Genomic DNA, 81,840 nt, shown 5'->3' with positions numbered 1-81,840 from the left:
CAAGAGCCGTCTGGGTGGGGGCAGGTTTCTTCAACATGTCCCACAGAATCATAAAACCCCCGGCTACGCCAGGGGTTTGTCAGCAGTCTGAGGGCGGTGCCGATGGCGCCGCCCTTTTCTCAATCCAATACTCGAAAGCCTCAAGCGGCCGCGAGCTGCAGTTCCTTCTGGACCATACCGCGCAGCGTGCCGAGGTCCTTGGCGAAAGCGCGAATGCCTTCGGCGAGCTTTTCGGTCGCCATCGCGTCTTCGTTCATCATCCAGCGGAAGGTCTTTTCATCGATCGTGATCTTCGGCGCAGGCTTCGTCACATCGAGCGAGAGCTTGCGCTCGAGTTTGCCTTGGTCGTTGGAGAGTTCGTCGAGCAGGTTCGGCGCGATCGTCAGGCGATCGCAACCGGCCAGCGCCTCGATTTCACCAGCGCTGCGGAACGACGCGCCCATGACGATCGTCTTGATGTCGTTGGCCTTGTAATAGTTGTAGATGTCGCGGACGGAGAGGACACCCGGATCTTCCTCAGGCGTGAATTCCTTGCCTGTCGACTTCTTGTACCAGTCGAGAATGCGGCCGACGAAGGGTGAGATCAGAAACACGTTGGCGTCGGCGCAAGCAACCGCCTGGGCCTTCGAGAAGAGCAGCGTCAGGTTGCAGTCGATGCCTTCCTTCTGCAGGATTTCCGCTGCACGAATGCCTTCCCAGGTCGAAGCCAGTTTGATGAGAATGCGGTCGCGCTCGATGCCGCGTTCCTTGTAGGCAGCGATGATGGAACGTGCTTTGGCAAGCGACGCTTCGGTATCGAAAGAGAGGTCAGCATCGACTTCGGTCGACACACGGCCCGGAACGAGCTTCACAAGGGCGGCGCCGACGGAAATCGCCAGACGATCGGCAACGGCCGCGGAAACGGCCTCTGGATTGCCGCCCTGCTTTTTACCCCAGGCTACGGCTTCCTTTACCGTGTCTGCGAACATCGGCGTGCCGAGTGCCTTCAGCACGATGCTTGGGTTCGTGGTGCAATCGACCGGCTTCAGACGGGCAACAGCCTCGATGTCACCGGTATCGGCAACGACCGTGGTAATCTCGCGGAGTTGGTCAAGCTTGGATGTCATGGTCACTGGTCCTTTTGACTTGAGCTATGAGCCGGCGCGTATTGGACCGGCGAAATCATCTACGAACAGGCGATCGTCTTACTCAAACGACCTACAAACCTGAGGGACGGTCGATCGCACCTCCTCGCACGCCCGGGGCGCCTTCTTCGCGGCGACTATCGCTATTCCTGACTAGATATGTCAAGGACATTTGTGCATTTCAATTGACATAAGTGTCACACCCGTCATTATCGGGTGGAACAACGAACCTGTCCTGGCTTGATGGTAGATCTAGGGCGCAATTCGCTCCGGAGGAGATGTGGTCAAGCTCAAACGCGGTACGCACACGGCTTATTCTGAGGCATCCTCTCTCAGGCTGCGTGCTGCCTGGCTCTATTACAATCAGGGCTTGACGCAGAAGGATGTCGCAGAACAGCTCGGCATCAGCCGCACGACTGTTATTCGCCTGCTCGACGAGGCCATGAAGCGGAGCGAAGTGCAGATCTGGATCAACGACTCGATCGGCGACTGTGTCGAACTGTCGGTCAAGCTCGAGCGCGCCTATGGCCTTGACGAGGCGATCGTCGTCCCCGCACCCGCACACCCCGACGCCAACTCGCTTGCCAAAAGCGTCGGGCTTGCGCTTGGACAGTTTCTCTCCGAAGCCATTCCCGACGATTACACGATCGGCGTCGGCTGGGGCCGCACCATGACCGCCTCGCTCTCCAGTTTCCGGCCGCCTCGGCGCGACAATTGCAAGGTCGTCTCTCTGCTTGGCGGCGTCGTCGCCGTCCACCAGACGAACCCGATCGACTACACCTGGCGGCTCGCAAGCCAGCTCGGCGCTGAGTGCTACATGTTCCTCGCTCCGCTTCTGGTGGATTCGACCGAGACGAAACGAAACCTTGTCGAGAAATGCGGGCTGGACACGATCTATCGGCTGGCGGAAGCACTGGATCTTGCGATCGTCAGCTGCGGCGATATCGGCCCGCACCCAACCTCTCTGTCGGAGGGATGGATCTCGAAAGCCGAACTGGAACAGTTGATCGACGCCGGCTGCGTCTGCGACACCATGTTCAACTTCCTCGACAAGGACGGCAACACGGTCGATCACTCGATCAACAGTCGCGTCATGTCAGTGGACCTTGATACCTTGAAGAAGGCCAAACATATCGTGCTGTCATCGGGCGGCGCGCATCGGGCCGTGGCCATCCGGGCCACCATCAAGCGGATCGGCTGCAACACACTGATCACCGACGAAAGCGCCGCCAAGGCTCTGCTCGAACTGGCGGAGACTGCCTAACGGCTTGCCGACACGCGGTTATCGTCACCGCAGCTGGCACAGGCGCGTCAATTGCGATTGTGCCCAGTTACGCCCGAAATCCTGGGTATCCGGCAATCTCGATAACAGGCTTCCGATCTCACCATCGATTTCGATGTGGGTGTCCGTGATCCTGCATGCCCCCACATCGAGGGAGACAGTGGCCACAACCTTGCCCTCCACCGGCTCCATCTGAAAGAGCGCGTCATCGCCGGTCTCGCAGGTCAAAAGCGCTGTTGCCTTGATGGATGCGAGACTGTCTCCCGTCGAACAGACATCTGCGGACACAACCTTGAAACTGCTGGTTCGATTGGGTCCTACGGGAAGTTGCTCACACAACTGCGCGGTCGATATCGCTCGCGCGACATCCGGCCATTGCGGGCTACTCATCGCCGATTTGCAGCTGGCCCAGGCTGGGACCAACGACATCGCGAGCAGGCCAACGGCAATGCCGATGACCTTGCATGGCTTTTCTCCAGGGTTCATTTTCCGCCTCCTCGAGTCCCAGCCACGGAATCAAACCGGCGATTCCTGAGTTTTTGATGGCAGGGCTCTCGAGGGAGGAAGCGTATCCACAGATTGGATAGATGCGTCGCCGTGATCACGCGTGCGCCGCTTCCCAGCCCAGGATCGCACGCTTGCGGGTAAGACCCCAGTGATAGCCGGTCAGGGCGCCACCCTTGCCGACCGCCCGATGGCAGGGGACAACGAACGAAATCGGATTCGCCCCGACCGCAGCGCCGACGGCGCGCATCGCTTTTGGCCGGCCGATATCGTTGGCGATATCACTGTAGGTCACGGCCTTGCCGAAGGGGATCTTCAACAAGCTTTCCCATACCTGCACCTGGAAATCAGTGCCGATCAGCACGACGCGCAGCGGTTGGTCCGACGTCCAGCGGCCTGGCTCGAATATCCGCTCGGCATAGGGCGCTGTCGCTTCGGTATCCCGGACATAGGTCGCATTCGGCCAGCGGCATGTCATATCGTCAAGACAAGCCGCCTCGTCGCCGTGATTGCTGAAGGCAAGCCCCGCGAGGCCGCGGTCGGTAGCCATCACGAGTGCAACGCCGAATGGCGAAGGATGGAAGCCGTAGCGGATTGTCAGCCCGCCGCCCTTGGCCTTCCATTCGCCCGGCGACATCGCCTCATGCGTCACGAAAAGATCGTGCAAGCGGCTGGGGCCGGAGAGCCCGACCTCGATCGAGGTCTCCAGCAATGGCATCGCTTCCTCGCGGAGAAGCCGCTTTGCGTGATCGAGCGTGACGGCCTGCAGGAATGCCTTCGGAGACAGACCCGCCCACCGCGTGAATGTCTTCTGCAACTGCGTCGGCGATTGGCCGAGCCGTGCCGCGATCGTTTCGAGAGACGGCTGATCGCGATAGTCCTCGGTGATGAGTTCGATCACCTGGCGCACGGTTTCGTAATCAGAGCCATCGGGCGTGATGTCGTTGTTCAGCTTGGCTACCATGTTCATGATCTTTCTCCTTGTACCAAGGAGATAGTCAAGGGAGCGATCACAAGCCACCCGATTCTTGCGGGCCGGTCAGATCCGCTGTTTGACGGTGGCAAGCGCCCGTTTGAAGGCCAGGGCGAAGCTCTCGCGGTCATCCGGATTGAGGAAGGAACCGATATCCGTGCCCCTTCCCTCGCCTGAGATATACATGGAAAGGATGCCGATTTCCTGATGCCGGCGGACGAAGAAGCGGGTCCAGAATGGATTGAAGTGGTGCTCGACCATCCGACCGGAGGGCGCGAACTTGCGCACCGAAATATCGCTACGCGACACCGTCACCTCCTCCCGCACCCGGCCGGAACGGTAGTTCAGCCAGAAGGCGCCGTAGAGCAGCAGAAAATCCAGCCCGAAGAAGAAGCCGATCGGCCAGGCACCTGTTGCCACGAAGAACATGCCGTACATCGAGCACACCGCGCCGGTCAGAAGCAGCAACACCTTGAAACCCTTGCGGCCGAGCGACCGGTACGGAAAAAGCTCGGCGGCAAAAACAGGTTCTTCGTTGGCTTGATCGGCGTTGCCTTCCATCATGGCTGCCAAGTATAGATTTTCCATGTCAACTCCGAAACTCAAATCCGCTGCCACATCGCCGCACAACTCAAAAGTGATCGTTCGCGGGAAGAAGCCGGCAACAGTCCGCTCCGTCTATTCCGAAGCCGAGCGCGAGGAGATATTCCGCCGCTTCTCCATCCAACGCCCGGAGCCAAAGGGCGAACTGGAGCACACGAACCCGTTCACGCTTGTCGTCGCCGTCGCCCTTTCCGCCCAGGCGACGGACGCAGGCGTCAACAAGGCTACGCGGGCACTCTTCAAGATCGCCGACACGCCCGAGAAAATGCTGGCGCTTGGTGAGGAGCGGGTACGCGACTACATCAAGACGATCGGCCTCTATCGAAACAAGGCAAAGAACGTCATCGCTCTCTCGCGGATGCTGGTCGACAAGTTCGGTAGCGTCGTGCCGCAGACACGCGACGAGCTGGTGACGCTGCCCGGTGTCGGCCGCAAGACCGCCAACGTCGTGCTATCTATGGCCTTCGGCCAGGCGACGATGGCGGTGGATACGCATATTTTCCGTATCGCCAACCGCATCAAACTGGCACCGGGCAAAACGCCCGACGAGGTCGAGGAACGGCTGATGAAGGTGGTGCCGAGGCACTACCTCTATCATGCCCACCACTGGCTGATCCTGCATGGTCGCTACACCTGCAAGGCGCGCAAGCCGGAATGCGAGCGCTGCGTCATTGCCGACATCTGCAAGTCGCCCGAGAAGACCTGCGACGTGCCGGCGCCGTTGGTCGAACTACCGCGCCAAGTGATTGGAGAGGCCATCTGGTAAGCCTGGAGGCGCAGACTTCGGCATGCTCCACCTGCCCCTTAGCTGCGAAGTCCCGGATCGTCACGGGAAATCAGCTTGTGTAGATGCACCATCAATCCTGCGGCGAAGAGCGGCGTCAGCAAATTGACGATCGGGATGGCAAGGAAGGCGGCAATGACAAGCCCCGCGAGGAAGACTGTCGCCGCATGCTTGGCGCGGAACGCTCTTGCCTGCTGCGGCGAACGGAACCGCATCGCGGCAAACTCGAAGAATTCGCGGCCGAGCAGGTAGCCGTTGACCAGGAAGAAGGCGATCAGATTGATGCCCGGCACGAAGAGCAGGAAGAGCGCGACGACATTGCCAAGGATGACGACACCGAGAAACTTGACGGAGCTTGCGAGCGCCGGGCCGAGCGGCATCGCTGTGCCGGGCGGATCCGAGGGATAGTCCCGCTTTTCTACCACCTCCGCCACATCGTCGAGAAACAGACCGGCAATCAGCGCCGTCACCGGTGACAGCAACAGCGCCAACCCAAGCGCAAGTCCGATGCCGGCGGCGATCGCAAACACGAAGCCGAGCCACCCCGCCCAATCCGGCATGGCAGGAAAAAAGTTGGCAATCCACGGGAAGACAAACGATATAAAAGCACTACGCAGCGCCAGCCAGAGCCCGGCAAGCACCAGAAGAGTGAGCCCTAGCACCTTCCAGAAGACTGAGCGTGTTTCCGCCGCAAAAAGATTGATGACGGATAGGCGAGCGGCCTGAAAGATCATTCTGAGGTCTCCGGTTGCAACAACCATGTAGGAATCGGAACTTTGAACGGCAAGGCTGAAATAAACCCCACCAATTGACCCGAAACTTGTCGGGAAACCTATGTTAATATATAGTAATTTATCAACTAAGATTGTTTGATCCTGAGACGCAGCTTCCGGAATAGTTGCAAACGACAAGGGTTGCCCTGCATATCCGAGAAATGCTTCCGGGAAGATCAGGACGGCTGACGTGGAAGATTTTGTCCAGAAACTCCGCCAATATGCCAAGTCCGGCACCCCGGCCGAACGACGAATCGCGAAATATTTTTCTGAACATCTGAACGACCTCCCCTTTGAAACCGCGGCTTCCGTTGCCGACCGGCTGGACTTGAGTCCCATGACGGTGGGCCGTTTTCTTCGCGCGCTCGGCTATCAGGGACTCGATAGCGTCAAAATCCATATCCGCGAGACCAATACCATTTCGCCCACGCAGTTGCAGGCATCGTTCACACAACTGCAGACCGACGCCTCCGCCGGCAAGCCGCTGGCCGTTCTCGTTTCCGAGCAAATTCAGGCGCTGCACCATATCTACCACTTGACGGGCCAGCCGCAGTGGAGCGAAGCCGTGTCGATGATCGCTGCCGCGCGGGAGATCTTCGTCGCCACGCATGCGCGATTATCCGGCTTTGCATCCCACTTTGCCCAGCGATTGACGCACGCCCGAGATGGCGTTCGTGCGCTTGACGGGACGGGCAGCCGTTTCGCCGAGCTTTTCGCACGGCTGGACGGCAAGGACGCCTTGCTGATCGTGATCGACAGCCGCCGCTTCGGTAAAGCCCGGTTGCTGGCCCGGACGGCACGGCGCTACGGATACAAGGTCATCTTGATTACCGCACAAGGCGCCAACTGGATTCCGGATCAGGCCAATCTCGTGCTCGCTCTCCCCCCTGCCCGGTCTGAGGACGACGACAACCTGCCGCCGCTGATGGGCCTGCTCGACTGTCTGTCGGAAGCCGTCATCGCCGCTGCCGGTGAAGAAGCGAGCGCCCGCACCCGCCGCATGGCCGAATTCGGCAGCGTGCTCGGAGAGAGCGGAAACCGCTAGATGTAACGGGCGGAGCTCGGCCCGTTACACCATCAAGGCGCCTACTCCATCGCCTCCAGTTCGGCGCGGTGGCGGTACATGGCGAGCAATCTGCGATAGTCGCGGTCGTAAAGGGCCTGTCTGGCCGCATCCGGCAGCTGTTCTTCGCCGCCCGGATACATGGCCGACCCTGCTTCCGCAAGATCACCATAGAGACCGCACGCGACGGAAGCGGCCATCGCCGTGCCCAGCAGCACCGCCTCATTCATCTTCGGCACCACGACCTTGCAGCCGGTTGCATCCGAATAGAGCTCCATCAGCACCGGGTTCTTCACATGGCCGCCCGCGACATGCAAGGTGTCTGGCACATAGCCATACTCCTTCATCCGCTCGAGGATGTGGCGGATCCCCAGCGCGATCGCCACGGCAGTGCGCCAATAGAGCGTGCAGAGCCCGTCGAATGAGGTGTCGAGCGTCAGGCCGCTGATACCGCCGACGGCATGCGGGTCGGCAAGCGGCGAGCGGTTGCCGTGAAAATCGGGCAGGACGAAGATGCGGGCGCCGAATTCGTCCCCCTCCTCGGCGCGAAGCTGCGCAATGCGGAGGACGATCTTCTGGTGCAGCGCCGCAGTCGGTTCGCCGCCAGCCGCGTGCATCCGCACGACATGATCGAGCAACGCGCCCGTTGCCGATTGCCCCGCCTCGACCAGCCAGGATTCCGGAAAGACAACTTCGTAATACGGGCCCCACATGCCGTGGCTCGGCTTGCGCTCGCGCGAGAAGGACACGATACAGCTCGACGTGCCGGCAATGAGCGCCAGTTGGCGTTCCAGCCGGTGGACATCCTGCGCTTCGCCGCCAAGCGTGCCCAGCGCCCCGGCATAGGCATCGATCATGCCTGCGGAGACATGGCACGCCGTCGTCAATCCAAGCGCCGAGGCGGCTTCCTGCGTCAACGTTCCGACGCTCTTGCCGACCGGCACTGTTTCCTCCGGCAGCCGCCCGCGTTCCAATAGGTCACCAAGCCCGACCTGCTCGAGGAAGTCCTTCTGCCATCCCTTGTCCAGATGTGCGAGATAGTTCCACTTGGCCGTCAGCGTGCAGCGTGACCGCGCAAGCGAGCCGCTCGCCTTCCAGGTCATGAAATCGGCGAGGTCGAACAGATAGCCGGTGTTCATCCAGGTGCCAGGCAGCTTCTTCTTCAACCACATCAGCTTCGGCATTTCCATTTCCGGCGACATGAAATGCCCGGAATGCTCCAGCACCGGATGCTCCGTCGCCGTGCAGAAATCGGCTTCCTTCAGTGCCCGGTGGTCGAGCCAGACGATCGTGTCGAAGCGTCGTTCGCCACCTGTCGAAACGCTGATCTGACCACCGTCGACATCGCGCACGACGAGCGAACAGGTGGCGTCGAAGCCGATCGCGCCCACCGATGCAGGTGTCGCACCCGATTGCTCCATCGCCTTGCGCACAGCAATGCAGACCGCCGACCAGATGTCTTCGGAATCGTGTTCGGCGTGGTTCTCACGCGGCCTGTTCATGATGATCGGGTGTTCGGCCTTGCCCAGCAACGCACCGCGAGCGTCGAAGACGCCGGCGCGCGCACTGCCCGTGCCGATATCGACCGCAACCACATGCTGAGGCATTAAAGGTGCATCCCGTCCTGCTTATGTTTGCGGACAAGGTGGATCAAATCCGGCATCGCGTCAAACACGGCTTCGGGAGAAAGCCGGTCAAGTTCAGCGCGATAGCCTGAAAAATTGGCGTGCGAACCGCCCGTGAAGGCAAATACCCTCATGCCTGCAGCCTTCGCCGCTTCGATGCCAGCGGGGCTGTCTTCGACGACGACGCAATTCGCAGGATCGACGTTCATTTCCCGCGCCGCATGCAGGAAGAGGTCGGGCGCCGGCTTGCCGTGCTTGACCATCGTGGCGCTGAAGATATCAGGCAGCCGGTCGATCAAACCGGTGACCGTCAGCGACAAGCGGATGCGCTCGACCTGGCTGGAAGAGGCGACACAACAGGGAACGCTGAGCCGATCGATCGTTTCGGCAACCCCATCCATCGGCTTCAACTCGTTGCGAAACCGCGCGTAGAGATCGGTGCGAATCTGCTCGAGAAACTCCTGGCCCGGATGGACGTTGTATTCAGTCTTCATCGTCTCGATCACAGTTGCGAGACTTCGCCCGAGAAAACGACCGTAGACCTCTTCCTCGGTGATCGGGACGTTAAGATCGTTCATCGCCTTGACGAGGACACTCACCGAGATCGGCTCGCTGTCGACAAGAACGCCATCGCAATCGAAAATGACCAGCCGTGTTTCAGCCTCAGCCATGGCAGACCCAATCGCAGTTGGTGCAGGAAGTTTCCATCCACCGGACGGGGCGGAGGCGGCGACAGGAATGCCGCCACAGATCCTTACACAGCAAGTTTGTTGTCGAGATAAAGCTGCAGGGTTTCACGCGTGCCCTTTTCCCACAGGGTTTTCAATGCGTGGGCAAAGCGCTTGCAGAACAGCTCGGATTTCGACACCTCGCCGAAGATGTCGTCGAAGGCGAGGAACGCCATCGGATCATTCTTGGCCTTCAAAGCTGCAGCACGCAGCCGGTCGGCGCTCGCGTCGTTGAAGGCGATGTCCTTGCCGCTGTCCGTCTTTCCCGCGAAGTAGCGGCACCATAGCGCCGAAACCAGCGCCAGGCCGACGACATCCCTGCCCTGGTTCAGGTTGTCGAGCGTCGACGGCAGAATGAACTTCGGCTGCCGGTTCGACCCGTCCTGCGCCAGACGCGGGATCGTATCGGCAATTTTCGGATTGAGCAGTCGGTGCTCGATCAGCGCGAAGTAGTCCGTCAGCGAAATATTGGGGACCGGCGGAACGATCGGAATGATCTCTTCTTTTTCCAGCTTGGCGAGGAAGGCCCGGATCAGTGGATCTTCCATCGAATCGTGCACGAAATGGATGTCCATCAGCGCTGCCGGATAGGCAATCGCGGCATGTCCGCCGTTCAGAATCCGGATTTTCATGTGCTCGTAAGGCGTCACATCCGGCACGAACGTCACACCCACCTTCTCCAGCGGTGGACGCCCTGCGGTGAACTTGTCTTCCAGCACCCACTGCTTGAACTCTTCGCAATAGACGGGCCAGTTGTCCTCGATGCCAAAGGCATCCTTCAAAAGATCGATTTCCCGCTGCCCCGTTGCCGGCGTGATGCGGTCCACCATGGCGTTCGGGAAGGCGACGTTCGACTTGATCCAGTCGGCGAAGGCGGGATCTGAAAGCCGTGCTGTGCCGACAACGGCGTTCGAGGTCACGACGCCGTTATGCGGAATGTTGTCACAGGACATGACGGTGAAAGGCACGATACCCTTCTCCTTGCGCGCCTTGAGCCCGGCGACAATAAGGCCGAAGACGGTTTTCGGGTCGGCGGGGTTCTGGCCATCGGCGGCGATCGCCCGGTGACCCGGATTGAACTTGCCGGATGCATCGATGAAATAGCCGCCTTCGGTGATCGTCATCGAAACGATGCGGATTGCGGGATCGGCAAGCGTGGCAATGATCGCCTTGGCGTCGCCGACAGGCAGAATATCGATCATCGGCGCGGTGATGCGTGCGGCCGTCTTGTTGTTGTCCTGCTCGACAACCGTGGTCAGGAAGTCCTGCGCAGCAAGCTTTTCGCGCATGGCCGCATCGGAGGGGAGAATACCGGCCCCGATGATCGCCCAATCATGACCCTGACCCTGATTGAAAAGGTCGTCGAGATAGATCGCCTGGTGGGCACGGTGGAAATTGCCCACCCCGAAGTGCACGATGCCCGCCTTCAGCGACGCCCGCTCGTAGGTTGGTACGGTGGCTGTCTTTGCCGCCTCGGAAAGCGTTGCCAGCGATAATTTGCACGTCATGTTTCAGTCCTCTTGAAGGTCTTCGGGATCGGCTATGACCCGGTATCGGCACGCCGGGCACCTTGTCCGGCGTTGCTCTTTCGTCCCCAACCCGGCAACAATGCGCTCAGATGGCGAGGCCGCCTTCGTTGAATTTGTGGATCCGTGTTTTGTCGGGCGTCAGATAAACAGCATCGCCGGCCTTTGCCGGGAAGTCGCCACCGCCACGCGCCGTGACATGGCCAATGCCTTCGACATCGACATGCAGGAAGGTATCCGCGCCGAGATGTTCGGCGACCATCACCTTGCCCTTCCAGTCGCCGCTTTCGGTCGACAACAACACATGCTCCGGTCGTACGCCGATCGTGGGCGCGCCGAACTGGGCGGAATACTGGCCCTTGACGAAGTTCATCTTCGGCGAGCCGATGAAGCCCGCGACGAAAAGGTTGCGCGGCTTGTGATAGAGCTCCAGCGGCGAACCGACCTGCTCGATATTGCCGCGGTTCAGCACGACGATCTTGTCGGCCATGGTCATGGCTTCGACCTGGTCGTGGGTGACGTAAATCATCGTCGTCTTCAGCTGCTGGTGCAGCTCGCTGATCTCGAGGCGCATGTTGACGCGAAGCGCGGCATCAAGGTTCGAGAGTGGCTCGTCGAACAGGAAGGCCGACGGCTGGCGCACGATGGCGCGGCCGATCGCGACGCGCTGGCGCTGACCACCCGAAAGCTGGCGCGGCTTGCGCTCGAGATAGTCCGTCAGGTTTAGAACGCGTGCGGCGTCGGCGACTTTCCTGTCGATCTCCGCCTTGTCGACGCCGGCCATCTTGAGCGGGAAGGCGATGTTGTTGCGCACGCTCATGTGCGGATAGAGCGCATAGGACTGGAAGACCATCGCGAGCCCGCGTTCCGACGGCGCCTTTTCCGTTGCATCCCTGCCGTCAATGACGATGTTGCCGCCGCTGACATCCTCAAGACCGGCAATCAATCGGAGCAGGGTGGACTTGCCGCAGCCGGACGGGCCGACGAAGACGACGAACTCGCCGTCCTTGATCTCGAGGTCGATCGAAGGGATGACCTTGGCTTCACCGAAGACCTTCGAAACTTTCTGAAGGGTAATGCTTCCCATGTTTCTCTCCCTGATGTCTTATTTCACCGCGCCGAAGGTCAGGCCGCGGACGAGTTGTTTCTGCGAGAACCAGCCGAGGATCAGGATCGGGGCGATCGCCATGGTGGAGGCCGCCGAAAGCTTGGCGTAGAACAGGCCTTCGGGGCTGGAATAGGATGCGATGAAGGCCGTCAGCGGCGCTGCTTTCGAGGCGCTCAGGTTCAGCGTCCAGAAGGCTTCGTTCCAAGCCAGGATGATGTTGAGGAGCAGTGTCGAAGCAATGCCCGGCACCGCCATCGGCGTCAGCACATAGATGATCTCCTTGAGAAGCGAGGCGCCGTCCATCCGGGCGGCTTCTAGGATTTCTCCGGGGATCTCCTTGAAGTAGGTGTAGAGCATCCACACGATGATCGGCAGGTTGATCAGCGTCAGCACGATCACCAGTCCGAAACGGCTGTCGAGCAGGCCCGAGTTGCGAAACAGCAGGTAGATCGGGATGAGTGCGCCGACCGGAGGCATCATCTTCGTGGACAGCATCCACATCAGAAGATCCTTCGTCCGCTTGGTCGGCGAAAACGCCATGGCCCAGGCGGCGGGGATAGCGATGATCAGACCGATCAGCGTCGAGCCAAAGGAAATGATCACCGAGTTCATGAAGTGACCAAGATAGTTCGAGCGGCTTTGGACTTCCGCGTAACTCTCGGTCGTCCAATGGAAGAACAGGAACTGCGGCGGTGAGGCAATGGCATCCGCTTCCGTCTTGAAGCTCGTCAAGAACGTCCAGAGGATCGGGAAGAAGATCAGAATGCCGAGCGCCCAGGCGACTGCGGTCATGACCACTTTGCGTCGAGTTGAGACCTTTCTAGCCATCTCAAGCCTCCAGATTCTTGCCGACGAGGCGGACGAGGAAGATCGCAACGATGTTGGCGAGGATAACCGCGACGATACCACCTGCCGAGGCGCCGCCGATATCGAATTGCAGCAGTGCCTGCGCGTAAACGAGGAAGGTAAGGTTCGTGCTCTGCGTGCCAGGGCCGCCGTTGGTGGTCACCAGAATTTCGGCAAAGACCGAGAGCAGGAAGATCGTCTGGATCAGGATAACCACCGTGATGGCGCGCGCCATGTGCGGCAGGATGATGTAGAAGAACTTCGAGAGCGCACCGGCGCCGTCCATCTCGGCGGCTTCCTTCTGCTCTTCATCGAGCGACTGCAGTGCTGTCAGCATGATAAGGGTCGCGAAGGGTAACCATTGCCAGGCAACAATCAGGATGATCGAAAACAACGGCGCATTCGCCAGCCAGTCGTAAGGCTGCAGGCCGAGTGCCTTGGCAAGATGCGCAAAGAGCCCATTGACCGGGTTCATGAACATGTTTTTCCACACAAGCGCCGCAACCGTTGGCATGACGAAGAAGGGCGCGATCACCAGAATGCGCACGATCCCCTGCCCGTAAATATCCTGGTCGAGCAGCAGCGCAAACAAGATACCACCGATGACAGTGATCAACAGCACGCCAAGCACGAGGAGCAACGTATTGATCAATGCGGAGAAAAAGGCGGGATCGGTTAGGAAATATTTGTAGTTCAGGAAGCCGACGAAGGTTTCCATCCCCGGGCTGAGCAAATTGTAACTCAGCGTCGAGAAATAGATCGTCATCACGAGCGGGACGATCATCCACAGGAAGAGAAGCACAACGGATGGTGCGATCATCATTCGCGCTGCGGAGCGGGTGTGTAACGTTGCCATGGCGTGACCGATCCTGTTCAAAGAGGCAGACGGCTGCGGGACAGCTGAGCAAAAAAGGGCCGCCGATGCAGTTTGGGCAATTCGGCGACCCAGACGGGCGGGGAGGTCAAAGGCCCCGCCTTCTCAGGAGGTTATTTTATTTGATGTAACCAGCCTTGGTCATTTCGCGGGTCGTCAACTGCTGTGCGCTCTGCAGGGCCTGGTCGACCGAAACCTGGCCGGCGAGAGCTGCGGAGAACTGCTGGCCGACCGCCGTGCCGATGCCCTGGAACTCAGGGATGGCGACGAACTGGACACCGACATAAGGGACCGGCTTGACGGTCGGCTTGGTCGGATCGGCCGCGTTGATCGAGTCGATTGTCGTCTTCGCGAAAGGCGCTGCCTTCTGGTAATCCGCATTTGCATAGAGCGACGTGCGGGTACCGGGAGGTGCGTTCAGCCAGCCTTCCTTCTCGGCGACGAGGTTGGTGTAGTCCTTGCTCGTCGCCCAGGCGACGAATTTCTCGGCAGCCTCGACCTTCTGCGAGCCGGCCGGGATGGCGAGGCTCCAGGCCCACAGCCAGTTGCCGCGCTTGCCGAGGCCCTTGTCCGGAGCCAGAGCGAAGCCGACCTTGTCGGCGACGGTGGATTCCTTCGGGTTGCTGACGAAGGAGGCAGCAACGGTCGCGTCGATCCACATGCCGCACTTGCCGGTCTGGAAGAGCGCCAGGTTTTCATTGAAGCCGTTCGACGAAGCGCCCGGAGGGCCGGCTTCCTTCATCAGGTTGACGTAGAAGTTCAGCGTGTCCTTCCACTCCGGTTGATCGAACTGCGGCTTCCATTGCTCATCGAACCAGCGGGCACCGAAGGAATTCGACATCGCCGTCAGAAAGGCCATGTTTTCACCCCAGCCGGCCTTGCCGCGCAGGCAGATGCCGTAGATTTCCTTGTCCTTGTTGGTGATCTTCTTCGCGGCTTCCGCGATGAAGTCCCAGGTCGGCGCGTCCGGCATCTTCAGGCCGGCGGCTTCGAACAGGTCCTTGCGGTACATGACCATCGAGCTTTCGCCGTAGAATGGCGCTGCATAGAGCTTGCCGTCGGCGGTCAGGCCGCTGCGGATTGCCGGAAGCAGGTCGTCAGCGTCGTATTCGGCGCCCAGATTGTCGAGCGGCAACAGCCAGCCCTGCTTTGCCCAGATCGGAACTTCATAGGTGCCGATCGTCAGAACGTCGTATTGACCGCCCTTGGTCGCGATGTCGGTCGTGACCTTCTGGCGCAGGACGTTTTCTTCGAGGGTAACCCACTCGAGATCGATGTCGGGGTTCTTTTTCTTGAAGTCATCCGTCAGCTTCTGCATCCGGATCATGTCGCCGTTGTTGACGGTCGCGATTGTCAGCGTTTCGGCCGAAGCCATGCCGGCAAACGCCAGTGCTGAGCAGGCGCCCAGCAGGAGAGTTCTCAATGTCATATCTTCCTCCCAGAAGATGGGTGCGAGCATTCGCTTTGCTCATGGGCAATTACTCGCTCATGGGAGAAAAATGTCAATCACCATTCGTTGCTGCAGCAGCGAAGGCGGGGGTTATCTACCTGAATTTAAATGAATAAATATTTGCTCACGACTTGAGCAGATACTCGGCAGTGTCCTCATCGGTGATAAGCGCATTGATCTGATGGCCTGTTACAGCCGCCTTGATCGCCTTGAATTTGCGCTTGCCCTTGCCGATTCCAATGACGGTCGACGACTCGCGCGAGGGTATCGACGCAGAGGCCACCCGCTCGTTGATCGGGTTGTCGAGGAGCTTGCCTTCGCCATCGAACACCCAGCCGCAGATCTCACCTACGGCGCCGTTGCGCATCAGCTCCATCATCTCGTCCTTCTCGAGAAAGCCGTCGACGCAAAGCGGCCCGTCGATGCCAAGCTCGCCGATGCCGACGAATGTCACGTCCGCCTGCGAGCTGATCTCCAGCGTCGAGCGGACGAGCTGCTGACCGTGCAAGGTTTCCCTCTCCTCCGCCGACGTCACCAGGACCGGCAGCGGCATCGGGAAGTGCCGCGCTTTCACCGCGTCGGCCATGCTGAAGATGACGTTGTAATAAGCGGCCGAACCATCAGGCGCGATGTTGCCGGTCAGCGACACGATGCGGTGGTTGGGACATTCGATGGCGGGCAGCTGATCGACCGCGGCTTTCAACGTTCGCCCTGTGCCGACCGCCAGCACGATCGGATCCGTCCGCTTCAGCCAGCGTTCGATTTCAGCCGCCGCGGCTTCCGCGATGCCGACGGTCGTCGAGCTGGAGCCCGGGTCGCTCGGCACGACCTCGACATGCTTCAGGTTGAACTTCTTGCGCACGGCATTGGCGAGTTCGAGGCAAGCGGCGATCGGATGGTCGAGCCGCACCTTGATGAGCCGTTCGGCAACGGCGAGTGACACCAGACGCTGTGCCGATTGCCGCGAAATCCCCATGGAAGAGGCAATCTCATCCTGCGTCCGTCCCGCCACGTAGTAGAGCCATCCTGCACGCGCCGCGTCATCCAGCCGTCCCGAAGTCTCGGATTTTCTTACCATCAAGTCTCTACCATGCTGAAAGGACCGGCCGTAGCCGACGCGAAGATACACATTGCGGCAGATCAAACCAGAATTCGGGCAAATGTCGAGTGCATTGAGAAATCGCACAGCCTATTTTGACTTGCCGCGCGGGGGCCGGATGCCATCTGCTTGTCATCTTTGTCGATCAAGCCTTGCTTGACCGAGGGTTGAACTGCGAGCTAACTGGCAGCGAGGAAAAAACTGTGCGAATTCTGCTGGTTGAAGATGACAGAATGATTGGTGGAGCAGTGCGGGATCACGTCGTCGCGGCCAATCATGCTGTCGACTGGGTACAAAGTCTCGCCGACGCTGACGCCGCGTCTCGACCTGTCGACTACGGGCTGATCCTTCTCGATCTTCAGCTCCCAGATGGCAGTGGCGTTGAGTTTCTTCGCCGCTTTCGCGAAAGAGGCCTGAAGACGCCCGTTATCATCTTGACCGCGCGCGACCAGATTTCGGATCGCATCGATGGACTGAATGCCGGCGCCGACGACTATCTCGTGAAGCCGTTCAATCTGGACGAGTTGGAAGCGCGTATCATGGCGGTCGCGCGCCGCTATGACGCCAATCCGCATCCCGTGCTCCGCATTTCCGATATCGAGATCAACCGGCCCCTGCATCAACTCTCCGTGGCCGGCGAAACGATCATCCTGACGAGCCGCGAATGGGCGGTGCTCGACCTTTTGACCGCCCGCCCAGGCGCGATCGTTCCGAAGGACCGAATCGAGGAAGCGCTCTATGCGTTCGGCTCGGAGATCGAAAGCAACACCGTCGAGGTCTATGTGAGCCGCTTGCGCAAGAAGATCGGCAAGGACAGGATCCGCACGGCACGCGGCATCGGCTACACACTCGGATGAAGATGAAACGCGAACGCAGCATCACCGGCCCACTCATTCTTGCCCTGACGACCGTCATGGTCGTCTTCTGGCTCGCTGCGATCGGCCTCAGCTTTCGCGTGATGCAGCATGAATTCGACGAGATTTTCGACGGCGCCCAGCAGGAGACGACCGAGCGCCTGCTGGCTCTGATCCTCGACGATCTGAACCAGAGTACGAAGGTCGATCCGCACAGCATGGCAATGTTCGACGTTGCGGCCAGACGCGAGTATCTGACCTATCAGGTGCGCGACACCAGCGGCAAGGTAGCGTTGCGCTCGAATGACGCCCCGGTCGAGCCCTTCGATGCACCGCTTCGCACCGGCTTTTACGACACGCCGACAGCCCGAATCTATACCGAGATGACAGCCGACGGCTCTCTGTTCCTGCAAGTGGCTGACCGGTTCAAGAACAGGCGCGAGGCAGTGCGCGAAAGCACCGTGACACTGCTGATCCCGTTGGTGGCGCTCATTCCGGCCAGCATTTTCGCAATCTGGTTCATCGTCGGGCGCGCGCTGCGACCGATCGAGACGCTTCGGCGAGATATCGGGACGAAGGACAGTGGCAACATGGCCGAGGTCGACGATCGGAACCTGCCGGTCGAACTGCGGCCGATTGCGCGATCGGTCAACCTGCTCCTCGGGCGCCTGCGTGCGGCTCTCGAGGCGGAGCGCGAATTCACCGCCAACAGCGCGCACGAACTGAGAACGCCGATCGCCGGCGCGCTTGCACAGACTCAGCGCCTTGCCGAGGAATTGCCGCCTAGTGCAACGCGAGATCGCGTCCAACAGGTCGAGGCTTCGCTGGTCAATCTCGGCCGTTTGGCAGAAAAGCTCTTGCAGTTGTCACGCGCGGAAGCCGGCATCGGTGGGAGCTCAAATGCGGTCGACCTGCGTCCGGTCCTGGACATGGTCGTCACCGACTTTCAACGCGACAGCCGCACGAATGGTAGGCTTCGATATTCCGCCGCGCCGGACACAAAGCTCATCCGCAACGCCGACATGGACGCCTTCGGCATTGTCACCCGGAACTTGATCGAGAATGCGTTGCTGCACGGCGATCCGGACCTGCCGGTCAATGTCAGCCTCGAAAGCGGCGGCGTCATCCGCGTCGTCAACGGCGGACCGCCGGTTCGCGAGACCGAGATGGCGGGCCTGAAAAAGCGTTTCAGCCGCGGCAAAACGACAGCGTCCGGTTCCGGGCTCGGACTAGCGATTGCCGACCGCATCGTGTCCCAAATGGGCGGGACGCTGGAATTGTTGTCGCCGGCGACCGGCGCGAAAACCGGCTTCGAGGCGAAAATGACGCTTCCGGCCTAGCCCGGATTTGGCTTGCAAAACCCGCGGAAGGGTGCGAGCAGACGCAGAGGCCATCCAAAGCAGCAGAACCCGAATGATCATCTCTTTCGATATCGGCGGCTCCGCCGTCAAGGGCGGTGTGGCGCACTCCGAAACCAACATCACGCCGCTCGGCCGTCGCCCAACCCCCAAGGACGACTTTTCTGCCTTCGTCGGTACGCTGCGCGCCATCATCGCGGAAACCGGCGAGCAGCCGACGCGCCTTGCCTTCTCGATCGCCGGCGTGGTCGATCCGGATACGCAGCGGCTCACCTGCGCCAATATTCCCTGTATCCACGGCCGCAATCTCGCCGCCGACCTCGAAGCCGAACTTGGCCTGCCAGTACTGATTGCAAATGATGCCGACTGCTTCGCCATGGCGGAAGCCGATCTCGGCGCCGGACGCGGTCACCGCATCGTCCTCGGTGCCATTCTCGGAACAGGCGTCGGCGGCGGCGTCGTCGCGGACGGTCGTCTGATCAATGCCGCCGGCGGCTTTGCCGGCGAATGGGGTCATGGACCGGCGCTTGCGTCTCACGCCGGCAATCCGCCGGTCGCGATCCCGGCCTATCCCTGCGGCTGCGGCCAGACGAGGTGTGTCGATACGGTCGGCGGCGCACGTGGTCTCGAGCGATTGTACAAGACGCTGCATGACGTCGATCTCTCCAGCCAGGAAATTATCGATGACTGGTTGAAAGGCGAGGCCAAGGCAGCGCGCACCATCGACGTCTTCGTCGATCTCGTCGCCTCACCGCTTGCGCTGACCATCAACATCACGGGCGCGACCATCGTTCCCGTCGGCGGCGGGCTTTCCAACGTCGAACCGCTGCTTGCGGAGCTGGACAGGGCCGTCCGGCAGCGCATCCTGCGCAAATTCGATCGCCCGCTGGTGGTCCGTAGCGAATGCCGCGTCGAACCCGGCCTGATCGGCGCTGCGCTGCTCGGCTTGAAAGCGGAAGCCGCTCTCGCGGCTAGCTGAAAAGATGCCGCGCCATGTAGTCGACGAAGACCTGTATCTTCGGGGTCGGGTAGCGATTGGCAGGCCATAGGATGCGAAAAGCGCCGACGTCTGCCAGCTCTTCTTCCATCACGGAGATAAGCCGGCCCGAACGGAGTTGGTCGCGCACAGCAAAGAGTGGCAGGCAGGCAAGCCCGATCCCGCTCTCGGCCATATAGATCAAGGGCTCCAGGGTGCTCGCGATAGAGGATATGGGCAGATCCACCGCATCATCGCTCCGGAATGGCCACCGCTCCAGCTTGCCGCTCGAGGGGTATTTGTGATGGAGGCAAAAGTGACGCCGCAAGTCCTGCAATGTCGTCGGCACGCTCATGCGGCCGAGGTATGCGCTCGAGCCCACAATGCGGTGAGAGAACTTGCCGAGCGTGCGCGTCATCAGACGCGAATCGCTGATCTCGCCCGTTCTAACTACGGCATCGAACCCCTCATCGATCACATCGACAAGGCGATCGGTAAAATCCAGATCCAGCTCGATCTCGGGATAGGACCGCATGAACGTGGTAATCGTCGGCATGAACAACATGCCTGCCAGCGGTAGACTGACACGAAGCTTTCCACGCGGCACCGCCTTAGTCCTCGCCAGCTCAAGCTCTGCCGCTTCGATCTCGCAGGCGATCCGCCGGCAGCGCTCGAGAAACATCGCCCCTTCGGGCGTCAGGGTGATGCTGCGCGTGCTGCGATGAAAGAGCCGCACTCCCAGCCGATCCTCGAGCCGCGCAATCGCCTTGCCGACCGCTGAGGACGAGATACCGAATTGCTGTCCTGTTCTGGCGAAACTGCGGAGTTCGGCGGCCTGTACGAATATTCCGAGCGCACCAAAGTTATCCAAGCATTCCTCCCATTGCGGACAAAACAGTCCGATCTTATCGGAATGTCGTCCCATTTTTCCGCAATCGCTACAAGGCTATCACGCTCCCGTCGGCCGAAAACTCGGCTTTGCAACCACGGAGACTAGCATGTCCAAAGAATACGCCGCCGGCTTCAATATCGCGCCGGCGCCCACGACCTTCATCGTCAACGTCATTCACGCCCATCCGGGAAAACAGGAAGAGGCTTTCCGGATCATCCAGGACGTCGTTCACTATGTCGCGGAACGCAAGGAAGGCTTCCTTTGGAGCAACCTTTCGAAAAGCACGGACGGCGAGACCGTCGTCAACATCGAAGCGATCCAGGATGAAGGCAATGTCGGCGAGTTTTTCGCCGATCCGGTTTTTCTTGAGAAATTCCGCATGCTCGACAGCGTCTCGACGAGTGAATTCCACGCCTACACGGTGGATGATCTCGTGCTGCCAAAGCGCGCGAACGCAGAAGGCTGATCTCTAAAGGGAGAAAGGCGCGGCTTTCACCGCGCCTTTTGACTTCACTCGGCAGCGACAGCCGGGGGATGGCGATCATCCACCGCGTCGTCATTGGCGTTCGACCGATCGCTTTCGGCGCTGGCCGCCTTCGGCTCCTTGCCGAAGAACAGCGCGTACGCAGCCGGCAGCACCAGGATCGTCAGTACCGTCGCGACCAGAATGCCGCCCATCATGGCGTAAGCCAACGGACCCCAGAAGACGCCACGCGAGATCGGGATCAGCGCCAGGACAGCCGTCAGCGCCGTCAGCATGATCGGGCGGAAACGTCGGACCGCGGCACCGACGATCGCTTCCTGCCGATGCATCCCCGCCTTGATGTCCTGATCGATCTGGTCGACGAGGATGATCGAGTTGCGGATGATAATGCCGAGCAGTGCGATGACGCCGAGGATAGCGACGAAGCCGAACGGTGCACCCGATATCAGCAGGGCAGCGGCCGCGCCGATGATCCCGAGCGGACCGGTTGCCAGCACGAGCATGGCCTTGCCGAAATGCTGCAGCTGCGCCATCAGCAGGATGACGATAACGACGAGCATGATCGGCGCCTTGGCTGCAATCGAGGCCTGGCTTTCCGCGGAATCTTCCGCGCCACCTTGGATCTCGACTTTGTAGCCGGCCGGCAGGCTGTCGCGCAGCGATTGCATGTCGGCATACATCTTCATGACCACGTCATTGGACTGCACGCCATCCGGTAGCGTTGCGCGGACCGTGATCGTCGGCAGACGGTCGCGCCGCCATTCGATCCCCTGCTCCAGAACCGGCACCACCTTGGCAACCTGCGAAACCGGAACAAAGCCGCCGAAATCCGTCGGCACGTAGACCGAATTGACCGCCGACAGCAGCGAGCGGTTGTCCTCCGGCTCGCGGGCAACGATCGATACCGTCTCCTCGCCATCGCGGAAATCGTCAAGCGGCGCGCCGGATACGGCTGTCTGCAGCATCTGACGAACGCGTTGCGAGGTGACGCCAAGCGCACGGGCACGGTCCTGATCGATCACCAGCTTCATCGCCGGCACCGGCTCCAGCCAGTCGTCATGGATCGCGCCGAGCAGCGGATTGGCCTGGAACTTTGCCTTCACCTCGTCGGCGATCTTGCGGACTTCCTGGCGATCCGGCCCCATGATGCGCATCTGCACCGGCCAGCCCGTCGGGGGGCCGAGGAACAGACGATCCACCTTGCCGCGGATATCAGGGAAGTCTTCCGCAAGGATCGTCCGCAGCTTCACGATCAGCCGTTCACGCGCCGGCTCGTCGTTTGCCATGACAAGAAGCTGCGCGAAGTTCGGATTGCGAAGCTGCTGGTCGAGCGGCAGGAAGAAGCGCGGGGCGCCTTCGCCGATATAGGTGGCGACGAATTTCTTGTCCGTATCGTCCATGATCTTGGCTTCGAGCGCCTTCGTCTGCGCCTCGACGTCCTTGATGCTGGTGCCTTCGGGCAGCCAGAGGTCGACGAGGATTTCCGGGCGCGACGACTGCGGGAAGAAGTTCTGTGGAATGAACTGGAACGCCCAGAGGCTGGTCGCGAAGGTGACCAATGTCATTGCCACCACGATGATGCGATGACGCACGGCCCAGCCGACGGTTGCCCGAAGGCGTCGGTAGAAGTTCGTATCGAAGGCATCGTGATGCTGGCCCGCATGGTGGCGCTGCTTCAGGATCATGTAGCCGAGCCATGGCGTGAAATAGACCGCCACGAACCACGAGACGACAAGCGCGATGCCAACGACATAGAACAGCGTGCGCACATATTCACCGGCGGTCGAGGCCGCAAAGCCAACCGGGATGAACCCGGCGGTGGTGATCAGCGTACCGGTCAGCATCGGGAAGGCGGTCGAGGAATAGGCGAAGCTCGCCGCCTCGATCTTGACAAGCCCCTCCTCGAGTTTTCGCTCCATCAATTCGACGACGATCATCGCGTCATCCACGAGCAGGCCGAGCGCGATGATCAGAGCGCCGAGCGAGATGCGCTGCAGGTCGATCCCGAGCTCGTACATGATCGCGAAGGTCGCAGCCAGCACGAGTGGGATAGCGATCGCGATCACGAGACCCGAGCGCCAGCCGATGGATAGGAAGGAGACGATGAGCACGATTATCAGTGCTTCACCGAGCGCATGCATGAACTCGCTGATCGCGTCGGTGACAACGTCGGGCTGGTTGGAAATCTGGTCAACGGCCACGCCGTAGGGCAGCGATTCCTCGAAGCGCTGATAGGTGGCTTCGACATCCTTGCCGACATCGGTCACCTTGAAGCCCTTGGCCATGACAACACCGACCTGGACGCTCTCGTGACCATTGAAGCGATATTTGCGCTGATAGGGATCTTCGAGGCCGGAATAGACCGTGGCGATATCCCCGAGACGCGTCACCTGATTGCCGGCCTTTATGCGCAGTTCGCGGATATCCTCGGCCTTTGTCACGTCACCTTCGACGGAGATGCGCACCGAACGCGTGCCGGTATCGACCGATCCGGCCGGATCGACGCTGTTCTGCCCCTTGATTGCGTTTTGCAGGTCGAGCACAGTGAGGCCGCGTTCAGCCAGTGCCTTCGAGGAAACGTCAATGTAGATCTTCTCAGGCTGGTCGCCGATGATGACCGCCTTTTCGACGCCAGGCGTCGTCAGCAACATGTCGCGTGCCTGGATGGCGAATTTCTTCAACTCGGGATAGCTGTAACCATCGCCGCTGATCGAGTGCAGCGTGATGTAGGTATCGCCGAACTCGTCGTTGAAATAGGGACCGAGCAGCCCGTCCGGCAGCTCATTGGAGATGTCGCCTACCTTTTTGCGGACCTGATAGAACGCGTCGGCCACCTGTTCACTGTTGGTATCGCCTTTGACCTGCAGAGTAATGATGGCGCTGCCCGCCCGCGTATAGGATTTGACCCAATCAATGTGGGGGGTTTCCTGCAGCTTACGCTCGATTTTGTTGACGACCTGGTCTTCCATTTCCTGGATGGAGGCGCCCGGCCAGATGGCCTGTACGACCATAACGCGGAAGGTGAAATCCGGATCTTCCTTCTGGCCCATGCGCATCAAGCCGAGCACACCGGTGATCAGGATCAAGCCGAATAGGAAGCGCGCGATGCTTGGGTGGCCAATCGCCCAGCGCGACAGGTTGAAGGGACGCTTCTCGGCGGTCGAGTTGTCCATGATCATATCCTCTCCTGGCCGGACCCTAGCGAATGATGTCGCCGGTTTCGGCTTGCGCCGACTGCTGTTCCGGCAGCTTGATCTTGAGGTTCTCGGTCATGAACTGCGTGCCGGCCGCGACGACGAGATCGCCAGTTTTCAGGCCGTCAGCGACATGGACGCCGCCGCCGGTGAACTCCGCAACCTTGACCTCGCGGGCATGGACGGTCGACGCATTGCGGTCGACGACCCATACAATCTTCTTGCCGTCCCTCTCGGCAAGTGCACTGAGCGGAATGGCAACGTTGGTCTCGGCATTGCCAATGGCGGCCTCGATCGTCGCCGTCATGCCGAGCAGCACGCGATCGTCGGTCGGAAGGCTGACGCGAACCGAGAAGGTCCGCGACTGTGCATCGGCGCTGCCGGAAACCTCACGCACCTTGCCGTCGAGCACCAGCTTACTGTCGGACCAGAAGCTGGCCTTGACCGTCTTGCCCGGCTTGAACTGCGCAACATCGTTTTCCGGAACGGCGATCTGCACTTCCTTCTCGCCATCGAGCGCGACGGTAACGACAGGCGTCCCCGCAGCAACAACGGCGCCGGTGTCGGCGCTGATCGACGTCACGATGCCGTTCCGGTCCGCCTTCAGTTCGGTGTAGGCGACCTGGTTCTTTGCCTGATCGAGGGACGAAGCCGCGGCATCCCGTGTCGAAACGGCTTGATCGTAGCTGAGGGCAGCCTGCTCCATCTGCGATTTTGCCGTAACGCTCTTGTCGAAGAGCTGCTGGGCGCGCTTGTTGGCAAGGTCGGCGGTTCCCACACCCTTTTCGGCAGCGGCAAGGTTTGCCTCGGCGGTCTTGACCGCCAACTCATAGTCGGTCGGATCGATTTCCGCGAGCAAGTCATCCGGCTTGACGCGATCGCCGATGTTGACGCGACGGTCGGTGATCTTCCCGGCAACGCGGAAGCCAAGGTTCATCTCGACGCGGGCCTTCACCGCACCGGAGTAATCGAGCGAGCGCGTATCGCCAGCCTCAGCGATCTCGACCACCTTGACGGGCCGGATGATCTCCTTCGTCTCTGCTTTCTTCTCCTCGCTGCAGCCGGATACGGCGAGCGCAACGGCGCCAAGAAGCGCGAGGCTGGCAAAGGACGGCAACTGTACTGTCTTCAGCGAAATCATCTTTCGCACTCCTGAAATAGCTTGTCGGTTGATCTGCGGCTTTGGCCGCCTGTTATTTTTTCAGCGCCTTGATCGAGAATTCGACCAGTTCATCGACGGTGGCGCGGTTGGTCTTGGCAAGGCACTGCGCCACCATCTGAGGATGACAGAGACTGATGGTTGCAGCCCCGAAACAGCGGGACGCGACATCCGCATCCTGCTTGGCAAACTCGCCGGCTGCGATCCCTTCGCGGATCACATCGGCGATCAATTCATGAATGCTGTCGACGTGTTTTTCGATGACGTGCCAATCGCGCTCAATGGCAACGATAACCATCTCATGCACTTTTTCCTGGTCGAGCATGGTCTCGACCGTCATCTGGTACTGGCCCTCGACGAAGCGGCGCAGCCGATCGGAAGCGCTGATTGGCAAATGGCAGGCGTCGTAGGCCATCTGGTAGCTAACATTCATCATCCGGCCGCAGATCGCCTGATGGATCTCCACCTTCGATGCAAAAAAGCGATAGACGTTGGCCGGCGACATACCGAGATCGCGGGCGATGTCGGCAACCGTTGTCTTTGAATATCCGTAGTGACGGAAAAGCCGCTCGGCAGCGTCGAGAATGCGCGTCACATTCTCCTGACGGGCTAGTTCGATCGTGTTTTCCGCAGCATCGCTGATCAATTCGGACACCTCGCTTACGACTGACGATTTTCGAATTTCGTCAGTCGTAAAATATCAATCGTAATCTGTCAACATTTTCTCGCTTGTGCCACGCGGTCCCGACGCTGCCTTAACCGCTGCGGTCAGTAAGTTGGGTCGGAATTCGGGATGATGTGGGAAGCGTCAAGGCGCAAGACATCGCTCCGCAAGCCTAAGCTGCAGGGCATAGCGCCGCGATAAAATGGAACTTAAAAGACCAGGCAGACGACAGGTGCCGGCATCAATACCCGGCACTCGGTCTTACCTGATCGCTCAGGCGAGCTTGACGTCCAACGAGATCGGAACAGCCGAGAGCGCTTTCGACACCGGGCATCCAGCCTTGGCCTTGTTGGCGAGTTCGATGAATGTCCTTTCATCGGTGTTCGGAACCGTGCCGGTCAGCGTAAGATGGATCGCCGTGATGGCGAAACCACTCTCCACGCTCTCAAGCGTCACCTTTGCCGTCGTTTCCATATCGGTTGCCCTGAGGCCCGCCTCTTCCAGGATAAGCGAGAGGGCCATCGTGAAGCAGCCGGCATGTGCCGCCCCGATCAGCTCCTCCGGATTCGTACCTGGGATGCCTTCGAAGCGGCTCGAAAAACCATAGGGATAGTGTTTGAGCGCGCCACTCTGCGTGGAGATCTGCCCCTTGCCGTCCTTCAGTCCGCCGGACCACTGCGCTGAACCTGTACGATTGATCTGCATGCCGTTCTCCTATCTGGATTAGAGGAAGCTGAAAGAGGCATCGCCTCTTAAACGCGATATAATCCTCTATCGGCAGAAGGCGACAACGCCGTGAAATTTCTTCGAGGCGGGCACCCTGAAGACGATCAGGTCCCCATTCGCGCCGTTTCCAACGTATAGAGTTCCTGCGCGCGCTTGACGCCGCGAAGTGCATAGCGACCGATACAGGCCAGCGCGCCGCGCTCCTCTTCCGGAATCGTTGCCGCAAATTCCGATGACATCAGCACGTTGAGATCAACCGAGCGGCACATCGATGCAATCCGACTGACCTCATTCACGGCAGGCCCGATGACGGTGAAGTCCAGCCGCTCACGGCTGCCGATATTGCCATAGAAGACATCGCCGATGTGCAAGCCGATGTACACCTCGGTTGTCGGGCGGTCCTCAAGCGCACGCTCGTCGTTCAGTGTCTTGAGCTTCTGCCGCAGCAATCTCTCGGCCCGAAGCGCCGCGCAACAGGCATCGGCGGGCTCGTCTGCCTTGAAGATCGCCAGGACCCCGTCGCCGATCAGCTTCAACACGTCGCCGCCGGCTTCGTGGATCGCCGAAATGACAACATCGCTGTAGGCATTCAGCATCGGCAGGATTTCTTCCGGCGGCGCACTGTCGGATATCTTGGTGTAATTCAGAAGATCCGAAAACCAAAGGGCCGCCGAGATCCGCTCCGACTTACCACGCGTGATCTTGCCCTTGAGCACCTGCCGGGCGGCATCGCCGCCAAGGTAGACTTCAGCAATCGTCCTGGCGATACGCGCCAGTGCAATGCACTTGATCGCAAGTGCCAGTACCGGCACCAACTTTCGCAGGATGATGAGGTCGTGATCGGAAAAGCCCTCTGGATGGCGCGTCGCAAAGTGAGAGAAGAAGCAATCCATCTCGCCGATCGTGCCCGCCTTGGCGAAGCGGTGGACCATCGCCACGAAATCGGTATGACCCTGCTCGAGCATCGTGTCGAGCATGACGAAGTCAATCGGATCGCCGAAGCCGATACGCCGTCTAACCTCGTTCTCTTCTCCGGCCCAAAGATAGTAGAAGGCGGAGCGCTGCCAACTTTCCAGCGCAGTACCTTCACTGGAGGGACCATACTCGAATTCGGTTTCGACCTCTTCCCGGCTATCCCAGCGGAATGCCCGTCCCTCGTGGACGGGATGGAGCGTGTCCATCAGCGCCATGCCGCGATCGAGCGGCAGGCCGCGCTCGCGGCAGGTGTTGCAGAACCCGGTCAGCAATTCGGCCTCGGAGGCGCCCTTCAGCCCCTGCTCCGTCAGCCATGCCGCAACTGTCCCTATATCGCTGTATTCCATGCCGTTTCCCTCGCTGGTGCGAAAGCTGTATCGCGATTTTGCCGACAAGGGAAAGGCGAACCTCAACCCGCAGAAGGCATGTTGTAAGGTGTGACAATTTCCACCGACGACAATGCCGAAGGCGCAATTCCGCCTCTGACCGGGTGAGCCATAATGGCGCGAAAGGCCGATCGGGCGTCCGTGCGCAGATCATGATGAAGCACCAAGCCGATCTTGCGGGCAATGAGCAGCGCGCGATTGTCCGCATCGAGATCATGCGCGACGAACACGCGGACCAGCCGTTGCGCCGCCTCGAAGGCGGCGAGCACCGCCCGGTTTCCGCCGCCGATGGAGTAGACCGCGTTGATTGCCGGATCCGCTTCAATCGCCTGCATCGCCAGCGTTCCCGTCGCCGCGTTCGTGCCGTGCCCTTGCCATGGAGACGGTCAATCGCGAGCGCATGAGCGCCAAGCTGTTCCCGGCATTGAAGTCGCTGAAGGGGAAACTGTCCGAAGCCGAGATCGGCAACGCGGTTGCTGCCTGCGCCCAGGGCTACTCGTTTCCGACCAACCTCGACCGCGACCCGCCGATCGGTGGCCTTGCCCCGAAGACGCAGGCGCAACTGATGCACGAGGCGCTGCAGGAGACTTGGGACGATGCGAGGTTCTCGTCGGCCCTGGCGCAACAGAGCGAGCGGCGACTGAGTTGACGCATCCGCATTGACGAATTTTGCTCCCGGCGCCTTGGCGCCGGTTGCAATCGGGCGGGGTCAATATACGTCCACAGATGGAGATTGGCTCGAGAACGGCAGAACGGCAACACTCTGTCCAGCGGAAGCAAAAGATTGAGCCGATCGGCGTCATTGCCGATCAAAACGAAACCGAACCCAAGGAAAAGCCGCCAGTTCAAGGCGTTTTGCCCCTTGTGTTCTTTCATTGGAGGAGTGCATGACCACAGACCACAGCCGCCTCGACGGCAAAATCGCTATCGTAACCGGCGGTACGCAGGGCCTTGGGGCAACGATTGCCCGCCTCTTTGCCGAGCGCGGCGCCAAGGGCCTCGTCATTTGCGGCCGCAACGAGCAGAAAGGGAAGGCGAAGGCCGAAGAGATCGCTGCCGCTACGGGGGCCAAGGTCGTTTATGTCAAGGCCGATCTCGGGCAGGTCGAGGATGCGAAAAACGTCGTTCATGTCTGCGACCAGACGTTTGGCCGCGTCGATACTCTCGTGAATGCGGCCGCCATCACCGACCGCGGAACCATCCTGGATACCAGTCAGGAACTCTTTGACGCCATGTTCGCCGTCAACGTCCGCGCGCCGTTCTTCCTGATGCAGGAAACGGTGAAGGTGATGCGTCGTGAGAAGATCGAGGGCACGATCGTCAATATCGGCTCCATGTCGGCCAAGGCAGGGCAGCCCTTCATTACCGCCTATTGCGCCTCGAAGGGTGCCCTGGAAACGTTGACGAAGAACACGGCCTACGCACTGCTGCGCAACCGCATCCGCGTCAACGGCCTCAACATCGGATGGATGGCATCCGAGGGCGAGGATCGAATTCAGCGGGAATTTCACGGCGCACCTGCTGACTGGCTGGAAAAGGCGGCCGCCGGCCAGCCGTTCGGCCGCCTCGTGGATCCCGAGGAAGTGGCACGCGCCTGCGCCTATCTCTCCTCGGCGGAATCCGGCCTCATGACCGGGTCCATGATCTGCTTCGACCAGTCGATCTGGGGCGCCTATGACGGCTCTCCGCATCCGGACACAGCCCTCTGAAAAAATGCAGAGCCCGACGCTTTTGCCGGCGCCGGGCTCTGGAACACATCACCGTTTACGTTTACGAAGAGCGTCATATCGCTTTGGGAGGAGCTGACCTGTGTCGGAAGATGCGCTCTATGACATCCGTGACGACCGTTTCCGCGGCCTGATCGCCGGCAGCGCCCGGCTGGAGGAACTCTACAGCGGCTGCCGCTGGGCCGAAGGTCCCGTCTGGTTCTCCGACCTGAATTGCCTGCTCTGGAGCGACATTCCCAACGAGCGGATGATGCGCTGGGTGCCCGACGGCAGTGTTTCGGTTTTCCGCTCTCCCTCGCATTACGTCAACGGCAACACCCGCGACCGCCAGGGCCGGTTGATTTCCTGCGAGCACGGCGGCCGGCGCGTCACCCGCACCGAATTTGACGGCCGCATCACGGTGCTGGCCGACAGCTACAAGGGCAAGCGCCTGAACTCTCCGAACGACGTCGTCGTCAAATCGGACGGCTCGATCTGGTTCACCGATCCGAGCTACGGAATCATGTCCGACTACGAAGGCCACAAGGCGGAACCGGAGCAGGAAACCCGTAACGTCTACCGCATCGACGCTCCGACCGGCGAGATCGAGGCAGTCGCTACCGATTTCATCCAACCGAACGGGCTTGCCTTCTCGCCCGACGAAAAACAGCTCTACATCGCCGATTCCGCCTCTTCCAATCATGAGGTGCCGCGCCATATCCGCGTTTTCGACGTCGTCGACGGCAGGAAGCTGACGAACAGCCGGTATTTCTGCTCGATTGACAGCGGCGTGCCCGATGGTTTCCGTTTCGATGCCAGCGGCAATCTCTGGACCAGCGCAGCCGACGGCGTTCACTGCTTTGCGCCCGACGGCACGCTGCTTGGCAAGATCAAGGTGCCGCAGACGGTCTCCAACATCGCCTTTGGCGGCGTGAAAAAGAACCGGCTCTTCATCACGGCCACGCAATCCCTGTATTCGATCTACACCACGACCAACGGCGCCCAGTACCCATAGGCCCGCCTCAGCGCTGCCTGGGGCTGGGCATTGCATCCAGAAAGAACCACCGATGTTCGAGTTTTCACGCGCCCGCAACCGCCGCCAATCCATCCGCAACGCCTTTTTCATGGGAGCTTGAGATGCGTTCCGTCGTCTCTTTCAACGAAAGCTGGAGTTTTCACGAGGGTTTCGGCAGGCGTCTGCTCGAGGACTTCGATGGCACGGCGACCGTCAGCCTGCCTCATACGGCCGTTGAACTGCCGTTCAACTACTTCGATGAGAAAAGCTATCAGCGGGCATTCACCTATCAGAAGATCCTGCGCTGGATGCCGGAGTTTGAGGGCCGCGAGGTCTCGCTCGTCTTCGACGCAGCCATGGCCGATGCCGTCGTCTACCTGAACGGCGAAGAGGTCATCGCTCACAAGGATGGCTACACGCCGTTCGAAGCACGCCTCACCGACCGGTTGGCCGTGGGCGACAATCTGATCACCGTAAAAATCGACGGTAGCGAAAATCCAGCGATTCCGCCCTTCGGCGGCCGCATCGACTACCTGACCTATGCCGGCATCTACCGTGACGTCTGGCTGAAGGTCACAGACCCGATCTCGGTTGGCAACCTGAAGATCGAAACCCACAACGTGCTGGCAGAGGAAAAGTCGGCAAGTGTGCGCGTCGATCTTGCCAATCCGCAGCAGCTTGCGTTCCTGGGCTCGGTATCCGCGTCGCTGAAGGATGCCGACGGACGCCTGCTTGCCACGGCTTCCGCGGAGACGACCGGTGAAGACCTGACGCTCTCCTTCGGTAGCCTCACCGGAATTTCCCTCTGGGATATCGCCAATCCTGCGCTTTACGAATTGACCGTCGAATTGAAGACAAGCCATGGCTCCGACCGCGTCTCGTCGCATTTCGGCTTCCGCACCGCAGAATTCACGCCCGAAGGCTTTATGCTCAACGGCCGATCGTTGAAGCTGCGCGGCCTCAATCGTCACCAGGCATTCCCCTATGTCGGCTATGCCGCAGGGAGATCGGCCCAGGAGCGCGATGCCGACATCATGAAGTCGGTGCTGAAGTGCAATATCGTGCGCACGTCGCATTATCCGCAATCGAAGTGGTTCCTCGACCGGTGCGATCGCATCGGTCTTTTGGTTTTCGAGGAAATTCCAGGTTGGCAGCATATCGGCGACGAGGAGTGGCAGCAGGAATCGATCCGCAATGTCCGGCGGATGATCGAACGCGACTGGAACCACCCCTCGATCATCATCTGGGGCGTTCGCATCAACGAGTCGCAGGACAGCCATGACTTCTATGTCGAGACCAACCGGCTTGCCCGTGAACTCGATCCGACGCGCCAGACCGGCGGCGTCCGCTACATAACCGACAGCGAGCTGCTCGAAGACGTCTACACGATGAACGACTTCATCCTCGGCAACGAGGAACTGCCCGGCAACAACCGCCCGCGCACGGCGCTTCGCCCACAGCAGGAATCCACCGGCCTGTCGTACAAGGTGCCGTACATGATCACCGAGTTTGGTGGCCACATGTATCCCACCAAGATCTACGACCAGGAAGCCCGGCAGGCCGAGCATGTCCGCCGGCATCTCGAGGTGCTGAACGCCGCCTACGGCGATCCTGACATCGCGGGTGCGATCGGCTGGTGCATGTTCGACTACAACACCCACAAGGACTTCGGCTCCGGCGACCGGATCTGCTACCACGGCGTCATGGACATGTTCCGCGAGCCGAAGTTTGCGGCCTATGTCTATGCAAGCCAATGCGATCCCTCCGAAGAGATCGTCATGAAGCCGGTCACGTTCTGGGCCCGCGGCGAGCGCAACATCGGCGGTGTGCTGCCACTGATCGTCCTGACCAACTGCGACGAGGTCGAGCTGCGCTACGGCTCAGTGACCAAGCGGATCGGTCCCGACCGCGAGAACTACCCGCACCTGCCGCACTCGCCCGTCGTTCTCGACCACCGTCATTTCACGCCGGATGAGCTTGGCACTTGGGGCCTTGAATGGATCGACGGCGAATTCACCGGCTACATTGACGGCGAGCCTGTCGCCAAGTTGACGCTTGTCGCAGATCCGCTGCCGACGACGCTGCAGGTCGTTGCCGACAGCACGACGCTGAAGGCGCGCGAGCGCGACGCGACCCGCGTCGTCATTCGCGCGCTTGATCAACAGGGCCAGCGCTTGCCCTTCATAAATGACAGTGTGACCCTGCACGTCGACGGGCCCGCAAAGATTGTCGGTCCAGTATCGGTTCCGCTGCAGGGCGGCACGGCCGGTTTCTGGTTGGAAGCGATCGGACTGACGGGCGCAATCGGCGTGCAGGTAAGCAGCAGCCGCTTCCCTGACGTCAAGGTCGAACTGACGGCGGTTTGAGCATATTGCAGCCACGCCCAATCCTTCTGGCAGGGCGTGCCCTGTATCCGGACTATGCCGGTTGCACCGATCGCACCGTGCCGTTGTTGTCGACGATGCACGAGAACTTCTTGCCGCCGGCATCGAGGTCGACGCCAAAGGTGCCGTCAGGCAACTGGCGGGAAGCGGTCGGCAATACCTTGGCGTTCGGACCGGCAACTCCAGCCGCCGAATTGGCGCAAAGCAGCTGCAGATCCGCCGGGGCAGTCTGCAGCGTGGTGCGTGCCATGCTTTCAGGCGCTGGCGGCGTCGGCGGCGTGCAGGCGCCAAGGAGCGCCGCGCTTGTTATTGCCGTTATTGCGCGGCCGATTGAATTTCCCCTCACGATGTTCTGCCCCAAAATCCTGTCCCCCGACTAGCGTTATTTACTCCATCTGCGGCGCTGTGCCGTGCCCATTGTCAGACGCCCTTGTAGAGCGCTGCACCCTGCATCAGCACGATCACCTTGGCGCCGATCTTGATCCGCGACTCGAGATCCACGATGTCGTCATTGTTCATGCGGATGCAGCCGGAAGAGACGTCGAGACCGATGGTCCAAGGTTCTGCGGTCCCGTGGATACGATAGATCGTGTCCTGGTCGCCTTCGTAGAGATAGAGCGCCCTGGCACCCAGCGGATTTTCCGGTCCGCCCGGCATTCCGTCCTTCCACTTTGCCGCGTTCGGGTCGCGCGCCACCATCTCGGCCGGCGGCGTCCAGGTCGGCCACTGCGCGGTCCGGCCGACGCGCACGATCCCGGCCCATCCGAAGCCTTCGCGTCCGACGCCGATGCCGTAGCGGATAGCCTGGCCGCCAGGCTGGACGAGATAGAGGAAATGCTGGTTGCCATCGATGATGATTGTTCCCGGCGGCTCGGCCGTTCGGAAGGGAACGGGCTGTCTCCGGAATGCTTCCGGCGGCTGATTGTTGCGCGCGTAGTATTGGCGCGCCTTCTTCTTGTCGTAGTCGACCCAGGTGTGCGTCTTCGAATCGTAGATCTGGGTCTGCGCCCAGGCAGCAAGCGGGCCAACACACACGGCGACCGCGATCAAGGCCAAGGTCAGCTTACGTGCACGTCCGACCTCTCTCACCTTCGCCGGAAGTCTATTGCTTTCCGTCATTTGCTAGCCCACCCATCTACGCGCTTTGCGTTGTCGGCGACCCATTTTGTCGCGTATTCGAGTGGCGGTATACGCTCGACTTCGAGCGCATAGCTCATCGCCGTCGCTTCCTCTGGCGACAGATCGACCTTTTCCAGGAACGCGGCGATATCCGGGTGCTTCTTCTCGAAAGCCGCTGCATATCCGATGCGGAAATTGGCCGCGTCCCAGGCCGTCGATGCCGAGGACTTGGTGATCCAAAGCGGATCGTTGGGACCGACAAGCTTCCACTTGCTGGCATCATGCGCAGGCTCGGCAAGACGGACGATCTTGTGCAGGTCGAAGATGAAATGTGGTGCGTAGCAGGCAAAGACCAGCGGCTGGTTCGTCGCAATGGCGATGTCCAGCCCGGCCATCGCGACTTCCTCTTCCGACTCGACCAGCGTCAGGTTTTTCGCATAGCCGTAGGTATTCGCCCGGACCCGCTCGATCCCTGTCGAAGACCATGTGGGCGCGCCGAGCCACATCTCGCCTTTACCGTCACCATCGGTATCGAGAATCTTCGTCTTTTCCGGATCGCTAAGATCCGCGATCGTCTTCAGGCCCTTCTCCGCGGCAGCCGGCGTCGTGCAGATGCCCTGCCAAGCCGGCACTCCATGCTTGGCGAGAACGACGACGCCCTTTTCCGTAACGAACCGCTTGATGACATCCTCGAGGTTGGGCTGCCAGACCTCCGGATGGATGTCGACTGTGCCTTTCTCCAGGCCGTTGAAAGCAAGCAGCGTTCCAAGCTCCTGCACATCGGCATTGAGCCCGAACTCCTTGGCGATGCCGACCTTGAGGATATTTGCCGTCGCCTGTCCGGAAGGCCAGTTCGGCATCGCGATTACGAGGTCGGCGGAAAAGGCAGCGCTGCTCATTGCAAGCGTTGCGGCGAAGACGGATGAAAAGAGCCCTGAATATGCTACGCGCTTCGCCATGCCTGTCCCCCAAACATGCGATATAGGATCGTAGATATGCACGTCACACTTTGCACGCGAAGATGCATAAAGCTTTCACATCCGTCAAGTCGAGTTGACGTTCCCGGCTGCGCCTACGGGAGGCAGTTTTCGTCTGCCCAAGCCTTGGCGCGCGCAGCCATTGTGGCGAGATGATCAGCGACAGCGAAACCGGAAATCTTCTTCCGCGGCGCAAGATCGTGGTCGCCATCCTCGAGCCAAAAGACTGATATTGCGGAAGAAAGCGGATAGGTCGTCACCTCTTCACGCGTGCCGAATTCGTCGCGCGTCCCCTGGCAGATAAGCGTCGGCGTGCGCAGGTTCGCCAGATGCGCCGTGCGCAACTGTTGCGGCTTGCCGGGTGGATGGAAGGGGTAGCCAAGGCACAATAATCCACGGATCGTCCCCTGCTCGTGGAGCTCGTCCGCCACCATGCTTGCCACTCGTCCACCCATGGATTTGCCACCGATAATGAACGGACCCGAACTCGCGAGTGCCTTTACCGCCTCCCTATATTCGGGGATTAGAGTCTCGGCCTTCGGTGGTGGCTTTCGCGCATCGGACGTCCGGCGTGCAGCCATGTAAGCGAACTCAAAACGCGCAACACGGAACCCGGCCGCCGCAAGCGCGTCTGCGGCAGCTGTCATGGATTTCGAGTCCATCGGCGCGCCGGCACCGTGGGCAAGCATGATGGTGGCTGATGGATTGTCCGGGCCGGTGATCAGGAACTTCTCGCTCATTACGATGTCATAGCGCAATGAGCGAATTCCGACCATATCGTACGGGCGGGGCAGATGCGATCAGTGGAATCTCGGCATGTCTGGAAGGGCCGAGAATTCTTCGCTGATCATTTCGCTCAGGGCGACCAATATTTCTTTGCGGGAGAATCCCGAACGCTCGAGCTCATCGATCATTTGCCCGAGATCCAATTCGAGCTGACCGCGACAGCACGCCACCCGATCGGCAGAAACGAGGAGAATTTCTTCAAGAATCAGCATCGCTTCGCTCCTATTTAGGGAAGCAACCTGCGACCTTGCTAAATGTTCCAACCACGCCCAACAACATTTCCCGCCTCACCAACCACGGGATTCATTACCAATACATCAGATATCGACTGAAACTCTGCACAAAAACCCCATAACGGCCAGTGGTTGTCCTTGGGCAGTTGAATCTTTACGCCGTCAGCGGATGCCACTCCCCGTGACGCACCGGCCGCTAGTGCTGCGCTTGCTCGGTGACCCGTGGCCCCACCGCGCAAATTTACTCATGGAAACCTTTGTGCCGCAAATCAAAAAGCCGGCCTCCTAGAGTAGACCAACGATTTATATTGCAACCACCTGAGTTAGGAGATTTAATATATAATTGAATACGCATACAAGACTGAGCAACGGAACAGTCTGAGGGGGCCTGCAATGCAAAGTTCCCGAGCAAGCAGGGATGGGGCTGCCAATCCCACGATCAATGAAATACGTGATCAAATCGAGCGCATCCTTTCTAGTGGCGAGTTTCACGCCCCCGACCGGGGCCGGCGATTTCTCGAATTCATTGTCGAGGAGACCCTTTCGGGTCGTGCAGACTACTTGAAGGCATACACAATTGCACAAGAGGTCTTCGCGCGAGACACATCCTTCGACGCTCAGAATGATCCGGTCGTCAGGATCGAGGCAGGCCGAATCCGTAGGGCGCTCGAACGCTACTATCTGGTCGCCGGTCACGCCGACAGCATCGTCGTTACGATACCCAAAGGCGGATATGTACCATCCTTCGACTACGCCGAAGGCGCCTGCGGGGCTGCTGTTCAAGCGGTATCGACCCCGAACCCGCCTCTTGAACGGGATCCGACAAAACCAGCGCCGGCCCCTACGCGATCGTCTCCTGCACGCTACCGACGCTGGATCTGGTATGGCATAGCGGTGTCTGCGGCAATTATTGGGATCATAGGTTTCCTCGATGCGCCGAGGCTTTCCGTTACCTCTCCGCGGGCCCTGTCCTCATCTGCTGTTTCAAGCGACGGCAGTCAGCCCAGGATCATGGTCGAGCCGTTCCAGAACGTTCCTGGCAAGGCTGCCTCGGTAGACATCGCACAAGGCCTGACAGACGAAATTGTTGGGCAACTCACGAAGTTCAAGGAGATCGTCGTGATCGCCCCCCGAACACAGCAGGAACTTCAGGCGGCGGAAGGACCATGGTTTGCACTGCAGGGAAGCGTCCGGCTCGAAGCGGATAAAATGCGGCTGATCGCGCGGCTGATCCGCCACGCGGACGGTGCCGTCATCTGGGCGGACGACTATGATGCGGACCTCGGCGAGCGTAACCTGCTTGAGGTGGAGACCGACGTTGCGCAGCGCATTGCCACGACCATTGCCCAACCATACGGTATCGCCTTTCAGCCTTATGTCAGCAAAATCGCCAAGCCGGACAGCGGCGATTGGGAAGCTTATACATGTACGCTGTCTTACTACGCATATCGAGCCGAACTCGATCCGCAGATGCATACGGCGGTAAGAGATTGTCTGAAGGAAGCAATCAGACGGCTTCCAACCAATTCTACCTATTGGGCTTTGCTATCGCTGATCTATCTCGATGAGGTGAGGTTCCAATACCAGCTCAGAGCCCAGCCTTCGCCACGACCACTGGCGCTCGCGGCAGACGCAGCCAAACGGGCGGTGGATCTTGACCCCCAGAACGCACGTGCATTGCAGGCGCTGATGCTCGCCAGCTTCTTCAGCAACGACGTGGACGCTGCGCTGAGAGCGGGAGCTGCCGCCTATGCGATCAACCCCAATGATACGGAGGTTGCGGGCGAATATGGTTTCCATCTCGCGATGTCCGGAAAGTGGGACACAGGCTGCGAATTGATCTCCGGCGCCATCAGCAGAAATCCCGGCCCAAGAGGATACTATGAGGTCGGTATGGCGCTATGTGCCTATATGAGGGGAGACAATCAAGCAGCTGAGCTTTGGGCCCGCATGGCCGACTTGAAATACAATCCCATGCACCATCTCGTTCTGCTAGCCATCCTCGGCTCATCAGGCAAGCTTGATGAAGGGCGTAGCGAGCAGGACTGGCTCCAGACGAACGCCCCGGTGCTTATGGAGAACATCCGCAAGGAAGTAGCATTGCGTCTCCGCCGCGCGGTCGACCAGGAGCGCTTCCTAGACGGCCTGCGCGCCTCCGGCATCGCGATCCCTCCCGCCGATGGCATGATCGGCAGCCAATAGGTCGCGACGTAGCATACCGTATGCTACCCCATTCGACGCGTATTTTACTGCCTTAACGCCCGTACTCACCCTATCCTTTGGAAAACTTTGGAGAACATGGCGATGACTGCAAGCGAGACACCTCAGTCGATGACCAGCGCCGAAGATCTGCGCAAGCGTGCACTTGAACTTCAGCTCGCGGAAATGGAACGCGACGAAAAGATAAAGGCCCGCGAGGCGACGAAACATTCTGAGTTCATCGAGGATTTTTTTCAGAAGCACATTGGCGAGGCAGAACGCGCGGTCATCAAGCGCCTCGTGATGAAGGCCGCAGCAGACGGAAAATACGAGGCAATGGTCTACAGCTTCCCGTCCAGCCTCTGCTCGGACAGCGGTCGAGCCATCAACAACAACCTGCCCGGTTGGCAGAATACCCTGCAGGGCAAGGCGAAGGAACTCTACGATCTCTTCGAAACGCTCGCCAAACCCCAGGGCTACGGCCTGAAAGCGATGATCATCAATTTCCCCGGCGGTATTCCCGGCGACGTCGGCTTCTTCCTGACCTGGGAGCCACCCGTCGAATAAGGGTCGGAAAGGCACCTGATAGCGGATGGGGACACCCGACATGCCCGGGAGGTTTGTCATGAACGGTTCGAGGGACGGCGAGAGCCCTTACCCTCGTTAAGCTGGCAGGAAAATCATCGGCGCACAGCGATGCTCCAGGCTTATAAAGGCCGCGCGTTGACACGCGGCACGTCGGTTGCTGTGCGGGTTATTGAGCGCTAGTCGCGCACGATCGTCCAGTTATCGTCCGGATTAAATTCCTTGATTGTTGTCACCCGCTGCTGTGTTTCGGGTCCCAGATCTCGCTGATAAACGATATTCGCGCCGTTGATGATGAACGTCTGAACCCCCGTCACGCGATACGTCACCGGCCACGCGATCAAGGCAAATCCGCCCGTCATATTGCCATTGACGCTGTAGCTCTGCTTGCCGCCAATGACGTTGGACCCCTGGGCGGTCAGGATGCGGTAGCGATATCCGTAATACCCTTCACCGCGCTTGGCCCTGCCGAAAGCCGCAGTCTCTATCAGATGCCCGGCCGGGCTCTCCTCATCGAACAAACCGGGCTCCCAATACAAGCCATCCCGCTTGCCGGGACTGCTGATCAGCCGCTGAGCGAACTCGTAGACACCATCCTCGTCCTCGTCGATTTGAGCATACTGATACTGGGCATTCACGTAGTCATGCATGGTCTGGATCGTTGCAAGCTCGTTTTGACCGACCCTGCGGTTGACGATCTCCTGCAGCCCGACTTCCGTGTCGAATGCCCATTTTCCGTCCTTGCTTTTGGACAGGGGGAAAGGCAGCGGCCACAGGACATCTCCCACCAGGATCACCTTGCGATCGTCGAGGTCCTGCAATTGCAATTGCCGCCCGGCACCCTCGCGGATCAATCCGTAGCTTATCATCGCCTCGCTGCTGGACCGCAGCTTGACAGCGTTCAGACCGAGTAGGCTTGCCAAGCCATCAACATCATTGGCGCTCAGCACGGTCTTGAGCCGTTCGAGCGCCGCCGAAGGGTCATCAAATGACGGCGGCGTACCAGCCTGGAATTCCTGAAGATCCGTCTGGGTCTGCGACATCGATGGGGCTGCCCACGCCAGGGAGAGAGCCGTTCCGAGCAACAGCGGGATCAATTTCAACTGTGGTCTCATGGTTTATCTCCGGAAATCTGAATAGCTGGACACCCTATCGCCGACCGCCACCACGACCGCCGCCACCCCGACCACCACCGCGGCCACCGCCTCCCTGCGGCATTGGGCGCGAGCGTTGGACGGAGGGACGTGGGCCACCGCGTTGCCCGCCTCCCATACTCTGTCCGCCTCGCTTGGAAGCCACCGCCTCACGTCGCCCCGACTGCACATTGCCGAGGGCGCTGGGCTGGCGCGGACGGTTATCGGCACGCGCCGCCATCTTCGGTGCACTTGGCTTCTTCTTGGCTGCCGGCTTTGATGGACGGTCGGCAGCACTGCCCGGTCGGTTGGCTGCATTCCCTGGACGGGCATCCGCGCGATTGGCCACGTTGCCCGGGCGAGCGTCCGGACGCGATGCACCCGGCCGGTTAGCGGCAGCATCTCCTGCCCTCGATCTCGGATTTGCCTTCAAGCCCTCCATCGTGCCCTTGCGGATGTCGTCGGCGCGGGCGCTGACGTTTCTGGTTCCCTGTCCACGGTTTGCCTGCCGATCGCTGACCTTGTTCTTGAGTTGGTTGCGATTGTCGGACTGCAGGCTGGACTTGATCGCCGAGCGGTCGATATTGGCAAGCTGATCCTTTCCGATGCTCAGCTTGCTCCGGTCCACCTTGGTCCAGTCGATGTCGTTCCACTTGACCTTGCCGTTAAAGTTCCGGTCGTTGAAGCAGTTGTTGCAATCGATATCGAGGTCGCCGTCCCAGTTGCCGCCCCAAACGCCCCAATCGTCCCAGTTGACGATGGCCGCCCACGCGACGCCGGTCACCGCCGCCGCGAAGAACCCGGCCCCTGGATAGTAGTAGTTGTCGTAATAGTCGGGATAGTAGGAGATCGGCTCGACCGCATAGCCCGGTTCGTACAGCATCTCAGGAGGGTACTGCGGAATATACACCTTCTCCGGATCGGTCGGTCGAATGACGACGTTCTCATTTTCCGTGACAACAGTGACCTTGTCGTCCGTCTTGATGATGTTCTTCGCCACAGCTTCGTCCCGAAGCTGCTGGATGGCGATCAGCACGTCCTTTTGCTGGTTGGTCAACGCGTCACCCAGCGACTGCGTCCAATCGAGATCCTCACTCATCATCTTGACGATGTCAGGATAATTCAGAAGCGATATGACGCTTCCATCCCAGTCATCCTTCGGCTTGAGATTGGCATCTTTTTTCTTGGCCTCCAGAAAGCGCGCTGCCTCGACGATTTGCAGGGGAAACAAGGACGCTGCCGAGATCGCGGCCACCAGTTCATCCGGATAGAGTGCGATGCGGGCGACAAGGACTTCGAGTTCATCCTCAGAAAGAAGATCCGTTTCCGGCCCAGTCGGCTCCGTCGTCTCTACCGACACAGGCTTCGGTGTGGGGGTCGCGGTCTGTGAATATGCGGGTGGTCCCGGATGCATGGAAATGATTGCCAAGGCAGAGAGCCCCGCCAGCAACCTGAGGGATCCTGCTTCCATCATGCGCCGACCTCCTTGCAAAAAATGGTACGGATGAATACTCACCGCGGCTTGGGCTTTGCCTCGCCCGACCGCCTGAGCATGACGACTTTCGATTGGGACAGCGCCTCGCCGATTTCAGCGACGAGCGCATCGACGAGGCTCGCATACTCCTGCCGCCGCGTTTCTCTGATATTGTCCGGAAGACGCTCCACATGCGCCAAAGTCTCGGCGGCGGCAGCGAGATCTTCGCACATGCTGCGGAACGTTTCGTTCATTTGGAAAAGCTGCCGTACCCTCGCGGCCTGGGCCGGAAACTGCGCCTCAGCAATCTCCAGGGCGGACAAGTGTGTCGAATTGCTTTCTCCCAACGTCATGCCGCCCCCCGCTGTTATACTCGCGTCAAGCAGATTGAAGTATTGTATTACAGCTACTTAGGATGGAGACGTAACATACGCGAACTTACGCGTGACGGCCCGGAAGGGACTAGACCTACGTCCGCGGTGGCCCTGCCTTTCCGCATTGCGCGTGCCGAAGGCAGCCGTATCCGGGAGGACCTAGCTGCCGCCGGCAAGCTGGTCAAACTACTCTCAATCGCGATGACGATGACTTCCCCGGCAGTTGGCACCCGAGGCAGGGAACGCACGCCGTCGCGGACGACCACCCTTAATCTCGAAAATCCGGACTGCCTGTCGAGCCGCGCGACGCTCGATAGATATTACGTGATGCTACGGGCGTTCGAGACCGCACCGGTCTACTATTTCTTCTCGACTACGGCCGGACGGTTCGGCGAGCGGCCGAAAAGGAGTGACCGTGTTTCTCGACTATTTTGCACTGGGAGTGTTGATCTTCGTCGTGGTCACTCTGTTCTACGCAGTGATCGCGATCCATGACATTCCTCATCTGATCGCCAAGGCCAGAAACCATCCGCACCAGGACGCCATCCACGTTGCCGGATGGGTGAGCCTGTTCACGCTGCACGCAATTTGGCCCTTCCTCTTCATCTGGGCCACGCTCTATCGCGAGGATCGCGGCTGGGGCATTCGGCCCGATGGCAAGCTGTCGGCCGAGGCTGAAGCCAATGCCGAAATCGCCCGCCTTCACGCTCGAATAGCAGAACTCGAGGCGCAGTCGCCGGAGAAGGAGAACGCCTGATGGATCTGCTCCTCATACTCACCTACGCCGCAATCTGCTGGGTGGTCTTCAAGATCTTCCGCATTCCGGTGAACCAGTGGACACTTGCAACGGCCGTCCTGGGCGGAATCTTTCTCATCTCCAGCCTTCTGCTGCTCATGAGCTACAACCATCCCTATACCAGCGATGGGCGCATTTACTTTACATCGGCTCCCGTCATCCCAGTCGTCAGTGGACAGGTCGTAGAGGTGCCGGTCACGCCGAACGCTCCGCTGAAAAAGGGCGATGTTCTCTTCCGGATTGATCCCCGCCCCTATCAATATACAGTCGATCAGAAGAAAGCGTCTCTTGCCGAAGCCGTGCAAACCGTCCTGCAATTGAAGGCTGCTCTCGATGCCGCCAACGCGGCCGTAACCGGTGCGGAAGCTTCAAGGGATCGCTCCCTGCAGGCCTTCGAAAAGTTTCAGCAATCGAACGAGAACTCAAAGTCCAGCGGTAGAGGAGCCGTGTACTCGGAACTCGAAGTCGAGAACCGCCGCGGGATCTATCTGACAGCCGAGGCCACCGTCGACACGGCCCGCGCTCAGGCGACGCAGGCAAAACTCGCCTATGAGTCCGAGATCAATGGCACGAATCCAACAGTGGCACGGCTGCAGGCCGAATTGCAAAGCGCCGAGTACGACCTGGAGCAGACGACGGTCCGTGCGCCGAGCGACGGCTACGTGACGCAGGTCTTTCTCCGCCCCGGCATGATGGCAAACCCCCTTCCCTTGCGGCCCGTGATGGTCTTCATGAACAGCGAGGACCGGATGCTGGGTGCAGCCTTCATTCAGAATTCGCTCCAGCGGGTGCGGGCCGGCGACGAAGCCGAGGTAGCCTTCAAAGCCGTGCCCGGCAAGATCTTCAAGGCGCGGGTCCAGGAAGTCATCGATGTCATGGCGCAGGGCCAACTGCAGCCGAGCGGCGCGCTGATCGACCCGCAATCCCCGGAACGGGCATCGCCGGGACAAACGTTGGCGCGCATCGAGTTGCTGGAAAGCACCGCGGAGTATCAGCTGCCCGGTGGTGTGGTGGCCGAGGTAGCCGTCTACACGCATCACTGGCACCACGTCGCAGTCCTGCGCAAGGTCCTGCTGCGCATGAGCAGCTGGATGAACTACGTCTTCCTCGAACACTAGAATGCATCAACCCTTCCGGTGGCCGCTGGAGTGCGGCGGCCGGGCAGACTCGGAGATCAGACAAGAAATAACAAGGGAACCCAAGGTGATAGGCAGCCTACCAATATTGCGGGGTCTGGCCGGCTTCAACAAAGACTGGCTTCGTAGCGATATCCCGGCCGGGCTGTCGATCGCTGCGGTGGGTTTGCCGAGCGCCATCGCCTATCCCGCGATTGCTGGGCTCCCGCCAGAGACAGGCATCTACGCCAGCATCGTTGCTCCGATCGCCTACGCGATCTTCGGTCCTTCAAGGCTCCTGATCGTCGGTCCCGATGCCGCAACAATGACGGTGCTCGCGGCTGCGATGACCGCTATCATCGCGGCCGAACCTGCCGCTGCCAATATCGACCGGGTTGCCATCGCCTCGGCGCTCGCCCTTGGCGTTGGCGTATTCTGCATCGCGGCAAAACTGCTGCGGCTTGGCGTCCTCGCGAGCTTTCTGTCGCGTCCGATCCTGGTGGGCTTCTTTGCCGGCGTGTCGCTTTCCATCCTCGTCGGGCAGATCAGCCGCTTCACAGGCGTGAAGATCGAGTCCGATGGGCTGCTCGCACCAGTCTTGGAAATTCTCGGCAAGGGCTCCTTGATCCATTGGCCGTCGCTTCTCTTCGGCCTTGCCATGTTCGCGTTGCTCTGGATCGTTAGGGCATTCAACGTCAAGGTTCCGGGTCCTGTTCTCGTCGTCGTTGTCTCCGTCATTCTCTCGGCGCTCTTCGATTTCCGGGGGCACGGCATCGCTGTTGTCGGCGATATCCCGAGTGGTTTCCCGAGCCTATCCCTACCGGCGCTCCATCGGATGCCGCTCGATAAGATCATACTCGGCTCGGCCGCCGTGTTTCTCGTCAGCTTCGGCGCCGGCATCGTCGCCGCGCGCAGCTTCGGCTCCCGCACCGGTGAAGAGGTCGATGCCAACCAGGAATTGATCGGTATCGGCGCCGCCAACATCGCACCCGGGCTCTTCGGCTCCTTTCCGATCAGCGTCTCGGATTCCAGAACCGCCATAAACCTGTCGACCGGTGGCGTCTCCCAGGCCGCAGGGCTGGTTTCGGCCGCCACGCTGATTGCCGCTCTTGTGTTCCTTCATAGCGCCCTGCGGATCCTTCCGATCCCCGCGCTCGCCGCGATCCTCGCAACCGCGGCCATCAGTCTCATAGACGTTCAGGAACTCAAGAAGATCTGGCACATCAGCCGCATGGAGTTCGTCTTTGCGCTGATCGCCATGTGGGGCGCAATCAGCTTCGGCGTTCTGAACGGCGTAGTCGTCGCCGTTGCCGCGACGTTCGTGTACCTGTTGCGCAAGACGATGTTTCCACGCGATGGCCTGCTTGGCCATATCGAAGGTCGGCACGGTTTCTTCGACCTCGCCCGCTTCCCGGAAGCTCGCCCTGTCGAAGGCGCTGCCGTCTTCGCGGTCCAGGGCAATATTCTGTTCTACAACGCCGACTATGTCCGCATGCGGCTGACAGCGATCGCTAAGGAACTCGCCCCCGGAACCAACTGTCTTGTGTTGGACGCCAGTGCCATCACGCACATGGACAGCACCGGCGCCGTCGCACTCGACGCCGTGGCGGATGCCTTGGCAAAGCGGGACATCGTCTTTGCCATCGCCGACCTCAGCGAGGAAAGCCGCGGCATCCTCGAGCGTGCCGGGGTCATCAACAAGATCGGCACGCACAATCTTTTCAATGGTCGGGAAGAGGCGTTGCGCGCGCTCATAGGCAATTCCGCAGGGCAATGAATGCGCCCAGCGCGGCGCGACATTAAACAATGGAGGGAGCGATGGACGAAGCATACGATCCGAAACGAGAGGTTCCAACGGAACGCAAAGGCAAGCAGAAGAAGGCCAAATCCTGGGACTACAATAAGGAGATCAAGCGACTGCAGATCGAATTGGCGCATCTGCAGGCCTGGGTAAAGAAATCGGGCGCTCGGATTGTCATCATCTTCGAAGGCCGTGACGCCGCCGGCAAGGGCGGCATGATCAAGAGAATAACGGAGAAGGTCAGTCCACGCGTGTTCCGCGTCGTCGCCTTGCCCGCGCCCACCGATCGCGAGAAATCCCAGATCTACATGCAGCGCTACATCGCCTATTTGCCAGCTGCGGGCGAGATCGTGATCTTCGACCGCAGCTGGTACAACCGAGCAGGCGTTGACCGCGTCATGGGCTTCGCCAGCGAGAAGAAGGCTCAGCGTTTCCTCGAGCTGGCGCCCCGCTTCGAGGCGGCAATCGTCGAAAGCGGCGTCATTTTGCTCAAGTATTTCCTGACTGTCAGCGAGGAAGAACAGGAACGCCGCTTCAAGCGCCGTATCGATGATCCGGTTCGGCAGTGGAAACTCAGCCCCATGGACGTCGAGTCGTACCAGCGCTGGTGGGACTATACACGGGCCTATGACGAGATGTTGCGGATGACGGACAGCAACCACGCACCGTGGTGGATCGTACCTTCCGACGACAAGGAGCGCGCCCGGATCAACTGCATTTCGCATATCCTGCAGTCGATCCCTTACGAGCGCGTGAAGTTTGCGGCCCCAGACCTTGGCAAACGGCAGAAGCGGCCATCGAATTACGTTGAGGATCAGAGCGCCAGAAACGTCGTGCCGGAGACGACGCGATGAGCCCTGATCCGTTCAGGCACGCCCTATGGAAACCCGTGGGATAGGCAATACCGCGATGGAGAAACCACAAAGCGGGACCGCGGCGGAAACCAGTCCCGCGCAGATCTCCGTGGAGGCACGGGTCAGCGACTTGGTGCGGATCGGCATCATTGGGCTGTTCGCCTATTGGAGCCTGCAGCTGGTTGCGCCATTCGCGCTGATCATCATCTGGTCCGCGATCCTTGCGGTGGCGCTCTTCCCGATGTTCGATGCCCTGTCCAGGCTGCTGGGAAGTCGACCAGCTCTTTCGGCTACCGTGATTGTCCTAGCATGCCTTGTGCTCATCATCGCGCCGTTGGCGCTTGTCGCCGTCAATTTCGCCGATGCAGCCCAGGCACTCGTCGGGCAGTTGAAGTCCGACAACTTCACGCTGCCCGCAGCGCCCGAGGCAATACGCGGTTGGCCCGTGGTCGGCGAGCGCCTCTATGCCGGCTGGAACCAGGTCGCAAGCAATCTCGCTGCAACGATCATGAAATTCCAGGCGCCTCTTCGCGAAGTCATGGGCGTCATCATCGCCAAGCTTGCATCGATCGGAGGCGGGGTGTTGAGCTTCGTCGCCTCCATCATTCTCTCCGGCATCCTCCTCACTATGTCTCCTCGCCTTGCGGCAACCATCCAGGTATTGGCAGTCCGCATCGGCGGAGAGAGGGGTGTCGGTTTTGCGCGGCTGGCCGGGTCAACGGTTCGCAACGTCTCGCGCGGTGTCATCGGCGTGGCCCTCCTTCAGACGCTCCTTTCCGGCCTGTGTTTCGCCTTTTTCGATATTCCGGCCCGCGGGGCCCTGACTTTTCTCGTGTTCGTTCTTTGTTTGATGCAACTCGGCCCGGGCCTCGTTCTTGTCCCGGTCATCGTCTGGGCATGGTTCTCCTGGCCGACATTGATGGCATTTGCCTTTACTGTCGTGGCGATCCCGATCACCGTCGCGGACAATGTGTTGAAGCCGATCTTGATGTCCCGAGGGCTGTCGACCCCGATGCCGGTGATCCTCATCGGCGTCATCGGCGGAACCCTCTCGCACGGGTTGCTCGGCCTGTTTCTTGGGCCCATCGTCCTCAGCGTCTTTTACGAACTGCTGCGAGCCTGGGCGTGGCCCTCCGCGCCGGCGGCCGCGACCCTGCCGCTCGACGACAGGGACAGGAATGTCGAGGGCGCCGCGCCGGGTTGATTCTGAGGGGCCTCGGCCTCGTGCTCGCTAGCATTGCAATCGCTCTCGGGGGTCAAGTATGGAGCATCGCATCGAGCCATCACCCGCGACGGGAACCACGGAGGCAGCCGACTGGGCTTTTCCGCTGCGATTGCATCTCAGCGTGATCATTGTCGGGCTGCTGGCCTGCACGGCGCTGCCACTCGTGTGGATGGCATATACGCAGGGCAAGGTGACCGCCCTCTCTGCCGGCGAAGCACAGATGCGCCAGCTCGGTTTGCGTACGATCGAGGATTACCGCAATGTGTTCGCCGGCGGACATGCAGCGATCGAGACGACCTCTGCCGTCCCCCAAATGCTTACGCCACCTCCCCAAGACCTATTGGCGAAGCAGAACCTTCTGCTGCACGCGCTGAAGTCGTCCTTACGCATAGACGGAGTCTATGCCGGTTATGCAGACGGGACGTACATACAGGCCACCAACATTGCGACCAATCCGACCTGGCGCGACACCTTGAACGCCCCGGCCGACGCCGCATTCGCCGTTCGTACGATCACCAAAGTCATCGGCATTCCAGTGACGACGTGGATGTTCTTCGACAAGAACACTCGTCCTCTCGCTCGTCGCGCCGACCGCGACGACATCTTCGACCCGCGTTCCCGTCCCTGGTACCACGCCGCGCTCTCGGAGGGACAGACGACTTCAGTCGGCCCCTACATTTCAGCCGCGACCAACTACCTCACCCTGACATTTGCTACACCCGCTGTCGGGGGGAACCAAGTCGTTATCGGCGCCGATGTGATGCTCGTGACCTTGGGGGAGGTTGTCAATGTCGGCACGATCTCGAAAGAGGCGCATGGCTATGTATTCGACAACACCGGGCGCCTGATCGTGCATTCCGACCCCGCAGTCATGGCGAAACTGCGCGATCATATTCGTCGTGGGGGGCTGCTGTCTGTTGCGGACATCGCAAGAGCGGACCCTGCCATCCCGGCCGTCACGAACCTGGCGCAAGGCCGCCGGTTGCCGGATGGTGATGTTGTCCGCTTTCCGGTGAATGGCCGCGAGTACCTAGCCCAGAGCTTCCATGCGGAAGTTGCCGGTATGCTGAAGGACTACACGGTCGTCATCGCCGCACCGCTGGACGACCTAGTTGGGCCTGTCGAGCGAACGCTGCGGCGCAACCTCGCTGCCGCGGCGGCCTTCCTGGCCGCCGGCGCGATCGCCGCGATCATCATCTCCCGATTGATCAGCCGATCGCTCTACGCATTGGCCGATGAGGCGAGACAACTGGGTAATCTGGAATTTAGACAGAGCCGCGTCTCGCATTCCTGGATATCCGAAGTCAACGCGCTCGGGAAAGCACTCGGCGCCGCCCGCGATGCGATCCGAACGTTCTCGCTCTACGTGCCACGTGAACTGGTTCGCAGGATTGTCATCGCCGGCCAATCGGCCATAGGCTCCGCCTCGCGGCAGGAGATCACCGTCCTCTTCACCGACATCCGCGAGTTCACGACGATCTCCGAGCGGCATTCGCCCGAAGATGTCGTGGCGCTGCTCTCCACTTATTTCGAAGCCCTCAACGTGATTGTGGAGCGCCATGGCGGCACTATCGTGCAATATATCGGCGACTCTATTTTCGCGATGTGGAACGCGCCCGTTCGTGACGAGCAGCATGTCGAAAACGCCTGCCGCTGTGCCTTGTCAATGAAAGCCGCGATCGACGCGATGAACGCTTCCAATCGCGCCGCCGCTCGCCCCGAACTTGTCACTCGCTTCGGCCTGCATACAGGACCGGCCGTCGTCGGCAGCGTCGGCGCCGAGACCCGGCGGCAATACACCGCCATCGGTGATACTGTAAACATCGGCTCGCGGCTGGAGGGCCTGAACCGCGACTATGGAACCTCGATCCTCGTCAGCAGCGCGATCCGTGACGCGGTTGAAGAGAACTTCACTTTCATGCCCATCGGAACCGTCAGCGTCAGAGGCCGAACAGGGCAGACAGAGCTTTACGAGCTTCGCGGATGACACCATCGAAGCGTCCTGTACCTCGTTGGTGGAAAGGACACTGAACCGTTACCGCGCACGGCGATGGTCCGGTAGGATACGCTGAGCAGTTGTCCGCCCTCGGAAGAGATCGACCCGGGAAGATGCGCTCGCGTGAACTTCTCCGGTGTGCGGACATCCAGGAGATGGTCGTGCGCACCGGATCGGCATTCCACGTTTCGGCGGTCTGCCGATCGATGAACGTCAGAACGTCCTTTGCCGAAAGGCGCGCGCTGTGCTCGCTCGCGAAGCGGCGAGCTGTTTCTGTCGGCTCCCCGTAGGTTACCGTGCGCCCACCTCCAGATCGAAACCTGCCTCAGTCCAGCCGCGCGCACCGCCATCAAGATAGGCGACGAAATTGGAGCCCGGGAATCGATCAGCGTCTGCGCCCCGAGAATGGCACGCGGCAGGCCTGCGCAGGAGACAACGACCTTCGTCTCCGGTGAGGACACAATGTCCTTGAAGCGCAGCAGGAGCTCGGCGCGGGCACGCCGACGGCGCCTGGCACATGCGCCTTTTCATATTCGCCGAGCGTGCGAGTATCGAGGACGATAACGTCCTCGCCCCGATCATGCCATGCCTTGAGCTCGACGACCGAGACCCCAAGTGTTCTGCAGGCAGATTTGTTGCAAACAGCGGCAAAGCACAGCCAACGCGACCGGCCGGATATCGAGAACTGCCAGTTCGACCCGTCGCCGAGCCAATCGATCAATGTGGCCTTGTCCATCGAACGTCCAGTCGTGGTTCGTGCCCTTTGATCTCAAGCGTTTGGATCGATCCACAGGTCGCCGAAGCTCCAATTGAGCCCCTGCGATCCCGTGACGAAGTTCTTCACCCGCTTGTTGGCAACGATCTGGGCGCCAGCAGCAACCAGGTTCACGGAAGCGACCTCGTCGTGGATGAAGTGCTGGAATTTGCTCCAGGTGTCCCATCGCTTCTTCTCGTCCGGCTCAATAGCAGCCGCCTCGAGCAAAGCGTCCGCCTGCGCGTTGGCGTAGTGGCTGGCATTCGAGAAAGGCAGGCCAATCTTGAAGTTCTTGCTCCAATAGGCGCGCTGGATGCCGAGTGACGGGTCGAACGTGTTCGAAAGCGACTCCACCACGAGATCGAAGGCGCGGTCGGTGTAGACCGTCTTCAGGAACGTCGGCAGGTCATACTTCTTGATCTCGATGCCGATACCGATCTTTTCCAGCTGGCTTTTCAGGACGTCGGCATAGCCTTGCGGCAGATAGGAATTGTAGGTCAGTCGGAGGTCGAAACGCTTGCCGTCCGCCTTGCGCGGATAGCCTGCCTCGTCTAGCAGCTTTTCGGCGGCGGCAGGATCGAAGGCATGCGCAACGACGCTCGGATCGTACCATTTCGGCAATGCCGTACTGACAGGACTCGGCGAAACCTGCGCGTAGCCGTAAAGCGCCACATCGACGATCTCCTGCTGATTGATCGCCTTGGCAATGGCAAGCCTCACCTCACGCTTGGCAAAGAGCGGATTGTCGTAATTGAAGAATAACTGCTGCTGCGGGCCGGAATAGGCGTAGGTGGTGGTATCCACGATCAGATGAGGATCTTGTTTCAGCCGGTCGAGATCGGCAAGCGGCACGGGATTGTCGCCGATGTCGGCCTCGCCCGTCTCCAAGGCGGCGGACCGCGCCGCCGGATCGGTCACGACGCGCAGGACGATCCGATCCAGATAGGGCTTTCCGGCGTCCCAATAGTCAGGATTTCGCTCGAAGATCAGGTGACTGCCGGCCACCCATTCCGTCAGTTTGAACGGCCCGGTACCGATCGCCGTTTGCAGCGTTTGGCCATCGCCCGGCGCCAGTTTCTCGAAGATATGCTTCGGCACGATCGGCGATTCCGAACTCGATTGCGCCGCCAGCAGGAAGGGAGCGGGCTTCGACAGAACGATGACGGCGGTGAGCGGATCCGGCGTCTCGACCGCGACCACATTCTGGTAGGTGATGCGGCCGCGTGGGTGTGCCTCCTTCAGCCTGAAGATCGAAAAGGCAACATCGGCGGAGGTGAAGTCCGTCCCGTCATGCCACTTGACGCCCTTGCGGAGCTTGAAAGTGTAGCGAAGATTGTCATCGGAAACCGACCACTCCGTTGCCAGCAGCGGCTGCGGCTTGACGTCGAAGTCGAAGGTCAAAAGGCCCTCGACAATCTTCGGACCGATGGCCTGGCCGGTCCCTGACGACGTGTTGATCGCAAAGAGAGCATTGCCCGGATCCACCCGGTAGAGCCAATTCAAGGTACCGCCTGTTGCCGGCGCCGCCGCCTGCCCAAAGGAGAACGACGGAAGCAATGTGCTCGCCCCGGCAAGCAACATTAGCTGGTTGAAACTGCGACGGTTGATGGACACGCGAAGAGCTCCTCTTGGGTTGGATATTGGTCCGCCGAGTGGAGCTTCAGTGTTGTGTCCCGAAAGGCGAAGTCAAAGTTTCTTCTCGTCCGGAAAAGAATAATTGCATGCCGACGATTCTTCGTAGCCCGCGTGGCGCTAAGGAAAACCAGCGCATTTTCCATGCTTTTCCCGGATGATGTTTGCGTGAATGAACGCCTCGGAAGAAACGCAAGAATCTTCGCATATATCTGTTATCGTTTTGGAACCGAGGTGAAAGCGCATTTGGCTTGCACGCCGGCGCGGTGCGTACAGAACCGACAGACACTCACTCGACGTCAAAGCAGATGTTTGGAAACGGTAATCCGCCTGGACAAATTGTGAATACGCCGAGCAATCGACGCCCGACGTCGCTTGGAGGCCGCGCTCAGGCTCGCCAGCGCAAGAGCCTTGCTTCCGCTGCACTGGCCAATCTGTTGAGTGCAAAGCCGACTAGGCCGAGAATGATGACGCCCACCATGACCAATGCCATGTCAAACCGCTCACGTCCGGCAATGACCAAGCCGCCGATGCCTGGACCAACGGCAAGAAAATACTCCGCCCCGACGGTCGCCAACCACGAGTAGATCAACCCAAGATGAATGCCGGTCGCGATCGTTGGCAGGGCCGAGGGCAGGTAGATTTTTGTAATGCGCTGCCATGGCCGAAACCGCAGTGCGCGACCGACCTCGACCAGTTCGGCCGGCGCATCCTTGATGCCGTCATAGGTGTTGAGGGCGATGGGGATGAAGGCCGCGAGCGCGACGAAGACGACCTTCGCCTGTTCTCCGAACCCGAACCACACCGAAATGAGAGGAATCCAGGCAAGCAGGGAAATCTGCTTCAATCCGTTGAAGGTCGGCATGATCAGCCGATCCCCTAGCCTCGTCACGGCAACGAGCGTGCCGAAGCTGACGCCGAGAGCGCAACCGATCAGGAAGCCCGCGATATTGCGCAACAGGCTCGCCCCGAGCTGACCCGCCAGACCGTTGTCGATAATCTCCCGTTTGGCGGTGCGCACGACATCTTCGATAGCCGGCAGAAAGCGGGGATCCATGAGGTCGAGGCGGCCGGAGGCTTCCCATGCGACGAGAAGAAGAAGGGGAAGCGCAAGGCCGCGCCTGATACGGACAAGCCTGGTTGACGTTTCGGCGGCCATCACAATCCTTCTTTTTTCCAGCGCTGGATGAAGACTTCGGAGCCGTTCAGACCCTTGTCCATGGCAAAGCCTATGAGGCCGATCACGATCATCGCGATGATCACGGTATCCAGCCAGAACATCTGCCTTCCCCAGACCAGCAGGTATCCGAGCCCTTCAGAGGACGCCAGGAGCTCTACGCCGACAAGCGATGTCCAGGCATGCGTGAGGCCATAGCGGATGCCAGTGAAGATGGAGGGAATGGCGCCCGGCAGGACAATCAGCCGAAGCGTCTGCCAGCGGCTGAAACGCAGGGCCTTACCAACTTCCACGTACTTGCCTGGAACGCTGCGGATACCGGAGAAGGTATTGAGCGTGATCGGCACGAGAGCGCCCTTGGCAATGATGACGATCTTCAGCGTCTCCTCAATGCCAACCAGCAGCATCAGCAACGGAATCCAGCCAAGCGTCGGGATCTGCGCAAAGGCGAGGAATGTCGGCTTTGCATAGTCTTCAAAGCGCGCAGACAGGCCCATGGCGATGCCGAGGGCCAAGCCCAATACCGCGCCGATAGCAAAGCCGAAGATCACGCGCCGCAAACTGACGGCGGCGTGGTAGAGCAATTCACCGCTCGCAATCATGTCGCGGCCAGTCTGCAGCACGTAGGTGGGCTCAGGAAGAATTTGCTCCGGTAGCCAGCCTCTTGCGGAAGCCAGCCACCAGAGCGCAATCAGAAACGCTGGAAGAAGCAGGGCCGAGAGCGAAAAGAACCGTCCCCTGAGAAATCTGCGCCAGTTCGTGATGTTTTCGTGGCCAGAGAGCTCAAGATAAGTTGCCATCACCTGCGTCTCCATTTTGGTTTACGAGGTCACCGGCTTGCCGTCGGCGCCGTAGGCCTGCCAGAAGTTCTGCAGGCTGAACCGCTCTATGGCGCTGTTTAGGTAACGCGGCTCGAACCAGCTCTCGAGATCGACATCACGGCGGATGAGGCCGAATTCCTTGCTCTTGGCCGCCTGTTCCTTGTATTGCGAGACGAGAAGGCCATCGATCAGTGGCGAGTTGCGATAGGCGAGCGTGTCGCCCTTGAAGTACTCCTCCAGAATTGGAACGGGTGTCCCCGACTTGTGCCACAGTTCCAGCAGTGCCGGGCGGTTGGGCTCGTCGGACGACCATTGGGCCGCCTTGACGAAAGCATCGACGACCCGCTGGGTTATCTCCGGATGGGCATCGATGAACGCCTGTCGGCCGATGACGCCGGCGTTGCGGCCGAAGCGCGGATCATCGCCCTTGGTCGTGTAGATGACATCGGCTGCACCCTTCGCCGCAAGGTTGATAAGCTGCGTATCGCCGAAGGCGGCGTCGATGTCCTTGCTGGTGAGAGCGGCAACCGTGCCGGCGCTGTCGAGATTGACGACCTGAGCGTCGCGCTCTTTCAACCCATGGGCTTCCAAGACCTTGACGGCAGCCAGATGACCGTTCGTGCCGCGCTGTAGCGCTATCTTGCGGCCCTTCAGATCCGCGATAGACTTGATGCCGCTATCTTTGGCGACGGCAAGGTAGAGCGGCTTTCTCGCCCCACTTGCCAGCAGATACTTGGTCTTCAGCCCGTTGGCGCGGCCGATCAGCGAGGGGAGATCACCCTGATAGGCGAAGTCGAGCTGATCATTCGCGAAGCCTTCATTCACGGCAGGGCCCGCGCCCTTGAAGAAGGTCCATTCGATCTTGATGTTCGGATCCTTGGCGAACTCCTTTTCCAGAAATTCCCCGGCTCGTGCCGTCGCGGCAGACGTGCCTTCCGCGTAAGGGCGGTTGTCGACGCCGATGGCCGCATAGCCGACATGAATGACCAGCGGCTCCTCCGCCCGGACCGTGGCCGACGCGGTAAGCATCAGGGCGAGGCCGGCGGCCACGCGTGACAGAAATGCGCGTTTCATAGTTTTTCTCCGTTCTTGTGAAGCTTATCTGGCCAGCGCGACCGCACGTTCGCCATGACCGCCGTCATCGGATCGTTGCGTCGCTTTGGGCTGCATATTCTCGCCCGTCGCATGAAGGCTCTTCAGGACACGGTCTCGCACATTGGCAATATCGCTGGACGTCCGCCGACGTGGGCGCGCCAGCTTGACCGGTACCACTTCGCGGATGCGGCCCGGACGCGGCGACATGACGACGACGCGATCCCCGAGATAGACAGCCTCTTCCACGTCATGCGTCACCAGCACCATTGTGATGTTTTCCTTTGCCCAGATCTCCTGCAACTCGTCCTGCAGATACGCCTTGGTGATGGCGTCGAGCGCCCCGAAAGGCTCGTCGAGCAGAAGGACGTTCGGCCGGCTGACGAGGCCACGGGCAATACCTGCACGCTGCGCCATGCCGCCGGATAATTGATGCGGGTAGACATTGGCAAAGCGGGAAAGCCCGACAAGCTCTAGATGTTCGCGCACAAGCTCTGCCTTTCGCGCGCTCGTCAGCTTGCTGTTCAAGAGGCCAAGGGAGACGTTTTCCTCGACAGTCAGCCAGGGAAAGAGGCGTGGCTCCTGAAAGACGATGCCCCGATCGAGGCTGGGTTCGACAACTGCCTCGCCCGCATGGCGGATGGTGCCTGATGTCGCGATATCCAGACCGGCGAAGAGACGCAGCAACGTCGATTTTCCGCAACCGCTGGCACCGACGATTGTTACGAACTCGCCCTTCGCAATATCGAGATTGATGTCGTCGAGCGCGATCAGCGGCTCCCGCTCGATCTGGAACTGCCGGGTTATGTGCTCGACTGTGAGATGGGGTCGGTTCATATCGCTCGCCCCTACTCTGCCGCGGCCTGAACGCGCGCCGGATGCCGGGGTGTGCTGAGGCCGAGATTTTCGCGCAGCGTTCTGCCCTGGTATTCGGTGCGGAACAGTCCACGACGCCGCAGTTCCGGCAACACGAACTCAGTGAAGTCCCGTAGCCCGACAGGCAGATGCGGCGGCATGACATTGAAGCCATCGGCCGCGCCGGTCGTGAACCAGTGCTCCATCTCGTCCGCGATCCGGCTCGGCGTGCCGACAATCTGCCAATGGCCACGCGCGCCTGCGACCCTCAGATAGAGCTCGCGTATCGTCAGGTTTTCGCGTCTGGCAAGATCGAGAAGGAGCTTCTGCCGGCTCTTGCTTGCGTTCGTCTCCGGCACGTCCGGGATGGGGCCGTCCAGAGGATATTTCGAGAGATCGACACCCCCGGCCATGCCGTTCAAGATGGAAAGGCCGACAACCGGATGAACGAGGTCCTGGATCTCCTGGAATTTCGCTTCTGCCTCCGCCTGAGTACGGCCGACGACCGGGAAGATCCCCGGCATGATCTTCAACTCTTCGGGCCTGCGACCGTACTTGGCAAGTCGGCCCTTCAGATCGCTGTAGAAACCGCGTGCGTCCTCGATTGTCTGATGCGCCGTGAAGACGACCTCCGCAGTGCGCGCGGCAAGTTCCTTACCCGGTTCCGACGATCCTGCCTGTACGAGCACCGGCTGTCCCTGAGGCGCGCGGGCGACGTTCAATGGCCCGCGAACCTTGAAGAACTTGCCCTTGTGATTGAGGACATGCTGCTTGTCCGGATCGAAGTATATGCCGCTTTCCTTGTCACGCAGGAATGCGTCTTCCTCCCAGGTGTCCCACAGTCCGCGCACGACGTCGGCAAACTCTTCGGCGCGCTCGTATCGCTCCGCATGTGCATAATGCTCCTCACGGCCGAAATTGTGCGCCTCGTGTTCGCTGGACGAGGTGACGAGATTCCAACCCGCGCGCCCGCCGCTAATGTGATCGAGCGAGGCAAATTTCCGCGCGATATGGTAGGGCTCGTTGTATGAAGTGGAGGCAGTGGCGACAAAACCGATGTTTTTCGTCACCGCGGCCAGAGCGGACAGCAAGGTGATTGGCTCGAACTGCGCCACGTAGCGGACAGCCGTCCTGCTGAGAGCCTCTATGTCGGTACCGCGCGTGCCGACGCCGTCGGCCATGAAAATGAGATCAAATTTCGCCGCTTCAGCCAGCTGCGCAAGCTCAATATAGTGAGCGAAATTGGAGCCGGCATCCGCTTGCGCCTCCGGGTGCCGCCATGCGGCCACGTGATGGCCCGTCGGGTACAGAAAGGCACCAAGTTTGATCTGTGGTCGCGCGCCACTCATGTCAGTCTCCTCGATCAGGGAGACGATAGCCTAACAGCAGCAATCTTTATCTATAGAAATAGTATTCTATTTAGGTCGACGATGCGGGATTTTTGCAGCCGGCAACGTGGCGTTTCGAACGATGACGTTCTGCCGCCACGCCAATCGGGGACGTCTGGCGATCACAAGGTCGCCGCTTGCCAACCTCACGAAAGAATTTCTTTCGGTAAAATCAATCAGATATTTCTGGACTTGAGCGGTCAGCCAGCCAACCGTTGATGGGAAAAGGTCGGGACGCACCTCCCCTCCACCGTCATCCCGGGAGGCAGTATGCCGTTCGAAACAGATGTTGATGACGCGCTCTTGGCAAAAGCGACCGAGCTGCGCAGGACGTTTCATCTCGATGCCATCGAGAGAGACAAACAGGGCGGCAGGCCCGTCGAACAGATCAGGCTCCTGAAGGAAAGCGGCCTTCCCTCCGCGCAGATCGCCAGGGAATATAATGGCCAAGGTGCGTCATGGCTGACGATCCTGCGCATCGTCAGGGAATTTGCCAAGACCGATGGATCGCTCGCCCATCTCTTCGGCTATCACCATCTGCCGCTCAATCTCATTCTGTTTCGCGGCTCCGTTGCACAGAAGGAAAAATGGCTGACCGGCTCGGCGGCCGGCAACTGGATCTGGAGCAATTCCGGAAACGCCATGTCGAAGACGTCGGCGGGTGAGAAGACGCCGACCGGCTGGCGCATCAACGGCAGCCGCCCGTTTTCCTCTGGTTCCCATATCGCCGATTATATCCAGATTTCCTGGGAGAATGCCGATGGCGCTCGGCTGACCGCCGCCGTCCCCGCCGACCGGGAAGGCATTGTCATCGAGAACGACTGGGACGGCATCGGCCAAAGGCAGACCGGAAGCGGTACGGTACGCTTCGTCAACCTTCAGGTTCACGACGATGAACTGATCAGTTCGCCCGACGTGCCCTTGACCCCCTATTCGTCGCTGACATCGCTTCTTCAGCAGAGCGTTCTGCTCAATGTCTTCGTCGGCAGCGCTCAAGGAATATTGGAGGAAGGTCGCTCCTATGCGACGGCGAACTCGCGGCCGTGGATCTATTCCGGCGTCGAACGCCACGTTGATGATCCCTGGATCAAGCGCCAGTACGGCGACCTCTATATCCGCACGCTTGCAGCAACGGAGCTCGCGGACAAGGCGGCCCGCAGCCTCGGCGCGGCTTACGCCCAAGGGCCGTCGCTAAGCGCCGCGGATCGTGGCGCAGCCGCGATCGATATCGCCACCGCCAACGTCTACGCCGGCGAGGTCGGCCTTGCCGTCTCCAGCGAGGTCTTCGAGGTCATGGGCGCGCGCTCGGCGACCAATGCCAACGGCTTCGATCGCTTCTGGCGCAACGTGAGGACCCATACGCTTCACAATCCTGCCGAGTACAAGAAGCGCAGCGTCGGCACCTGGCTGCTGACTGGTGAATTTCCCGTGCCGGCCATGTATCGCTGAAAGGAACTGCAATGGCGAGACGCAAGGACAAGATCAAGCTCGGCGCTTTTCTGCTCTTCACCGGCCACCATGTCGCCGCATGGCGTCATCCGGACGCATCTGTGGGCACCGAGTTCGAAAACTACCTGGAACTGGCCAGGCTTGCCGAGGCGGCGAAATTCGATACGATTTTTTTCGCAGATGGCGTTGCCGCACGCATCAAGGATGTCGAAGCGGCAAGTCGTAAGGCTCATAGCGGCGTCTATCCCTTCGAGCCGATCACTCTGCTCTCTGCGCTTTCATCGGTCACTCGCAATATTGGCCTGATCGCCACCGCCTCCACCAGTTATTCCGATCCTTACAATCTCGCCCGCCAATTTGCCTCGCTCGATCGGCTGAGCGGCGGCCGGGCCGGTTGGAACCTGGTGACGTCGTCCGACCCCGACGCCGCCTACAATTTCGGCCACGAGACGCAGATCCTCCATTCTGACCGCTATGATCGGGCGGAGGAATTTGCCGATGTGGTGCTCGGCCTCTGGGACAGCTGGGAGGACGACGCCTTCCTGCGCGACCGCCAAAGCGGACGGTATTTCGACCCGGCGAAGCTCCATCGCCTCAATCACAGCGGCAGGCACTTCAAGGTGCGCGGGCCGCTCAACATTCCGCGCTCGCCGCAGGGCCGGCCAGTTGTCGTGCAGGCCGGAGCCTCCGAACCCGGCAAGGAGCTTGCCGCCCGCACGGCCGAGGCCATCTTCGCTGCCCAAATCACCCTGGAGGAGGCCACCAGCTTCTATGCCGACGTCAAGGGAAGGCTCGCGAAATATGGCCGATCGACTGGGGATCTGAAGATCCTGCCCGGCATTTTCCCGGTCGTCGGCCGCACGCAATCTGAGGCGCAGGAAAAATTTGAATCCCTTCAGGACCTCATTCAGCCCGAGGTCGGCTTGAATCTGATTTCACAACTGTCCGGCATCGACCTCCGCGACTATCCACTGGATGGGCCGGTGCCCGAAAATCCGCCTTCGACAAATGCTGGCAAGAGCAGGCAGGCGCTGGTTCTGGATCTCGCCCGCCGCGAGAACCTTTCGATCCGTCAGCTCTATCTGCGCATCGCCGGGGCGCGTGGCCACTGGCAGGTCGTCGGCACGCCAACCGAGATCGCCGACGCCCTGGAAGAGCGCTTCGAGAACTATGGCGCCGACGGTTTCAACATCATGGCCCCGGTCATGCCGGGCGGGCTTGTGGACTTCATCGAGCTTGTCGTGCCGGAACTGCGCCGACGCGGTCTCTTCCGCCACGAATACGAGGGCGCGACGCTTCGCGAGAATCTCGGCCTCAAGCGCCCCGAGAAGCGTCTTGCCGCCAACGGCAGCGCGGTCGCGGCCGAATAGGAGAACAGCAATGAGCCGCGACACGCTTTTTCTCATCGCACCCGGATTTTCGGATCCCAAGCACCCTGGCCAGACCTTCGTCTGCCCCCACTGCAATGCGATTGAAGGGTTGCTTTCGAGTTTTCCCGATCTTGCTGCCAGGATCGACGTGGAGAGAGTACTCTTCCCCCGCCCGCGCACACGCGTGATCGATACAGTCGGCGAGGAGAATCAGTCCTTGCCTGTGCTGGTGCTGGCCGCCAACGCGCCGCCGGATGCTGCCGACTGGAAGGGCAAGCATTTTGTCACCAAGACCGGTCGCATTCTTGAGCTGCTTGCCGAGCGACACGGCTTTCCACGACTTCACGACTGATGGAGGAAAGACGATGACCGCGAAACCCTCAGGCTTCGAACCCGCGCTGTTGCCTGCCGTCCTCTTCGAATCGGACCAGACCAATCCCTACCTCGCCAAGGCAGTCGAACTCAGGAACATCTTCGCGGTCGACGCCGTCGAGCGGGATCAACAGGGCGGCCGTCCGACAGAGCAAATCCGGCTCCTCAAGGAAAGCGGTCTCGTCAATCTACTGATTCCCAGAGAGCTCGGCGGCGAGGGTCAGCCTTACTCCACGGCGCTGCGCATCGTACGCGAATTCGCCAAGGTCGATGGCTCACTCGGCCATCTCTTCGGATATCATTTCAGTCCGATCCAGAACGCGCTGACGAGCGGGAGCGATGAACGATCAGCCTCTATCCTTCGGCAATCGGCCGAAGGGCGTTGGTTCTGGGGCAACACCACGAACAGCTTTTCCAAAAGCCTCTTCGGCAAGAAGGTCGAAGGTGGCGTCTTGTTGAACGGCTATCGGCCGTTCGCCTCCGGCTCGCATGTTGCCGACTATCTGATGGTCGCATGGGAAGATGAGGAGACGAACGCTCGCAGCTTTGCCTACATTCCCGCCAACCGTGCTGGCATCACCATCGCTGACGACTGGGACGGCATCGGCCAGCGCCAGACCGGCAGTGGTCGCGTCTTCTACGAGGACGTGACGGTGAAGGATGCGGAGATCCTGCCGGAACGATCGAAGGAGCCGGGCGCCCTTCTCATACCCCAGCAACAGCAGAGCGTTCTTCTCAACGTCTTCATCGGCAGCGCCCAGGGCGCTCTCATTGCCGCACGAGACTACACGGTGACGAAGTCCCGCCCGTGGATCTATTCCAGTGTCGAACGCCATATGGACGATCCCTGGATCAAGCGGCAATACGGCGAACTCTGGACGAAGGTCCAAGCCGCCACGGCGCTCGCCGATCGGGCAGCGGTCGCCATCGACACTGCCTATGCAAAGGGCTCGGCACTCACGGTGGAGGAGCGCGGCGCCACGGCCATTGCAGTAGCCTCCGCCAACGTGCTGGCAGGCAAAGTGGCACTCGACGTCACCAGCGAGATATTCGAGGTTATGGGCGCCCGCTCTGCCGTACGGCCTTACGGCTTTGACCGCTTCTGGCGCAACGTCCGCATCCATACGCTCCACAATCCCGCTGAGTACAAGACCCGCAACGTCGGTTCATGGTTCCTGACCGGCGACTATCCCGAACCGGGGATCTTCCAATGAGCGGCCGGGAACTTCATCTCAACATCAATATACTCCACTCCGGCTTTTCGCCCGCCGCGTGGCGAATGGAAGGCAGCGATCCTCGCGCCTCCTTTGACATCAACCACTACATCAAGGTTGCCAAGATCGCCGAACGAGGCACTTTCGACGCCGTCTTCCTCGCCGATCAGGCGGCGATCTCGGACCGGATCGATTTCCGACCGCTGACGTCGCTGGAGCCGACTATCGTTCTCGCGCTGGTCGCGGCCAATACCGAACGAATAGGCCTGATCGGCACCGCCTCGACGACCTACAACGAGCCGTACAACATCGCCCGGCGCTTTGCGACGCTCGACCATGCCAGTGGCGGGCGCGCGGGCTGGAACATCGTCACCAGCGCGGACCTGGCGCAAAGCAGAAACTTTGGTCTTCAAAAGCCCGTGGCCCACGCAAGCCGCTATGAGCGCGCCAACGAATTTGCAGCGGTGGTCAAGGCGCTCTGGGACAGCTGGGAGGAAGAGGCCTTCATCGGCGACACGGCGACCGGGCGCTTCGTCGATACTGGCCGCGTCCACCCGATCGCCCACAGCGGCAAGCATTTTGCGGTGCATGGGCCGCACAATATTCCGCGCCCGCCGCAGGGCCACCCGGTTCTCGTGCAGGCTGGCGGCTCCGACGACGGGCGCGAACTCGCCGCCGAACATGCCGAAGCAGTCTTCTCCGCATCGCAATCCTTCGAGGAATCCCTGGGCTATGCTAGAGATTTGCGCCGTCGCGCCGCCCGTCATGGCCGCCCGGATGACAGCATTCTTGTACTCGCAGGCCTCGCCACCATCATCGGCAGCACCGAAGCAGAGGCGAGGAGCCGGCAGGAGGAACTGCATGATCTGATTCCCCTTGAGTACAGCCTTGCGCGGCTGGCCGGCGTGTCGCAGGTCGATCAGAAAAGGCTCGAACTCGACGCTCCCTTGCCCCACGACATACCGCTGCCAGCAGACGGCGGGCACACATTCTTCCGCGCGACTTTGGCACTCGCGCGACGGGAAGGATTGACCGTTCGGGGGGTGATCCGTGCGCTCAACGGCGGCACCGGGCATCGCACGATTGTCGGCACGCCTGGTAAGATCGCCGACGACATCGAGACATGGTTCTGTGCTGGTGCGGCGGACGGCTTCAACCTGATGCCGGACGTGTTGCCGCATGGACTTGATGTCTTCGTCGAGGAAGTGGTTCCGCTCCTGCGTCGTCGCGGCTTGTTCAGACACGAGTACACCGGTCGGACACTGCGCGACCACCTCGGCCTCACGCGGCCGCAGAATCCCTACGTTGCCGCAGCAGAATGACGGCCAAAAAAGGACATCTCATGACGCCATCCCTTGCGACAAAGGCAAACGACGCCGATCGACTGGCGGCACTCGCCGCCGAGCGTTATCGCGAATCGCAACACCTCGGCGAACAATGGAACGAGACCATTGAAACACTTCTCTCTCACCGCAGCGTGCGCAGCTACTTGCCAAAGCCGGTCCCACATGCCGCTGTCGAACTTGCGGTTGCCGCAGCGCAGTCGGCACCGAGTTCGTCTAATCTGCAAGCATGGAGCGTCGTAGCCGTTGAAGACCCAGAACGGCAAAACCGGCTGAATGCCGTTGCCGGCAACCAGCGTCAAATCGCCCAGGCGCCTCTCCTGCTCGTCTGGCTCGCTGACCTTGCGCGACCCCGTGCGATCGCCGCAAAGGGTGGCTCTGCGGCAGAGGGTCTCGACTATATCGAGAGCTTTTTGCTTGGCGTGATTGATGCTGCGCTTGCAGCGCAGAACGCCGTCGTGGCCTTTGAATCACTGGGGTTTGGAACCTGCTACATCGGTGCGATACGAAACGATCCGGAGACGGTGGCGCGAGAACTCGCCTTGCCGGAAGGGGTTTTCCCGGTTTTCGGTTTGACCGTCGGTTTTCCCGATCCAGCGCAGCCCGCCGGGGTGAAGCCGCGTCTGCCGCAGTCGACAGTCTTGCATCGCGAACAATATGCAAACGAAGCGCGTGCACGCGATCTTGCCACCTACAACAAGGTGCTGAGACGCTTCCAGGCGGAGCAAGCCATGCCATCGATCGACTGGACAGACCAGGTCCGAAACCGCATCGGTACAGTCGAGGCGCTGAAGGGCAGGCACATGCTTGCGGCACTCGCGCGCCGACTCGGTTTCCAGCTCAAATAGAGCTGGCGGAGCTCCCATGACGGACTCACTCGGCGGCAATCATGTCCGCCGCCGGACGAATGCGCCGCGCGATGATCTCGTCCATCGTCTGCAGAGTACGGGCTTCGGCCAGCAGCCACTCTCGAAACAGATCGACGCGCATCAGCCGCGCCGTGTGCGCGGTCGTGGCGAAAAAATAGGAGGAGCTGACCGGCTGGGGCACACCGAAGGGGCTGACCAACCGTCCGGATCGAATCTCAGCTTCCGCAAGCCTGATCTTGCCGAGTCCCAATCCCTGTCCGGCCAGCGCAGCATCAAGTACCAGAGAGGACTGGTTGAGCCGGAACCCGCCTTGCGATGGACGATAAGAAAGTCCGGCGGCACGCAACCATCTGCTCCAGTCCGGGCAGGATTGATCATGCTCGGCTCCCTCTTCATGCAACAGCGGCACGCCTTCGATTGCCTGAGCTCCGTCCCATAGCGCATGGGTATCGGCAAATTCCGGGCTGCAGACCGGCAGCACGGCTTCGGAGAAGAGGTGGTCGACGATGAGTCCCGGATATGGACCGCTTCCGTAGCGGATAACGCAATCGGCATCGCCGGCATCGAGGTTCGCTAACTGTGTCGAAGCGTCGACGAGAACCTGCAGCCCGGGAGCCGCTCGCCGCAGCGCATCGAGACGCGGGATCAGCCACTTGCTGGCAAAGGACGGAGCAACCGAGACGCGGATCGGCTGTTCATGGTCGCACTGTACGAACTGAGCCATGGCCGCCAGCACAGCGTCAAAGGCGCCCGTCAATCCTGGAACCAGCGCCGACCCCGCTGGCGTGAGCTGGAGCTGGCCGCGGATGCGATTAAAAAGAGGCTGACCGAGATAGTCCTCCAACAGGCGGATCTGCTGCCCGACAGCTGCGGAAGTGACATGCAATTCCTCGGCAGCGCGCACGAAGTTCAGGTGCCGCGCCGTCGCGACGAAGGCCCGCAGCGATGTCAGCGGAGGAAGCCGCGCAAGCGTGGGCTGGAGCGCCCTTCTGGTGGAGTTTGCAAGTGTGCTCATGAAGCGATTGCACCACAATCATCCCCTTCAAGACGAGAACCTGCGTTTCCTGTAGCCTGGTTCATAGAACATTTTCTTGCGTCGCAGGCGGTTATCGGAGATGCAAAAACTCAATTTTGTAAATTGTCTATATTTTTAGTAGAATAATGCGGGTAGTATCCCAACGCCACCGCTGTCGGTGCGAAGTTTTCCTTTCCCCAGCGAGGAGAAAAACATTCTTCCGGTTTGCATCCGGGCGGACCGATGATGCGCGCGACGACGCTGCACGCTGGGCGTCTCTCGCAACTCAGGGGGTATTGATGGACATTCGCAGACGCCACCTCAACAAACTGCTTGCCTTGACAAGCCTTACGGCTCTCGTGCCGCTCAGGGCATTCGCCGAGACGACGGCTGCAACGACGGGTGGCACTCTGAACTTTATCGTCGAGCCCGAGCCGCCTACCGTTCTCACACTGGCCCACACAGCAGGCGGCACGCAGAAAATCAGCCCAAAGATCACCGAAGGCCTGCTGACCTACGATTTCGATCTGACGCCCAAACCGCAGCTCGCGACGGAATGGTCAGTAAGCGAAGACGGCTTGAGCTACACGTTCAAGCTGCGTCAGAATGTGAAATGGCACGACGGCAAGCCATTTACATCCGATGACGTCGCCTATTCGATCGAGCTTTTGAAGCAGGTACACCCGCGCGGGCGGGGCACATTCGCCAACGTAACCAAGGTCGACACGCCGGATCCGTCGACCGCCGTGATCAGGCTTTCAAAGCCTGCACCTTACCTTTTGAGCGCGCTCTATGCCGCGGAGTCGCCGATCGTACCGAAGCACATTTATGATGGCGTCAAGATTGCCGACGTCCCAACTAACCCGAACGGCGGCGCGCCGATCGGAACAGGACCTTTCGTCTTCAAGGAATGGGTACGCGGCTCCCACGTTATCCTGGAACGCAATCCGGACTACTGGGACGCCGGAAAACCCTATCTCGACCGAGTCGTCGTGCGCTTCGTGCCGGATGGCGCGGCCCGCGCTGCCGGCTTCGAGACCGGCGAATTCGACATTGGCGGCGACAATCCAATCCCCCTGAGCGACCTTGAACGCGTTAAAGCGCTTCCGAACATCGGCATCGATTCGCGCGGCTACGAGACGAAGGGAGATCAGACCCAGCTGATCTTCAATCTCGACAACGAATACCTGAAAAATGTTGCTGTTCGCCGGGCGATTGCTCATGCGATCGACCTCAATGTCGTCCTCAACACCGTGTGGTACGGCTACGGTCATGTCTCGCCGAGCCCGATCAGCACCTTCCTTCCGCGCTATCTGGATGCCTCGATCAAGCCCTACGCCTTCGATCTGAAGGCGGCCGAACAGCTGCTTGACGAAGCCGGCTACACGCGTGGCGCCGACGGGGTCCGTTTCAATCTGCGCCTTACGCACAATTCCTACAATGAAGGCTTCAAGCGGGTCGCCGAATATCTCAAGCAGAACCTGACGCGCATCGGCATTACCGCGACGATCGATTCCTATGATTTCTCGACTTACATCAAGAAGGTCTACACTGACCGCGCTTTCGACGTGACGGCGGAATACCTTGGCAATCAGTTCGATCCGACACTCGGCGTGCAGCGCATTTACTGGTCGAAAAACTTCAAACTTGGCTTACCGTTCTCGAACGCCAGCCACTACGCCAACCCCGAGGTCGACAAGCTGCTGGAAGCGGCTTCCGTCGAGATCGACGACGAGAAGCGCAAGCAGCAGTTCTATGCCTTCCAGAAAATCATTGCCGATGAGGTGCCGGTGGTGAACCTGATTGCGTTGGAGAACGTCACCGTCTTCAACAAGCGCGTGAAAAATCACACGATCGGGGCCGAGGGCGTGCAGTCCAATTTCGCGGAGGTCTATATTAAGGACGGCGAAGGCTGACCGGGGCGGCGGCCTTCACAAGAAAGGGGTGCATCGGCGATGCGCCCCTTTCTGCTTCAAGAACACGTCAGGCGATGCGGATCGGCGTAAATTTCGCAAGGATGCGATCGGCGAGCGCGATTGCCTGCGCGCGCTGCTCGGTAATCGAACTCGATTCCCATGCGACGCCACGCAGCGGATGCCCTATCGCGCTGAGATTGCGATGAACACGACCTTCCTCATTGACGAGGTCCCCCTCGGATGTCGCATCGATACCATAGCCCGTGCTGTGGGGCCGGACCTCGCCATTTGCAAGCAGGCTCTTGACGAAGGGATCTGCAATCTGCCGCCAATCGTGTAACTGATGACCGCGGCAGTCGATGACACCATCAAACCTCGCGTTCTCGATGCCCGTTCTTGTCCCCAGTTGGGCGACGATTTGGTCTCCCTCGACGGCAAAGCCAAGCAGACGAGCGCGACCGTACGCCAGACGGTCTTCGGCGATCACGGTCTCGATCGTCGTATGGCTCTCCGGCGCCGATCGGTGCGCCGTAACATCCCAGAAGGCCCGTAGATGCCTGGTAAAGCGCAATCGCTCACGATCACTCGCGCCCTGCCACAGGGACGGGATATGGGGTCGGATCGCGAGCGGTAGGCCCTGCCAGTCGGCACCGGCTGCCGAAATGGCACGCCGTTCCGCCTTCACGCGCGACAGCAGTTCTCGAGCAGTTGCGGGCAACGGGCCATCGGCGAGAAAATCGCGCGCTGCATCGACAGTCCTACGGCCTTCCACGAATTGACCTCGGCGCGATATCACCCGATAGCGGCCGCGATAACCCCTCGCCTCCATGCTGGCAACGGCGTCGACCATCGACAGGCTGGAACCGATAAGGAGAATCTCTTCGCAGCCAGTCAGGCGCTCCAGGGCATCTCCATCCCACGGATTGGCGGCAAAGCGTGCATGACGAGCAAGGGCACTCTCAGCGGCCGGGAGCCGCGGCTGGAAGACGCCAAGTGCCAGGACCGCTTCATCGGCTTCGACGGTGGTACCGTCAGCCGTTGTGATACGGATCCGGTGCGGTGTTGCAACCAGTGCGGATGCCGATGCCCTGATATGCCGAAGCGTAGAACCGAGCCGCGCGGTGGCACCGGCGCGGGCAAGCTCGTCGCGGACATAAGTTCCGTAGAGATGACGCGGCGGGCTGCTTGAGCCCACCTCGGCAGGAGGCACCCAGCCGTTGGCCGGACCGTTCTCGACAAGCCAGCGCGACAGATGGCCGGGGTCTTCGGGATAGAGGGAGAAGATTTCCGCCGGCCCGTTGACGAGATGGACAGGGTCGGTGGTGCTGTAGGCGACGCCCCGGCCGAGCTCCTCTCGCCGCTCGACGATCGTGATCGCCAGGGGCACTTCGGTTCGCTCCAACAATTTCAGCGCAATCAGCGCCCCGGCAAAACCGCCGCCGACGATGGCAACCGAATGGTGCGGAATACGATCAATGCGCAATGAACCTCCTCCCCGATCGTGACGATAGGGCTTGGTGTATCGTGGGGTGAAATCGGCCTGCTGACGCAAGCCGGGAAAACGTCGCTACGCGATCTAGCGGTTACCACCGAGGCGGCGGAGATTTCAGAAGACCTTGCCTTCCTCCAGATGCGTCGTGATTCCGTTGATGTAATAGTCGCCGACCACCCTCGCCTTGTGCAGCAGCGGGTTGTGATTGAGCACCGTGCGGATGTTGCGCCAGTGCCGGTCGAGATTGAGATGGCGCGACGTCGCAGAGCCGCCGCCGAGCTCGAAGACATTGGTGGCCGCCGCCAGCGCAATCTGCGAGGTGACGATCTGGCTGCGCGCGGTCGTCAGCGCACTTTCGACCAATGCGGCTTCGATACTCTCGGCATCGCCGACTGAAAAGGCCGCCGCCGTGCGGTCCAATGCGCGAGCAGCTTCGCGGATCAACGTGTCTACGGCAAAGGAGCCGGCTGCGATCTCGCCCAGCACCTTCTGCACGAAGGGATCCGCATTCGCCGTCTCGGCTGCGCTGTGGGCCGCTGACCGCGCTTGCCGGCGCACGTACTCGGTGCCCTCCTCAAGCGCGCCGCGCACTGCGCCTGCCATCGAGGCGGCCAGATGGAGCTGGCGCAACGTTGATGTGTGGCGGCCGACGAGTGTATTGAGACCCCGCTTCGAAATTTCGTGCGGCAGCACCTCGACGTCTTCCAGCAGGACACCGCCACTCGCCGTCAGGCGCTGGCCCATGCCCTCCCAGTCGTCGAGAATGGCGATGCCCTTGCGGTCAACCGGCAGGAGCACGCTGACAAGATCGCCTTCGTCGTTTTTGGCACTGAAGGAGGCAAAGTCAGAAAAGGCGGTTCCAGTCGCGTACCACTTGCGGCCGTTCAGACGATAGCCATCGCCTGCCCTTGTCAAACGTGTCGTCACTTCACCTGGCCGCTTGGTGCCCTGCTCGGTATGAGCCCCACCGAAAAGCTTGCCGGAGAGAACGCGGCCGAGCTGTGTGCGGTCGATTGCGGTATTGGGGCTGAGGATAAGGCTCTCGGTGAAATTGAAATGGCTGCGCAGCGCGTGGGCGACATTCGAATCTGCCGCTCCAATCGCCATGATCGTTTCGATGTAGTCGGCAACGGATCCACCGGGACCGCCGAGCGCCACGGGAATACGCAGTGCACCCAGCCCGGCTTCCTTGAACAGGCGAAAGGCATCAAATGGAAGCTCCCTTTCCAGATCGCGTCTTGCCGCCTCTTTGGAAATTTCAGCTGCCAGTGCCGGAATTTTTGCCAATAGCTTCGAGAGATCGTTCACCTCCTCCGCAGGCGTCGGAGTGGTAGACGGTGCTGAAGGAGCGGTATTCGGCATGCAGGAACCTTCTCGGCCAAAGGAAAGAGATGGAGGGATCCACCGGCAAGGCGGATCCCTCGTGTCATGCTCAGGCAACAGCGCGCGTCAGCGGCACCACATTATCCGCACCTCCCGCGGCACTACGCGGCACGCGACCTTCGACCGGATGGCTTGGATCGTTGAAGCCGGGCGTCGAGGGATGGCCCGTCGTGACCAATCGGTCGACCAGCGCCTCATCTTCGGCATCGAGCTTGACGTCGAGCGCGCGGATGTAGCTGTCCCAATGATCTTCCGTGCGCGGGCCAGTGATGGCCGCCGAGATCAGCTGATTGTTCAGCACCCAGGCGAGCGCGAACTCCGTCGGCGAAATCCCCTTGCGAGTAGCATGAGCGGCGATCTCAGAAGCAATGGCAATCGATTCAGGACGCCATTCCGTCTCCAGGATGCGCTTGTCTCCGCGACCGGCACGTGTGTCGGCCGCCGGCTCCTTGCCCGGTTCGTACTTGCCGGTCAGGACACCACGAGCAAGCGGCGAATAGGAAACGACGCCCAGACCGTAGTGATGAGCTGCCGGCAATTGCTCGGCTTCGGCCGTACGGTTGACGATGTTGTAAAGCGGCTGGCTTGCCACCGGACGATCGATGCCGAGTTGATCGGCCAGATGTGCGATCTCGGCGATGCGCCAGCCCCGGAAGTTCGAGACACCGAAATAACGCAGCTTGCCGGCGCGGATCAGATCGGCGATCGCGCGCACCGGCTCTTCTAGCGGCGCGTCGAAGACGGCCCGGTGGAAGTAGAGGATGTCGATATAGTCGGTGTTGAGGCGGCGTAGCGAATTCTCGACGGTCTCGATCACCCACTTGCGGGAGTGGCCACCAAGGTTCGGGCCCTTCTTGTGCGAGTTGACGAACTTCGTCGCCAGAACCCAGTGATCGCGGTGCGCCTTGATGCCTTTGCCGACGACCTCTTCCGACTTGCCATCGTGATAGACATCAGCCGTATCGATGAAGTTGATCCCCTGCTCGCGCGCTTTGTCGATGATGCGGAACGCGACGTCATCCGGCGTCGGCCCACCGAACATCATGGTTCCGAGGCTGAGCGGTGATATCTTTAGCGCGCTGCGCCCAAGATAACGATAATCGACCATTTCATTCTCCTGTTACTGAGCGTGGTGGCAGGCGGCGGCATGGCCGCTGCCGAACTGGCGCAATGCCGGGTCTTCGGCCCGGCAGATATCGGTGGCGAGCAGACAGCGCGTATGGAAATGGCAGCCGGCAGGCGGATTGTGCGGGCTCGGCAGATCACCTGTGATGGGGGCGGCCTGCTTGCGCCGCGACGGGTCGGGAACGGCGGCAAGCAGCGCTTGCGTGTAAGGATGCTTCGCATTGTTCCAGAGCTCACTTGTCGAGGCACTCTCGACGATGCGGCCGAGATACATGACGAGCACGCGATCGGCGAAATAGCGAACCACCGAAAGATCGTGGGAGATGAAGAGGTAGGACAGCGATAGCTCCGTCTTCATTTCCACCAGCAGGTTGAGGATCTGCGCCTGAATGGAAAGATCGAGCGCCGAGACCGGCTCATCGCAGATGACGAGCTTCGGCCGCAGGATCAGGGCGCGAGCAATCCCGATACGCTGCCGCTGGCCTCCGGAGAATTCGTGGGGATAACGGTCGAGCGCATCAGGCGGCAGGCCGACATGGGCGACCATCTCAGCCGCGATCGCTTCGCGACGCTTACGCTCGCCAATCCCATGGACAGCGAGAGGCGCTGTGAGGATGGTGCGGATCGTCTGCCTGGGATTGAGGGAGGCGAACGGATCCTGGAAGATCATCTGGATGCTGCGGCGGACGGATCGCAGCTCCCTTTCTGACATGGCGGTGACGTCTCTGCCTTTGAAGGTGACGCTACCTGAGGATGGGTCGACGAGCCGCACCAGCGATTTGCCGAGCGTGGACTTGCCGCAGCCGGACTCACCGACCAGCGCAACTGTCTCGCCTTCGGCGATCTCCAGCGAGACACCATCTACGGCGCGCACGGTGCCGCCGGTTCCGGAATAGTGGGTCGCAAGCCGATCAACCGACAGGAGCGACATGAGCGACCTCCGCAATTGCTGCAACATAGGGGCACGCAACCTGCCGTCCGGCGGGAAGTGCAATGAGTTGAGGCACAGTCAAGCTGCAGGCCGGCCGGGCGGCGGGACACCGCGGGCGGAACGAACAGCCCTTCTCGCCCGCCGCCGAAACAATCGAGCCCGGGATCTCCGAAAGCGGCCCGTCGCGATAGTGGTAGTCCGCCTTCAGGCGCGGCGAGGCCGAAAGCAGACCATGTGTGTAGGGGTGGTAGGGCGTCTCGAACACCTGATCGGGCAACCCCTCCTCGATCTTGCGTCCGGCATACATGACAACGACGCGGTCAGCCCATTGCGCGACGATGCCGAGATCATGCGTAATCAGGATGACAGCCATGTTCAGCTGGGCGCGGAGGTTGTCGAGCAACTGCAACACCTGCGCCTGTATAGTCACGTCGAGGGCGGTCGTCGCCTCATCAGCGATCAGCAGTTTCGGATTGCAGGCAACGGCAATCGCGATCATCACGCGCTGGCGCATGCCGCCGGAGAGCTGATGTGGATATTCGTCGATACGACGGGCCGCTTCCGGAATACTGACAAGGTCCAATAGCGCGATAGCACGCTCCCGAGCCTGACGCCGAGTGAGATTTTCATGAATGCGCAGCACCTCGATGATCTGGTCGCCGATCGTCAGCACCGGATTGAGCGACGTCATCGGCTCCTGAAAGATCATCGCGATGTCGCGGCCGCGGACGCGGCGCAGTTCCCACTCGGAAAGGCCGACAAGATCGCGACCACCGAAGAGGATCTGTCCGCCGACGCGAGCCTGCCGCGGCAGCAATCCCATCAGACCGAGTGCTGTGAGCGACTTGCCTGAGCCCGATTCCCCGACGATCGCCAGCATCTCACCCGGATTGGCCGAAAAGCTGACGCCCTTCACAGGCTCGGCGGACGCAAAGCGCACCGAGAAGTCGGAAACCTCCAGAAGCTTCGCCATCAGCGATCCTCCGAAAAGCGCGGATTGAGCGCGTCGTTGAGACCATCGCCAATCAGATTGAGCGCAAGCACGGTGAAGACGATCGCAAGCCCAGGCAGCGCCGTCAGATACCAGGCGGTGCGGATGACGTCGCGGCCGGCACCGATCATCGAGCCCCAGGAAACGCGGTTGGGGTCGCCAAGCCCCATGAAGGAGAGCGCCGACTCCATCAGAATGGCGCTAGCCACCATGACAGAGGAGGTGACGATCAGCGGCGGCAGCGCATTGGGGAGGATCTCGCGGAAAATGATACGGGCGTGACCGAAGCCGAGGCTGCGGGCGGCAAGCACATAGTCCTTCTCGCGGATGGTCCTGAATTCGGCGCGTGTCAGCCGTGCGACCGTCGGCCAGCTGACGATTGCGATCGCAACGGTAACCGTCGCAGTGGTCGGCTGGGCAATGGCCACGAGGACCACAAGCAGCACGAAACTTGGAATGGTCTGGAAGATCTCGATGAACTTGACGAGGACATCATCGACCAGACCGCCGAAATATCCCGCGACGGCGCCGATGGCGATCCCCGCCGTCAGCCCGAGTGCTGTGGCCGCAAGCCCGACAGTCAGCGATATCCGCGCCCCGTGCACGATGCTGGCCAGCACATCGCGCCCCATGGAATCGGTGCCGAGCGGATAGGCGGGATTCTGGCCGGGCCAGAGGAACGGTCGCGCCACCATTTCCAACGGGTCGCCCGGGTAGAGAAGCGGTGCGAACAGCGCTGACAGAGCAACGAGGAGAAGGATAGCCGTGCCAAAGAGCGCATTGTAGTTGGCGAGGAAGACCTTCAGCTCCCGGCGCATGCCGCGCCAGGCCGGGCCCGACACCGAGGCGCGCACGTCAGGGGCGTGAATATGTGTCCAGCGCGGCTGCTTGGGCGTTTCCGAGGCTGGTTGGCTAGCCTCGATCTTTGCCTGCGGCGCAAAATCGATCGCCTGGCCGGCCAGTGTTCCAAGTTTTCGACTGTTCATCGACTTGCTCCAATTCGGGGATCGATCCACGCCTGCAAGAGGTCGACGGCTGCGTTCGCGACAATCACGAGGAAGGATGAAAGAAGCAGGATGCCGAGCAGCACGCTGAAATCGCGCGCCATGACGGCCTCGAACGCCAGGCGTCCGAGCCCCGGCCAGCTATAGACGGTCTCGACCACGACCGCGCCGCCAAGCATGCCGCCAAAGTGCATTCCGGCCATCGTGGTGATCGGGATGAGAGCATTGCGCAGGACGTGTCGTGTAGTCAGCACGAACGGCGAGACACCCTTGGCGCGCGCGGTGCGCACGAAGTCCTGCGACTTGACCTCCAGCATCGAGGCTCGTGTCAGGCGAGCATAGATCGCGAGATAGAAGAGTGCGAGGGAGGTCGCCGGCAATACCATGTAGCGCGCCCTGTCCAGCAACTCCGGCAATCCCGTCAGTCGCGAGCCGATCGTGCTGTCGCCCCCGCTCGGCAACCAGCCGAGCTTGACCGAGAAGAGAAGGATCAGCATCAGGCCGATCCAGAAGCCGGGGATCGAATAGAAGAGCAGCGAGATGACGGAAATGATGCGATCCGGCAGGCGCCCGGAAAACGCCGCCATCAGCGAACCGAGCAGCAGTCCGACGGCAATTGCAATCGCCAGCGCTGCCAGCATGAGCACGAGAGTGCCGGGTAGCCGCTGACCGATCAGATCGGCGACGGGCATGCCGTAGCGCGGCGAAAAGCCAAGGCTGAAATGCGCGAGGTTGTTCAGATAGTTGGCGAGCTGAACAAGGATCGGGTTATCGAGCCCGAAGCGCTCGCGCAGTGCGGCCATGGTCTCGACTGTCGCCGACCCCGATTCCGCCGCCATGACATCTGCCGCATCGCCGGGTGCCAGCTTCAGCAGGAAGAAATTCAGGATGACGATCCCGAGCATGGTCGGGACAGCCTGAATGATCGTCCTGCTGATCGTTCTGGCGATCCGCCTGTAAGCCGACATGTGCCCCACCTCGCGATATGAAAATATTCCACCTCGACCCGTTGCTTAGTAGTTGACTAATTCTGTGTGTTTTGTCAAATACATATTGGTAAATAATTCCAACATCATCGAAATATTGATGACTTTTAGAAAAACTGTACCGAGCATGGCTTACGTATGGAATTTTATGTCCCTTCTCCGCCAAGGGCTGGCAAAAATCTCTACGCCGGAAGCGATCTGCGGAATAGCACCGACGCGGCCCACAGCGGCCTAAAGATCATGAGGGTTGAACACATGTCACTATTCCCGGCACCCACGCGCCGCAACTTTCTTCTTGCCTCGGTCGCAATTGGCGTCACGGCGGCAGCACGGCTTCCGGCCTTTGCAGCTGCGACGCGAGGAGGCACGGCAACGCTGCTGCTTTCGGCAGAACCGCCTGTCCTGACGACGATCGCGCATACTGCGTTCAACGCCGTCTACGTCTCGCCGAAGACGACGGAAGGACTTCTGACTTACGACTTCGAACTCAATCCGAAGCCGTTGCTGGCCAAAGAATGGAGCGTCAGCCCCGATGGACTGACCTACACGTTCAAGCTGCGCGAGAGTGTGAAATGGCACGACGGACAGCCCTTCACCTCAGCCGATGTCGCCTTCTCGATCAAAACCCTGAAGGAGGTGCATCCGCGTGGGCGCAACACTTTCCTCAATCTCGTCGACATCGAAACGCCCGACGCGCAGACCGCCATCTTGAAGCTGTCCAAGCCGGCACCCTACCTGATCACGGCTCTTGCAGCGTCGGAAACGCCGATCGTGCCGCGCCATATCTATGAGGGAACCAAGGTCGCGGAGAACCCGGCCAATCTGGCGCCGATCGGAACCGGTCCTTTCAAGTTCAAGGAGTGGGTGCGCGGCAGCCACATTGTGTATGAACGCAACCCCGACTATTGGGACCAGCCCCGCCCCTATCTTGATCAGCTGATCGTTCGCTTCATTCCGGATGCGGCCGCTCGTTCGATCGCGATCGAGACCGGCGAAATCGACCTCGCGCCCTCAACACCGGTACCACTCAGCGACCTCGAGCGGCTGAAGAGTGTCGAAGCGCTCGCCTTCGAGACCAATGGCTATCAATATCAAAACGGCGTCAGCCGCATCGAATTCAACCTCGAGCGGCCCTTCTTCAAGGATGTGCGGGTGCGCCGCGCCTTCGCCCATGTGATCGATCGCAACGTCATCCTCAATACCATCAACTACGGCTATGGCGCCGCCATCCCAGGCCCGATCAATCCCAACCTTGCAAAATGGTATGTGCCGGATCTCAAGACATTTCCGATCAATCTCGCCGCGGCCGAGAAACTTCTTGATGAGGCCGGCTACCCACGCGGCGCCGATGGCATACGCGCCCGCATCAATCTCGACTATGTGCCAAGTGGCGAGACCTATCCGCGTGGCTCAGAGTATATTCGCCAGGCGCTCGCCAAGGTCGGTATCGATGCCACCGTTCGCAGCCAGGATTTCGCAACATACACGAAGCGCATCTACACCGACCGCGATTTCGACTTCGCGTTCGAGGGCATGAGCAACCTCTTCGATCCTACGGTTGGCGTGCAACGCCTCTACTGGAGCAAGAACTTCAAGCCGGGCGTCCCCTTCTCAAACGGAGCAGCCTACAGCAACCCCAAGGTCGACCAACTGCTCGAAGCGGCGGCCATCGAGGTCGATCCGGCGAAGCGCGTCGAGCAATGGCGCGAGATACAGCAGATCCTGGTCGAGGACGTGCCGGCGATCGACATCGTCAGCCAGCCGGAACTGACGATCTACAACAAGCGCATCTCCGATCACACGGTCGGCGGCGAAGGCGTCGCAGGCAGTCTCGCCTACGCCTACGTCGCAGCATCCTGATCCCCAGACAAACGGGAGCACATTCATGTCCATTCAACACCGTCCCGGATCGATCGTCGGCCTGCCGAAATTTACGGCCCCGACCGACTTTCCGCAAAGCCCCCTGTCGCAGGCGCTCAAGCAGCCGGTTCTTCTCGGCCTCTTCCTGCCGATCCAGGCCGGCGGCTGGACGCAATCAACGCTGGAAAGATCGACCGACTGGCGTTTCGACTACAACAAGGCCCTGACGCTGAAGGCTGAGGAACTCGGTTTCGATCTCGTCTTTGCGTTGTCGCAATGGCTGCCGAAAGGCGGCTATGGCGGCGTCTTCGACGGCCAGGCACTGGACAGCTTCGTATCGATTGCAGCGTTGGCGGGCCTTACCAGGAAGATCATGCTGATCTCGACCATGCATGTGCTTTACGGCCCGTGGCATCCCCTGCATCTGGCAAAATTCGGGGCAACGCTGGACCACATCACCGGCGGGCGCTGGGGCATCAACGTGGTAACGGGCCACCGAGCCGTCGAGCACGAGATGTTCGGCTGGCCCCGTATCGAACACGACAAACGTTACGAGCTGGCAGCCGAATTCCTTGAAGTTGTTCAGCGCCTCTGGAGCGACAGCGAGAACTTCTCCTTCGAAGGCGAAAGCAGCTGGAAGCTCGGTGGTGGTTTCGTCACGCCGAAGCCCAATTTCGGCCGTCCGATCCTCGTTAACGCAACCGGCTCCGACGCCGGGATCGCTTTTGCCGGCCGCTATTCGGACATCGTCTTCATCACCAGCCCGACCGGCGCCGATATCGACAGCGCATTGCAGTCACTGCCGGCGCATACGAAGCGGGTCAAGGACGCGGCAATTGGAGTCGGGCGCACCGTCCGCACGCTGCTCAATCCGATGGTGATCTGCCGGTCAACGGAGAAAGAGGCCTGGGAGCTGGCCGACCGCATCGTTGCGCATGCGGATCAGCGCTCGCCCCAGGGATTCCAGTCTCTGAACTCGGATGCGCATGCCTGGAAGGGACGCGATCCGCAGGATCCCTATCGCGCCATCGGCGGCAACATCCGCGTTATCGGCTCACCCGAACAGGTGGTCGATCAGTTCGTCAAGCTGAAGGAAGCCGGCGTGGACGGCCTGCAGCTCAGCTTTTTCGACTTCCGCGACGATCTCGAATTCTTCGGCTCGGACGTCCTGCCCCTGATGAAGCAAGCCGGCCTGCGTTACTGAGGAGAGCATCATGACAAGCAATGCCATTTCCGAAATCTGGTACACGCGCTGCCCCGTGCCGACACCTGTCGGCCTTGCCGCTCAGCTCGGCTATCTCGAGGAAAACTTCCGCAAGGAAGGCGTGACGCTGAAATCGATCATCGATTCGCCCGACCGCAGTATCCGCCAGAGCCATTTCAATCACACGCTCGACTGGTCGTTCCGCCATGGTGGCAACGTCCCGCCGATCCGCGCGCGCTCGGAGGGGCACAAGACACGCCTCGTCGGCATCACTTGGACCGATGAGTTTCAGGCGATCATCACGCTGCCGGAGACCGGCATAAAGACGACAAAGGATCTGAAGGGACGCCGCTTTGGCATTGCCCGTCGGCCGGAGGGGATCGTTGATTTCATGCGCGCCACCGCACTGAAGGGGCTCCTTTCGGCACTTTCGCTCGAAAGCCTGGCGCTTAGCGATGTCGAGATCATCGATATCGCGCTTTCAGATTCCGTGCTTTCGACGCAGGAAGGCCCATCGCTCTTCGGGCTGAAGCGCCGGCAGGCCTATGGCGAGGAGGTTGCGGCGCTTATCCGCGGCGAGGTGGATGCTATCTATGTAAAGGGAACGGCAGGCATCAATGTCGCCAACCTGATCGGTGCCGTCCAGGTGAGCGAGTTCGGCTTTCATCCCGATCCGAAGATCCGCATCAACTCCGGTTCGCCGCGCGTCCTGACAGTGGACGAACTGCTGGCCGACGAGCGCCCCGATCTCGTTGCTCGCCTGCTGGAATCGATCGTCAAGGCAAGCGCATGGGCCGAAGCCCATCCTGACGAAACGAGACGCTTCGTCGCTCGCGAAGCTGGCGCCACCGAGGAGCAGGTGCTAGCCGCCAACGGTCCCGACATCCACAAGCACCTTGGCCTTGGTCTTCAGCCCGAGCTGGTGGATGCGATCGGCCACTACAAGGACTTCCTGCGCGATTTCGGCTTTCTCGCCGCCGACTTCGATATCGCCGACTGGGTCGACCACAGCCACATCGACGGCCTCGACCGGCGCGCTGTAGCCTGAACCAAAGGACGTTCGATATCATGCTTCAGGAAATGATCGACCCCGTCGGCAAGGCACGGCGGCTTGCCGTTGATTTTGCCGAGCGCGCCGCCCATCATGACGCGACAGGAGAATTTCCATTTGAAAATTTCAACCGTCTGTTCGAGGCTGGGCTGCTCGGCCTTGTGACCGCACGCGAACATGGTGGCCAAGGCGGCGGACTTACCGAAGCACAGGCGGTGGTGAGCGAAATCGCGCGCGGCGAACCCTCGACCGCGCTCGTTCTCGCGATGCATTACAACAACCACTACAGCCTTCGCCGCTACGGCAAATGGCCGCCCCATCTTGCCGAACGAGTGCTGACCGCAAACCAACTTGGCCCGGCGCTGATCAACGCCGCCCAGGCCGAGCCGCGCATCGGCTCGCCCGCACACGGGTCACTGCCCGAGACGATCGCGCGCCGTGACGGTGACACTTGGCGCATTACCGGCCACAAGAGCTACGTCACCGGCATACCGGTCCTCAAATGGGTGTCACTACTGGCACTCACCGATGAGAAGGAGCCACGCCTGGCTTCCTTCCTCGTCCCCACGGACAGTCCAGGCCTGCGCGTTGAAAAGACGTGGAATGCCGCAGGTATGCATGCAACGGCTAGCGACGATGTGGTTCTCGATGACGTCGTCGTTCCGCTGGACGACATGATCGAATCGCAACCCGCATCCGAGCCGCTGCGCCGCGAAGAGCACGCGACAGCCTTCTTCTTCTCGCTGCTCGGCGCCGTATACCACGGCGTGGCACTTTCTGCCCGCGACCGCGTCCTCGCCTTCGCCGCCCACCATACGCCGGCCAGCCTCGGTTCACCGATCGCGACCCTGCCTCGGATCCAGGATGGACTGGGCGAGATCGAAGTCCGGCTTGCAACCAATGCCAGATTACTGCGCTCCCTCGGTGAAGACGTCGATGCCGGCAAATCGGTGGGAATGGACGGCATGAATGTCCGCCACGTTGTGATCGACAACGCCGTTACAATTACCAGCCTCGCCCTGGAGCTCGCTGGAAACCCCGGCCTGAATCGCGATTTTCAACTCGAGCGCCATCATCGCGACGCCATCACCGCCCGTTCGCACGCGCCGCAAAACCATATGATCAGAACGATTGCCGCCCGCAATGCGCTCAGCCGTGTTGCGTCGCCATAGAAGGCCGATCAGCGGCCGGCATCACGGCCACGGCCTTACGTTTCACTTTCACAAGTGCAGGCAGAACATGAGCAAAGACAGCGAATTTCTCTGGTACATACCAAATGACGTCAGGGCGGGCCACCGCGGCGACACAGCGGTCGAAAACCACAACAGCCTGGCGACGTTGACGGAACAGGCCAGGGCACTCGAAGAGCATGGCTGGAAAGGCGCGCTTATAGGAACCGGTTGGGGCAGGCCAGACACCTTCACCGTTGCGGCCTCGCTTACCGCCCGCACCACGAGTTTTGAACCGCTTATCGCGATCCGCCCGGGTTACTGGCGGCCGGCGAACTTCGCCTCGGCCGCCGCCACACTTGATCACCTGACCGGCGGGCGTGTGCGCGTCAATATCGTGTCCGGTCTCGACAATCTCCCCGCCTATGGCGATCAGGAGGGAGATCAAGCACAGCGCTACGCCCGCACCAGGGAATTTATGCGACTGGTTCGCAAGCTCTGGACCGAAGAGAATGTCACCTTTGATGGCGAGCACTTTCGCGTTGGCGAGTCGACCGTCGTGCCACGCATCGAGATCCGCGGAGATCGCCGTCATCCGAAGATGTATTTCGGCGGCGCCTCGCAAGCGGCCGAAAGAGTGTCGGCGACCGAGGCCGATGTTCAGCTTTTCTGGGGAGAGCCGTTGGACGGCGTCCGCGAGCGGATCGAGCGTCTGAAGGTGTTAAGCCGGGAACTGGACCGCGACCTTCCTCCCCTGGAGTTCGGCCTGCGGATCACCACGCTGGTGCGCGATACCACCGAGCAGGCCTGGGCCGATGCCGAGGCCAAGGTTGCGCAAATGGCCAAAAGCAGCGGCGCCGGCTGGAGCGATCACCGCAGGGCAGTCGCGGTCGGTCAGCAGCGACTACTCGATCTGCATCAGGCCGGCGATGTCCTTGACGACAACCTCTATACCGCGCCCGGCAAATTCGGCGGCGGTGGCGCCGGCACGACCTGGCTGGTCGGCTCGGCAGCAGACGTCGCCCGCTCCCTACGCAAGTATCAGGATCTGGGCATCACGCACTTCGTGCTTTCCGACACGCCTTACCTGCCGGAAATCAGGCGACAGGGAAACCAGTTGCTGCCGCTTCTACGCAGTTGAGGGGCGGAGTGGTTAAAGAGTGTGGGGAACGCTCGATGTCGATCCTTGGCCGTTCCGAAAGTGTCTGGTCGGAATAGTCTTCTATCATCAGCCGGTTCTGCAGCTATATGACTGCCTTTCATCGCCGGGTTGAAGTAGGGCTTTAAGAAAAGCTGAACTGGAAGACGTCACGCGGTGTCGGATCGGCTATGCTTGGCGAAAAGTCGGCTTAAGGACATCAAGAAGAACCCGGCGTTCCTTGAGCAGAAGGCTTGCTTAAGGAACTCATGGGAGGGCCTGCGGCAACCGAAGCGGAGAAAGGGCAAAAGCCCCGACCGGGGCTTTTTTGGATTGGCGGGATTGGTTGCGGGGGCAGGATTTGAACCTGCGGCCTTCAGGTTATGAGCCTGACGAGCTACCGGGCTGCTCCACCCCGCGCCATCCGGGTGACGATT

General features: G+C 60.5%; 71 protein-coding genes, 1 tRNA gene and 3 pseudogenes. 31 read left to right on the top strand and 44 right to left on the bottom strand.

The window, feature by feature from the left end:
* Positions 1–140: 140 nt before the first annotated feature.
* On the bottom strand, positions 141–1,106 hold the full coding sequence (tal, locus tag FHX09_RS25240) for a transaldolase (protein WP_132591633.1): 966 nt from the start codon (positions 1,104–1,106) through the stop codon (positions 141–143).
* Positions 1,107–1,404: 298 nt separating this feature from the next.
* Here tal and FHX09_RS25235 point away from each other — a divergent pair, with 298 nt between their 5' ends.
* Positions 1,405–2,388 (top strand): sugar-binding transcriptional regulator, encoded by a 984-nt coding sequence (locus tag FHX09_RS25235; protein WP_184450798.1) that lies wholly within the window; start codon positions 1,405–1,407, stop codon positions 2,386–2,388.
* A 24-nt stretch (positions 2,389–2,412) separates the two neighbouring features.
* Here the strand turns inward: FHX09_RS25235 and FHX09_RS25230 are convergent, their stop codons facing one another.
* The 3 genes from FHX09_RS25230 to FHX09_RS25220 all read right to left on the bottom strand — a co-directional run bounded on the left by FHX09_RS25230 (position 2,413) and on the right by FHX09_RS25220 (position 4,447).
* Positions 2,413–2,892 (bottom strand): hypothetical protein, encoded by a 480-nt coding sequence (locus tag FHX09_RS25230; RefSeq protein ID WP_132591629.1) that lies wholly within the window; start codon positions 2,890–2,892, stop codon positions 2,413–2,415.
* A 115-nt stretch (positions 2,893–3,007) separates the two neighbouring features.
* Complete coding sequence (locus FHX09_RS25225; RefSeq protein ID WP_132591627.1) at positions 3,008–3,880, bottom strand: bifunctional helix-turn-helix domain-containing protein/methylated-DNA--[protein]-cysteine S-methyltransferase; 873 nt, start codon at positions 3,878–3,880, stop codon at positions 3,008–3,010.
* Positions 3,881–3,949: 69 nt separating this feature from the next.
* Positions 3,950–4,447 (bottom strand): DUF2244 domain-containing protein, encoded by a 498-nt coding sequence (locus tag FHX09_RS25220; protein ID WP_037082938.1) that lies wholly within the window; start codon positions 4,445–4,447, stop codon positions 3,950–3,952.
* Between the two features lie 22 nt (positions 4,448–4,469).
* Between FHX09_RS25220 and nth the strand changes: the two genes are divergently transcribed.
* Positions 4,470–5,252 carry an endonuclease III gene (gene nth / locus FHX09_RS25215; RefSeq protein ID WP_246699508.1) on the top strand — a complete coding sequence of 261 codons (783 nt, stop codon included), beginning with the start codon at positions 4,470–4,472 and terminating at the stop codon, positions 5,250–5,252.
* 38 nt (positions 5,253–5,290) lie between these two features.
* Here the strand turns inward: nth and FHX09_RS25210 are convergent, their stop codons facing one another.
* Positions 5,291–6,004, bottom strand: a complete 714-nt coding sequence (locus FHX09_RS25210; protein ID WP_184450796.1) for a sulfate transporter family protein — start codon at positions 6,002–6,004, stop codon at positions 5,291–5,293.
* Positions 6,005–6,233: 229 nt separating this feature from the next.
* Between FHX09_RS25210 and FHX09_RS25205 the strand changes: the two genes are divergently transcribed.
* Positions 6,234–7,088: a MurR/RpiR family transcriptional regulator gene (locus tag FHX09_RS25205; protein WP_007793933.1), complete on the top strand. Its 855-nt coding sequence runs from the start codon at positions 6,234–6,236 to the stop codon at positions 7,086–7,088.
* Between the two features lie 41 nt (positions 7,089–7,129).
* Here FHX09_RS25205 and FHX09_RS25200 read toward each other — a convergent pair whose 3' ends face one another.
* The 8 genes from FHX09_RS25200 to FHX09_RS25165 form a co-directional block, all read right to left on the bottom strand.
* On the bottom strand, positions 7,130–8,713 hold the full coding sequence (locus FHX09_RS25200) for an FGGY-family carbohydrate kinase (protein WP_132591623.1): 1,584 nt from the start codon (positions 8,711–8,713) through the stop codon (positions 7,130–7,132).
* Entirely contained in the window at positions 8,713–9,402 is a 690-nt protein-coding gene (locus FHX09_RS25195) for an HAD family hydrolase (RefSeq protein ID WP_184450795.1), read from the bottom strand. The genes FHX09_RS25200 and FHX09_RS25195 overlap by 1 nt, the downstream gene beginning before the upstream one ends.
* Positions 9,403–9,485: 83 nt before the next feature.
* Positions 9,486–10,967 (bottom strand): mannitol dehydrogenase family protein, encoded by a 1,482-nt coding sequence (locus tag FHX09_RS25190; protein WP_132591619.1) that lies wholly within the window; start codon positions 10,965–10,967, stop codon positions 9,486–9,488.
* Positions 10,968–11,073: 106 nt separating this feature from the next.
* Entirely contained in the window at positions 11,074–12,072 is a 999-nt protein-coding gene (locus FHX09_RS25185; RefSeq protein ID WP_007793946.1) for an ABC transporter ATP-binding protein, read from the bottom strand.
* 18 nt (positions 12,073–12,090) lie between these two features.
* On the bottom strand, positions 12,091–12,921 hold the full coding sequence (locus tag FHX09_RS25180; protein ID WP_007793948.1) for a carbohydrate ABC transporter permease: 831 nt from the start codon (positions 12,919–12,921) through the stop codon (positions 12,091–12,093).
* Position 12,922: 1 nt separating this feature from the next.
* Entirely contained in the window at positions 12,923–13,795 is an 873-nt protein-coding gene (locus tag FHX09_RS25175; protein WP_007793952.1) for a sugar ABC transporter permease, read from the bottom strand.
* 136 nt (positions 13,796–13,931) lie between these two features.
* Positions 13,932–15,242: a sugar ABC transporter substrate-binding protein gene (locus FHX09_RS25170; protein ID WP_132591617.1), complete on the bottom strand. Its 1,311-nt coding sequence runs from the start codon at positions 15,240–15,242 to the stop codon at positions 13,932–13,934.
* A 145-nt stretch (positions 15,243–15,387) separates the two neighbouring features.
* Complete coding sequence (locus FHX09_RS25165) at positions 15,388–16,341, bottom strand: sugar-binding transcriptional regulator (protein WP_132591615.1); 954 nt, start codon at positions 16,339–16,341, stop codon at positions 15,388–15,390.
* 224 nt (positions 16,342–16,565) lie between these two features.
* On the opposite strand from FHX09_RS25165, the gene FHX09_RS25160 reads away from it, so the two are divergent.
* The 3 genes from FHX09_RS25160 to FHX09_RS25150 all read left to right on the top strand — a co-directional run bounded on the left by FHX09_RS25160 (position 16,566) and on the right by FHX09_RS25150 (position 19,553).
* Positions 16,566–17,219, top strand: coding sequence for a response regulator (locus FHX09_RS25160; RefSeq protein WP_132591613.1), 654 nt, complete (start codon positions 16,566–16,568; stop codon positions 17,217–17,219).
* 2 nt (positions 17,220–17,221) lie between these two features.
* Positions 17,222–18,556 (top strand): ATP-binding protein, encoded by a 1,335-nt coding sequence (locus FHX09_RS25155; protein WP_184450794.1) that lies wholly within the window; start codon positions 17,222–17,224, stop codon positions 18,554–18,556.
* Between the two features lie 73 nt (positions 18,557–18,629).
* A complete protein-coding gene (locus FHX09_RS25150) occupies positions 18,630–19,553 on the top strand; it encodes an ROK family protein (protein WP_132591609.1) in 924 nt (307 codons plus the stop codon).
* Here the strand turns inward: FHX09_RS25150 and FHX09_RS25145 are convergent.
* Complete coding sequence (locus tag FHX09_RS25145; RefSeq protein ID WP_132591607.1) at positions 19,546–20,421, bottom strand: LysR family transcriptional regulator; 876 nt, start codon at positions 20,419–20,421, stop codon at positions 19,546–19,548. The two genes, FHX09_RS25150 and FHX09_RS25145, sit on opposite strands and share 8 nt — an antisense overlap.
* Positions 20,422–20,548: 127 nt before the next feature.
* Here FHX09_RS25145 and FHX09_RS25140 point away from each other — a divergent pair, with 127 nt between their 5' ends.
* Complete coding sequence (locus FHX09_RS25140) at positions 20,549–20,908, top strand: antibiotic biosynthesis monooxygenase (protein WP_132591605.1); 360 nt, start codon at positions 20,549–20,551, stop codon at positions 20,906–20,908.
* 44 nt (positions 20,909–20,952) lie between these two features.
* Here the strand turns inward: FHX09_RS25140 and FHX09_RS25135 are convergent, their stop codons facing one another.
* The 6 genes and pseudogenes from FHX09_RS25135 to FHX09_RS25110 all read right to left on the bottom strand — a co-directional run.
* Complete coding sequence (locus FHX09_RS25135; protein WP_132591603.1) at positions 20,953–24,099, bottom strand: efflux RND transporter permease subunit; 3,147 nt, start codon at positions 24,097–24,099, stop codon at positions 20,953–20,955.
* A gap of 25 nt (positions 24,100–24,124) precedes the next feature.
* Entirely contained in the window at positions 24,125–25,261 is a 1,137-nt protein-coding gene (locus FHX09_RS25130) for an efflux RND transporter periplasmic adaptor subunit (protein ID WP_132591601.1), read from the bottom strand.
* Positions 25,262–25,313: 52 nt separating this feature from the next.
* Positions 25,314–25,922 (bottom strand): TetR family transcriptional regulator, encoded by a 609-nt coding sequence (locus tag FHX09_RS25125; RefSeq protein ID WP_132591643.1) that lies wholly within the window; start codon positions 25,920–25,922, stop codon positions 25,314–25,316.
* A gap of 294 nt (positions 25,923–26,216) precedes the next feature.
* Positions 26,217–26,648 carry an OsmC family protein gene (locus FHX09_RS25120; RefSeq protein ID WP_007793984.1) on the bottom strand — a complete coding sequence of 144 codons (432 nt, stop codon included), beginning with the start codon at positions 26,646–26,648 and terminating at the stop codon, positions 26,217–26,219.
* A 125-nt stretch (positions 26,649–26,773) separates the two neighbouring features.
* Complete coding sequence (locus tag FHX09_RS25115; RefSeq protein ID WP_132591599.1) at positions 26,774–27,991, bottom strand: adenylate/guanylate cyclase domain-containing protein; 1,218 nt, start codon at positions 27,989–27,991, stop codon at positions 26,774–26,776.
* Between the two features lie 62 nt (positions 27,992–28,053).
* Positions 28,054–28,404: pseudogene (locus FHX09_RS25110) on the bottom strand (LacI family transcriptional regulator); the annotation flags it as partial.
* Here FHX09_RS25110 and FHX09_RS25105 point away from each other — a divergent pair.
* The 4 genes and pseudogenes from FHX09_RS25105 to FHX09_RS25090 form a co-directional block, all read left to right on the top strand.
* Positions 28,404–28,679: pseudogene (locus FHX09_RS25105) on the top strand (phytanoyl-CoA dioxygenase); the annotation flags it as partial. The pseudogenes FHX09_RS25110 and FHX09_RS25105 overlap by 1 nt on opposite strands.
* Positions 28,680–28,917: 238 nt before the next feature.
* Positions 28,918–29,739 (top strand): SDR family oxidoreductase, encoded by an 822-nt coding sequence (locus FHX09_RS25100; protein ID WP_132591597.1) that lies wholly within the window; start codon positions 28,918–28,920, stop codon positions 29,737–29,739.
* A 100-nt stretch (positions 29,740–29,839) separates the two neighbouring features.
* On the top strand, positions 29,840–30,751 hold the full coding sequence (locus FHX09_RS25095; protein ID WP_132591595.1) for an SMP-30/gluconolactonase/LRE family protein: 912 nt from the start codon (positions 29,840–29,842) through the stop codon (positions 30,749–30,751).
* The gene (locus FHX09_RS25090) at positions 30,703–33,117 is read left to right on the top strand and encodes a glycoside hydrolase family 2 TIM barrel-domain containing protein (RefSeq protein ID WP_348649195.1); all 2,415 of its coding nucleotides are present in this window, start codon (positions 30,703–30,705) and stop codon (positions 33,115–33,117) included. The genes FHX09_RS25095 and FHX09_RS25090 overlap by 49 nt, the downstream gene beginning before the upstream one ends.
* A 52-nt stretch (positions 33,118–33,169) precedes the next feature.
* Here the strand turns inward: FHX09_RS25090 and FHX09_RS25085 are convergent, their stop codons facing one another.
* From FHX09_RS25085 to FHX09_RS25065, 5 genes are all read right to left on the bottom strand, one after another.
* Positions 33,170–33,481, bottom strand: coding sequence for a hypothetical protein (locus tag FHX09_RS25085; RefSeq protein ID WP_245505503.1), 312 nt, complete (start codon positions 33,479–33,481; stop codon positions 33,170–33,172).
* Positions 33,482–33,555: 74 nt separating this feature from the next.
* Positions 33,556–34,254, bottom strand: a complete 699-nt coding sequence (locus FHX09_RS25080) for a L,D-transpeptidase (RefSeq protein ID WP_132591589.1) — start codon at positions 34,252–34,254, stop codon at positions 33,556–33,558.
* Positions 34,251–35,213 carry a glycine betaine ABC transporter substrate-binding protein gene (locus tag FHX09_RS25075; RefSeq protein WP_183722502.1) on the bottom strand — a complete coding sequence of 321 codons (963 nt, stop codon included), beginning with the start codon at positions 35,211–35,213 and terminating at the stop codon, positions 34,251–34,253. The genes FHX09_RS25080 and FHX09_RS25075 overlap by 4 nt, the downstream gene beginning before the upstream one ends.
* 113 nt (positions 35,214–35,326) lie before the next feature.
* Positions 35,327–35,971, bottom strand: a complete 645-nt coding sequence (locus tag FHX09_RS25070; RefSeq protein ID WP_037082969.1) for an alpha/beta family hydrolase — start codon at positions 35,969–35,971, stop codon at positions 35,327–35,329.
* A 60-nt stretch (positions 35,972–36,031) separates the two neighbouring features.
* Positions 36,032–36,229 carry a hypothetical protein gene (locus FHX09_RS25065; RefSeq protein ID WP_007794020.1) on the bottom strand — a complete coding sequence of 66 codons (198 nt, stop codon included), beginning with the start codon at positions 36,227–36,229 and terminating at the stop codon, positions 36,032–36,034.
* Positions 36,230–36,643: 414 nt separating this feature from the next.
* Here FHX09_RS25065 and FHX09_RS25060 point away from each other — a divergent pair, with 414 nt between their 5' ends.
* Complete coding sequence (locus FHX09_RS25060) at positions 36,644–38,452, top strand: hypothetical protein (RefSeq protein WP_184450793.1); 1,809 nt, start codon at positions 36,644–36,646, stop codon at positions 38,450–38,452.
* A gap of 102 nt (positions 38,453–38,554) precedes the next feature.
* Entirely contained in the window at positions 38,555–39,016 is a 462-nt protein-coding gene (locus FHX09_RS25055) for a hypothetical protein (RefSeq protein ID WP_183722493.1), read from the top strand.
* A gap of 197 nt (positions 39,017–39,213) precedes the next feature.
* Here the strand turns inward: FHX09_RS25055 and FHX09_RS25050 are convergent, their stop codons facing one another.
* Genes FHX09_RS25050 through FHX09_RS25040 form a run of 3 tightly spaced genes read right to left on the bottom strand, consistent with a single transcriptional unit; the run spans position 39,214 to position 41,994 of the window.
* Positions 39,214–40,149: a DUF2950 family protein gene (locus tag FHX09_RS25050; RefSeq protein ID WP_132591583.1), complete on the bottom strand. Its 936-nt coding sequence runs from the start codon at positions 40,147–40,149 to the stop codon at positions 39,214–39,216.
* 34 nt (positions 40,150–40,183) lie between these two features.
* Entirely contained in the window at positions 40,184–41,638 is a 1,455-nt protein-coding gene (locus FHX09_RS25045) for a DUF3300 domain-containing protein (protein WP_132591641.1), read from the bottom strand.
* A 41-nt stretch (positions 41,639–41,679) separates the two neighbouring features.
* Positions 41,680–41,994 (bottom strand): hypothetical protein, encoded by a 315-nt coding sequence (locus tag FHX09_RS25040; protein ID WP_132591581.1) that lies wholly within the window; start codon positions 41,992–41,994, stop codon positions 41,680–41,682.
* Between the two features lie 436 nt (positions 41,995–42,430).
* On the opposite strand from FHX09_RS25040, the gene FHX09_RS25035 reads away from it, so the two are divergent.
* From FHX09_RS25035 to FHX09_RS25010, 6 genes are all read left to right on the top strand, one after another.
* Complete coding sequence (locus tag FHX09_RS25035; protein WP_007794042.1) at positions 42,431–42,772, top strand: DUF3302 domain-containing protein; 342 nt, start codon at positions 42,431–42,433, stop codon at positions 42,770–42,772.
* A complete protein-coding gene (locus FHX09_RS25030) occupies positions 42,772–43,929 on the top strand; it encodes an HlyD family secretion protein (protein ID WP_132591579.1) in 1,158 nt (385 codons plus the stop codon). The genes FHX09_RS25035 and FHX09_RS25030 overlap by 1 nt, the downstream gene beginning before the upstream one ends.
* An 85-nt stretch (positions 43,930–44,014) precedes the next feature.
* Positions 44,015–45,703 (top strand): SulP family inorganic anion transporter, encoded by a 1,689-nt coding sequence (locus FHX09_RS25025; protein WP_132591577.1) that lies wholly within the window; start codon positions 44,015–44,017, stop codon positions 45,701–45,703.
* Positions 45,704–45,744: 41 nt separating this feature from the next.
* Complete coding sequence (gene ppk2 / locus FHX09_RS25020) at positions 45,745–46,581, top strand: polyphosphate kinase 2 (RefSeq protein ID WP_132591575.1); 837 nt, start codon at positions 45,745–45,747, stop codon at positions 46,579–46,581.
* Positions 46,582–46,636: 55 nt separating this feature from the next.
* On the top strand, positions 46,637–47,785 hold the full coding sequence (locus FHX09_RS25015; protein ID WP_184450792.1) for an AI-2E family transporter: 1,149 nt from the start codon (positions 46,637–46,639) through the stop codon (positions 47,783–47,785).
* A gap of 58 nt (positions 47,786–47,843) precedes the next feature.
* Positions 47,844–49,793: an adenylate/guanylate cyclase domain-containing protein gene (locus FHX09_RS25010; protein ID WP_184450791.1), complete on the top strand. Its 1,950-nt coding sequence runs from the start codon at positions 47,844–47,846 to the stop codon at positions 49,791–49,793.
* A 50-nt stretch (positions 49,794–49,843) separates the two neighbouring features.
* Here FHX09_RS25010 and FHX09_RS30530 read toward each other — a convergent pair.
* The 7 genes and pseudogenes from FHX09_RS30530 to FHX09_RS24980 all read right to left on the bottom strand — a co-directional run.
* Positions 49,844–50,538: pseudogene (locus FHX09_RS30530) on the bottom strand (rhodanese-like domain-containing protein); the annotation flags it as partial.
* A 33-nt stretch (positions 50,539–50,571) separates the two neighbouring features.
* Positions 50,572–52,170 carry an ABC transporter substrate-binding protein gene (locus FHX09_RS25005; RefSeq protein ID WP_132591569.1) on the bottom strand — a complete coding sequence of 533 codons (1,599 nt, stop codon included), beginning with the start codon at positions 52,168–52,170 and terminating at the stop codon, positions 50,572–50,574.
* Positions 52,171–52,576: 406 nt separating this feature from the next.
* On the bottom strand, positions 52,577–53,347 hold the full coding sequence (locus tag FHX09_RS25000; RefSeq protein WP_184450790.1) for an ABC transporter permease: 771 nt from the start codon (positions 53,345–53,347) through the stop codon (positions 52,577–52,579).
* A complete protein-coding gene (locus FHX09_RS24995; RefSeq protein WP_132591565.1) occupies positions 53,347–54,165 on the bottom strand; it encodes an ABC transporter permease in 819 nt (272 codons plus the stop codon). The genes FHX09_RS25000 and FHX09_RS24995 overlap by 1 nt, the downstream gene beginning before the upstream one ends.
* Positions 54,166–54,186: 21 nt before the next feature.
* Positions 54,187–55,260, bottom strand: coding sequence for an ABC transporter substrate-binding protein (locus FHX09_RS24990; protein WP_132591563.1), 1,074 nt, complete (start codon positions 55,258–55,260; stop codon positions 54,187–54,189).
* Between the two features lie 24 nt (positions 55,261–55,284).
* Positions 55,285–56,115 carry an ABC transporter ATP-binding protein gene (locus FHX09_RS24985; RefSeq protein WP_132591561.1) on the bottom strand — a complete coding sequence of 277 codons (831 nt, stop codon included), beginning with the start codon at positions 56,113–56,115 and terminating at the stop codon, positions 55,285–55,287.
* Between the two features lie 11 nt (positions 56,116–56,126).
* On the bottom strand, positions 56,127–57,482 hold the full coding sequence (locus FHX09_RS24980) for an LLM class flavin-dependent oxidoreductase (RefSeq protein ID WP_132591559.1): 1,356 nt from the start codon (positions 57,480–57,482) through the stop codon (positions 56,127–56,129).
* Positions 57,483–57,791: 309 nt separating this feature from the next.
* Here FHX09_RS24980 and FHX09_RS24975 point away from each other — a divergent pair, with 309 nt between their 5' ends.
* From FHX09_RS24975 to FHX09_RS24950, 6 genes are read left to right on the top strand one after another with little or no spacing between them, the layout of a single operon-like run.
* The gene (locus tag FHX09_RS24975) at positions 57,792–58,970 is read left to right on the top strand and encodes an acyl-CoA dehydrogenase family protein (protein WP_183722480.1); all 1,179 of its coding nucleotides are present in this window, start codon (positions 57,792–57,794) and stop codon (positions 58,968–58,970) included.
* A gap of 11 nt (positions 58,971–58,981) precedes the next feature.
* On the top strand, positions 58,982–60,340 hold the full coding sequence (locus tag FHX09_RS24970; protein ID WP_132591557.1) for an LLM class flavin-dependent oxidoreductase: 1,359 nt from the start codon (positions 58,982–58,984) through the stop codon (positions 60,338–60,340).
* A 10-nt stretch (positions 60,341–60,350) separates the two neighbouring features.
* Positions 60,351–60,692, top strand: coding sequence for a DUF3088 domain-containing protein (locus tag FHX09_RS24965; protein WP_132591555.1), 342 nt, complete (start codon positions 60,351–60,353; stop codon positions 60,690–60,692).
* A 13-nt stretch (positions 60,693–60,705) separates the two neighbouring features.
* Positions 60,706–61,926 (top strand): acyl-CoA dehydrogenase family protein, encoded by a 1,221-nt coding sequence (locus FHX09_RS24960; protein WP_184450789.1) that lies wholly within the window; start codon positions 60,706–60,708, stop codon positions 61,924–61,926.
* The gene (locus FHX09_RS24955) at positions 61,923–63,248 is read left to right on the top strand and encodes an LLM class flavin-dependent oxidoreductase (protein WP_184450788.1); all 1,326 of its coding nucleotides are present in this window, start codon (positions 61,923–61,925) and stop codon (positions 63,246–63,248) included. The genes FHX09_RS24960 and FHX09_RS24955 overlap by 4 nt, the downstream gene beginning before the upstream one ends.
* Positions 63,249–63,268: 20 nt before the next feature.
* Positions 63,269–64,117, top strand: a complete 849-nt coding sequence (locus FHX09_RS24950; protein ID WP_184450787.1) for an NADPH-dependent oxidoreductase — start codon at positions 63,269–63,271, stop codon at positions 64,115–64,117.
* 25 nt (positions 64,118–64,142) lie between these two features.
* Here FHX09_RS24950 and FHX09_RS24945 read toward each other — a convergent pair whose 3' ends face one another.
* Positions 64,143–65,153, bottom strand: coding sequence for a LysR substrate-binding domain-containing protein (locus tag FHX09_RS24945; RefSeq protein WP_132591547.1), 1,011 nt, complete (start codon positions 65,151–65,153; stop codon positions 64,143–64,145).
* A gap of 299 nt (positions 65,154–65,452) precedes the next feature.
* Here FHX09_RS24945 and FHX09_RS24940 point away from each other — a divergent pair, with 299 nt between their 5' ends.
* Complete coding sequence (locus tag FHX09_RS24940) at positions 65,453–67,069, top strand: ABC transporter substrate-binding protein (RefSeq protein ID WP_132591545.1); 1,617 nt, start codon at positions 65,453–65,455, stop codon at positions 67,067–67,069.
* A 67-nt stretch (positions 67,070–67,136) separates the two neighbouring features.
* Here the strand turns inward: FHX09_RS24940 and FHX09_RS24935 are convergent, their stop codons facing one another.
* The 7 genes from FHX09_RS24935 to FHX09_RS24905 all read right to left on the bottom strand — a co-directional run bounded on the left by FHX09_RS24935 (position 67,137) and on the right by FHX09_RS24905 (position 74,963).
* A complete protein-coding gene (locus tag FHX09_RS24935) occupies positions 67,137–68,552 on the bottom strand; it encodes an FAD/NAD(P)-binding protein (RefSeq protein WP_132591543.1) in 1,416 nt (471 codons plus the stop codon).
* Between the two features lie 123 nt (positions 68,553–68,675).
* Complete coding sequence (locus FHX09_RS24930) at positions 68,676–69,923, bottom strand: acyl-CoA dehydrogenase family protein (protein ID WP_132591541.1); 1,248 nt, start codon at positions 69,921–69,923, stop codon at positions 68,676–68,678.
* Positions 69,924–69,993: 70 nt separating this feature from the next.
* A complete protein-coding gene (locus FHX09_RS24925; RefSeq protein WP_132591539.1) occupies positions 69,994–71,052 on the bottom strand; it encodes an aldo/keto reductase in 1,059 nt (352 codons plus the stop codon).
* A 12-nt stretch (positions 71,053–71,064) separates the two neighbouring features.
* A complete protein-coding gene (locus FHX09_RS24920; protein ID WP_184450786.1) occupies positions 71,065–72,000 on the bottom strand; it encodes an oligopeptide/dipeptide ABC transporter ATP-binding protein in 936 nt (311 codons plus the stop codon).
* A complete protein-coding gene (locus FHX09_RS24915; RefSeq protein ID WP_007794118.1) occupies positions 71,981–72,973 on the bottom strand; it encodes an ABC transporter ATP-binding protein in 993 nt (330 codons plus the stop codon). Before FHX09_RS24915 ends, FHX09_RS24920 begins: the two co-directional genes overlap by 20 nt.
* The gene (locus tag FHX09_RS24910) at positions 72,973–73,977 is read right to left on the bottom strand and encodes an ABC transporter permease (protein WP_184450785.1); all 1,005 of its coding nucleotides are present in this window, start codon (positions 73,975–73,977) and stop codon (positions 72,973–72,975) included. Before FHX09_RS24910 ends, FHX09_RS24915 begins: the two co-directional genes overlap by 1 nt.
* Positions 73,974–74,963 carry an ABC transporter permease gene (locus tag FHX09_RS24905; protein WP_183722468.1) on the bottom strand — a complete coding sequence of 330 codons (990 nt, stop codon included), beginning with the start codon at positions 74,961–74,963 and terminating at the stop codon, positions 73,974–73,976. The genes FHX09_RS24910 and FHX09_RS24905 overlap by 4 nt, the downstream gene beginning before the upstream one ends.
* 273 nt (positions 74,964–75,236) lie before the next feature.
* On the opposite strand from FHX09_RS24905, the gene FHX09_RS24900 reads away from it, so the two are divergent.
* The 5 genes from FHX09_RS24900 (at position 75,237) to FHX09_RS24880 (ending at position 81,406) form a co-directional block, all read left to right on the top strand.
* On the top strand, positions 75,237–76,841 hold the full coding sequence (locus FHX09_RS24900; RefSeq protein ID WP_183722465.1) for an ABC transporter substrate-binding protein: 1,605 nt from the start codon (positions 75,237–75,239) through the stop codon (positions 76,839–76,841).
* A gap of 25 nt (positions 76,842–76,866) precedes the next feature.
* On the top strand, positions 76,867–78,045 hold the full coding sequence (locus FHX09_RS24895; protein WP_184450784.1) for an LLM class flavin-dependent oxidoreductase: 1,179 nt from the start codon (positions 76,867–76,869) through the stop codon (positions 78,043–78,045).
* 10 nt (positions 78,046–78,055) lie between these two features.
* The gene (locus FHX09_RS24890) at positions 78,056–79,093 is read left to right on the top strand and encodes an ABC transporter substrate-binding protein (RefSeq protein ID WP_184450783.1); all 1,038 of its coding nucleotides are present in this window, start codon (positions 78,056–78,058) and stop codon (positions 79,091–79,093) included.
* A 20-nt stretch (positions 79,094–79,113) separates the two neighbouring features.
* Positions 79,114–80,268, top strand: a complete 1,155-nt coding sequence (locus tag FHX09_RS24885; protein WP_132591525.1) for an acyl-CoA dehydrogenase family protein — start codon at positions 79,114–79,116, stop codon at positions 80,266–80,268.
* A 67-nt stretch (positions 80,269–80,335) separates the two neighbouring features.
* Positions 80,336–81,406: an LLM class flavin-dependent oxidoreductase gene (locus FHX09_RS24880; RefSeq protein WP_132591523.1), complete on the top strand. Its 1,071-nt coding sequence runs from the start codon at positions 80,336–80,338 to the stop codon at positions 81,404–81,406.
* A 340-nt stretch (positions 81,407–81,746) separates the two neighbouring features.
* Here the strand turns inward: FHX09_RS24880 and FHX09_RS24875 are convergent.
* Positions 81,747–81,823, bottom strand: a tRNA-Met gene (locus tag FHX09_RS24875).
* Between the last annotated feature and the right edge of the window lie 17 nt (positions 81,824–81,840).

Source organism: Rhizobium sp. BK538 (assembly GCF_014197575.1).
GTDB lineage: Bacteria > Pseudomonadota > Alphaproteobacteria > Rhizobiales > Rhizobiaceae > Rhizobium.
This window is presented reverse-complemented; position numbering and strand designations above follow the sequence as displayed.

Bases quoted from the DNA above. Each gene is read 5' to 3' on its own strand.
- tal (WP_132591633.1), bottom strand. From the start codon at position 1,106: ATGACATCCAAGCTTGACCAACTCCGCGAGATTACCACGGTCGTTGCC.
- FHX09_RS25230 (WP_132591629.1), bottom strand. From the start codon at position 2,892: ATGAACCCTGGAGAAAAGCCATGCAAGGTCATCGGCATTGCCGTTGGC.
- FHX09_RS25225 (WP_132591627.1), bottom strand. From the start codon at position 3,880: ATGAACATGGTAGCCAAGCTGAACAACGACATCACGCCCGATGGCTCT.
- FHX09_RS25220 (WP_037082938.1), bottom strand. From the start codon at position 4,447: ATGATGGAAGGCAACGCCGATCAAGCCAACGAAGAACCTGTTTTTGCC.
- nth (WP_246699508.1), top strand. From the start codon at position 4,470: ATGTCAACTCCGAAACTCAAATCCGCTGCCACATCGCCGCACAACTCA.
- FHX09_RS25210 (WP_184450796.1), bottom strand. From the start codon at position 6,004: ATGATCTTTCAGGCCGCTCGCCTATCCGTCATCAATCTTTTTGCGGCG.
- FHX09_RS25200 (WP_132591623.1), bottom strand. From the start codon at position 8,713: ATGCCTCAGCATGTGGTTGCGGTCGATATCGGCACGGGCAGTGCGCGC.
- FHX09_RS25195 (WP_184450795.1), bottom strand. From the start codon at position 9,402: ATGGCTGAGGCTGAAACACGGCTGGTCATTTTCGATTGCGATGGCGTT.
- FHX09_RS25190 (WP_132591619.1), bottom strand. From the start codon at position 10,967: ATGACGTGCAAATTATCGCTGGCAACGCTTTCCGAGGCGGCAAAGACA.
- FHX09_RS25185 (WP_007793946.1), bottom strand. From the start codon at position 12,072: ATGGGAAGCATTACCCTTCAGAAAGTTTCGAAGGTCTTCGGTGAAGCC.
- FHX09_RS25180 (WP_007793948.1), bottom strand. From the start codon at position 12,921: ATGGCTAGAAAGGTCTCAACTCGACGCAAAGTGGTCATGACCGCAGTC.
- FHX09_RS25175 (WP_007793952.1), bottom strand. From the start codon at position 13,795: ATGGCAACGTTACACACCCGCTCCGCAGCGCGAATGATGATCGCACCA.
- FHX09_RS25170 (WP_132591617.1), bottom strand. From the start codon at position 15,242: ATGACATTGAGAACTCTCCTGCTGGGCGCCTGCTCAGCACTGGCGTTT.
- FHX09_RS25165 (WP_132591615.1), bottom strand. From the start codon at position 16,341: ATGGTAAGAAAATCCGAGACTTCGGGACGGCTGGATGACGCGGCGCGT.
- FHX09_RS25155 (WP_184450794.1), top strand. From the start codon at position 17,222: ATGAAACGCGAACGCAGCATCACCGGCCCACTCATTCTTGCCCTGACG.
- FHX09_RS25150 (WP_132591609.1), top strand. From the start codon at position 18,630: ATGATCATCTCTTTCGATATCGGCGGCTCCGCCGTCAAGGGCGGTGTG.
- FHX09_RS25140 (WP_132591605.1), top strand. From the start codon at position 20,549: ATGTCCAAAGAATACGCCGCCGGCTTCAATATCGCGCCGGCGCCCACG.
- FHX09_RS25135 (WP_132591603.1), bottom strand. From the start codon at position 24,099: ATGGACAACTCGACCGCCGAGAAGCGTCCCTTCAACCTGTCGCGCTGG.
- FHX09_RS25130 (WP_132591601.1), bottom strand. From the start codon at position 25,261: ATGATTTCGCTGAAGACAGTACAGTTGCCGTCCTTTGCCAGCCTCGCG.
- FHX09_RS25120 (WP_007793984.1), bottom strand. From the start codon at position 26,648: ATGCAGATCAATCGTACAGGTTCAGCGCAGTGGTCCGGCGGACTGAAG.
- FHX09_RS25115 (WP_132591599.1), bottom strand. From the start codon at position 27,991: ATGGAATACAGCGATATAGGGACAGTTGCGGCATGGCTGACGGAGCAG.
- FHX09_RS25100 (WP_132591597.1), top strand. From the start codon at position 28,918: ATGACCACAGACCACAGCCGCCTCGACGGCAAAATCGCTATCGTAACC.
- FHX09_RS25080 (WP_132591589.1), bottom strand. From the start codon at position 34,254: ATGACGGAAAGCAATAGACTTCCGGCGAAGGTGAGAGAGGTCGGACGT.
- FHX09_RS25075 (WP_183722502.1), bottom strand. From the start codon at position 35,213: ATGGCGAAGCGCGTAGCATATTCAGGGCTCTTTTCATCCGTCTTCGCC.
- FHX09_RS25070 (WP_037082969.1), bottom strand. From the start codon at position 35,971: ATGAGCGAGAAGTTCCTGATCACCGGCCCGGACAATCCATCAGCCACC.
- FHX09_RS25065 (WP_007794020.1), bottom strand. From the start codon at position 36,229: ATGCTGATTCTTGAAGAAATTCTCCTCGTTTCTGCCGATCGGGTGGCG.
- FHX09_RS25060 (WP_184450793.1), top strand. From the start codon at position 36,644: ATGCAAAGTTCCCGAGCAAGCAGGGATGGGGCTGCCAATCCCACGATC.
- FHX09_RS25055 (WP_183722493.1), top strand. From the start codon at position 38,555: ATGACTGCAAGCGAGACACCTCAGTCGATGACCAGCGCCGAAGATCTG.
- FHX09_RS25050 (WP_132591583.1), bottom strand. From the start codon at position 40,149: ATGAGACCACAGTTGAAATTGATCCCGCTGTTGCTCGGAACGGCTCTC.
- FHX09_RS25045 (WP_132591641.1), bottom strand. From the start codon at position 41,638: ATGGAAGCAGGATCCCTCAGGTTGCTGGCGGGGCTCTCTGCCTTGGCA.
- FHX09_RS25040 (WP_132591581.1), bottom strand. From the start codon at position 41,994: ATGACGTTGGGAGAAAGCAATTCGACACACTTGTCCGCCCTGGAGATT.
- FHX09_RS25030 (WP_132591579.1), top strand. From the start codon at position 42,772: ATGGATCTGCTCCTCATACTCACCTACGCCGCAATCTGCTGGGTGGTC.
- ppk2 (WP_132591575.1), top strand. From the start codon at position 45,745: ATGGACGAAGCATACGATCCGAAACGAGAGGTTCCAACGGAACGCAAA.
- FHX09_RS25015 (WP_184450792.1), top strand. From the start codon at position 46,637: ATGGAGAAACCACAAAGCGGGACCGCGGCGGAAACCAGTCCCGCGCAG.
- FHX09_RS25010 (WP_184450791.1), top strand. From the start codon at position 47,844: ATGGAGCATCGCATCGAGCCATCACCCGCGACGGGAACCACGGAGGCA.
- FHX09_RS25000 (WP_184450790.1), bottom strand. From the start codon at position 53,347: ATGGCCGCCGAAACGTCAACCAGGCTTGTCCGTATCAGGCGCGGCCTT.
- FHX09_RS24995 (WP_132591565.1), bottom strand. From the start codon at position 54,165: ATGGCAACTTATCTTGAGCTCTCTGGCCACGAAAACATCACGAACTGG.
- FHX09_RS24990 (WP_132591563.1), bottom strand. From the start codon at position 55,260: ATGAAACGCGCATTTCTGTCACGCGTGGCCGCCGGCCTCGCCCTGATG.
- FHX09_RS24985 (WP_132591561.1), bottom strand. From the start codon at position 56,115: ATGAACCGACCCCATCTCACAGTCGAGCACATAACCCGGCAGTTCCAG.
- FHX09_RS24980 (WP_132591559.1), bottom strand. From the start codon at position 57,482: ATGAGTGGCGCGCGACCACAGATCAAACTTGGTGCCTTTCTGTACCCG.
- FHX09_RS24975 (WP_183722480.1), top strand. From the start codon at position 57,792: ATGCCGTTCGAAACAGATGTTGATGACGCGCTCTTGGCAAAAGCGACC.
- FHX09_RS24970 (WP_132591557.1), top strand. From the start codon at position 58,982: ATGGCGAGACGCAAGGACAAGATCAAGCTCGGCGCTTTTCTGCTCTTC.
- FHX09_RS24965 (WP_132591555.1), top strand. From the start codon at position 60,351: ATGAGCCGCGACACGCTTTTTCTCATCGCACCCGGATTTTCGGATCCC.
- FHX09_RS24960 (WP_184450789.1), top strand. From the start codon at position 60,706: ATGACCGCGAAACCCTCAGGCTTCGAACCCGCGCTGTTGCCTGCCGTC.
- FHX09_RS24955 (WP_184450788.1), top strand. From the start codon at position 61,923: ATGAGCGGCCGGGAACTTCATCTCAACATCAATATACTCCACTCCGGC.
- FHX09_RS24950 (WP_184450787.1), top strand. From the start codon at position 63,269: ATGACGCCATCCCTTGCGACAAAGGCAAACGACGCCGATCGACTGGCG.
- FHX09_RS24945 (WP_132591547.1), bottom strand. From the start codon at position 65,153: ATGAGCACACTTGCAAACTCCACCAGAAGGGCGCTCCAGCCCACGCTT.
- FHX09_RS24940 (WP_132591545.1), top strand. From the start codon at position 65,453: ATGGACATTCGCAGACGCCACCTCAACAAACTGCTTGCCTTGACAAGC.
- FHX09_RS24930 (WP_132591541.1), bottom strand. From the start codon at position 69,923: ATGCCGAATACCGCTCCTTCAGCACCGTCTACCACTCCGACGCCTGCG.
- FHX09_RS24925 (WP_132591539.1), bottom strand. From the start codon at position 71,052: ATGGTCGATTATCGTTATCTTGGGCGCAGCGCGCTAAAGATATCACCG.
- FHX09_RS24920 (WP_184450786.1), bottom strand. From the start codon at position 72,000: ATGTCGCTCCTGTCGGTTGATCGGCTTGCGACCCACTATTCCGGAACC.
- FHX09_RS24915 (WP_007794118.1), bottom strand. From the start codon at position 72,973: ATGGCGAAGCTTCTGGAGGTTTCCGACTTCTCGGTGCGCTTTGCGTCC.
- FHX09_RS24910 (WP_184450785.1), bottom strand. From the start codon at position 73,977: ATGAACAGTCGAAAACTTGGAACACTGGCCGGCCAGGCGATCGATTTT.
- FHX09_RS24905 (WP_183722468.1), bottom strand. From the start codon at position 74,963: ATGTCGGCTTACAGGCGGATCGCCAGAACGATCAGCAGGACGATCATT.
- FHX09_RS24900 (WP_183722465.1), top strand. From the start codon at position 75,237: ATGTCACTATTCCCGGCACCCACGCGCCGCAACTTTCTTCTTGCCTCG.
- FHX09_RS24895 (WP_184450784.1), top strand. From the start codon at position 76,867: ATGTCCATTCAACACCGTCCCGGATCGATCGTCGGCCTGCCGAAATTT.
- FHX09_RS24890 (WP_184450783.1), top strand. From the start codon at position 78,056: ATGACAAGCAATGCCATTTCCGAAATCTGGTACACGCGCTGCCCCGTG.
- FHX09_RS24885 (WP_132591525.1), top strand. From the start codon at position 79,114: ATGCTTCAGGAAATGATCGACCCCGTCGGCAAGGCACGGCGGCTTGCC.
- FHX09_RS24880 (WP_132591523.1), top strand. From the start codon at position 80,336: ATGAGCAAAGACAGCGAATTTCTCTGGTACATACCAAATGACGTCAGG.